Below are 115,343 nucleotides of genomic sequence, written 5' to 3'. Positions count from 1 at the left end.
TAAAATGCTTTTACATCATCAAGCGTTAATGCTTCTAAATCCGAAATATCCCCGTAATTGTAGCTTTCGTATGGGTGGCCTTTGTAAAGTGCGCTGTAAAGCACTTCTTTACCTAGCTCTTCATCATTAGAGGCTTTTAAGCCCGACTTAATACCGTCGATCATTTCTTTTTTAAGGCGCTTAAAGTCATCATCTCTAAAACCTGGGTTAAGTAATTGATCGCTTACAAGCGCATACCATGTGGCAGCGTTATCTTTATGAATACGCCCTTGGAATGACAGCATTTCTTTATCTATTTGATAACCAAAGCTGCCAGCAAGCGGATAAAGCGCTTTTTGTATGTCTTTGTAACTCGTACTTTGCGAGCCACCTTGAGCAAGCATAGCGGCTGTGAGCGCAGCAACCCCTTTTTTACCTTGCGGGTCTGCAGCAGCCCCTGTATTGAATAAAAAGTTTACATCAATCAGCGGCGAGCTATTCGTTTTATCAAGCACTTTAAATACGGGTGCCTCTGGCGCTTTATCATGCTTAGCTACTAATGCATTTAAGCTCGTTTCTTGTTCAAAGTCTGGCGCTTTATCAAGTGCCGACATAGTTACGGTAGTACGCGCGTCATCTACAAAATACTTATTAGCCACGGCTTTAATATCTTGTGCTGTGATGTTGTCGGCCGATTTATAAAGCTGGTTAATAACCTCTGGGTCGCGCTCAAAATGCATATAACTTGCAAGGGTTGATGCAATCGCTTGCGATGAGTCTAAGCCGTTAATAAAGCTGTATTTAAGGTTAGACTTTAAATCACTTAGTTTTTGCTCATCAACAAGTTCGGTACGTGCTTTTGCGTAAGTGCGGTTAATAGCATCGCGTGCTTTTGCTAAATCATCTTCGTTTTCTACTTTTACAAACACATGCAGTAAGCCAGGATCTTTTGTCTCTGGATTGTAGGTAAACATTTGACTCGCTATTTGTTTATCAACAACTAGCTCTTGGTATAAATCGGAGTTATTAGAAAAATAAAGCTGTGAGATTAAATCAAGTGCGGCTCTGTCCTTTTTAGCAGGCTCCCATGCTGCGCCTTTGTAAGATACAAGCAACCAATGACCAGGCAAACCTTCGTTTTTCTCATGTACATATTTAGGCGCTTGCTGCTTTGGCTCAGCTTTAATATCGGCAACGTAATCGCCTTTTTCCCAGCCACCCCAATGTTTTTTAACCATAGCCATGGTCTCTTTAGGGTCAACATCGCCCACAATCACTAGCGATACATATTCAGGCTTATAAAACTTATCAAAAAATTCTTTACCGTAAGCCATTTGATCTGGCATGGCTTCTATATCTTCAAAAAAGCCCATGGTGGTATGTTTATAAGTGTGCGTATCAAACGCTTCTTCGCGTACTGCGCTCAATAACTTACGAATTGGGCTGGCGTTATTTTTTAAATATTCCCCTTTAACCGTTAGCGCTTCGGTTCTAAATTGCTCTTCGGTGTAGGTTAAGTTTTGAAAAATATCGGCTTCAATTTCAAGTACTTTATCAAGGTGCTGCTTTGAAAAGTTTAAATGGTAGTTTGTGTAATCGTTGGTGGTGTAAGCACGGTTATCGACCCCTGCATTTTTAAATGTGGCAGTGTATTCGTCTTGCGGAAATTTTTTAGAGCCTTTAAACATCATGTGCTCAAAAAAGTGAGCAAAACCGGTTTTACCTGCTTTTACTTCATTACGCGAACCAACCGATACCGGAATTTGTAGCGAAACGACATCGGGGTAATCGGTTTTAACAACCATTACACGTAAGCCGTTATCAAGCTCTTCGATTAAGTACTCTTGCGAAAATACACGTTCGTCAGCTTTTGTTGTTTGCTGTTGTTGTGCCGCTTGGGTGTTTTCGCTTTGCTGTGTTGCGCAGCCTGTTAGTGCCAGCGATACCGCTAAGCTTGTTGCTAGTAATTTAAATTTCATTGTTGTCCCTTTTTAAATTGAGCAAATTTTTTATTAGGTTTAATACTAACTCGCTTAAATTATGCCCCAAAGCCACTAAATATAAGAGCCCATCGGCTATTTATAATGTAAACAACTGTGTCAATTCCCCATTTTAAAAACATTTAAGTATGAAAAAAGCTCAAGTTGATTGAAAAACTTTCACTAAATAAATCTATCTAGACGTCTAAATGGCTGCTATATTAAATTACATACATTGGACTAAGCTGGAATGAGGATTATGGCTTTATCACTACAAGAAAAAATAGAAGACACCAATCAAGGTGTTTATCTTATTGGTACTACTCCACCTAAAATTGGTACTGATAAAGCGCAACTAAAAATCATTGCAGAAAAACTACTTGCTCGCTTACACGAAATTGAATACGACGGCGTGATAATTTACGACATTCAAGATGAAAGTAGCCGTACAGATAAAGCACGCCCATTTCCGTTTAAACAAACTGTAGACCCACGTGAATACAGCCACTTACTACGTAATTTATCTGCTCCAGATGTCATTACTTACAAAAGTGTGGCACAACGTGGTGTAGAGGAGTTTAAAGGCTGGTTGGATGAAACTAAAAACGACTACGATTTAAAAAATGTCGTTTTAGTGGGTAGCCCCTCATCGGTAGGTGATATAAAACTAAGCTTGCCCGATGCCTATAAAACGCTTGCAGAGCAAAGTGATGACTTCTTTTTAGGGGGCGTTACCATTGCTGAGCGACATTCAAATAAGCGAAATGAACACGAGCGCCTTATAGAAAAAACAGCACAAGGTTGTCAGTTTTTTATATCGCAAGCGGTTTACGACGCGCAAGCAACTATAGAGCTAATAACAAGTTACGCGCGTACCTGTAAAGCACAAGGTATTACACCAAAACGGATTATTTTAACGTTTACGCCGTGCGGTGGCGATAAAACCTTAGAGTTTATGCAATGGTTGGGTATCTCAGTGCCAGAGGCCACTAAATGGCGCATGCTTGATGCAGACAATACCTTAAGTGAATCTGTACGTATTTGCCGAGAAAATCTCGACCTAATACTCAAAAGTTGTGCGCACCTAGATGTGCCACTGGGCTTAAATATTGAAAGCTTAACAAACCGTAAAGAAGAAATTGACGCATCAATAAACTTATACCGTTTATTAAAAGCCATTATGGAATTAAACCTAGCCGAAAAACAAATCGCTTAAAGCCTAATTATCCCCGTTTATAGCAAGCCTAATGGCTTGCTTTTTTGTTGCTATGTTTAAGTGTATTACTTTTATTATTATGCTTTTTAGCCAATTTGTACGCTTGTTTATTTTTATACATTTGGTGATCGGCCAAATTTAATAACGTATCAAAAGGTTGCTTTTGTTTATTAGTAAAACTTTCGCCTATGCTGAGTGTCAGCGCGCACACGTTGTTTTCTAATAGTGCGTTTTTATACTCAATTTTTATTTTATCAATAATATGGCTAAGCTTACTTCTATCACTAATTTGCATCACAGCTACAAATTCATCGCCGCCTAAACGCCCTACTATATCAGCCTCTCTTAAATGTGTTTTTAAGGTATTTGCTAAGAGGATTAACGCTTGATCGCCTATTTCATGGCCATAAGTGTCGTTTAGTTTTTTAAAGTCGTTTATATCAATAAACAAGCAACACACATCAAAACCTAAACGCAGCGCTAAATTAAGTTTGTGTTGGGCAAGTAAGCTAAGTGCACGGCGATTATAAATATTGGTAAGCGGGTCAAGCATGGCTATTTCGCGCATTTGCTCAAAGCTATAAATAAGGGCTAAATCGTCTTCAATTAAATCACGAAGCTGCTCTATTAGCTCAAAATATTCATCGGTGTAGCTGGTTTTCTTTGAATCTTTTAAACACAAGGTGCCAAATACTTCACCTTCAGGCCAGTGAATTGGCAAGCCAAGGTAGGATTCAACGCCATCTTCAATAACCTCGGGCATGGTATTCCACTGCGTATCGCTGCGGGTATCGCTAACATACAAAGTGTTGTTGTTTTCGGCTACATATTTACAAAATAAGGGAGTTTCGGGAGGGAGTATAGGGTTGGTCTCAAAGTGTGAGCCACCTTCATTAGCTCTAATAACTACACGATAACCTTTACTAGTAGCCTGAACTATATAACCAGAGGGGGCCGAAAAAAGCCCCGTAATAAGATCAATGGTTTTTTGCCATTTATGTAATGAAATTTGGCCATCGACACCAGAAAACGCCCATTGATCTGTTTCAAACATAACTATACCTCAGCTATTTAGTGGCCTTAGTATAGCCAAATAAATATGTTTAAGGCTACTTTCTGCGGCGTTTACTTGGTGCTCTTTGCCCGGTAATGCGCTTTTTATCGCGATCTTTACGCGCTTTGTTGGTGTTTTTACGGTTATCTTTAGGTGGCTTGTTTAAATCAGGCTCGTAACCTTCTAGCCATTGTGGTGCTAAGCGGGTATTCAGTAGTACTTCAATTTCTTCCAGTAACCACTGCTCGTCAATACTTACCAGCGACATGGCAAGGCCTTGCTCGCCAGCGCGCCCCGTACGGCCAATTCGGTGTACGTAATCTTCTGCTATGTAAGGTAGCTCAAAGTTTATTACATATTTAAGCGCCGGAATATCTAAACCGCGGGCAGCTACATCGGTGGCAACTAAAACCCGCGTTGTGCCTTCTTTAAAGTTTTGTAATGCACGGTCGCGCGCACCTTGTGATTTATCGCCATGGATAGACTCTGTTTTTAAGCCGTCTTTACACATTTCTTTGGCAAGTTTATCGGCCATTTGTTTTGTGCGGGTGAATATAAGCACTTGGCGCCAGTTTTTCATGCCAATCATGTGTGATACAAGCTCACGCTTTCGCTCTTCATCAACTGCGTAAATAACTTGCTCTACTTCAACCGCGGCTGAGTTACGTTTATCAACCTCAATTAGCTCAGGGTTTTTAAGTAGTTTTTTACTCAGCTCAAACACGCTGTCATCGAATGTGGCTGAGAACAATAAGGTTTGGCGATCACCCGGAATGTGGCGCAAAATACGTTTTATTTCATCAATAAAGCCCATATCCAGCATGCGGTCGGCTTCATCAAATACTAACGAATCAACACTTGAAAGCACCACACTGCCTTTAACGATATGATCAAGTAAACGCCCAGGCGTTGCGACTATCACTTGCGCCGTTTTAAGCGCTTTAATTTGCGGGCCAATACTTGCACCGCCATACGCTAAAGCGCCTTGAATATTTGTGCCTTGGGCGTATTTTTCAAAGCTTGCAAACACTTGCTGAGCAAGCTCACGCGTGGGCGTTAAAATAACCACTCGGGCTATGCCTGGCTCATCTTTTTTTGGTGTATTTAAAAGCTTATGTAGTAGTGGTAATACAAAGGCGGCTGTTTTACCTGTGCCTGTTTGCGCGCTGCCCATTACATCGCTGCCCGCTAATATGTGCGGAATAGTTTTAACCTGAATTGCGGTAGGCGTGGTGTAATTATTTTGCTCAATTGCGGTTAGTAATAACGAATCGAGTTTAAGAGATGAGAACGATGTAGCAGACATAAGCTTAGCTTTAAAGTAACAAAGAGCGCTATTGTACGCATATTACGGTACTGCGTAAATTAACCAGCTCAGAAAAGTATTGAGCTTAGTTGTATTTCCTACACCAATAAAAAAGGCGCTAAATAACAATGTATTTAGCGCCTTTTTTATACCAATCCGCTTAATTAAGTGATCTATTTTGAGGACAGATAAACGTGTTGATAGCTAGGCAAAAAATTCGCTATTTAGTTGTTCTAAATGAGAATTTTTTAACGCAGATAGCAACACTTTTAGCCCCTAAAAATGATTAAGTATTATTGCGGATTGGTATGATAATTTAATAACGTTTTAAACCGGTTTTAAGGTGGCTTTTCGCTCATTATAAAACGCGATTAAGTCATCAACCGTTGCTTGGCAGTATTCACGAATACCCGACACCACCATGTGCTTTTCACCAAAACCCACTTTTTCGCCGTTTTCTAGTAAATTAAAGCGCAAGGTAATTTTGCCGCGCTTACCCGTGTACTCAAAACTTGGCTCAGCAAACTCAAGCGTTGGTGCTTGAATATTAATGTTATCAAGGTTAATGATCATCGACTCGTAAATAACCATAGGGCGCGCTGGGTTAATCATTACATCTTGCTTACCCATTAGCGGAATAATTACGTGCGGAAATGCCGCACCAGAAAACTCAACATAATTTTTTATTAAGCTATTAGTAAGTGTTGGGCATTTGCTGGTTTTACCTTCGCGTTTTACCTTTAAAATTACTTTGTCGCCGTTGGTTACATCAAACTCATCATCCCCTTCTGGGAAATTAAGTTTGGTGTTTTCATCAACCATACCGGCAAAGGTAAATTCCATTCGCTCACTTATACCGTAGCGGTCTAACACTAAAGAAAAAAGTAAGTCTCCTGGCGCGCAAAACTTTTTGGCATCTTTGTCATGAAGTGGGTTGTAATCATCGGCAACGCACTTTGCGAAACGACACCCTTGCTCACGAGAGATAGAAACATAATCAGCATGCTGCTGAAAGTAAGGACTTAACATAGATTGTTCACTGCTTAAACTGCTTATAACCTGCCCATACTACCAGAAAAAATTTAAAGAGAGGTCGAATCACTTACAAATTCATACAATTAACTTAAGAGTAAATGTTGCACACACCTGTTTTAGTTAGTAATTTAGGTACCAAACTAAATAAGGGACTAATTATTATGTTACGTGTTTTTGCAGCAATTACCGTACTCACTACTTTAGCTGGATGTTCTAGCGTGACTTTTCATACCGATATAGATAACGATGTTTTATCTGAGGAAATTGGTACGTACGTTAAAAAACGAGATTTGCAACAGTTTTATAGCGACCAAGAAGCACATGAAAGTGGCGCCACACTTTTAGGCCGAATTGAAGGCGAAAGTTGCAATGGCGACGGTAGAGGCGACAATAATATAAGCTACAATCGCTTAAAATCAAATGCTATAGACTTACTTAAAGCAGATGCAATGCGCAGAGGCGGTAACGCCTTTACTATAAATTCTTGTAGCGAAATCTCTGTATCGTATTGTGACCTGTCTGTTTTATGCAGCGGACAGGCCTACGACTATTAATAAATTATATATTAAGCGCAAAGCTAAGTAGTACGCGCTTTCCCGACTCAATTTTAGAAACGCTATGCTCGTATTTGTCGGGTCTAAATAAGTACACGCGGTTAAACCAATTAATAATGCATTTTGAGCATTTAAAAACCCCACCAGCTTTAGGTTTTACTAGTACAAAATTAAGTTTGTAGTAGCGCCCTTGCTGTACTGGATCTATATGGTTCATCACACTGTGATGTGTAGGGTAAGTAACTAGGTTTATTGAAAAGGCATTACTGCTAAATAAAGCTTTGTTTTTTACAGGTGCAATCATACTGCCTCCTTTTAATTTACATGCAGCATTATAGCATTTGCTAAAGCGCCACGGCTTGCGCTAAACAATATCAAAACGCGATGACATATAGCCAAACAGCCTGAAACAAAAAAGCCGAGCTTAATTAATAAGCTCGGCTTTTTATAAAGTATGACTAAAGATTATGCACTTGGGTATGTGCGGTACGCACGCTCAATATTTTTAGCCTGCTTTTTAGAAATGCCTAAATGAGCAAGCGCTACACGTAAACGCGCACGTGATAAGTCTGAGCCTAAAATTTCCATTGCATCAAGTACTGACGTTGAAGACGTTTTACCCGTGATTGCTACAAATATTGGCTCTAAAAAGTCTTTAATTTTAAGCTCGTGGAATGTAGCAACTTCTTTTGCAATGGCAAAAATAGCTGGCTTATCAAAACTACGTAAACCTTCAAGCTGCCATACAAAAAACTGTAGCGCTTGGCGTATTACATTTTCGTCAGCTTTGCCCGCCGTTAACAGTGCTGGGTCGTAAGTTGGAATGCCGCCTACAAAATGCCCTGCTAAATCAACCATGTCCGAAAGCGTATTAATGCGCGTTTTAGCTTCTGGTAATACTTTAGCTAGCATTTCGCCATTAAACTTCCAATCAACAAAGCGCTGTACAAGCTCTTCGTCTGTTAGGTTTTCGCGGATCCACATGCCGTTTAACCAGCTAAGCTTATCAACATCAAATACTGGGCCACCAAGTGATACACGCTTCATGTCGAAGTGTTCAATCATCTCGTTAAGAGTGAACTTTTCACGCTCATCTGGCATTGACCAACCCATACGGCCTAAGTAGTTAAGTACGGCCTCTGGTAGGTAACCCATTTCTTTATAGTAATTAATAGAAGTTGGGTTTTTACGCTTAGAAAGCTTTGATTTATCAGGATTACGCAGTAGTGGTAAGTGGCCTAGTACTGGAGCTTCCCAACCTAAATCTTCGTAAAGTTTTAATAGTTTAGGTGCTGAGTTAATCCACTCTTCGCCACGGAAAATATGGCTTATTTGCATGTGGTGGTCATCCACTACGTTTGCTAAAAAGTACGTAGGGAATCCATCGGCTTTTAATAGCACTTGCATGTCTACGTTTTCCCACGGGATCTCAATTTCGTCGCGTAGGTAGTCGTTAAATTTAAAAGTGCCTTCGCTTGGTATTTTCATACGTATAACGTAAGGCTTGCCTGCGGCTAGGTTTGCTTTAATTTCATCTTCGGTGAGGTTTAAGCCACGGCCGTCGTATTTAGGGCGCAGACCTTCTGCCATTTGCTCTTCACGCATTTGGTCAAGCTCTTCGCTGGTTGCAAAACAGTAAAATGCTTTACCTTGCTCAACTAATTGGTGTGCGTATTTTTTGTATAAATCGCTACGCTCTGATTGACGGTAAGGGCCAAATTCGCCACCTACGTCAGGGCCATGATCCCACTCAAGACCTAACCAACGTAAGCTATCCATAATCGCTTGTTCTGACTCTGGCGTGCTACGAACTTGGTCTGTATCTTCAATACGAAGCACAAACTCGCCGCCTTGTTGTTTAGCAAAACAGTAGTTAAATAAAGCAATATAAGCGGTGCCAAGATGCGGGTCACCTGTTGGAGATGGGGCAACACGAGTACGGATTGTCATGATAATGTCTCTTTTAATAAGTGAGATAAAAATTAAGGGGGTCGTTTAAGCCGCTACTTTGTTTAAGTAAGCAATAATATCGTTAGATTCGTATAGCCACTCTACTTGGCCATTTTTTTCTATACGTAAGCATGGCACTTTAATTTTGCCGCCTTGCTCTAACAGCTCTTGACGAAATTGTTGATTATTTTTTGCATCACGCGTTTCTATTTTTAAGCCTTCGCGCTTAATTGCACGGCGTACTTTTACGCAAAACGGGCATGCTTTAAATTGATAAAGTTTAAATTGTGAGGTTTGCTGATCAAGCTGCGCTTGCACATCGCTTGCACGCTTTTTACTGCGAGGAGTAAATACAAAATTAAAGAATAAAATTATACAACCTAAAAACCAACGAACGAATTTCATGTTTTGTGCCTGCCTACAACAATTTAAGGAGCCAGATTTTAGCACAAATTTACAATCAAAAAAGCTCAATACTATTATCGGTGGTCACTTCTTCATTTACCTCAAGCTCGCTATAAGCAGTCACTTTATTACGGCCGCTATTTTTAGAATGATACAGCGCCATATCGGCTTGGTTTACGATACTAGATACAGTATCAATACTTGCCAGCTCTAAAAAGCCAATACTTATTGTAAGCTGCCCAACTTGCGGAAAAGGATACTCAGCAATATTTGAGCGTAAACGGTTAAGTGCTATATGAGCTTGTGCCTCGGTTTTGGTTTGAAATAACACCGCAAACTCTTCGCCACCATACCTAAATACGTAGTCTTCAAGCCTAAAGTTATTTTTTAACAGCCGCGCCACAAGTAAAATAACTTCATCGCCTATTACATGGCCGTAGCTGTCGTTTACGCGTTTAAAGTGATCGATATCTGCAATGGCTAAATACCATCGTCGCTTTTCGTTTGTATCATCACGAGGTAATAAAAAGCCTTTGCCTGAGACAATTTCGATCACTTTTTTATCAAAGGTTTGTCTATTTAAAAGCTCGGTTAAAGGGTCTAATCGCGATTTATGTAATAGCCCTAGCTGGTTGGCATAAATATTTAAAATATGCACGGCGAGCATTGTGGTGGTTTGCGCTAACTCTTTTGTGGTTTCTATTAGTAATATACCAATTACTTTACCAAAGTAATACACTGGCACATACGTAGTTACTACACCTAAGGCACGGCTTACTCTTATTTTGTTTTGGGTTACTTTATTAAGCAGCGCTAAGGCTTCGTTAGACTCTAATACTTCAAGGCGGGTGTGCGAGTTTATAAGCGTAGGCGGTAATTGCGCACTAAAGTGTTTATTAATATAAATAGCAAAATTTTCAACTTCGAGTAGGTCGCCAATAATCTGCACTAATGATGCATCTAAATCACTTTCTTCTTCTTGCTGAGTTAGACTGATTATCCATTCGTGCCCGCAATTGTTTGCCTTCATTAGTTTGCCTAAACTGTTTTAACTTCAATCAGTTTAGACAAAATCATCAACTTTGCTAATTAATTAACCAATACTTTTTAATTAGGTCGCATTGAGCTATGTGGATTAAAGTTTGTTTTAGCTAAGCGCTATTAAATCGTAGCGCGAGCTTAGTAACTTAGTGAGCTCAATAACTACTGCGGTATTATTTAATAACTTACATACAGCAGAGCCTAAAACAGCCTATGCTTTGCATTTATGTTTTTGTACAACCAGTTATTCTAAACACAACATAGGCCCTGCCTTGCTTAAATACCTAAATCCAGCCGCTATACTAATAACTAATACGCAACACGCGCTATTTAAAAAACTAAAGCAAAACTAAGTCGTCTCTGTGTAGCACCACAGCGCCACTATCAAAGTCGAGTAGTTCGCCTATTTGCTCTGAGTGAGCACCTTTAATTTTATTTACTTCAACTTGATTAAAACGTGTTAACCCTCGTGCAATAACTTGGTTGTTGGCGTCTATTAAATCTATTAAGTCGCCACGCTCAAAACGGCCAAACGCATTGGTTATGCCTTTTGCCAGCAGGCTTGCCCCTTTGTTTTGTAGCGCCGAAATAGCCCCTTTATCAATCATAATTTGGCCGGTACTTTTAGGCCCTGCCATTAGCCATTTTTTACGGCCATCTTTTGGCGCAGTGAGTTTTAAAAACCGCGTGCCGGGTAATTGCTCACTCATGCATTTTAAAATAACGTTGTTGCCAGCGCCTTTTGCAATAATTACCTCTACCCCTGCGCGCCTTGCTACGTCGGCGGCTTGTAGTTTTGTGGCCATACCGCCGGTACCTAAACTTGTACCGCTACCACCAGCCAGTTGGCGTAACTCATCGTTTATATGAGTGACTTCGTCAATCAGTTTTGCGTCGGTATTTGTGCGCGGATCGCTGGTAAATAAACCTTCTTGATCGGTAAGTAGTAATAGCTTGTTGGCATTAGCCAAAATAGCCACCAGCGCTGATAAATTATCGTTATCGCCTACTTTTATTTCGGCGGTTGCTACCGCGTCGTTTTCATTAATAATAGGCACCACCTCGTGGCTTAATAACGCATTTAAGGTGTCGCGCGCATTTAAATAGCGTTCGCGGTCATCTACGTCGGCACGGGTAAGCAGCATTTGCCCTACGTTTATGCCATACAAGGCAAATAAGCTTTGCCAAATATGTATAAGCTGACCTTGCCCAACGGCTGCCAACATTTGTTTATCTATTAGGCCGCGGCCACAGGGTTTAATAAGTTGTTCGCGACCCGCAGCAACCGCGCCACTTGATACTAATATAACTTGGTGGCCTTGCTTTTTAAGTTCGCTACATTGGCGAACCAGCTCAACCATATGGGCTTTATCTAACTTATCGGTGCCGCCGGTCAGTACACTTGTACCAAGCTTAACAACAATTACCTGTTCCCTACGCATTATTATTTACTATTAAAATGAAAGATAAATAAACTTATACCAGCTCGGTATTTTTGAACAAGTTAAAATTATTCATGCTAGGATCGGCGTTAATTTAATTTGATAAAATTTCATTTATGCCAGCCAGTTTATGCCTAATTATTGCCACCTTTTTATGGGGTAGCTCCTTTATTGCACTTAAGTATGCTATTGCCGTTTACGACCCAGCACTAGTTATATTTTTACGCATGCTAACCACCTTAGTTTTATCGCTGTGTTTATGGCGTTACGTAATTAGGTTTGAGTATTTAAAAGGCGATTGGAAGTACTTATTAGGTATGTCGCTCGCAGAGCCATGCTTGTACTTTTTATTTGAAGGCCACGCAATGGAATACACCTCGGCCTCTCAGGCGGGAGTTATTGTTTCGTGTTTGCCTATTATTGTGGCGTTGATGGCGTTTTTTATGCTTAAAGAGTATATAAGTAAAGCCATTGTGATTGGGTTTACCCTGTGTATTGGCGGCAGTATTTTACTTACTTTGCTTTCACCAAATACCGATCAGGCCCCTAATCCATTATTGGGTAACTTTTTAGAGCTTATGGCCATGGTATGCGCGGCGTTTTACACCATTAGCATTAAGCACTTGGCCAATCGCTACTCGCCGTTAACGCTAATTGCTTTACAAGGCATAAGCGGCAGTGTGTTTTTTGCACCGTTTTTATTTTTTATCGACTTACCAAGCGAAAACCAGCATGACCTAACCGCCCTTATGAGCATTTTGTATTTAGGCTCGTTTGTCACCTTAGGTGGCTATGGTATGTATAACTATGCAATTGGCAAAGTGTCGGTATTAACGGCTGCGGCTTATTCAAATTTAATTCCTATTTTTACGCTTATTTTATCGGCCATTATTTTGGGTGAAGTACTCGATTTTTGGCAATGGGTGAGTATATTTGTTGTTTTTGCAGGGGTGATGATAAGCCAACGACATCAAGAGCTGGTGGTAGATATACCGCTTAATGACGCTGGCGATGACCCTATCAACTCAGCCGATACAAGCCATCTTAAATCAGTACCTGATGCCAGCGAGTCAAAAGGGTAACAGGTTAATAAATAAAGCCCTGGGGTTTGTAAAAACGCCTGCTGGGATTGATGAATAACCTCAATCCCCTTCACTTTATAATGCTGTATTACGCCACTTTGCAGCTGCAGCGTAAACGTTTCACCCACTTTAGTATGTTTTAAAAATGCAAAGTGGGTATCGTTGTGACCCGCTATTAACGCACCGCCATGTTTATCTCCAAGCTTTGCCCCTGGTAAAAAGTGGCTTGGTGCAAATGCTAAATTACGACCACTTGCCCCAGCTAAAACGCTAAGCACTTTATTATGCTCGGGCCAGTTAAGCTGCGCGGTTACAAAGCTGTCGGCGTAAAACCACGGTTTAACGCGAGCGTGTGGCGTAATAAGTGCCTCTTGCCAGGCCTGCTCTATTAATACTTGGGCAAGCCATGCCTTAGCTTGCATATAAGCACCATGAGAAAACAGCCCCAGCCCAGCGATTAATAAGCCCGCACTTAGCCACTTTTTCATTTAAGCCCTCGGTTTATTTTAAACGCGCCATAGCCAAGTAATAAAATGCAGCCCAGCAATATGTACAGTCGGCTTTGCCCATCGGTTTGTGGTAAACGCATAGCCAGTCCTTGTGGCGCTGCGTTCTTAGCCAGTGCCGTTTGCTTTGCAGGCTCGTTAATTTGAGTGTGTTCAATAGCTATAAAAGCAGTAAACGGGCTCAGTAGTTGATGTGTGAGCGCAAGCCCCTGCACCTCATTTTTAACTGACTGACGGTCATTATACAAAAGCAACGATTTAATTTTTTGGCGCGCCCACAGCTTATCAATCCCTTTTGCGTTGGCGCTATTTTGTGCGCTTAGCTTTATATTTAAAGGGCCTTGAGCGGTTTGCCCACTAAGCGTAATTTGATTTGTATCATTTAGTTTTATAGCCACCATTATTGGCTCGCCAAAATATAAATCAGGCAAAGGTGATGGCCAAAAATCTAAACTGTGAGTGCTTTCATCGCGCAGTGCTAAATTAGTGATAGCGGGATGAGCAAGCTTATCAAATAACTGCTTCATTTTAGGCTGCACCTCATTTGTGCTGCCAATAAACGTAAATGACCCTTTACCTATATCAGCTGCGCGGCGCATAAAAAAGCTATTGGGTGCACTGCCAATGCCTACAGTAAATAAGCGGCTATCACCCAATTTACGCTGAATATTTTTAAATAAGGCATCTTCGTTACTTACACTGCCATCCGTTAAAAACACCACTTGGCGTACAAAGCCTTCAAAACTGCTGCCATCAAGTACCGCATCAAGCGCACCTTGTATTTCGGTACCGCCATCGGCCTCTAGGCTATAAATAAAGCGCTCAGCGCGGCGTAAGTTAAAGTCACTAGCAATAAGGGGTTTATCGCTCATGGGGGTAACCACGTTATCAAAGCCAATAATGTTAAAACTGTCGTCGCTATCAAGCAAAGACAGCGCATAAAACAGGGCCTTTTTAGCTTGCTCCATAGATTGCCCGTGCATAGAGCCAGAGGTATCTACAACAAACACCATTTCGCGAGGTAGGCGCTGCGTTTGTGTAAAGTTATCTGCTGGCGGCATTAGCATAGCAAGCCCGTACCGGTCGCCGTTTTCAAACTGCTGGGTAAAAAATGCTGCTTGTGCGCTTTCTTTTTGCAGCGGTTTAAACTCAAGTACAAAGTCGCGATTGGCACCCGTTTGCTCATTTAAAGCAACCGTATATTGCCCAAAGGCCGGGTTTTGTACTTCTACACGATGAAATTTAGACGTTATATCTACAAGCTCTAAGCCTACATCTATATTAATATTTAAACTAAATTGGCTGCTTGGCGCTTCGCTGTGCTGCGTTTTGCTATACACAGGGCTTAACCACCCCTGAGGAGCATGAGTTAGGCTAGTTTGCTCAGCTTCAATATTTGCGCTTATTGTGTGATAGCGCGGCGTAATGGTACTTGGGAAGCGAATAGCAAATGTGCCATTGCTGTAATCAATGATCTCTTGGTATTCAAGCTCTATCACAATTTGCTCGCCAGGGCCTATATTTGCCACGTTAGTAATAAACATATTAGCGCGCTGCTGGCGTACAAGTGCGGCTTGCTTGCCAGCATTTTTAGCTGCCTGATACTTTTTTTCGGCCTCTACTTTTTTATCTATTTGGCCTTTTATGACTCGCTCACCTATGTGCATCGTCATCGCATGTACGGCGCTTTCATCAGGTAACGGAAACACATAACGCGCATTTACCGCAAACGGATTTTCGTTTTGATAAGTTTGCTTAACAACCACGTGATTTATCAGCCCGGTTAGGGTCATGTTAGCATCGCTTTTTAATATAATTGCCGGCGCGACAGATGCGCCGCTGCTGTCAAAAAGTTCAAGCTTGGGCGACTGTGCACGGCTATTAAAACTAACCAGAAGCACAGCCACTAAGAAAATAAAAATGCTTACTTTAGTAAGCATTTTGGTTGGGTTACTCAACATAAAATCACTCCATCGAACGCTTAACTTTACTCAAATAAAAGTGGCTTTAGTTACTTGCCGTTTGGCCATTTACTGGGTTTATTGAGCGGGTAGTAAGTGTTACGCGTCGATCAAAAAAGTTATCTTCTACGGTATTGCTACGCGCTAATGTTTGCTGCTCGCCAAAAGCGTGCGCACTTAAACGTGTATGGCTAATACCGTGCTTTATAAGGTAACTTTGCACTGCGTTTACACGTTTTTTAGACAATAAAAGATTCGCTTGCTCATCACCGCGCTGATCGGCAAAGCCACTTAAATCTAATGCTAGTTGCGGCTGATTTTTTAACAGCACCACAAGCTGGTCTAATTGCGTAGCAAAGTGCGGGGCAATAGCACTTGAGCCTGTTTTAAATTGTACTGTCATGGCGAGTAAGTTATTTATTTGCGATTGTGTTAACTGCTCATTTTGATTAGTCAGTACATCTAACTGCTGCTCTAGCCTATTGTTTTGATTAAGTACCTGTTGGTAGTCACTGGTTTTTTGCTGCATCACTGTTATTGCTCTCTGCTGCTGGGCAATTTTGTCATCAGCTACTTTTGAATCACCAATTAAGCCCCCGGCAAATGCGCCAATAAAAGCACCAATTGGCCCACCAACGACACCACCAATAATGGCGCCAGTACCTAAGCCGATGGCGGTTTCTTTATGTGCTTCTTTAGAAGGGGTGTTAGCGGCTGCTGCAAATGCAGGTGTACACACTGAGGCTACTAGCGTTAATGCGATTAATGTCTTCTTCATAATGTAATCCTTAAACTTGTTTTAATTTGTGATGTTTTGTTTTGATGGTTGTATTAAAACAGCTGCAAGTGGCAACAAAGGGGAGCAAAAATGGCAAACCGCTGAGCAATTGTGGCAAAAAAATGGCAATTGCCTTTTTAAGCGTACATAACTGAAAAACTTCGATATAGTGCGTTTTAAAATAAATAAGGGTGAGTAGAATGAAAAAAATAGCCATCATTGAAGATGAAACCGCCATCCGCGAAAACTATATTGAAATGCTTAGCGCCCAAGGTTACCAGGTAAGTGGTTTTGCTGATCGCGTCAGCGCAGAGATTGCATTTAAAGACGCCCTACCCGATTTAGCCATTGTTGATATTGGTTTAGGCCACGAAATAGACGGCGGTTTTTTACTTTGCCAAACCTTGCGTACGCTTTCTAAAACACTGCCTATTATTTTTTTAACCGCCCGCGATAGCGAAATAGATACCGTGTGTGGCCTGCGTATGGGCGCCGATGACTACCTAACAAAAGATATTAGCTTAGCCCACTTGGCTGCCAGAATAGGCGCGCTATTTAGACGCATGGAAGCGCTTGAGCAACCCGCCGATGCCAATGCATTAATTACACGCGGCCAGTTAACGCTCGACACCCAGCGCATGCAAGTATTTTGGCAGCAGCAATTGGTTGATTTAACCGTGACCGAATTTTGGATGTTGCACTCACTTGCGCAGCGCCCAGGCCATGTAAAAAGCCGTAACGATTTAATGAGCGATGCAAAAATTTACGTAGACGACAGCACTATCACTTCGCATGTAAAACGCATTCGTAAAAAGTTTATCACCCTTGATAACAACTTTGACTGCATAGATACGGTGTACGGCATGGGCTACAGGTGGGAACAACGCTAATGTTACGATTTGGCCTGCGCAGTAAATTTATATTACTGTCGTGTTTTTTGTTTTTACTGCCTTGGCTAGGCTACGAGTACGTGTGGGAAATGGAAAAGTTTTTACGCCAAGGCCAAGAAAAAACCCTCGTAGGCACCACACGGGCGCTCGCCACCGCCCTGCATGAACGCCCAGCCCTTTTTGATGAGCAAACCAACTTTTTAGATCAGGTAGTAAAAGGGCGCGACTTATATGCGTACAATCTTAAAAATGCCATTCAACTCGATGGCAAACTGAGCGACTGGCAAAGCTATCAACCACTCTTTTGGCATTACGATAAACGCTATTTACAAAAAGCAGACAAGGAGCATAAAGCTGAGGATTTATCGTTTGATCATATGGTTGGAAAATTTGATAACTACTTATATGCCGTGTTTAAAGTAACTGACGATCACCTTGTATATCGTGCTAAAAATAGTTTAAGCATTACTAATAACGACCATTTAATAATTGGCCTAAAAAGCCCAGCCGGAGATTTTAATACGTACATTATTGCCCCACGCCAAGATGGCTGGGTAAATGCGTTTGATGCTAATACCAAAACACCGTTTACAAAAATTCAGGGCTATTTTATACGCACTGAATCGGGATATAACGTAGAGCTGCGCTTTCCTATAAATATGCTTGGTAACAAGCTAGGCTTTGCCGTGGTCGATATTGACACAAAAAAAGCGCCGCTCGATTTTAAAACAATGTCGACCTCTAATTTAAATAACCCAAGCGATTTAGGCTCGGTATTGGTGCCCTCACCAGAAATTAACCGAATTTTAAAAGGTATGGGTCACAGTGGTAGCCGTATTTGGGTGGTTGATAATCATCATCGTGTATTAGCGCAGTCGGGCACAATTCAAAATGCCGATGGCGTATGGGCCGACGGCCTTAAAAACCAGCCGCCTAAAAATGCCTGGCAACGCTTTGAGCAAACGTATTTGCACCCGCTTTATTATAAAATTTTAACTCGCCCAGAAAACGAATTTTTAGATACCCTGCACGATGTTGCCTCAATGCAGGGCACACATTTAGCTAAGGCACTGAAGGGGCAACCAGCGTCGTCTTGGCGATTAACGCCCGACAGTAAAGCCGTTATTTTATCGGCGGCTTACCCTATTTGGATAGAAGATAAAGTGATTGGCGCAGTAATCGCCGAGGAAACCACTAACGGTGTACGCACCCTGCGTAATAAATCGCTGGAAAAGCTTTTTAACGTTATTTTAGCGGTGATGCTAATTGGTACCGTTACGTTGTTCTTTTTTGCCTCGCGTATTTCGAGCCGTATTAGACGACTGCGCGACACCGCAGAGCAAGCTATTGATGCCCAGGGGCGCATTACCGGCAGTATTAATTACAGCGACTCAAACGATGAAATAGGCGACCTTTCACGAAGTTTTGCCAATATAGTTGGCCGCTTAGGCGGGTACACGAATTATTTAGAAAATATGTCATCGCGGTTATCTCATGAACTACGTACACCGGTGGCTGTGGTTCGCTCTTCTTTAGAAAACCTACAAAGCTTGGAGCAAAATGAGCTTAGCCAAAAATACCTAGAGCGAGCGAGTGAAGGGGTTGAGCGCTTAGGTAAAATAATAACCACCATGAGCGAAGCCACGCGCCTTGAACAAAGCATTCAAAGCAACGAGAGCGAGCCGTTTGATTTACAAAAAGTAATTAATGGCTGTATGCAAGGCTACCAGCTTACTTACCCAGAGCAGTTATTTGAGCTTGATGTATGCCTAAGCCCTTTACCTATGCAAGGTGCTCCCGAATTTATAGCTCAGCTACTTGATAAGCTTATTAATAATGCGCTGGAATTTAGTGAAGCAAATACAGCTATTAATGTAGGTCTTAAGCAAAGCGAAAATAAAGCAATATTAACAGTGAGTAATACAGGCCCCGCCCTGCCTGAAGGGCTAACTGAGCATATTTTTGATTCTATGGTGTCGGTGCGTAGCCAGCAGATGCAGCAGCAACCGCACTTAGGTTTAGGGCTTTATATTGTAAGGCTGGTGTGTGATTACCACAAAGGCAGTGTCACTGCGCAAAACAACGAGCGCGGTAATGGCGTGGTGTTTAAAGTAACCCTGCCTTTACAAAGCTAAGCTGTGCATAAAGTGGCGCCCTACTGAGTCGCCCTTATTTTTTGCACATCGATTACAATTTACTACAACTTAAAATGTAACTATTCACTTTTAATTCAGTCAAACGGCCATACCCTGAACGCTAATTAAGGAGAATAGATCATGAACAACCCACTTGAGCGTGAAGAGATCGAATTTATTTTTGATCTATACAGGCCCCAAGAGCAAGCACCTAGCTTGCCTTCAGAGCCTGCCACCTCTACATATAAAAACTTACGACAGCCAGAACAAGTTAAAAACGAAGGCGTGTCTGAATACCTCAGCTAGGGTATTGCCTATTGCGTTGCTTGCTCGTTTTGTAAAAATGCTTTGATGCAGTTTATTTCTGCCACTTTTACCTCTTCGCCTATTTCTGGGCCTTTTTTGCCATTTTTAAGTGCAGTTTGCACCACCTGTTTTTTATCCATTTTTTGTAATTCATTAAAAATTGCACGCAGCTTAGCCCCTTGCGGATAGGGCTTATTTACAAGTGTTTCTCCGCGCCCTTGCGCATCACATTGGCATGCTTGGGTAAACGCAATAAATCGCTCTGGGTGCACTAAAGCATTTAAATTAGTGACAATTAATTTATGAATCGTTTGTGGTCTTAATTGCTCCAGCGTATGACATAAGGTGTGATTATCACTGGTGAGTACGCCAATATCGCGAAAACGATTAGGCACTTTTAAACGCTCACAAAACTTTTCTACTACGGCTACCCCTTCGCGTTCATGGCCGCGTAAATTACCGCGTTTTTTAAAGCTCAGGGCCTTACCAAAATCATGAGTGAGTGCCGCAAACCGTGTTTCTAAATTAAAGTTTAAATCGGCAGCGCGCCTAAGTACCAACATAGTATGAACAAACACATCGCCTTCAGGGTGGTGGTTTGCAGGTTGCGGCACCCCTTGCATACTCTCTATTTCTGGGAAAATACCTAAGCCATGTAATGCTTGAAAATACAGTTCAGGGTGTTTTTCACCCAGCGCTTTTTCGGTTTCAAGCCATACGCGCTCGGGCACTAAATGATTAAGCTCACCTTTGTTTTTAAGCTCGCGCATTAATGCATAAGTACTTGGGTGGATACGCCATTCACTTCCGTATCGTGCTAAAAAACGGGCTATGCGTAATACCCTTACCGGGTCTTCTACAAAGGCTTCTGTGGTGTGGCGCAGTATTTTATTGTGTAAATCGCTTTGGCCATTAAAAGGGTCAATAACGGTGCCGTTTTCATCAAGTGCCATTGAGTTTATGGTTAAATCGCGCCGTGCTAAATCTTCTTCAAGGGTGACATTAGGGCTAGCATCTACCACAAAGCCGGTATAGCCTTTACCGCTTTTTCGCTCGGTGCGACCCAAGGCGTATTCTTCTTTTGTTTTTGGGTGTAAATAAACCGGAAAATCACTTCCTATAGGCACAAAACCAAGCGACTCCATAGTTTGGGGTGTTTCGCCTATAACAACATAGTCGTTATCTTTTGATGCTATATTAAGTAGCTGGTCGCGTACCGCGCCACCAACAAGGTAAACTTGCTTAAGGTTGTGTTTCACTGTTTATCCTAATCACACTGGGTGGTTATTTGATGTCGATCATACCATTAAAATAGCCATAGTTTGCCAAGCTTAAATAAGCTCATTACAATAGCGCTTTATTTTAAGCCATAGCCTTACATTCAATGAAAAATCATTCATCAAAAAAAGAACTTATGCTACTGCCTATATTACTTGTGGTTATTGTAATGTGTGTGGCGGGTCACTTTTTACTACAGGCTAACTTTCAAGATAGCAACATGGTTGAATACATGTTGGCAGCGCTGCCCTTTGCGATGTTTGGCCTAGTTATTGTGGCATTTAAAATGGCAGCTAAAAGCGAAGCCAATGAGCAAAGCGAGCAAGACTCTTAATTTTACTGTTAAAGAATATAATACCCAAACCAATCTGGTTTTATTGGTTGAGCATGCCCACTTGGCGTAAGCTTAATATTTAATTGGCTGTCGAGCAGGTCTATAGCAAAGCAGTCATCTACATCATGTAAATCATCTTTATGAATATGGCTAAGGCCTGCAAGCAAATCGCTTTTAGCGCGCTCCTTGGCCTCTGCAGCACTACTGGCAACATACAATGCAAAGTCGTGTTGCTCTGCCATAGAGTCGCTTCTGTAAGCGCCTAAATTAACAAAATACAGCTGCTTATTTTGCTCAACGTAGGTATCAACAACTTCTACTTTATAACCGTCGATATGGTTAATTGCCATGTAGCTGTCCATATGCACATTGTTTTTATCGCCCACCCATTGGCTTTTTAGCTTTGAATAAGTTTGCTCAATGCTTTGCCCTACGACAAAGCGAATATCGTGCATTTCTATGTGGCAGCCTTGAATTCGCCCGCCTAGATACACCATAAATAACTGCATTTAATAACCTTACTCTTAAATTACACTAAATTATCGACATCAATATTGTGTTTTTTTATTAACTTATAAAAATCCGAACGATTACGTTTGGCAAGCTTTGCGCCTTCGGCTACGTTACCGCCGGCCATTTTTAGGGTGTTTATTACATAATCGCGCTCAAACTCCTTTTTGGCATCATTTAGAGAAAGCGGCTCTGCACTGGCTTGGTTTGAGTTAAGTGCGTTTAACACTAAGTGTGCAGAAATTACCTCGCTGGCGCTCAATGCGACCACTTGCTCTACAACGTTTTGTAACTGGCGTATATTCCCAGGCCAGTCGTAACGTACTAGTGCATGCATGGCATCGTTTGCAAAGCGCTTTTCTTTTTGGTTCATACGTTTAGCAATACTTGCGCTAAAGTGCTGAGCGAGCAGGCTTATGTCTTCTCGGCGCTCACACAGCGGCGGTAATTTTAAATTAACAACATTTAGGCGGTAGTATAAATCTTCCCTAAATTGTTGATTGCTAATCGCATCGGGTAAATTTTTGTGAGTGGCCGATACAATGCGCACATCAATAGGAATCTCTTCTTGAAAGCCCACCGGGCGTATGGTTTTTTCTTGTAGTACACGCAGTAACTTAACTTGTAAATTAAGCGGCATATCGCCAATTTCATCTAAAAATAAGGTGCCGCCTTGAGCTTGCTGAAACAAACCTTGGTGATCTTTCACCGCCCCTGTAAATGCGCCTTTTTTATGGCCAAATAACTCTGACTCTAAAAGCTCCCCAGGCACTGCGCCACAGTTAATGGCCACAAAAGGTCCTTCGCTTACATGGCTGTGTTGATGAATCGCCTGAGCCAGCAGCTCCTTACCTGTGCCGCTGGCGCCTGAAATAAGTACATTTACTTGGGTTGGCCCCAGTAACTTTACTTGCTCAAGGAGGTGCAACATAGCGCCACTGCGCGTTACTATATTGCTTTTTTGGGGCGATTCTTCTGCGTTTACGCCATGTATTTCAATGGCTTTGGCTAGGCTGTCAAACAGCTCGTCTTTATCTACCGGTTTTGTAATAAACGCAAAAATACCTTGTTTTGTCGCCTCAACGGCATCGGGTATAGAGCCATGCGCTGTCATCATTATAACCGGCAGCGCTGGGTAGCGGCTTTGTAATTGGCGATGTAAGGCCATGCCGTCCATTTCGTCCATACGCAGATCTGTTATAACTGCATCAAACACTTGGTTTTTAAGAATTTGTAATGCAAGTATGCCGCTTTCGCAGGTTGTTACTTCATACCCTTTAGACTCGATTCTTAGCGCGAGTAATTTAAGTAAACTTGCATCGTCATCAACGAGTAATACTTTTGCACCTTGTGGTGTGTGTGTTGCCATAATTACTGCTCCTTAGTGTCTTCGCGTAGTAACAGCTGCTGCTCTATGGTGGCTAAAGACGATAACGTTTGCTGCATTTTGTCATTTAACGCCTGCTGCTCTTTTAGGGCATTTATTTGCCGAGTAACATGCTGCTTTTGAAGCCATAAATATTGTTTTATTGGCTCAGGCCAAAAGTAGGCTAAATCGAGTTTTTGTAATCGTGTCATTACCTCCTCTGGTGCACTTGAGGTGTTGACACACATGAATTTAAAAAAACGTTTTAGCTCTTTTTCACCTAAATAAGTATGTAGGCTTGGCTTTACTTTAAAACCGCCACATTGATTAGCATGCCATGCAACAACACGTTCTGCACTGGGGTAAACGGGGTCACTTTTAGGGCGCTTTTTAGGATTTGGCACCGTATTTTTTGCAGGCTCAACCTCCTGCGACACTGCTGCTGTTTGTGTGTTATTTGTTTCACACCCAGCTAAAACAACCGTACTACTGAGCACACATAAAATAGCTATTAAACGCGTACGCATGCTATAAAACTCCTTGATTAGTTAAAGGTATTTTTATTGTAAATAAGCAGCCTTGGGGCTGGTTATGCTCAACACTAAGCTGGCCTTGTAACTGCTCAACCGACTCTTTTACTATGGTTAAACCTAAGCCACTGCCTTGCAGCGTAACATCTTTATTATGCTTGCCTTGGTAAAATGCGCTGAATATCTGAGTTTTTTCTTGCTCTTTAATACCACAGCCTTCGTCGCGCACTTGCATTATTAATAGCTTTTGCTCAAGCGCTAAGGTTACATCAACACTTTGCCCTGTATTTGAAAATTTTAACGCATTAGAAATAAGCTGAATAAGGGTCATTTCTATCAGCTCTGCGGGTAATGCAAGTAGCTGTTTTGTTATGCTGTTGTGCCAATTTAAGCGTTGCTGCTTAGCCGTTAAGCGGTGCTCAAAATGGCTGTTTATTTTATTTATTAAATTGCCAAATTCGACTTCGCTAACGCTGTCTTTACTGGTTCTGATAGCGTTATAACTAAGTAGGCTGTCAATCATAGTACGCAGACGCACCATAGATTGGCTAATAAGCTCAAGTACGGCTTGCTGCTCTTTTGTAATGGGGCCGACTATTTCATCGCTCAGTAAATCGGTGCCCTCGACCATTGAAGCCAACGGCGTTTTAAGCTCGTGGGTTACATGGCGTAAAAAGGTATCTTTTTGTTGCTCAAGCATATGTAGCTGCTCTTGCACCCATTGTAGTTTTTCGCCTAATTCCACTAACTCACTTGAGCCTTGCACTGCAATTTTTTGCTGCCAGTGGCCTTGTCCTAGTTTATCTATTACCGACGTAAGCCCTTTTAAACGTTTACTTATGCGCCATAAAAAGCCCCCGCCAACTAGTAAAGTAAGCGGAATAAGCGCCACTAACCAGTTAATAAACGAGCTTTGTAAAGTACTTAATTCACTTTGATTGTTTTGAATTTGTGCTGCATTCGTATCGCGCAACCACACAGTAAGCTCAGCCACTAAATCGCTAATAGGCACAAACAATGCAGCATCTTGTTGGTTATTTTCAATTAAAGCTTGATGAGTGCTACGCAATGTTGTTGCTAAGCGACGCCACTGCATAGTGTATTGCTGTGTGGCACTGGCTTGGCTGAGCGTGTCGATTGTTTGTAAGGAGGATTGCCATTTTTCGTTTATTAACGTGTCGAGCGACTCGCTTTTTAACACCCAGTTTTGTCGCGTTGCCCGCTCTAGGCTATTAAGCTCTTGCTTTAAAAAATTAAACGGCTTAGTAACTTGGTAATTATTACTGACAATAAGCTGAGTAACTGCGAGCTGTTTGTTTAACGCATTTAAAAAAACAATAACCACCAAACTAAGCGGCAGTAACGACAGCAGCATACTAATTATAAACTGACCTATTAAGTTAGGCCGCCAATTAAGCATTGCACGATACTTTTTAGCCAACGTTACAGGCATTATCATTTCCTTTTATTATTTTAAGCGCCCTATTTTAGTTACTTACCTTATACTCTCGCTGAATCAACTTCTATATTTAACCCAATATATGCACTTGTTGCTATTTAGCAACACACTAAGCTATTGATAACTCTGTTAACTACTAATAGTACGTACCGCCTGTTGCAAAAATAACACACATTTAAGTAAAAAATTCCGACCAGCGCCCCATAAGCAATTTAACTCATTGATTTTAAACACCTATTTAAATTGGCACTATTTTTGTAATAGTGAGAGCAACTTTAATCAATAAGGAAATTAAATGAACAACCGCTTTTTAGTAATTTTACCCATGCTGGCTTTTGGGTTTATGGGCACAGATGCAATAGCTATGGACGTTCAAGCTACATTTAATGAGCTAGATAAAGACAGTAACGGCACACTTAGCGAATCAGAAGCGGGGGAAGATGCCGTACTACACGAAAACTTTTCACAAATAGACACTAACCAAGATGGCCAGTTGTCGCTAAGTGAATTCAAAAAGTTTATTCAGTAAATTCATTTAATTAGGGAACATGATTATGAAACAACTTATCGCAGCATTTGCATTAATGTTTTTAGCCATTAGCGCCACGGCTTTAGCCTCTTCTGTCAACATTCGCTTTGCTCATTTAGACAAAGATATGGATGGAGCGGTATCGCTTGCAGAAGCCAAACAAGATAAAGAAGTAATGAGGCAATTTGCCGATTTAGACGAAAACCAAGACAAAAAAATTTCTAAAGAAGAGTTTCAAAATTTTAAACCTTAATTGTGATTAAGCGCTTTAATAACAAACTCAATAGTAACGATGTTTAAATCTTTTTCTCTGGCTAGAAATTTTAAGCAGTTAGCGCTAAACGGGCTGCTTAAAATAGATTTATTATCCACAGCTGAAGTTAATTAAGTTTTACTTAAGCTTTTACCTAGTAAGGTAGGTTTCAAAAGCATTTGCCATAATCCCTGAGGGAATGTGTAAACGGATTTAATGTTGGGAAGTTAAATTATGGCAAGTGCTTTTTTTATTAATCTACAAACACTGTATGTTGGAAGGAAAACCATGAAGTGTGTTTTTTTTAGTGTTATCGCTATTACTATGATCAGCTTTAATGCTGTTGCGTTAGATGTTAAACAACGTTTTGATCACCTTGATGCCAATAAAAGCGGCTTCTTAACAGAAGACGAATTAGAGCCACAGCCTCAGCTACTCAGCACCTTTACTCGCTGGGATAAAAACCAAGACAAACAAATCTCGCTTCTTGAGTTTAAAGACTATTTAACCAATAACCTTTACTGAGTATAAGTATGAAGACTGTAAGCTATTTAGCGCTTGTTGCGCTGGGCCTTTTTAGCGATGTAAGCCTTGGCCAAAGTACAGAAGTTGCCGATAAATTTGAAAAGTTTGACCGTAATCACGATGGCTTTTTAACCCGTTCAGAAACCGCCATTGACCCCGCCCTTTGGTCGCGTTTTTCAAGTTATGATAAAGATAAAGACGGCAGACTTACCCTTTCGGAATATGGCATATACGCCAGTAAGTAACTTTTTTTTATAAGCGTAAGCGCTAAATTTTTAACAGCCCTTACGCTTTTAAGCTATCTACCTCAACATATTGGTATTCTAAAAGTGAGTTTGCTAGTGTTATTTTACTAACAATAAAAAATAACCAACTTATGCAACTCAAAAAACTATTTAACCCACTACTGCTTGCCGGCTTATTTGTAAGCAGCACTGCGATTGCGCAAACGCAGGTCATTTACAACGCTAATGGTTACACTCCCTTATACCAAGGTGGTATTCAAACGTTTTCTACTTTAGTGATTAAAAACGGTAAAGTTGTTAAAACTGGAGATGATACGCTTAAAAACACTTTTCCTGATGCCACACTTATTGATGCCAAAGGTAATACGTTACTGCCAGGGTTGATTGACGCTCACGGGCATGTAATTGGCCTTGGCGATAACTTATCGCAACTTGATGTCCGCGGCGCTAAATCGGTCGATGAAATAACCACAAAGTTAGAGCAATTTGCAAAAAATAAACAAGGCTGGATATTAGGGCGAGGCTGGAACCAAGAGCTGTGGAGCGACACGCGCTTTCCTACCGCCAAAGACTTAGACAAAGTAGTCAATGACCGTCCAGTGGTACTTTCGCGCGTTGACAGCCATGCAATTTGGGTTAACAGCAAAGCCTTAGAGCTGGCCGGTATTACCGCAGCAACTCAAGCCCCTGACGGCGGCGAAATTATTAAAGATGAATTTGGGAATCCAACTGGTATTTTTGTTGATAAGGCCGAGTCGTTAATTACCCAGCATATGAGCGCCCCTTCAAAACAAGCTATAAGCGACTCGTTAGATGCCGCAGGCGCGCACTTATTAAGCTTAGGCATTACCTCTACTCACGATGCCGGTATCGATAAAACCACCTGGGAAGTTTACAAAGAGCGCAGCGAGCAAGGTAATTTGCCACTAAGAATTGTCGCTATGCTAAGTGCTGCTAGCCCAGATTTAAAGCACATGCTTAAGGCAGGGCGCTATCAAGATGCAGCATCGTTTATGTCTATCCGCAGTGTAAAAGTATATGCCGATGGTGCATTAGGCTCGCGCGGGGCTGCGCTAATTGATGACTACGCAGATAGAAAAAACCACCACGGTCTGATGCTAGAAACCCAAGCCAAGCTTGAAGAATTATTTACTTTAAGCTTCAAAAATGGCTTTAGCGCCAACACTCATGCAATTGGTGATAAGGCAAATAAAGTGGTACTTGATGCGTATCAAAACGTGTTTAAGCAAACGGGCGGTATGTTACTGCGTAACCGCATTGAACACGCGCAAATAGTCACCCCTGATGACATTCCACGCTTTAAAGCTCTTAAAATCATTCCATCTATGCAGCCTGTGCATGTCACCTCAGATATGCATATGGCTCAGCAGCGCTTAACCGATAACCAATTACAAGGTGCATATGCATGGCAAACATTTTTAAAGCAAGGCTCTGTAATTGCAGCAGGCTCTGACTACCCAGTAGAGCTGGCAAACCCTTTTGATGGCTTGTATTCAGCCATTACCCGTATGGATCATAATATGCTGCCTGAGAACGGCTGGCGCGCAAGCGAAGTGCTAAGCCGCGAACAAGCCCTAAGAGCGTTTACCCTCAGCGGCGCGTATGCAGCTCACCAAGAGTTTAAAATAGGCAGCTTAGAAAACGGAAAATGGGCAGACTTTATCTTAATAGACAAAGACTACTTTAAAGCCCCTGTCGATGAGATTTATAAAACACAGGTTTTACAGACTTGGGTAGCTGGAGAATTACGCTTTAAAAAAGAATAGCTTATAAAGCATACAAACTTAAAAATAAACAAAGTAATTATGGATATTTACTAAAGTAATTAAAAAGTGTGTCGATAAGTGAGGGAATTTAAAAAATCTCTTATGTTTCAGGAAGAAAACATGTTTTCAAAAAAACTATCGCTTACTTTATCGGCTCTTTTTACTTTATCACTTAGTGCATGCTCTACTCACCCAGTTTATAACGGCCACGCTTCGCATAATAATATTGGCCATCACAATAGCCATAATCGTTACACAAACGTTCATCAGCCACGCGTAAATAACTGGCAGTTCCCAGAAAATAACTACCGCCCTATTAACAGCAGTAAATTATTAAGTAACTATACAGAACAATTAGCAATGAAGCTGATTGAAAATATGAACTACATCAACAGTGGAACGCCTGTTGCAATTACTTCGTTTGTGAACTTAGATGACAATTTACAAACCACAAATATATTTGGTAATCACTTGGCTGAAAGCTTTATTACTGAAATGCAGGAGTTTGGCTTATCGGTAGTTGATTACAAACACACAGGCGCTGTGCATGTAACCCCGTTAGGTGATTTCTCTTTTAGTCGTAATGGTAAAGAAATTAAAGGTTACCCACATATTGAATACACTTTATCAGGCACTCTAACTTACACGAATCGTGGTGTAATAGTTAACGCTCGTATTATTGGGGCAAAGTCTAAAGTAGTGGTCTCATCGGCTAAAGGATTTATCCCAAGCTTTGTTGTTGAGTCACTTTATCCAACTCGTAGAACTGATGGCATTGTTTTAGACGCGGTGCTTTAAAACAAAAAAGGGTTAACTTAAATGTTAACCCTTTTTTTGAATTTTTAGCTTCACGCTTCTTTGACTTTAGGCTGTCGGTAGAGCTTTATAATATGATACATATTTACCAGCGCTAATAAGCCATTAGTAAACGCAACAGGCACTGCACCAATAGCCACACCGTAAATAGTAAATACAATACAACCAAACATATTATACCAACGCAGTTTTACTACATCGGTCATTGTTAACGATGCAACCAAGAAAGCTGATGCAATATAACCTAAATATTCCCAACTCAATTGTTCTCTCCTACCCTTTAGGTTAGCATTACGCTAATGCTAACGTGTGGCACTTGTCAGTGTTACAACGTTTAATACCAATGCGCAATAATACTCAATCATTTTATGGGGCTAAACGTGTCGCTACCTGCGTTAAAAAATGCTCATTTACGACTGCATGGATGCAGAAGGTAGAGCAATGCAGAAGCAATTGCCGAGAACGACTAAATAGCGATTTTTTGCCTAGCTATCAACACGTTTTCCTAGCCTTAAAATTGATCACTTAATTAGGCTGTTTGGTATAAAATAAAAAACTAACTTGCTTAAAAAACCTTAAAAAGTATATTGGTTGTAGCCAATAGCTTCCTAAATCATTACACGGGAAATGAAGGTATTACGTACTTAGCAAGGCTAAATACACTAGCAAGTTAGCGTAAATTCTTAGAGCCTTAATAATATCGTCATTAAGGTGTAATAAATAGGACAATTGTCCGAAGAGCATATTGATGTTTCAATACCATTTTTCTAGTTACCTTGTTGAACAATTACTCACTTTTGCAGGGAGTAGCTATCAACAATCAAAAAAAGAAGTGCTGATCCACCAAGATCAACCACTTAGTAAACTTGTGCTGGTGCGCAGCGGTACTATTTCATTTAGTTATGACGTAGGTAACGGACGCCGCCTATTATTAGGCCAATTAGATTGCAACAACACCCTAATTGGTGAAATAGAAGCACTAAACAATAACCCATGTATTTATACGGTCACCTGTTTTAGCGATGTAACCTATAATTTAATAGAGCTTCGCCACTGGCGAGCATTACTACTCGAAAAGCCAGAGCTGAGCTTATATACCGCGCAAACCATTGCGGCTAAGTTTCAAGAAAACCAAAAAATTAATTTAGATAAGTTACTGCTGCCTTTAAGCTACAACATAGCTAAAGACTGCTTACTACGCGCCGAGAACAATAACCCAACGCTACTGCGCGCATACCCAACCGTTAATGCCGAAGCAGAGCGCTTTGCAACCACTGAGCGAGCTTATCGCCGCGTAGTAACCGAGCTTGTTGAAAAAGGCTTAGTGCAGCGCAGCTCCCATGGGCTAAAAGCGGTCGATACACAAAGTTTAAGTGATTACGTAGACAGTTTTGCGCAGCTGTAAAAATTCATAGACACAAAAAAAGGCCGTAATGGCCTTTTTTAGTTTTTATGGTATTTATTAGGACTGCGCTATAGCAGCAATTTATTTAAAACGAGTACACAAACATGCCCCCGCGCAAATAAACTCCTACTTAACGCTTAGGCAATTACTTATCTAATAAAATATCTTGGATATTTACTAAATCAGATTTACCTTCAATTATTTCATCTGGCGTTAAACCCGATAACTCATGCGGGAACACTAACCACTCTTCTGACTCATGAATAAAGTAATCTGGCACCATCTCTACTTTTGAGTTTTTAGGCTTATAGTACGGACATGCCACACGAATATCGCGTGGTAAGTTTAAGCGCATAAGCTCAGAAAGCTTTTCTTTTAGTGCAAATATACTGCGGCCAGAATCAAACACATCATCAACAATAAGCAGTGAGTCACCAGCATTAGCGTTTTCTACAATGTAGTGTAGGCCGTGTACTTTTATTTCTTTAGATTGCTTGCCAATACCGTAATAAGACGACGTACGCACCGCAATGTGATCAGTCTCAATGCCTTTGTAATCGTAGTATTCTTGCACAGCAATACCAATAGGTGCACCACCTCGCCAAATACCAATTATAAAGTCTGGACGAAAGCCATCTTTATAAACTTGTGCCGCTACGCGGAATGAATCTTCAAGTAGCTGTTGAGCTGTGATGTAGCACTTATCTGACATAGTTTAGAACCCCAGTGGTGAGTATAACATTTGAGTGTAGGCACTTTAGCCAATAATTAAACACCCAAACAGGTATTGGCGAAGGATTTTACCGTAAATAAAAATAAATTGCTTGCCTGCAAATAGCAAAATAGGCACCAATTGGTGCCTATTTTATGTATTAAACGCCTAGTTACGTACTATTAAGCTTTTTCTAACAATGTACGTGCCACTGTGCGCATACCTTGCGTAGTTGCACCTGCAGCCCATTGGCTAGTGCTACCCATATTAAATGCTGCAGCTAAATCAATGTGTACCCAACCTTTACCATCGTTTGGTACAAAGCGAGATAAAAAGCCTGCTGCATTTGATGCGCCGCCGTAACCGCCACCTTTTTGAGCGCGGCTATTTGCCGTATCAGCATATGGAGATGGGCAGTTTTGCTGGTGCCATTTTTCAAGCGGAAGAGGCCATGCAGCTTCCATTTCTTGCGATGCAAAGTCTTCTACTTCGCGTACCAGCTCTTTATCCAGGGCAAATAATGCGTTGTACTCTTGACCTACAGCAACGAGTGCAGCACCGGTTAGTGTTGCCGCATCTATAATTAGCTCTGCGCCAGTTTCGCCTGCAGCCATTAGACCATCAGCAAGCACTAAACGCCCTTCAGCATCGGTGTTTACAATTTCAACGGTTGTGCCATTTTTGTAGGTTAAAATATCACCTAGTTTGTAAGCGTGGCCCGAAATTAAGTTCTCTGCACAGCATAAAAACAGCTTAATGCGTTTTTCTATACCGCGGTTAATAGCCAGTGCTAAACCCGCTGTTACCGTTGCCGCGCCACCCATGTCGCACTTCATTCCTAGCATACCTTCGCTAGATTTAATTGAGTAACCACCAGAGTCAAACGTAATACCTTTACCTACAAGCGCAGCGCTTACCGGTGCGTTTTCATCGCCTGTTGGGTTGTAATCAAGCTCAAGTAAAACAGGTGGACGCTCAGAGCCTCGGCCCACAGCATGAATACCAATCCACTGTTGCTCTAATAACGCATCGCCTTTAATAATTTGATAGCTTACGTGTTCAGGCGCTAACGATTGAATAAATTCGGCGGCTTTTTCAGCAAGGCTTTCAGGGTAAATGTCATCGGCTGTACCGTTTACCATTTCTCGTGCCCACGTAGCTGAGGCTTTTAAATGCGCAAGCTCGTTTAGATCTGATTGTGCGTTATCAACAAATTCAACACCATGTAATGATTTAGGTGTTACAAACCCTTGGTAAAAAGCCCATTGGCTTTCTGTGCACCAAGTATCGCCCGCAAGCTCAACCTGTTTAACACCTTGGCTTGCAATTGTTCGCGCCGCTTTTTGAACATTTTTTAATGTTTCTTGCTCAGATAAATGAACCGTTGCGCCTTGCTCGTTAAAAGACAACGCCGCGTTTTCGCCCCAATGGCTTGGTGCTGCTTGCTCGCTTAGTTGAACAACAAATTTTTCACTCATGTTAGAATACCCTTACACTTAAATGTGCCACCGAGTTTACTATAGTGAGTACAAGTTCCCAACAGCTTGAGATAAATAACATAAACCAACGCATCTGCAGCGTTTAGCATTGGAATTTAAATGAAATACACCCCAGCTTTACAGCCCGCCACGTTATTAAAACGCTATAAACGCTTTTTAGCCGACCTCCAACTTAACGATGGAACTGAATTTACCGCCCACTGCGCCAACACCGGTAAAATGACAGGTTGCGCAGAGCCTGGCTTTAGCGCTTATTATTCAACCAGCGATAACAGTAAACGAAAATACCCTCAGTCGTTAGAGCTCACTCAAAACACCCTCTCGCAGCTAATATGTGTTAATACCGCCGTGGCAAATAAAGTGGTCGAAGAGGCTATCAACAACCAGGTTATTACAGAGCTTAACGGCTATGAGCAGCTTCAAAGTGAAGTAAAATACGGCAGCGAAAACAGCCGTATCGACTTTTTACTCACCGGCGACAATAAACCCGCTTGCTATGTAGAGGTAAAGTCAGTCACTTTGTTAAGTGAAAGCGCGCCACAAAGTGGGCAAGGCTACTTTCCGGATGCGCAAACCGTGCGTGGGCAAAAACACATTCGCGAATTAATAGAAATGATCGAACAAGGCCACCGCGCAGTATTACTGTTCGCTGTTTTGCACCAAGGTATTAATACGGTGAGTGCAGCAAGCCACATAGATAAAAAATACAGCGACTTATTAAACCACGCGATTAAAAAAGGTGTGGAGGTATACGCTTATAAGGCATCTATTTCGCCAAGTGAAGTAACGCTTAGTGAGAAAGTGGCCTTTAAATAAAAAATTTAACTTGCTTTTAAACTTTATGCCCATATAACTAGGCAAGTTTAAATACCGAAATAACGATTAATAAAGCATCAAAATTAAAATATGAGCCTTTTTAGTCAACACACTGGTTAAAGCTAATTCGATTAATTAAAAAATAAATTTGCCTAGGGTATAAGATTCTGCTATTTATACCGCCGGCTAATGCTGAGGCATTAAATTAAGGATTTAGGAGAGAGTTATGCCAGACCAACAAAGACATGGTTTATTGGCTCAAGCCGGTTTAGAACCATACCAAGAAAAGCCGGGCGAAGAGTATATGAATGAAGCACAACGTGCTCATTTTAAAGCGATTTTAGAAGCGTGGCGTAACGACTTACGTAATGAAGTTGACCGCACGAAATCGCATATGCAAGACGAAGCTGCCAACTTTCCTGATCCAGTTGACCGCGCTGCGCAAGAAGAAGAGTTCTCTTTAGAACTTCGTACTCGCGACCGCGAACGTAAACTGATCAAAAAAATTGAAAAAACAATTATCTTAATTAAAGAAGATGATTTTGGCTTTTGTGAGTCATGCGGAATCGAAATTGGTATTCGTCGTTTAGAGGCGCGTCCAACTGCAGATTTATGCGTAGACTGTAAAACCCTTGCAGAAATTAAAGAAAAACAAGCTGGGCGCGGTTAATTAAAATTAGTTAACTATGTCTCCTACAGCCGTTACCACGCCAAAGCGTGACTATCGCGGTCGATTTGCACCGTCTCCTTCTGGGCCACTTCATTTTGGCTCACTTGTGGCGGCTGTGGGCAGCTACCTTGATGCTAAAGTAAATCAGGGTAAATGGTTAGTGCGCATTGAAGATATAGACACCACCCGCGTGGTTAAAAATGCCGACACCCATATTCTAAATACCTTACAAGCCTACGGCCTTTACTGGGACGAATCCGTTGTTTATCAAACTCAGCGCCTACCTCTTTATCAAGAGGTAACAAATAAGCTGATCCACCAACAATGTGTATATGGTTGTCGCTGTTCTCGCAAACAAATAAAAGCCATGGGTGGCATTTACCAAGGTCACTGCAAAACGCTTAACTTATCAACAGAGCAAGTCGCACTTCGTCTTAGCCAGCAGCACCCAACATGCCATTTTAACGATTTGATTCAAGGCGATATTACTGTAAATAGTGCATTAGCCCATGAAGATTACATAATAAAGCGCAGCGACGGATTATTTGCCTACCAGCTAGTGGTGGTTATTGATGACATTGAGCAAGGTATTAATCGTGTGGTACGTGGCGCCGATTTAATCGAGCCTACAGCAAGGCAAATCAGTTTATTTAAACAGCTTAATGCGCCCATCCCCCAATACGCACATTTACCCCTTGTGGTGGCCGAGCCTGGTTTTAAACTCTCTAAACAAAATTATGCGCCCGCTATTAGCACAGACAACCCAAAGCCCGCGCTTATTGATGCGTTTGAATTTTTAAACTTACCTGTACATAGCCAATTGAATGATTTGTCTGTAGAGCAATTAATGGCGTGGGCTATTAACGAATTTAGCTTAACAGCGGTGCCAAACATACCCGAAATTCAAATTTCGCAAGGTCAGCATCCAAACAGCACTAAATTTACGCATTTAAGCAAATAAAAAACTTAAAAACGGCTTAATTTCAGTCCATCAACTTAATTTTTATACCGCGCTGGTATATGATAGCCGCCTAAATAGAGGCTATTTACAATAAATATAAAGCACCGCACTATAATACCTAATTTATGTGCTTTTGATTGCGATGACCAGCCAATCATCATTTCTGTAGGAGACAGATTATTATTTCCAAGCTTTTTCAATTTTGCAGGCAAATAATCGGCCCAAATGCCGATGTGCAAAGCACTCAAACAAGTGATGAACCGGTTGTTGTAACACGCGGCGAACATGGTATTTCACGTAAACAATTTAGCCCAAATGCAATCAAAGTACTTTACCGTTTAAAAGACGGTGGTTACGACGCTTACCTTGTAGGTGGTTGTATTCGCGATATATTGTTAGGTCAACAACCAAAAGACTTTGACGTTGTTACCAATGCCACCCCAGAGCAAGTAAAAAAACTATTTAGAAATTGCCGCCTAATTGGCCGTCGTTTTCGCTTAGCACATATTGTTTTTGGTCGCGAAATTATAGAAGTAGCCACCATGCGCGGGCACCACGAAGCGCAAGAAGATAAAAACCAAATTAGCCAATCAAGCGAGCACGGGCAGTTACTGCGCGATAACGTGTTTGGTAGCATTGAAGAAGACGCCGAGCGCCGTGATTTTTCTATCAACGCGCTGTATTACTCTATTAACGATTTTTGTATATACGATTACGCCAATGGCTTAGCGGCCATACAAGCAAAACAAATTGAGTTAATTGGCGACCCAGAAACACGCTACCGCGAAGACCCTGTACGTATGCTACGTGCGGTACGCTTTGCAACCAAGCTTGATATGAGCATAGCGCCAAAAAGCGAAAAGCCAATTACTGCGCTTGCCAGCCTACTTGATAACATACCGCCAGCGCGTTTATTTGAAGAAGTTCTAAAGCTGTTTTTAAACGGTAAAGCCGAAGCTAACTATTTAATGCTACGCCAATACGGCTTATTTAAGTCGTTATTTCCGGTGCTTGATAAAATTTTAGATAAAAACCCTGACGGCTTAGAAGCGGCGTTTATTCAGCAAATGTTTCAAAACACCGATAAACGCATTAATGCAGATAAAAAAGTAACGCCTGCGTTTATATTTGCTGCTTTAATGTGGTTTCCGCTGCTTGAGCGCACAACTAAAATTAAACAACAAGAACAGCTGTCTTACTTTGATGCCTTTGCTCAAGCCATGAATAAAGTACTGAGCGAAAATGCCCAGCATATAGCAGTACCTAAACGCTTTACCTTAGGCGCACGCGACATTTGGCATATACAGCAACGCTTAGATAAACGTGCCGGCCAACGCGCTTACAGACTTACCCAGCAGCCACGATTTAAAGCCGCTTATGACTTTTTATTATTACGAGTGGATGCCGGTGAGCACCAACATAGTGAGCTTGCCCAGTGGTGGACACAATACTTGAGCCTAGATATTAATGGCCAAAAAGAAATGGTAAAAAACCTAGGCCACCAAGGTGGACCAAAACCACGTAAACGTCCGCGCCGCCGCACCACTAAAAAGCCAGCCGAGTAATTGCATGCAGTGTGTATATTTGGGTTTAGGTGCCAACCTAAACTCACCCAAAGAGCAGCTTGATAACGCCGTTTGTGCGCTTAAAAAGCTGCCTCATTGTGAATTTATAAGTGTATCGCATTACTATGCAAGCAAACCAATGGGCCCACAAGATCAACCCGACTATGTAAATGCCGTAGCGTGTATTAAAACCGCGCTTGAACCTGAGCAATTACTTGATTTAACTCAAGCCATAGAGCTTGAACATGGGCGGGTAAGAAAAGCCGAACGTTGGGGGCCGCGTACGCTCGATATAGACACCTTACTGTTTGGTCAGCAAGTGATTAATACTCAGCGCTTAACTGTGCCACATTATGGCCTGTGCGAACGTGAGTTTGTAGTTTACCCTTTACTTGAGCTTGCCCCAGAACTGATTTTACCAAGCGGCATTGCATTAAAAACCATTGCGCAAGACTTACCGCTCAACGACTTACAACAATTACCTCTGTAATTAACCAAGGCTTATGCCTGCGAGGATATTATGTCTAAAATAACCGTTTCTACTTTAAATAAAATGAAAGCAGAAAATAACAAAATCACCGCATTAACCGCTTACGATGCCAGTTTTGCTAAGTTATTTCATGATAACGGTGTGGACGTTATTTTAGTTGGCGACTCTTTGGGCATGGTGCTGCAAGGTGGCGACGATACCCTAGGCGTAACCAATCAAGATATAGCCTATCATACCCGCTGTGTACGCGGCGGCAGCCGTGAGCTTTTTGTAATAGCCGATATGCCCTTTATGAGCTATTCAAACGTTAGCGACACCTGTAAAAATGCAGCAGAGTTAATGCGTGCAGGCGCTAATATGGTAAAACTTGAAGGCGGTGAATGGCTTTACGACAGCATTAAAAGTTTAACGCAGCAAGGGATTCCTGTTTGTGGCCATTTAGGATTAACGCCGCAATCAGTACACGTATTTGGTGGCTTTAAAATTCAAGGCCGCGAAGACGACAAAGCGCAAAAAATGATTGATGATGCAAAAGCCCTAGAAGCCGCAGGTGCTCAATTATTAGTGCTTGAGTGTATCCCAAGTGTTCTCGCTAAACGCATTACCGATGCCGTCACCATTCCTACCATAGGTATTGGCGCAGGTAATGTAACGGATGGCCAAATACTGGTAATGCACGACTTAGTCGGTATTTCGGCAGGATACATTCCTAAATTTTCTAAAAACTTTTTACTGGAAACTGGCAACATGCCAGATGCAGTTAAAAAATATTGTTCAGACGTTAAAAGTGGTGCATTTCCAAGCGCCGAACATGAGTTTAAATAATGCAGTCAATTACTGAAATTAAATCATTACGTAGTCAAATTAAAGCTTGGCGCCAAGCAGGTTTAAGCGTGGCTTTAGTGCCAACCATGGGCAACTTGCACCGCGGCCACTTTTCACTAGTTGAAAAGGCAAAAACAATGGCCGATAAGGTGGTTGTGAGTATTTTTGTCAACCCAATGCAGTTTGGTGCCAACGAAGATTTAGATAGCTACCCACGTACATTAAACGAAGACAAACAAGGCTTAGCCGACTTAAATACCGATATTGTGTTTACCCCAAGCGTAGACACCATTTACCCAAATGGGCTTGGTGAGCAAAGCTTTGTAGATGTACCAGGCGTATCTATGGGGTATTGTGGCGGCACGCGCCCAGGACACTTTAGAGGCGTAGCCACGGTAGTGACTAAGTTATTTAATTTAGTACAACCAGATTATGCATGCTTTGGCGAAAAAGATTTTCAGCAGCTGCAAGTGATTAAAACCATGGTACGCGATTTATCAATTCCGGTTGAAATTGTTGGTGTACCGACCATGCGTGAAGTTTCAGGCCTAGCTATGAGCTCGCGAAATGGCTATTTATCTGCAGAGCAAAAAGCCACGGCTACCGCATTATTTAAAACACTAAACAGCTGCGCTGAGCAGCTCAAAGCAGGTAATACCGATTACAAAGCACTTGAGCAAAGCGCACAGCTTAGTTTAGAGCAAGCCGGCTTAAAGCCAGATTATTTTGAGATAGCTCAACGAGATACATTAAAAGCTGCTACACTTGATGATACACAACTTGTTATTTTAGCTGCCGCCTTTTTAGGCAATGTTAGATTAATCGACAACTTACAAGTTGAGATTTAACAAAAGCGCAGTTCAACGTTAAGGATAAGCATGCAAACATTTATTAAAACGAGTGCCCTCGCCCTTTCATTTTCATTGTTAGCAGCTTGCCAAAATCAAGTGAAAAACCCTGAGTTAAACCAATGCGCACAACAAAACTATCAGTGCGAAAATAGTTGCGATCAGCAATCGATTGACAAAGGGTTAAAACAGCAAGTGTGCTCTGCCAAGTGTGTAGAGAGCTATAATCAATGTAAAGCACAAGCGCAAAAGCTGACTGATCTGTAATCGCTTTTTAGTAAGTTAATCTGTTTTACGCTTTAAAATTTTACACACAAAAAAACCGCTCATTGAGCGGTTTTTTTATTGGTTGGGTTTAAATTATAAACCTAACTTTTTAAGCTCTGCTTCTACTAACTTAGCAGATAGTGGTACGTAACCATCTTTTTCAACGATTTTTTGACCGTCTTTAGAAAGTACCATTTTTAAGAACTCAGCTTCAATTGGTGAAAGCGGCTTATTAGGGTGCTTGTTCACGTAAACGTATAAGAAACGAGAAAGTGGGTATTTACCTTTAGCAACATTATCAAGCGTTGCATCTACGTAGTTAGTGCCTTTTTTAGATAAAGGAACCGTACGTACACCCGACGTTTTGTAACCAATGCCTGAGTAACCAATCGCGTTTAATGAAGATGAGATTGACTGTACAACAGAGGCTGAACCTGGTTGCTCATTTACGTTGTTACGAAAGTCACCTTTACACAGTGCTTTCTTTTTAAAGTAACCGTAAGTACCTGATACAGAGTTACGTCCGTATAATTGAATGTCTTTTGCAGCCCAGTCGCCTGTTAGGCCAACATCGCTCCAGCGGTTTACTTGCTCAGACGCACCACATTTACGAGTAGATGAAAAAATAGCATCTACTTGGTCAATACGTAAGCCTTCAATTGGGTTATCTTTGTGTACAAATACCGCTAATGCATCAATCGCTACACGCACTTCTGTAGGCTTGTAACCGTAGCGTTTTTCGAACGCTTCGATTTCTTTTGATTTCATTTTACGGCTCATAGGACCCATGTTAGAGGTGCCTTCGGTAAGCGCTGGTGGAGCAGTAGACGAACCTGCCGCTTGAATTTGAATATTTACATTTGGGTAAATACGTTTGTACTCTTCAGCCCAAAAAGTCATCATGTTAGCTAAAGTATCAGAGCCTACAGATGAAAAGTTACCTGAAACGCCGTTAATTTTTTGATATTCAGGAATTGCGTCGTCAAGAGCAACAGCCTGTGCAGATACTAATGTTGTAACAGCCACACCCATTGCGGCAACTAAGTTTTTAAATTTCATGCGGGGTTCTCCGATTTGTTCGTCCCATTTCCTAACTGTCGTCTACTGTAAAGTGAGTAGATGACAGTTACATTACTCTTAAATGACACTTTTATGACTTTGTTTTTTATTGCCTTTAACTTGCTAAGTTAACAAGCTTATCCTTTGAAAAGTCGAAAGAAAAACACGAGCCTTTACCAAGCTCACTGCTTATATTTAATTTACTATCGTGGCGTGTAAGCACATGTTTAGTAATTGCTAAGCCTAAACCTGAGCCACCGGTTGTGCGACTCCTTGCTTTATCTACGCGGTAAAAGCGCTCAGTTAAACGATTTATATGCTCTGGTGCAATACCATCGCCATTATCATTTACGCTAAAGTGCGCAAGCCCCTCTTTACGCTGCCAGGTAACAACAATTTTTCCGCCCGCTTTAGTGTAATGTATAGCGTTAAACACTAAATTAGAAAATGCACTGCGTAGCTCATCTTCAGAGCCTTTAATATCAAGCTCATTATCTATATCAAAAATAAGCTCATGGCCTTTATCTTGGTTTATAGACTGCGCTTCGGTTTTAATGTAGTTGAGCATTTGCGGCACATTTATGGCTTTGTCGTTGTCTTGCCTGCGCGCCCCTTCAATACGCGAAAGAGATAAAAGCTGATTAACTAAGCTGTCCATACGCTTACATTGCTCAAGCATGGTATTTTGCGCTTTATTCCACATTGCAGGCGGTGGCATCATATCGCCATCCATCATCTCAAGGTAGCCAGTAACAACCGTAAGCGGCGTACGCAGCTCATGCGATACATTGGCAACAAAGTCTTTGCGCATTTGCTCTAGTTGCTTTAGGCGTGTTACATCACGTACTACCACCATAAGCTGCGTGTTGGCATACGGCATTACCCTAAATTCAAGCACTTGGTCAACAATATGCCCGTTATCAAGCTCTAATGGCTCATCAAATTCACCCCGCAGCATGTACTTGGCAAATTTAGGTTCGCGTATTAGGTTATCTAGGCGCTGGCCATGATCGGTCGGCCATTGTAGCCCCAATACTTTAAGTGCAAGTTGGTTACACCAAACAATGCTTAAATCACTTTGCAACACCACTACGGCATCGGGTACGGCTTCAGCTCCATCGCGAAAGCGACGAATTAAATCGGCCAGTTCATTGCGTTTTTTACGATTACGGTGCTGTAAATGATAAATGCCTTCAAATACTTGTTCCCACGCACCCTCGCCCTCTGGTGGGTTAAAGCTACGTTGATTTAAAAGCCAATCGCTTAAGCGATAAAGTTGATGATAATGCCAGACTAAAAGAGAAGAAGTGCCTAAAAATAAAAGCAAAAAAGGTGCACCAATAAGCACACCAACTAATAACAGGGGTAAAAAATAGATAAACAGACGTTTTACTAACGCCTGTTTATTAATAACTCGATACATACACTCACTTTACCTTTGAGTAGTAATTTATGCGTACTCACACCCTAGCTGCGGTACCTTATAATTTACTAGAAAAACGATAACCTGCACCACGTACTGTTTGTACTAAGCGATCATGCCCCAGTGGTGCAATCGCTTTGCGTAAACGACGTATGTGCACATCAACTGTACGGTCTTCTACGTACACATTAGTTCCCCAAACATGGTCAAGCAGTTGCTCACGGCTATAAACACGCTCTGGGTGAGTCATAAAAAAATGTAATAATCTAAATTCGGTTGGGCCCATATCAAGCTCGCTTCCCTCAGAGGTAACGCGGTGCGATATTGGGTCTAAACGCAAGCCATGTACTTCTATGGCTTCTTCTAATGAGGTAGGCGATACACGGCGAATAACCGCTTTAATACGAGCCATTAACTCTTTAGGAGAAAAAGGTTTAGTGACGTAGTCATCTGCCCCTACTTCTAGGCCGCGTACTTTGTCTTCTTCTTCGCCGCGGGCTGTAAGCATAATGATTGGAATTTGGCGTGTGTATTCACTTTGCTTAAATTGCTTAGCAATTTGAATACCGCTACCGCCTGGTAACATCCAATCGAGTAAAACCATATCTGGGTATGGTTCAACCATAGCTGCAATTGCAGAATCGTAATCTTCTGCTTCAATTGCTTGAAATCCATTTTGCTCTAAAACAAAAACTAACATCTCTCTGATAGGAGCTTCATCATCTACGACTAGTACTTTACGTGACATTCCAAATTATCTCTTACGCTATCGAATTAGTTTTCATTATTATGACTAAGTATGACATTTTTATGAAAGTGTAACGTGTAAATTAAAATCCTGGTAAAAAAACACAAAATAGTGACAAAAAACCTCATTAACGTCATATTTTTAAAACTATTTTGCAAATTACGGTTAATCAAAACATATTTACAAAAAGATGACAGTTTTATTTCTAAGTAGATACTCATGGCGGGATCATTACTTTACTAACACAGTATAAAAACCAGATACGAAACTGAGTTTGCACTGGAAGATGTGATTACGTGGTTAAAAATAGATCTGTTTTTTACTAAGCAGCCTATAAAAAGATCAGATTTTTACTAAGCCGATCGGATTTGGGATCACGGTTATACTTAGTCAAACAACTAAGCACCTGATCTATTGTACAAATAAAAAACAACCTGATTGATTGAGCACCTAACGTCGCGTAAATTTATGCGCTAGTTGGTAAATAAATGATCCAAATGCGGGGCGGTTAGTAAATCAGTGATCCCATTTTATTAAGTTGGTACAACAGTGATCCCAGTGCCTTGCGGTATAAAAAAACCAGCTGGGTTACGCCAGCTGGTTTTTATAACGCTATTTATTAATCAAAGATCATTATTTAATTTGTGGGTCTAACTCACCACTTAAATATTTAAGGTGCATGTCATCAAGTGAAATTGGCTTAATTTTACCTGCTTGACCAGCTGTACCAAACGCGTTGTAACGCGCAACACAAATCTCTGTCATTGCTTTAGTTGCTTCTGCTAGGTATTTACGCGGATCGAAGTTAGAGGGGTTAAGCGCCATATGACGGCGAATAGCACCGGTAGAAGCCAGGCGTAAATCGGTATCAATATTTACTTTACGTACACCGTATTTGATCCCTTCTACAATTTGCTCAACAGGTACGCCATACGTTTCAGGAATTTCGCCACCGTATTGATTTATGATCTCTAACCACTCTTGTGGTACAGACGACGATCCGTGCATTACTAAGTGCGTGTTCGGGATACGTGCGTGAATTTCTTTAATACGATCAATTGCTAAAATGTCATCTGTGGGTGGGCGCGTAAATTTGTACGCACCGTGCGATGTTCCACAAGCAATTGCCAAGGCATCAACATGGGTTTTATTTACAAAATCAGCGGCTTCTTCTGGGTCGGTAAGCATTTGATCGGTAGTTAGTTTACCTTCTGCGCCTACACCATCTTCTTCGCCCGCTTCACCGGTTTCAAGTGAGCCAAGTACACCTAGCTCGCCCTCTACCGATACACCACATGCATGTGCCATAGCCACGGTTTCGCGTGTTACTTCTACATTATATTCGTAGCTTGATGGGGTTTTTCCGTCAGTCATTAATGAGCCATCCATCATAACTGATGAAAAACCAAGTTGAATTGAGCGTTGGCAAACACCGGGTGAGGTACCGTGATCTTGATGCATTACTACTGGAATGTGCGGCCATTCTTCAACGGCTGCTAAAATCATGTGGCGGATAAATGGAGCACCAGCATAAGCACGTGCGCCTGCTGATCCTTGAACAATTACTGGGCTGTTTGTTTTATCAGCCGCTTCCATTATTGCGCGCATTTGCTCTTGGTTATTCACGTTAAAGGCAGGAACGCCGTAACCGTGTTCAGCTGCATGATCTAAAAGTTGTCGCATACTGATTAAAGCCATTGGGTATTCTCCAATTTATCGACAGCAGTCTCCTGCCATCTAGTTTGAACGGATATGTTAGTTTGACGCAATCACTGCGCCACAAAATAAAGCAATTTACACTGCTTAGTTTTGTCTTAATTAACTATTAAATAAGGGTGAGAGGTATTTAATAATTAATCGTTGGTGAGGGTTTCCCCTCACCTAATGCGGCTAAAAATTTATTATTTAGCGCGCGACTCTAGCATTTCTACTGCTGGAAGTTTTTTGCCTTCTAAAAACTCTAAGAACGCACCACCACCGGTAGAAATGTAAGATACTTTATCGGCAATGCCGTATTTATCAATTGCCGCTAAAGTGTCACCACCGCCTGCAATCGAAAACGCATTAGAATTAGCAATTGCCTGGGCAATAGCACGTGTACCATTACCAAACTGATCAAACTCAAATACGCCAACTGGGCCATTCCATACAACAGTACCGGCGTTTGCAATAATTTTTGCAAGCTGGCTGGCTGTATCAGGGCCAATATCAAAAATCATGTCATCGCTTGTTACTTCGCTTACATCTTTAAGCGTAGCGACTGCAGAGTCTGAAAATTCATTACCTACTACAACATCAGTCGGTACCGGAATTTCACCATCGTTTGCTTTAGCTGCTGCACATAAACGATTTGCTTCATCCATTAAATCTGCTTCATAAAGTGATTTACCAACCGGATGACCCGCAGCAGCAATAAAGGTATTAGCAATACCGCCACCTGTTACAAGCTGATCTACAATCGTTGAAAGCGAGTCTAAAACAGTTAATTTAGTTGAGACTTTAGAACCACCTACAATGGCCACTAATGGGCGTGCTGGGTTATCTAGTGCTTTACCTAGTGCTTCAAGTTCTGCTGATAATAACGGGCCAGCACAGGCAACACCTGCAAATAAGCCAACGCCATGAGTAGACGCTTGTGCGCGGTGAGCGGTGCCAAATGCATCCATTACATACACATCACACAGTGCAGCAAGTTGTTTTGATAAGGCTTCGTCGTTTTTCTTCTCGCCTTTATTAAATCGTACGTTTTCAAATACAACTACTTCGTTATCGGCAACTTCAACGCCGTTTAAGTAGTCTTTTTCAAGGCGTACATTTTGCTCAAGTGCATCGTTTAGGTAATCGGCTACAGGGGCAAGTGAAAATTCGTCATCGTACTTGCCTTCCGTAGGGCGGCCAAGGTGCGACATAACCATTACTTTAGCGCCTTTTTCAAGAGCTAGCTTAATAGTAGGCAGTGCAGCACGAATACGTGCATCTGAGGTCACTTTACCTGCTTTAACTGGTACATTTAAATCTTCACGAATTAATACGCGCTTGCCGTTTAAATCTAAATCTGCCATTTTTATGACCGACATAACATCTCCTTAGTTAACGATACTTGAACCTGAAAAATAAATTTTAAAATTATTATAAAATGCTTACTTAGCCATCATCGCACGTGCTGTATCTAGCATGCGATTGGCAAAACCCCATTCGTTATCACACCAAACAAGTAACTTTATCAGGCGTTTGTGACTAACACGTGTCTGCGTGCCATCAATAATACAAGAATGTGGGTCGTGATTAAAATCAACCGATACCAATGGCTCTTCGGTGTAACTTAAAATACCTTCTAAGCGGTCTTTTGCTTGGGCTTTAAGTGCCGTATTTACCGCCTTTAAATCTACATCGGCATTTACTGTAACACTTAAGTCCATTGCCGTTACGTTAATTGTCGGCACGCGAACCGCAATGGCTTCAAAGCGCCCTTCAAATTTGGGTAAAATGCGGTCTATTCCTCGTGCTAATTTTGTATCAACCGGAATAATAGACTGACTCGCAGCGCGGGTACGACGTAAATCATGATGGTACGCATCAATCACTTGTTGATCGTTCATCGACGCGTGAATAGTGGTAATAGCACCCGATTCAATGCCAAACGCATCATCTAGCACTTTAATAACAGGCACCACACAGTTTGTAGTACACGAGCCGTTAGATACAATAGTGTGCTCGTGTTTGAGCTCATCATCGTTAATGCCATACACAATGGTGGCATCTACATCGTTATCAGCTGGGTGCGAAAACAACACCTTTTTAGCACCCGCGGTAATGTGTAATTGTGCATGCTCGCGCGAGTGATAAACACCGGTACATTCAAGTACTACATCTACATCAAGGGTTTGCCAAGGCAATTCTACTGGGTTTTCTTCACAAAATAGTGCAATGGTATCGCCTGCAACGCTAATGGTGTCTTCACCAAGTTTTACAGGAAAAGAAAAACGACCGTGGGACGTGTCGTATTTTAATAAATGAGCAATAGCTTCAGGGTCAGCAAGTTCGTTAATCGCAACAATTTTTATCTCGTCGCTCAAACCTGACTCGTACAACGCGCGGACAATATTTCGACCAATACGACCAAAACCATTAATTGCAAGTTTGATTGCCATGAAATATAAAATCCACTCTCTTTACGTGCAGACAAAGGCATCGATGCCTTTTAGATGGCTGTATTGTAATCGACCTTGAACATTATTATAAGAGGGAGCGATTAGAAACTTTAAATTAACCCAAAAGTAGCTAATTTACTTGGCTACTTTTAGGCATAAAGCGAGCTTGCTTGAGTGCTTACTGTAGTGCTTTTAAAGCATTAATTATATCTTGTGGCTCTGAGCGGGTGCGGTAATCAACATCAACATAGCGCCACGTCACTTTACCTTCGCTATCTAAAACAAACGTGGCAGGGATAGGTAAAATACTGCCGTTGCCGTTATTAAGCGACTCTAAATCAAGGCCGCGGTCTTCGCGCATATGATCTAATAAAAATGCAGGTACTTGCCACGCTACGCCATAGCTTGCTGCTACATCTGCATTTTGGTCACTCAGCACGACAAAATCCATATTACGTATGTCGTTTTCGCTCATTGAGCCATCGGGCGCTTGTGGGCTAATAGCCACCAGCTGTGCGCCTAATGCGTGAATTTCAGCTAGGCGTGACTGCAATGCTTTTAGCTGTAAATTACAATAAGGGCACCAACTACCACGATAAAAAGTTATAACCACAGGCCCTTTTGCAAGTAGCTCATCTAATAAAACTTGCTCACCGTGCTGGTTCGGCAGTTCAAAGCGTGGGGCATTTTGATCTAAATTAAGTGCATTTGCCCCTTCTTGAAACGCTTTTGCCTGAGCAATGGTTTCATCAACGCCTTTCATAAAATCAGGGTTACCTTTTCGCCCTGCTGCTACTTTTGCCTCGGTTTGTGCTTTTAACGTGTTGCTTTCATCGCTCATAATACTGCTACCTTCAAATTAATCAAAAACATAAAACTAGCTTACAGTACGAACATGTATTTGAAATGAAATTATTAATTTAATCAGTTATCTCTAAATCAAACACCACGTTTATGGATGATTTAAAGCTTATTGTTGCCTGTAAATCGTTACTACGTATTTGAGGAAAAGAATTATTATCATGCTGCGCCCTGTGCATCTTGGTTATGGCTGTACTAAAACCACTGTCATAGTTGTTTTTAGTTGAGCGAATAGTGCGTACTTCACCTACTTTTGCATTGAATGAATCAGCAAGTAAATCCGCTTTTATTTTTGCATCTTCAATTGCTAACTGTGTGGCTTGCGCTTGTAATTGCTCAAATTTTGAAGATAAAAACGCAATATTTTGAATGGCATTTACTTCTTGGTTCAATAAAAAATCGGTTAAATCGCTCACACGCTCAATACTGTTTAGCGTTACTTCAAACGTTCTTATCGCTGCGTATTCGCTAAGGGCCTGATGCCCTGTTTCAATATAGTCCATTCCTGTTTTTTCAATTTTAACGTTTGAGGCAACTACGTCATCGGCGCTTATTTCAAATTGATTGAGCCCATCGATTAATAACTTCACTTTATTCTCAAGCGCGTTATTGGCGGCTTTTGGCTCATTTTTAACACTATTCACCTTAAATAGTATTTTAGCCATGTCAGGCTCAACTAATACCTCAGCAGTGCCTTGCACTGAGATATGACGATTGGCAGGTAAGCTCGAATTAGCAAAAGCGATCACAGGGAATAAGGTTAGAAGAATAGTGGTAATGAGTCTCATAATTTGTCCTGAATAAGTGCCATGCTTGGTTATGCGTCCATACTAATAAATAGCAGCCAATCGTGTTTCAGCGAATGTTTAATTACTGTGTGCTTGATGCAGCTTTTGACTTTGGCTTAATCGTTTTTTCTTTGTGTAGGTTAGGTATTAATGCTGAAATATTTTCTTGTGAAATAATAAGTAACTTATCTTGTTTATTATCATAAACAAATAAATTCCGCATTGTTGAGGCTACTATTTGAACATTTTGAAGTTGAGTTACTTTACTCTTAGCAATTGGATAATTTAATGACAAGTGATAATTCATTGTTCTTTCATTTATTATATCTTTACTGTGTGAATGCGCCAACATAGTAGGGTATGTAGATATTATAAGTGCTAAAAATAACATTAATGAGTAACTAGGTTTTAATAAATAGAACGGGTAACCAAAGCCATAATAAAGTTTTTTTAACACGGTTGTTTTACTGGGATCTGGCATGTGTCCTGAGCGCCAATTGAAATAAATAGCAGTTATAACGATGAGCGTAGTATAAAGAGTAATAAGTAAAGGATTTGAAATCAGTGCCAGTAAAAAGTCACTTATTTCAATAAAGTTGAATACATCAATCGAGAAGTTATTAAGTAAAACGTAAAGATACACGACACCTGACAAACTACCCAGTAAGTAAAGAATAGTAAGAAACACACCAAAATTATTGTGAATGTACTTTTTAACTGCTTTAAGGTCATTGTTTAACTGGTTGTAATACTTACTGGCGGCTTCAATTACCATAATAAATCCTTTTAAAATTCTTATCTTAACAAAATAATTAGTAAATGCTGTAGCTTTGTTAAATTATTGACCTCAACTGCAACTCCTTCCCACGGTTTATTTGGTAGCACTGGGCTAGTAATAATTCGGCGGTGGCCTGTGCGTCTGTAAGTGCGTTATGGCAATGATAGCTTGGTAACTCATAACGTTTGCGACACGCACTTAAGGTTAAATCATCTTGTTTTATTTCTGCGCCTTGGCAAATAAGGCGCTTTTTTTCTATGTGGAGGGTGTCGAGTATCAACTTAGGTTGTGCGTTTATATTGGAACCTTTAAGGGCTGCTTTTAAAAACCCCCAATCCAGTATGGCGTTATGAAAAACCAAAATATGGTCACTAAAATCACGGCTTAGCTGCGTTAATATAGTGTGCAGGCTTTGTCCTTTAGCAACGGTGTCGTCAATAATGCCGTGAAAAACTGGGCTTTGGTCTAAGCGTTTAACGTTTTTATTAATTAAATGCTGAGACTCACTCATTTTTATACATTGGTTATCTATTTTTACCCAGGCTACTGAGACAATTTCATGCTGGTTTACATCAAGCCCAGTAAGCTCTAAATCAATCACTAAATAGCGTTGCGTTAACGCATTTTTGCTTAATAAATTACGCCTTTTTATATACTTACTGAGCCATTTTTTTACCACAGCGCTTACCTCTTATTACAAACTGCCACGGGCAAATTTAAATGCGGCGGCTTGCTGGGCTTGTTTTACTAAGTAAAAGGCTTCTTTTAATTGGTGGCGTTCAAGTGAGGTAAGTTTATCAGGGTTTATGCAGTTACTTGGCAAACCTTCTTCGTTTATTTGCGTACTAAAACGTAACTGAGTTAAAAATCGCCAGCAATCTTTTAAATTATAAATATCGTCTTTATTTAGCAGTGAATGCTTAAGTAAAGCATCTAAACGCTCTTGGGTATTGGCGCGTTTTATTCCGGCTTTTAACGCATATAAACGCACTATGTCGTTAATGATCACCACACCACGTTTTTTTAAATCAATGTATTTATGATTATTATCATTTTTTTGCGTTTTAAGTTTATTAAACAAGCCAATAGGCACTGAACTGGCTCTTATGTCGGTTGCCATAGCAGCATAAAATAACTCATCGCGCGATATTCTGTTTAACTGCTCGCAAAAGCCGCTGTATAGAGCATTGGAGCCTTCTATAAAGCGCAAGTCAAAAAATATTTTGCAGTTAAGCATGGCGTTAGGCGTTGGGCTTTTTATCCATTTAAAAAAACGCTCGCACCACTGGCTTACACTCATTCTGCATTCATCGCTGCTGGCCATAATATTACCCGGGCAACGCCTAATGCCGCACTCTACTAACTGCTCACATACAAACTCCCCCATGTGTTTAAAGTAAGCTTGGTGTTGCTCGCTTAAGTCATCTGGGAGTAATAAGCCGTTGTCTTGATCTGAATGTAGGGTTTGCTCTTCGCGTGCTTGCGAGCCAAAACATATAAAGCAAAAGCTGGTGGGCGCTGCACCATTTTCTTCTTGAAATAAATGAATAAGACGCGAGGTAAGTGCATCGGTTAAGCCACTGAGTAATTTACCAATTAGCGATATGTCTTCTATGTTGTACGAAAAACTTCGCAGTAACTCAGGGATTTCTCCCGCATAACGTTTTAAATCGGCAATGCTGTGAGCTTTATAAATGCGGCCAATAAGCTGCACAGGGTCGCTTTTTTGCTGGCGCAGTAAATCAGTACTGGTAAGCATACCCAAAGGCTTGTGGTTTTCATCAAGTACAGGTAAATGATGAATATTGTATTTAAGCATTAAATGCAAAGCAGAAAACACCCGATTGTTTTCAAATATAAATTTAGGCTTTGCACTCATTATGCTGCTAACCGCATCTTGTGGATCGACTTCATCGGCCAGTACACGGTTGCGTAAATCGCGGTCGGTCACTACGCCAACTAAAATGGCGTGTTCGGTGATCATAATTGACGATACACCGTGTTTTTTCATTTTTTTAGCGGTTTGCCTAATACTGGCATCGGGGGCTAAGGTTATGGCGGTGCGGGTCATCAGCTCAGATATTCTGCGCTCAGACCAGCTATCGTTTTTACTTTTATAATGTGATGAAAGCAAACGATTGGCGTGCGCGCGTACAAAATACTGCTCAAACGGTTTGTATTGATGACGTAAAAAGTCAAAATGCGTTTGTGCAAGCATATACACTATGCCCTCTTTTTGTACTTGTAACCTATTTTGAATCGCCTCTCCTGTTAACAAAGAAGGATAGCCAAAGTAATCCCCCTGCGCTAAACGCTTCACTACATCGCCTTTTGCATCCACTAGGTCGTATAAACCAGAGCGAATTAAAAAAAGCTTTGGGGTTTGCGTTTGCAGCCACTGCGCTTGGTTTTCTCGGGTTAAATAAACACTATCAATATGGCTTACAAAATACTCACACGCACTGTCGTGTAGCATGCTAAATGGTGCCTGCATACACACAAACTGGGCAACTTCCTGCTGCTCTACACTCATTGCTGTACTCTTAAAAAGTATACACAAAACCTAATGTACTCATTATTTGAACAAATAAAAAGCCCGACTAAAGTCGGGCTTTTGGTGCTTTATTTTTAAGTAGGCTTAGCGCATTAATGTGCGTGTGCTTCACCTGACCCTTTAGGATTACGAATACCTTCCACCATTTGTTGTATTTCAAGCGGTGTCGATTTTGTTAATTTAAGTACGGTTGCAGCAACCACAAAGTTAATTATCATTCCCACTAAGCCAATTCCTTCGGGTGAAATACCTAAGAACCAATTTTCTGGGCTATTAAGCTCAGGGCTTACAAATTTAAAGAAGATAATATACGCAGCGGTAAAGCCTATACCGGTCACCATGCCAGCAATTGCGCCTTCTTTATTCATTGTTTTAGAGAATATCCCCATAATAATTGCCGGGAAGAAACTCGCCGCCGCTAAACCAAAGGCAAAGGCGACCACCGATGCAACAAATCCAGGCGGGTTAATCCCAAAGTAAGCCGATATAACAATGGCAATCATCGCGGCTAACCGAGCAGCTAGTAGCTCTTGTTTATCGCTTATGTCGGGTTTAAGGGTTCGTTTAAGTAAATCGTGCGACACTGAGGTTGAAATAACCAGCAATAACCCTGCTGTGGTTGAAAGCGCAGCAGCAATACCACCGGCCGCAACTAATGCGATTACCCATGCTGGTAAATCAGCAATTTCAGGGTTAGCCAGTACCATAATATCGCGGTCTACTTTTACTTCGTTTGCGCTTGTTGGGTCTTCTACCTTGCCAGCGGTGTAAAACATTTTGCCGTCGCCGTTTTTATCATTAAAGGTAATTAAACCCGTGCGTTCCCAGTTTTTGATCCACGCTGGTGCTTGAGCGTACTCTGTACCGCTACCATCCTTACCGTTAATGGTGTCAATCATGTTTACGCGTGCAAACGAGGCAACCGCCGGTGCAGTAGTGTAAACAATGGCAATAAATACCAGTGTCCACGCTGCTGAAATACGGGTATCTTTAACGCGAGGTACAGTGAAAAAGCGAACAATTACATGCGGTAAACCAGCAGTACCCACCATTAAAGCGCCGGTAATAGCAAATACGTCAATCATGCTTTTAGAGCCTTCGGTGTATTGTGCAAAGCCCAGCTCTGCGCTTAATCCGTCTAGCTTATCAAGTACATACATGCCTGAGCCATCACTCAATGTGGCACCAAAGCCGGTTTGCGGGAAGAAGTGGCCTGTCATCATCATTGAAATAAAGATAGCGGGCACAAGGTAGGCAAACACAAGCACACAGTACTGCGCTACTTGCGTGTAGGTAATGCCTTTCATGCCGCCAAGTACCGCATAAAAGAATACAATCACCATTCCAATGTAAACACCGGTTTCAATTTCTACTTCTAAAAAGCGCGAAAATACCACGCCTACGCCACGCATTTGTCCAGCAATGTAAGTAAAACAAATAAAGATTGCACACAAAATAGCAACAACACGTGCTGTTTGTGAGTAGTAACGGTCGCCTATAAAGTCAGGTACAGTGAATTTGCCAAATTTACGTAAGTAAGGCGCTAAACACATAGCGAGTAATACATAGCCGCCAGTCCACCCCATTAAGTAAACACCGCCATCGTAACCTGCAAACGAAATAATACCCGCCATTGAAATAAACGACGCTGCGCTCATCCAATCAGCTGCGGTTGCCATACCATTGGCAAGCGGAGGTACGCCGCCTCCTGCCACGTAAAACTCATTTGTAGAGCCTGCACGCGCCCAAATTGCAATGCCGATATAAAGCGCAAAACTTAAACCAACAATTATAAATGTGAGTGTTTGAACATCCATTACCTAGCTCCTATTCGTCTACGCCGTATTTTTTATCTAACGTGTTCATTTTGAAAACGTAAACAAAAATCAAAGCTACAAAGGTGTAAATAGCGCCCTGTTGTGAAAACCAGAAGCCAAGTTTAAACCCAAAAAAACGTACTTCATTCAGTACATCTACCAGTAATATGCCAAAGCCAAATGAGACCACAAACCACACTGCTAGTAACTTAAACAGTAGTGAAATGTTTTCTGCCCAATAAGCTTTTGCTTGTTCTTCATCTTTAAAAGCCATTTTTATTTTCCCCTTTAAGCATTGCATAATTGCAATGAGTGGTTTTTTTATAGTCGGTTATTAATTTAGCAACGCGGCGTGAAGAGTGAAGTGAGACCATAGTCGTAACAGCCTGTTAACGTTTACGTAAACTGCAAATGCAATTGTATTTAAAAACACAATTACACATAATTTTCAGTAGGTTAGCTTTTCCCTAAGTGCGTTAACGGCAAAATTTAAGTGGCTTTGTGTAAAAATGCGACATTAGTCTAATAAATCATCAACAATATAAATAATCATTTAAAATCAATACAATAAAAACAACGTTAATATTTTGCATAAAATTGTGCACGCACACTTAAAGTTATCTCTGGTATTGTGTGTGGGTATAAATAATAAGGTTTAATAACAACATGACTGCTGTACTGATTTTTGTAGCATTAGGCTATATTGGGGTGCTGTTTTGGCTCGCTAATTGGGGCGATAAAACAACATCACTTGCTAAACGGATTAGCCATCATCCTTTTGTGTATTCGTTATCGTTAGGGATTTATTGTACCTCGTGGACGTACTATGGTTCGGTTGGTACCGCCGCCACCAGTAGTTGGAGCTATTTACCCATTTTATTGGGCCCTTCATTGTTGTTCTTTTTTGGCCAAGGCTTTTTACGCAAACTGGTATTAGTAAGTAAAAAACAAAACATTACCACCATTGCCGATTTTATTTCTGCCCGCTATGGTAAACGTCAAACCAGTGCAATACTGGTCACTGTTATTGCCCTACTTGCTACCATTCCCTATATTGCGCTGCAGTTAAAAGCACTCAGTACCAGCTTTTTGCTTTTGCAAAACAGCAATCAAATATCTGGCGAAATGCTTACCCTCACCGCCACGTTAATTATGGCGCTGTTTGCAATATTTTTTGGTACCCGTAAGGTAGATGTTACCGAGTACCGCTCTGGGCTTATGCTAGCAGTCGCCTTTGAGTCTATGATAAAGCTCATTGCGCTTATTGCCGTCGCTGGCTTAGCCTTGTACACCTTATTTAATTTACCCACCCTTAGCGGCGAAAAAGTCACAGAGTCGATTTGGCAACACTGGGGCAACTTTAACTTTTTTAGTTTTAACTTTATTGGCCAGTCACTTATGGCTGCCGCGGCAATAATTTGTTTACCACGACAATTTCATGTCACCGTGGTAGATAACCAAGACAAACGCCATTTATTTACTGCTCGCTGGGCTTTTCCGCTGTATTTATTACTCACCGCCGCGATGATAATTCCTATTGCTACTGCCGCAATTCACCCAAGTATTGGTAGCAGTTTTTCACCCGACAGCTTTGTATTAGCGTTACCGCTTATTCACGACCAAGCTTTTTTAAGTACCTTTGTATTTATTGGCGGGCTTTCTGCAGCCACCGCCATGATAGTGGTGGCCACACTTACGCTTAGCACCATGATCTCTAACGATGTAGTGCTGCCGCTTCTGCTACGCCGTAAATTTAAGCGCAACTTAATTACCAGCAGTTATAAATCGCAAATTTTATTAGTCAGGCGCTTTACCATAGCCGGCATACTTATATTGGCTTATTTTTATCAGCAATGGTTTGGCCATGGTAGTGCGCTGGCTAGTATGGGGCTGGTGGCATTTTCGTTAGTAACGCAGCTGCTCCCGGCTATTGTGGGCGGACTTTACTGGCGAAAAGGCCATGCTTATGGTGTATATGCGGGGCTATTAGCGGGTTTTATTTGTTGGGTATTATTTTTAATGATGCCAATTTTAGATGCCGGCAGTGCCCTTGATAGCGAGCTTCAGCAAACCCTTATTACACGCGGCACTCTGATAGCCTTATTTGCTAACATTGGTTGTTATATTAGTTTTTCGTTAGGGGCAGAAGAGCGCTTGATAGATAAAATTCAGGCCGCTGCATTTGTTAACCCTAAAGATCAGGCTATTTTATCGCGCCGCTTAAACAAAAATGTTAAAGCCACGGTTTACGACTTTAAAATACTGCTGCAAACCTTTTTAGGTATTCAGCGCAGCCAACAAGTACTGGCGCACTTTTCACTTTCGCACCAGCTAAGTGACAATAATGCCCACCCCGAGCCCGAATTTATAGCCTACTGCGAGCGTGCGTTAACTGGGGTATTAGGGGCGTCTTCGGCGCAGGCGCTAATACGTACGGTTTCATCGGGTAAACGTATGGCCTTTGAAGAGGTGGTTAACTTTTTTGACGAAACCACACAAGCATTGCAGTTTAACCAAAACTTGCTGTATACCTCGCTCGAAAACTTAAGCCATGGTATTTCGGTGGTCGATAAAGACTTAAAACTGGTGGCATGGAATAAGCGCTACAGCCAAATGTTTGGCTACCCCGACGGCTTTTTAGAAGTGGGGCAACCCATTGAAGATATAATAAGGTACAACGCAGTACGCGGTGAATGTGGCCCAGGCGAAATAGAGCGCCAAGTAGAAAAACGCGTTCAGCATTTAAAAAATGGTAGCTCGCATCACTTTATTCGCCACCGCCGTAATGGCCAAGTGTACGAAATGATAGGTAACCCTCTGCCCGATGGCGGCTTTGTAACGAGTTTTTCAGACATTACAAACCATATAAGTACGCAAAATGCGCTTGAAGAAATTAACATGGATCTTGAAAACCGCATTGAAGCGCGAACCCAAGAAGTGCAAACCATTAATAAAGATTTACAAGCACAAATAGATAGCCGAGTAAAAACAGAGCAAGCACTTACTTTAGCCAAGCGCGAAGCAGAGCAAGCCAACGACAGTAAAACGCGATTTTTAGCACTGGCTAGCCACGATATTTTACAGCCTCTTAACGCGGCGCGTTTATACCTTGCAGCCATTGATGAAAAGCAGCTTGATACAACTAACCAAAATAGCTTTAATAAGCTTGGCCACAGTTTAGACTCAACCGTGCATTTAATGTCGGCCTTACTAGAAATTGCCAAGTTAGAGCAAGGCGCAATGACCCCAACTCCACGGCACTTTTGTATAAACGATATACTTATGCCACTGCAAAGTGAGTACGCTATTTTATCAAGCGATAAAGGCTTAAAACTAACCGTGCGTTCAAACGCACAAATTGTGCATAGCGACATTACCTACTTGCGCCGAATTATACAAAACTTGGTGTCTAATGCGGTTAAATACACCGAAACAGGGCGAGTATTAATAGCGTGCAGAAACCGTAAACACAATTTACGTATAGAAGTATGGGACACCGGCCCAGGTATTAGCCAAATAGAACAAGCTAAAATATTTAACGACTTTTACCGTATAGAAGCCGGTGATAACAAAGGCGTTGGTTTAGGGCTTGGCGTTGTAAAACGTATGGCCGATTTACTTAGCTTAGAGCTTGATGTGCACTCAGAGCCCGGTAAAGGCAGCCGCTTTAGTATTGAAGTACCCTATGGAGATGCGCAGTTTGTACAACAAAAAGCAACGGCCAGCAGCTTAGTAGAAAACCGCGCCGCGATTAACATAGTCGCGGTAGACGATGACCCCGAAAACCTAGCAGCAATGGCCAGTTTACTTAAAAAGTGGCAAGCCAATTACACCTTGTTTGACGATGTAAATAAAGTACTCGCGCACGCTAAACAGCACACAGCGCCCGATGTAATTTTAATGGATTACCAATTAGGTAATGATTGCGATGGTATTTCGCTTATAAAAACACTGCGTGATACATGGCAAAGCGAAGTGCCCGCCATACTTATAACCGCCGTACGCGACACCGAGCTTAAACAAGAAACCAAAGCGGCTAATATACATTATTTAAGTAAGCCTATTAAGCCAGGTAAGCTTAAAGCTTTACTTAATCACAGCACGTAATAGCCAATTAGCAGCAAAAAATAAGCCCAGCATTAGCTGGGCTTATTTATGTGCTTAACCAAGGCGTTGGAACCCTTAATTATTAGGCTGGTTTGGCTTGGCTTCGTAGTTTTTGAAATAACCAACTAAGCCCCACTAACGACAAGCCTAAGCCAATAAACGACAGCGCTTTTAAAAGCCCCGTTAAATTAGCCATGTCCACTAAGAATACTTTTAAAATAACGGCTGCCAATAATCCTAACCCTATTTTTTGGATTAATAGCTGATTTTTTAAATGCCCTAGCACCACAGTAATAGCCCCTAACACAAGCCAAATAACCGAGTAGCTATAAAGCTCTGCGTTGCTTGCACCTGTTGATAAGTAAATATAAGGGCCTTGCCAGTATTGGCGTATAAAGCCATTAATTGCCAACACACTCAATACACCCGCTACTGTGAGTATAAATGGCGCAGCTTTTGTATACAGCGGTTTAATTAACGTATAAAGCCAAAGCACGAGACCCGCAGGCACTAACCAAAGCAAAAATAGCCAATTAAATACAAAATATTCGCCAATATAAATAGAGCTTAAAAATGGGTTAGCGTTTAGCAAGGTGCTCAGTGCAGTAACACCCGCAGCACCTGCTAATGCCATGCCTGCCACTTGGTATAATTTAGCTAAGCTACCGGCAATACGAGCACGGTGTAAATATACACAACCCAGCGCAAGCCAATTACAGGTGAGTAAAGCTTGTTCGTAAAAGCTCAAAGAATCAAACTGCGGATAGTGCCCTACCAGTTGGTAGCTGGTTTCGGTGGTAATAAATAACGCCAAGCAATGCAGCGCTGCGCCTTCAAGCCAAACTTTTAACTGCGATGCGTTAAAGCATTTGGCTGCAGTGTAAAATAACACCACACACAAAGGATAAACTACTAAGCTCCAGTGCACACCCAATACACTAAGCGCCTCGTAACTTGGGGTCCACGGTGACAGTGTAAGGCGAAGTAGTAATGCAGCCACCAGCGCTTTAATTGGCCAATGTGGCATAGGCACCCGATAGCGGTTTATTAACACGCTAATAAGTAAAACTTGAATAGCCAGTGCAATGGTTAGCCCGCTGTCATTTAATAACATAGTGATAGCAAGCGTGATGTTGGCATTTGCCCCCACCCAATATGTAAAGCGCTGAAAAAGCGTTGCGCCACCTATTTCGCACCTAATTAAAATGGCGCTACTTGTAAGTAGTATCACTGCCCACAATGGATAGGCTGCGGCCAACGCATGGTTTGGGATTATAGCGTATAAGGTGGCAATCATTATAAATACGCTAAACGAGGCGGTAATATGAAAAGCCAATCGTTTAGGCTGCCACTTTATACCAAAATAAAGCCCATATACGCTGAGCGCTAACCCTAAAAAGATAGCGCCACCATATTGGTGCCTAAATATAAATAGCGAGTCAGAATAATCAGCATAATAAGAAGGCGTGCTTAATAGCCAGAGTACTGCTATTAACATCGCCACCCCTTGCCATAAATCCCAGCGGCTATTTTTAAGCACTAAAAACAGCAATGTTAATATGCTAAACGCATTTATTATTTGCCACTGTAAGTAGTTAGTACTATCAAAAAGCATAGCCAGTAACAAAGGGACAATACAGGCAAGCATTAAAGGGTTACTAGGGAGTGCGCTTATTAGGCGCTTTAAACTATGTGGGCGAGTTTCAACCACCGCAAGTTTTAACCCCAAGCGTGGCACGGCAATTAAACCAATAACACTTAATAGCCCATACGTGCCCATAAGCCAAATGGTGCTGCTGTTAGCTAAAGTAAAGCCAACAACATACCAGCTAAAATGCCCCGCCCAAAGTAAATACCACAGCCATGCACGCTGTACTTTATACGCGACCAGCGCAGCAGATAAGCTCACAAACCCAATGTACATATAAAGCGCAAATAAATTATTGCTGCCAGTGTTAATCAGCACGGGGACACAATAAGCACCAATAATACCTAGTACGGCTAATACTGGGCCAAGCATTATTGCCATAGCGCTCGCACTTATGGCAATAACCCCAAGGACAACAAATGCTGTTAAAGGGCTGATCATGTTATAGCTGCTATACGCTAATAAGGTCAGTGCAAAGCACGTAATAACCCCCCCACTGGCAAGCGCTGCAGGTATATAGTTATTAAACCCTTCAAATACACTATTTTTGTAATGCATATAAGCTGCGGCTGCAATTAAGCCTCCACCAAATACACCGCCTAGGGTTAATCGCATTGCAGGAGAGAGCAACCCGGCTTCTAAACTGTACTTTGCTAAAAATATACCGCCTAGCGCCAATGCGATTGCGCCTATCCAGGTCATCCAGTTTTGCTCAAAGTCGCTACGCAGTTTTTCAAAAAAAGAAGTGAAAAGTGTGGGTTTGAGATTTTTACTGCCTTGCTTATGTTTACTGGCAGAAGCATTAGCGGGAGGCTTTATTGCTGAAGCTGGCGTTTTTACCTGCCCACGAGGCTGACTTGGCTGATTGGATTGATTAGGACTAACTTGATTAAAAGTCGCCTCATTGCTATTTGTTTGAGCCGTGTATGCATGTTCAGCTGTGGAGCAATCGGTGCTTTTATCGGCGTCTTCAGCGTGGCTTTGTGCGTTGTTAGCTAATTCTAAACTAAGTACTTTTGCTTTTAATTGGGTAATTTCTTGCTTTAAATTACTAAGTTGTGCAATTGCTACAATACCGCAAATAGCACCGGCCATTATTGCAAATGCAAATAAACCCACTATTCCTAAAAACTCATCCATGGCACGCTCTTTTTATTTATTATGTTATGAGTGTACCTAAAATTATTAAAAGTTATAGCACTCTGCTTATATATGGGTTTATTTAATGTAAACAAAATCACGCTACAGCTAGGCAAAAAAAAGCCCCAAACAATAAAGCTTAGGGCTTTTACTTTCTAGAACGTGTTACATGTTACTTATTCTACGCTGTCTGTAATTGTCCGCGTTACACTCATTTTAAAGCCTGAACTGGTTGTCTCATCGTGCTCTAAAATTAAGATATAGTTACCTTCTTCGGTAAAATCTATATCGCTTTGTTGAATTAACACTATTTGTTGGCCGTTATCTTCGTATACGGCATACACGGTGTAAGCTTCATCATCTACATCAATTTCTTCTTGATCGTATCTATCTAAGCCATCAATTACATTGGTGGCGTCATCAACAGTTTCACCATTTAAGGTAAAGTACACGTCAACTTCGCTTACTGTTTGCCCTGCGTAGCTTTCAATTAGGTTAACAACCGAAATAGTATGGCTGTAGCTGCTAGGTGTTAGGTTTTCCTCAACGCTCATCATGCGTAAACCATTATCGACATCGTTGTAAAAAACGCCTACCGCACTTTGCTCGCGCTCTAGGGTCATTAAAAAGTTATCGGCAAGCTTAGTGCCCTCTTCGTCGTACATTGCAACGCTGTAACTATTTGGCGAAAGCTCAATGTAATCGGTGTAGGTATCGCTTGCTACCGTATTGGTATCGTTAACTGTGGTGCCACGGGTCGTGCTAAAGCTAACTGGCGAGTAATCGTCAACGGTATTTATAAAGCGCAATTGGCCTAACGCTGATTGGTGCTTTAGCGCTGTAACATAGTTATTGTCAGTCACAATATCGAGCGTGATACCGTTTTCTTCTGTTGCATAGCTTGGGCGGATCATGGCTACGTAGCTTTCTTCATCGTAAAAATAAACCGACTCCGACTCATACACTACATCAGTGCTACCTGCCTCAGTGATATAAATTGTGTAGTAACCCTCATCAAGGGTTTGTAAATCTAGTTCACTTAAATACTGTGTTGATGTAAATAGTTCAGCACTTTCAAATACGCCATCATCGGTTGCTAGGTAAATATCGTAGCTAGTGTCTTCACTGGTGATATTGTAAAAACCTAAGTTAAACTCATCTGTATCACTTGAAATGGGCACACTTAGCTCTGTGAACGTAGGTTCGTCAAAGTTACCGCTCATTACAATTAGTTCGGTTTTGTCACCTTTGATTGATACTTCTTGTTCGCTAATTGTAATGTAGCTGTCGTTTGCATCTAAGTATTCAAAGCTTAAATCGTAAGTGCCGGTGCTGTAATTATGACGCGTGGTTACATCAGCAAAATCAGTGCCTGAGCGCTCAGTTTCGTCTACAAATAAACGCGTATATGGGCTGTTATATGAGCCGTTATATAATTGTACGTAGCCTGTATCACTTGAGCCGTCGCTGCCGCCACAACCAACTAAAATAGACATTAAACTTAGAGGTAAAGCAGCTTTCAACAGAGAGTTGGTCATTAAAGTTTCCTTATTATTAAAATCACTATTATGACTTCTTTGCTGCATTTTAATTTCATAGTTTACAAAGTATTACCCTCGCTGACAGTTCTTTACGAAAACGTTTAAAAGTGTAATAAATGTGCAAATAAAAAGGATATTTGCGTAGAAAGCTTAAGGGGCTATTTTATATTGATCTCGGCCATTATTTTTAGCAACGTATAAAGCCATGTCTGCCCGCTTCATTACCTTGTCGAGGGGCTCGTTAGCGCTTTGCAGCGCCATACCAATACTTACGGTAAGCTGTTTGACCTGTTTAACTTTAATATTGTGTGCAATGTCTATTAGTTGCCCACAAAATTCAGCCGCTTGGCTTATATTACCGGTAGGCAAATAGCCACCAAATTCCTCACCACCGAGGCGCGCAAATTTAGCGTTATTAACAAACACACGATTATATTTAGTGGCTAGCTGCTGTAGCACTAAGTCACCTTCATCGTGTCCAAACTCATCATTAATAGCCTTAAAATGATCAATATCTATAATTAAAATAACGTAAGGCGTACTAGGGGCAGTTTTAACATGCCGATAAAAATAACGCCTATTATGTACTTGTGTTAAGTCATCAGTAATTAGTTCGCGCGCTAAACGGTTATGAATACTTTGCACAAAGCGCATGGTTTTAAATAAGCCATAGGCGGTAAAAACCATTCCCATGGTTCTGCATAAGTCTTCAAAATAAACACTCATCCAATAGGGCTGCACAACTAATTCATCTATTACATCGGCCGTTGTGCCCATACTCCATAGCAATAAACCCAATGTAGAAAAAACATACGCTTGTTTTGAAAGCTCAGAGCATTGCACTATCCAAAATAAAAATACGAGCACGATGAGATTGCAAAAGTCGGTAGTAAAACCGTACACGTTATTTTGCACATCTAAAGGGGGGAAAGTATTTAAAGCATAAAGTGAGAAAACAATAATGTAGAGCAGTAACGCTATACTTACCGCCTTATTTATCCAACTCATTTTATAAAAGTTAGACAGCCTAACGGTAAGTTTTACAGTTTCAATCATAGGGTGGCGCTTTTTAATGCGTTATTAACAAACTATAGCACACCAGAAAAAACCGCTATAAAAGGTTAACTTACCCTGTACTTGCAGGGTTATTTCACCACCTTGAATACAAAGAGTTGAGCAAAGCAGACACAAATACAATGCAAAGCTAAAAACCCACATTTGCATTAGTGTCCACACAGTTTTAGTCGCGCTGAGCAGCTTACTTATAACAACTAAGTATAAAACTATATTAAAGTGCTAAGGCCCCATAAAGCTAATATTAAAATAGTAATAGCAATCATTGCTTTAGTTTTGTGTTTACTGATTATTTGCTCGGCTTTATTACCTGCGTAATATACAACAACGGCTAAACTAAAATAGCGAATTGAACGAGCAATACCTGAGGCTAATAAAAACAAACCAATAGAGTATTTTGTAGCCCCAGCGGCAAGCATCGCAATTTGAAACGGAATGGGCACAATTCCCAGCGTCATTACAAACCAAAAACCTTGGCTTTGCATTTGCTGCTTAACATTTTCAAATTGCTCTTGGCTTGAAAACATTTCAATAACCCAGTCACCTATAGCGTCAAATAGGTAATAACCCAGCGCATAACCAAATAAAGCACCAATCACGCACCCAACTGTTGCCATAAGCGCTATTAACCAAAGCTTTTCACGACGTGCTTGCATAAGAGGCACAAGCACTGCTTCAAGCGGAATAGGGACTATCGTAGATTCTAAAAACGACGCTACGGTAATGCCTGTTAGCATATGTTTAGAATCTATAAAGTGCCGTGTTTTTTCTTTTAGTTTTTTTTGAATAGCCATGTAAATCCCTTAATAATTTGCCATTGTAAGCACAGTGTATAGTAAGAGTATTAAGGTACGCTTAAGCATAAAAAAGCCCGTTATAAAACGGGCTATTATCCATTGTTGTGCGCTATTTAAATGGTTGAGTTATATACGTCAAACTGCATTTGCATAACGCTAGACTGCTCACCTTCAACTAAAGCAATAACACGCGTTTCTCGGCCTTGTAGCTCTGTCGGAATTTTTTTAGTTTCGATAAACGTTTGTTGCGAAATTTGCTCTTCGCTCACATTAAGCGCAAGCAGTGCTGATTTAACCGTTTCAATACGTTTTAACGCTAGCTTTCGGTTGTATTCAAGTGAGCCCTTTTTACTGGTATCGCCTATTAAAATAACACTCAGTAGTGGTGAATTTTCAATAGAGCGAGCAAACTCGGCTACTTTTTGCTTTGCATCAGTAGTAAGTGCATGCTTATCAAATTCAAAGTTAATTACCACCCCACGAGTTGTGCTTATGTTTTCCTCAAGCGGGCAACCGTCGTTATCTGTTACCGCTTTAAAGGGCGTGTCTGCACATTTATCGCGCTCGTTAATAACCCCATCTTGGTCTTGATCAAGCAAATCATTAGACTGTAATTTTTGCTCGTACGGACCTGGCTCAGTAGCACAGGCTGTTAAAAGTAAAGCGGCACTTAATAAAGCTATTTTTTTCATTATTATCTATCTCCAAGCTGCCAAGCATCTGGCTTATCTACTTTTAAGGCACTTACTAAACGACCCGTTGCATTAATTAGTCTGTAGCTGGCAATACGTTGATCATACGCTGATTCAATATAGTTTCTTCTTGCTGTGAATAATTCAATTTGCGAATCAAGTACATCTAATAGTGAACGCCGCCCTAAGCCAAATTGTCTTTCGTAACCTTGTTGTGCCACTTCAGCATAACCAACGTTTTCCTGATAAAACTTCTTTTGCTCGTCTAAAAACACATAAGCATTCCACGCAAAGCTCGTTGCTTCTTTTACTTGTCTATGTGTTGAGTCTTTTACAGCTACAGCTTCTTGATAGCGCCATTTTGCGGCATCAGTATTTGCATTTGTTTTACCGCCGCTGTATAAATCGTAACTCATAGTTAGCATTATACGGCCATTGTCATCTCGCCCAGGCGATCCTGATATATCTCGGTTATCTGCAACATCAAGCTCTAAACTCACTTTAGGCCAGTAACCGCTTTTTTCACGTTGTATTTGCTTATTCGCCGCTTGAATATCGTAAATAGCGGCAGCAATCTCAGGATGTGCGCTTTTTGCAATTCTCATCGCCTCTTCTAAAGAGTCAGGTAGGTAATGTGCATCCGCTTTAGGGATAACGAGATCCTCAGGATACTTGCCTACTAAATCATAATAATTTGCTTGTATGTCTAATAAATTATTTTTAGCTGCTAGATAACCAGACTGCGATGTTGCTAAACGTGATTGCACTTGAGCTACATCGGCATCACTTGATAAACCACGTTGGTGGCGCTGCTCAATATCACTTAAAATCTTTTTATGTATTTCGATATTTTTTTCAGACAATTCAATTAATTCAATTGCTTTTAATAAATCTAAATAGACTTGAACAACTTCAAGGCTGATATTTTCTGCCTCAGAAATTAAACCAAGCTGATCGGCCCGCGCTTCATTATCTAAACGCGCTACCTCAGAAGAAGTGCTAAAACCATCAAACAGCATTTGCGTTATTTTTAAGCCCAGTTCACGGCGGTCTAGTTCTGTGTCAAATTCGCTGCCCGATTTAAAATTCACATGCTCATAGCCATAGGCCGCATATAAACGTATTTGAGGTAAGTATTCACTAAATGCACTGCGTTTATCACGATACTTAGCTTCAAAGCTCGCATACTTTTGCATTAAGCGAGGGTTTGTATTTAATGTTTCTGCTACCGACTGCTCTAATGTAAGAGCACTTGCATACCCCGGTGTTAAAGCTAAAACAGAGAGTAATCCTATAATTCGCATTTAATATTCCTATTATGGTTCACGCATGGCATTTGCCTTTGCTCTTAGCAAAGGTTTTAACCAGTAATCTAAAACAGTTTTTTTCCCAGTAATTATATCTACCTGAGTTTGCATACCCGGTATGATAGGCTGCTGAGCAATCTGACTTACGGTGGTTTTTATAAAAGCTTGGTAATAAGCGGTGCCGTCTTCTAAATATTGAGCATCGGCGCTGATATAAGTAACCTCGCCTTCCAATCCGCCATAAATCACAAAATCATATGCAGTAAATTTTACCTTTGCAGGCATACCCACTCTTATAAAGCCAATGTCCTTAGGCTGTACTTTGGTATCAATTAAGAGCTGATCATTTTGAGGGACAATCTCCATCATAACTTCACCAGGGTCGATGACACTGCCGATAGAACGCGAGACTATATTTTTAACCGTTCCTCTTACAGGCGCTCTTACCTGTGCTTTTAACAGCCTGTCCTCAAGCGCTTTACTACTTTGTGAAATTTTGGCAAGTTCATTACTCACTTCATCTAACTGATTTTGTGTATCGGCTAAATAATCAAATACAATCGCTTTGCGTTCTTCAAGTACCTGGCTTTTGGCTGCTCTAAGCTGCTGTAGCAGTGCCGTAGCTTGGTTTAGTTCACCTTTCATTGCAATTTCATCGCGTTGTAGCTTAACCAGTTCCATTTCAGCAACGGCTCCAGCATCTACTGCGCTTTGCGTTAACTCTACCTCTCTACTCGTAAGCTTTAAGCTTTGTTTTAACGCTGAAATATTAGCCAGTTGTTCATTACTTGCCTGCTCTTGTTGCAATAAGCTTTGCGTACGCTGCTGTAATTGTGACTCGAGCTGAGTTAAACGAGATGTGTAAGTGTTATAGGCTTGCCTATATACTTCTGGCGACACGCCTTTTCGTGGTATTTCTAGGCGCTGAATTGTGGCTCCAAAACTACTTTTATCATCAAGTTCAACACTTTTAAGCTCTGTTAACAGGCGGTTACGCCTAGCAAGTAAAGACTCTCGCTCTTGGCTTGATTCAGCAAATGCTGCGGCAAAGCGAGTTTCATCAATTAAAAGCAATGGGTCGCCCACTTCAACTAACTGTCCCTCATGTACAAGTACTTCTTTTAATATGCCACCGTCGAGGTTTTCTATTGTTTGTACACGCTGAACAGGAATAACAGTGCCTTGTCCAATAATTACCTCTTCTAGCTTAGCAAACTTGGCCCACAAAACGACTAAAAACAGCAAAATAAAAACAATAATAACCAACCGCTTAGCTTGCTTTGCAGCTTGCAGCTGCCCCATATATAAATCAGCCATTATTTAGACACGCTCCCACTATTGGCATTACTTACTCGCGTCACTTTTTTACTCACCAGTTTTACGCCGCCCGATACTTTTTCGCTAAATAATGATTTGGGGGTTTCTATACTTTTTAATCGGCCATGGTCTATAACAAAAATCCTGTCACATATTGAGAGCATCTCTTTGCGGTGGCTAGAAATAACCACAGTTTCTGTACGCTCTTTTAAAGTTTTAATTAATAGTTTTTCATGCCCTTCATCCATAGCTGAGGAAGGCTCATCTAATAGGAGTAATGAATTATCACTTTGTAATATTGCGCGAGCAATGCAAACAGCTTGTCGTTGTCCTCCAGATAAAAATCGGCCGAATTCGCCTACTTGCGTTTCAAGTCCCGACTCTAAGCGATCAATAAAGCGACTCACACCTGATTGCACAAGCGCTTTTGTCAGCTCCGTTGGGTTGATGTTTTGAGCGCCTAACGTGATATTCTCAAGCACAGTGCCATAAAATAGGCTTGGGCTTTGTGCTACCCAGCCGCTTTGTCTACGTAACGCACTTAAAGACCAGTGTTTTATGTCAATGTCATCTATTAGTAGTTGCCCAGACGTTGCTTTGTATTGACCTGCAATAATAGCCAGTAAGGTAGACTTACCTGACCCTGCTCGTCCATATAAGCCTATTTTTTCACCTGGCTTTATTTCAAAATTAATATTATGAATAGCTTCGAGCTCTTGCTCATGGTACTGAAAACTTAAATAACGCGCTGTAATATTGCCATTTAAAGAAGCATCAATTGTACTTTCGCCACTTTGCTGCTCTTGCTCTAATGCCATTATATTTTTAACTGACTCAATAGCTGTTTGCGTTTGTTTGTACTTTAAAACAAGCCCAGCCAACGAAGATATAGACCCCGATGCTCGACCACTTAACATAACAATAGCAATCAGTGCGCCCATACTAATGTCACCATTACTTATTAAGTAAACACCAAATACAATTAAGCCTATGCTAGTAAATTGACTTAAGCTTGCCACGGTATGTGTAAGCGTTGTAGCACTATGGCGAGACTTGTTCTGCCAATCAACCATTTGAGCGAGTGTTTGCTCAAGCTTTTGCTGCGCATTTGCCTGGCCGTTCATCTGTTTTAATTCAACAAGTTGGTTTAAGTTTTCAATTAAATACGCTTGGCGCTGAGTTGATAACTTAGAGGCTTGCTCTACGCTTTCATTTAATTTAGCTTGTAATACAATACTTGTAATAATAACAATGCTGAGCACAGCAACAGGGATGAGTACAATCAACCCCCCAAGCCAAAATATCAATGCTAAAAACAATAAGGTGAAAGGTAAATCAATAACAGAAACCAATGTGGCAGAAGTAATAAACTCCCTTACACTGTCAAAGTCTTGCACTTGTTTGGCGTAGGCACCTGCAGAGGCTGGGCGTTGCTCAAGCCTCATACCGAGTACTTTAGCGTACAACATACTGCTAATACGTAAATCTATTTGCCTGCCTGCGGCATCAGTTAAATGCCCTCTTGCTTGCTTTAACAACCAGTCAAAAATAATCGCTATTGTGGCACCCGTTGCTAATACCCATAAGGTATCTAACGCTGCATTGGGTACAACACGGTCATACACATTCATAGTAAATAGTGGCACTACTAATGCGAGTAAATTTACCGTTAGTGACGCCAATAATAATGAGTTATAAAATGGTTTTACCTGATCCCACGCAGGCCTTAGCCAACCGGGGATACGGGTATGGAGTTTTTCTGAGCGCTCATCGGTTACATCTTCGTGAGAGAGATACCAAATTAACTCTTTATCAATATCAGTTAACTGCTTTGGTTCCGCTCCATCTTGCGAGCTAAATGTACTTTGTCCCTTACTCTCAAAAAACCAAAAATAGCCATCTTTATCGAGTACCAAAGCTGGATAAGCATAATGCTTAGGCGCAGTTTGCTGCTGAGCGCTCACATTAATATTACTCAATGCTTGTTCTAAATGATGCGCCGAAAATTCATTGCTAGGCAAACCAAGTAACAAGTTATCGCTTTGATGGCGTAAATGCAGGGCATCAGCAATGTGCTTGCCCAGTGCCTGCATTTGTTCTCGTTTTAAATTTAACTTCATACGTTTTGATCGCCGTCTAGGCTTTCATTCATACTTTGAGCAAAAGCAGTGTCGCTGCCACTTGAGCCCTCACTATATGATTGAGCTTGAGCGCCGCTTGAGCTTGAAGTGTTACTTGCTGAAGCTGAAATTGTCACATCCACCTCTTCGGTGGGAGCTTGTTGAGTCTCACCGTTAAGTGTAGAAAACGCATTGAGCGTTAGCGTGAAGCTATCACCTGCATCGGCGTCAATAATTTCGAGAGCTTCAATATCAGCAATATCAACGGTCCACGTATCACCTACTTTTTCTCCAAAGTTAAAGCTGTATCCATCAGGTAAGCCGGTAATTTCAATATAGCCGGTTTCATCTGCTGCAGGGTTTTGCAAGTCTGCATCTAAGTTTAGGGCAATATTGTTGGTTGAATTACTTGTAACATCATTTGCGGCAGTCCATACAGGCGCATCAGCTTGAGGCTCTAACTCAATAATAAACTCTGATGATTGTGTATCACCCACACTTGTTACTGTTTCGCCATTAATTTCTGCGCTATCAACTGTTGCTACATCGACACTCATGTTCAATGTACCAAACGCAAGACCACCGGCATTAAAGTCAAAGTTTTCTATTGAACTGCTATCGCTTGTAATTGTTGCGCTAAAGCCGCCATTACCATCACTGGTAAAGAATACAGTTTCACTCCCAATAGTAATAAACGCTTCGCCGTCAATATACTCAAGAGCACTACTGTCCGAATCGGCTGCTATATTAACCGTTAACTGAATTGTCTCTGAGCCATCAGCCTCTTCACTAAATGCTTCAAGGTCAATAGTTATAGTGTCATCTTCTTGCCCGTCGTAGCTTTCAAACGGCTGCTTAGAAAAATCCAATGCGTCGGCTTCTGGGTTTACTACAACCATAAACGAGGCTGAGGTTTGTACAATTTCACCAGGTGATTCGTCTTGTGTTAGCGCATTTAGGGTTAATTCAAACTCACCACTAAAATCAAGCGGCGGTACAATAATTAAACCAGCTAATTGCTCTGCAGTTACGGTCCAGCTTGTGGTGTCTTCACCATTAAAGGTGCCACCGTCTTTACCGTTATTAACAAGTAAATTACCATCAGCGTCTTTTAGTACGGCATCTTTTGGTACGCCCGAAATAGTAATTGATATAGTTTCAGAGCCATCATCATCTTTTAGAAGCGCGCTTAAGCCTGCTAATGCTATATCGGCATCTTCGCTCCCTTGTGCATCTGCCACTGCTAATACGGCTTCATCGGTTACCGCCTCTACTGCAATACTAATTGTATTAGTAACTTGCGTTGTAGCTGTAGCTGTACCTGTACTTAATTGTGCGGTATCAACTATGGTTGCCGTTATTTGAATATCAATATCAGTTCCTGATTGGTCCTCAATTGGCTCAACGCCAATACCTGCAAGCGCAGCGGCAAACTCTGCTTCTGTCCCGTTATAGGTGTATGTGTTATCGCCGTTGTCGGTAAACATATTATTAGGGTCATATAGCCCCACACCGTCCGGTAAAGTAATAGTAATAGGCTGACTGAAATCAACCTCTTCAACTCCCCCATTTTGCTGAGGGTTTGAATCATCATCCACTTGGTTTAAATCGGTTAATGCTAACGTTAAGCCAAGCGCTGTAGTGCGGTTATCTTCTTTAATTTTGTTAATAGCAGCGCTAAACTCACCACCGTCGGCGACAGGGGTTACATCTATTTCTAAAGATTGAGTGTCATCAATATACTCATCACCACTATCATCATCTACTGCAATAATGGTTACCGGAATGATTAATTGCCCTGAGTAGTCATCGCCTGCACTAGTAAAGCTTAAGTTGCCAAGCGACTCTTCTGGAATAATATACTCAGCAACTTCACCGTCATCCCCAGGGATTGCGATAACACCATCACCTTCAATAATAAGACCTTCAGGTAAGCTGTCTGCACTTATATAAACAGTCACGGTGTCGTTTTCATCATCAGTCAAGCTGGTATTAATATGGCCTGTAAAATCAACAACTTCATCTTCTACAGCATCAACCACTGAAATTTGTAATTGCCCTACTTCAGAAGCTTCTGAGCTGCTCCCTTCACCTGTTACACTAAAGTTAACGGTAAAGTTGTCACTTAATAATACGGCGTGACTGCCATCGGCTACGCGCGCTTTAACAGTAACATCTATATCACCCGTAGAGTTTTGCGCTTCTAAGGTCACATCAGCAAGTAAGTCACTAATTACATCTTGTACTGTGTCACTTGTACCTGCATCAATAGGTATAATCCAACGGCCAGAGCCATCTGGGTACGCCCCATTTGGATGAAGCACCTCTATATTTACGCCATCAGGGAGTATTATTTCTATATGAGTAATAACCTCAGAGCCATCAATATCTTCTTCTGTAAAGCTAACAGCACCTGATAAGCTCATTGTTCTGCTTGAGCTCGTTATTGTTTCATCGGTTGCTTCAAGGCGGGTAACAGCACCACTATTATCGCGCTCGGCACTGCTTTGGGTATCGACTTGCCCGTTTACGGTTACTGTAACTTGACTACTAATGTCTTCACTTACACTGCCTACATCAGATGTATCGGTCACGGTATAAAGTACATCTACAGTAAGCGTGCCTGAGAAATCCTCATCAGGCAGTAAACGCACTCTATCGCTGGCTAAAACATCCTCAAGTGTTGGGTATTCGTCATTAATTAAATCAGCTAAATCATACCCGCTACCTACACTCACTTCGTTGCCATCAACATACAAGGTAGTGTTTGCTGGTATGCCTGTAATTACGGCACCTGTTATTGTTTCTGACCCGTCGCTGTCGATTAAATCGGGATTAAAGTTAAGTGCAATGCGTGTATCTTCATTACCCTCAGACGTTGTTGCTAGGCTTTGCGTATTATTGTCGATTGTTGGGTTAAAGTTTGTGGTTACAGCAATGTTGTAATCATTAGTATCACCATCAGCTTCTGTTGGAACTACTTTAATATTAAAGTTAACTTCACCACTAAAGTCATCAACAGGCGCTAAATAGTAATTCTCCATCTCTGCAGCCGTTAAGCTGTACATTGGCTTGCCGTTAGCATCAGTACCAACAATTGGTAAATCTGCTGGGTCGCCGTTTACATCAACTAGCATTACCGAGTCTGGTAAGTCAGAAATAACTAAGCTAATTGCTTCTGACTGATCCACATCAGAGGTCACAATTAAAAAGTCTAAACGTAGGTTAGTATCTTCCGTACCTTGGGTGTTTTGCAGCGTAAAGTTGTTTTCATCTACCTCTGCAAATGCCCAGTTATCATTGCTATTTTCTTCATCTAGCTCTGGCGGATCTATTTTACCTATAACAGTTAATTGTAGAGTATCTGGCTGTGTACGTGCTTCTTCACCGGTGCTGGTTTCTGTTGCTATGGCTGTAACCGTAATGTCAAATGTAGCATCGGTTGCACGACTGGCATCTTCTTTTTGTTTTAAGAATATGTTCCCTGCTTGCAGCTCTGTATCACTTACTAGCCAATTTCCATCTGTATCTTGAGTTAATACATTTCCATTTTCATCTACGAGCTCAAAACCTTCTGGTAATTCAACTTCAAAACGAAGTGTTTCTGAGCCATCTTCATCTACAAGTAAACCACTAAATAAATCGATAGCTGGGGTGAGCGTATCTTCATCTACGGTTTGGTTTCGCACAAATAAGCGAGGTTCATCAGCAACAGGGGTTATTTTAACCTCTACCTCTCGCGTGATTGATGATGCACTATCATCATTTTCAGCTTCAGTAGCAACTGCAGTAATATCAAAAGTAAACGTGCCTGCTACATGCTCTTCGCCAATTGCAGTTAAGCTTTGTGCCTCTGCTGCGGTTATTTCATCACCGTTTGATAGTTCACGGCCATCGGCACTAACAATTAAGCCCTCTTGTATATTATTAATTATATAAGTGAGTGTTTCTGAACCATCTGTATCTTGCAGTGAAGCGCCAATATTAATAGTAGCTTCGGTATCTTCTGCTGTTGTGTAACTGTAATCGTTTGTGCCATCCCAATCAGGGGTGTCGGCCACTGACTCAACGGCAATAGTATCACTAGCCGACAACTCTCTAGAGGCACTGCCGATGCCAATTGTCGCCTCTATATTTACAGTTACAGATTGGGTTTCATCTGAACTATTTTGCGCAGGTTGAAAAAATAAGTCACTTATTGTCACTGTATCATCAGCGTTAATTGTAATCGTATCGCCAGTGAATACATAGTAGCCATCAACAATCGAAACGTTAGCGTTATCCGTTGCTAAAGCGTCATTGAGGTAAAGTTCACCGCCTTGTAAAGAGGCAACTTCTATTCTAATTTCACTCACTGTTTCGTTTTGATCTATGTCTCCCCGGTCAATACTTATTGTGATTTGGCTACGCGCTGAGTTTACAATGCCATTATCATCAGTTGCATCTTCACGGATATTTTGTGCTGTTACGCTCATCGAACCTTCAGCATCACTAGTGGTCAGTTCGATAATCGAACCTGTCACTTCATCACCATCATTATCTATGACGTTGTAAGTAATTTGTTCATTAAAATCAACACTTGCTGTTTGATCAAATGCAGATGTATCAAATACCACTTTACCACTTTCGTATACTCTCAATGTACCTTGAGTATCGTTACCATTTTCATCTTGCAGAGCCACTTCTTTATAGCTACCGTTGGTATCACTGCCTGAATCAAACGCAGTATATTCAGTACCACCGTAATTAAATGAAGACAGTTTGGCACCATCAGCGCCTGGGTTATTATCATTGCCTACAAAGTCATTGCTGTTTGTGTCTAATAAATCAATAGTCGTGCTTTGCCCCTCGACTAAATTGACTTCAACAGGGTTTGCATCAATTGTTGGTGTATCATCTGTTATTGAAATAGTTACTGACGCGTTATTTGTATCGCCATCAGCATCAACAGCTGTTACATCAAAGCTAATATCCTTCGTATTGGCTCCGTTAGCATCAGGATGTTCTATTGCTGTAAATTGCTCGTAAGTGTAAGAGCCATCAGGATTAAATTTAACGCGTAAAACATCTTCGCCATTTGCTGTAGCGATATACCAGCCATCAGCGTTTTTATCGTTTAATGTAATTGCATTATTTCCATCTGCAGTAACGTAACCTTCGTTGTTAAAGGTTGTTATAAAGTCATCTACAAGCTTAATCTCAATAATCTCGTCAGAGCCTTGGGTAACACTAATTTGCCCTGTTGCCGTTATTGAGTCATTACCTCTAAGGTTAGCTTCATCAACACTTGTAGCTGAGTTAGCTATTACAGGGTCGGTACCGTCGTTTAATGTCACCGTAACATTACTTGTAACTTGTGAACCATCGGTATCTTCTGTGTACACTGGAATCACTATTTGCGGTGCATCTGTGGTATCACCTGTGTGATCTATTGCACCTGAAATTTCGAATGAAATAGCATAGGTGGCAGAGGTTTGTGCATCAACATTCACATCTGGTAAAGTGATTTTAAAGACCTCGGTTGAAGTGCCTTCTAAAATACCTTGTGCGGTACCGTCGCTATTAACTTGCCAAACAATATTTGTGGTGACAGCATTACCGTTTTCATCGAGCGTAGTTTGCGTTAGCTGATTACCATTACTATCAAGCACTGCTGCCCCATCAGTAATACTAACTTGCATGTCCACTACATCATCAAGACCTGCTGTTACTGTAAATGAGGTATCAGTATCAGTATTTGCTTGGCCATCTCCATCTTCGTTATTGTCAGCCACGCTGTTAGGTGTTTCAGAAACATTTAAAGTAATATCATTTTGAGTATGCTCTGCCCCGCCATCATTAACGGTAATGTTTAATGTGGTCGTATTACTGTCCCCATCATTATCGATCACTTCGACTTGCAATGGTACGCCGGTACCTTCTATTGTGTTGTCAAATGGACGGTAAAGCGTAAACTCGTATGTTAAGTTTTGATTACTCGTGCCATTAATGTCGGGTAACGTCGCTACAAAAATTGTTTCTGTACCTTCGCCAGTATTTGCCGTTATCGTTCTTCCATCATCACTTAAAGTGTATACGAGCGCGACACCACCGGCAGTTAAATTTGGTTGTGAATCACTAGAGAATGCTAGCGATGTAATTGTGTCACTGCCAACTGTTGTGCTCACGGTACCTTGCTGAGATACGGTGGTGTTATTAGCGGGGTCTAAACCACTTTCGTCAATGCTAATAGGTGTTTCTGAGGTATCTTCAACTTGAGGCCCACCGCCATCTTGAACGGTTATGGTTACGTTACCCGCACCGCTGATTGCTGTACCATCACTGTCCTCCCCATTAATAGAAAGCGCAAAATCAATATTCTCTCCATTAGGGTTATCAAGGGGTAAGCTTACTGTTGTTTGAACCTTAGCATCTAAATCTTTGCCATTTGCATCTTGCGTTGCACTTACGCTAAAGCGAATAACTTCGCTGCCATTAGCTGAGCCTGTAATTGTTTTTCCGTCTTCACTTAAAACAAAGGTAATAGCAGAGCCTGAACTTGTTAAGTTAAGCGAATCTAAACTTGCAATAGTGTCATCAAAGGTGATTGAATCGGCAACTAATGCATCAGAGCCTGCTACAACATCAAAGGATTTGTTATTCGTGGTAATAACGCCGTAGTCACTTTCAGTGTAGGTGGTTGCTTGGTTAGTAAAACTGCCCGCACTGCCATCTTGTACTGTAAATGTAGCTGTACTGGTAGAGCTACCTACACCGTCGCGATCTGCTATTGTGTATTCAATAGTAAACTGTGGTGAAGGGGTTGAATCACGATTATCTAGTGCGTTAAAGCTCCAAGTGCCATCACTGTTAACCGTTAACGTGCCTTCATCGGTTACTATTATTGCAGGTGTATCGGCTGTTATGTCATCATAGTCAGTGCCATTAAATGTAACGCTTGTAACGGTTGGCTCGCCCTCTACTACACTGTCGTTAATGACTAAGCTACCTGTTGATACTCTACCTGCATCAGTGTCTGCTTCGGTGACTGAAAAGCTGTCGTCACTGCTTTGTGGGGCTGAGTCGGTAATCGTAACGGATGTTGGTACAACGACAAGCTCGGTTGTGCCATCGGCATCTGTTTGCAGCGCATCGACAAAAATATCTGTTAGTAAACTTTCACTTTCATGATCAATGGGGGCATGTAACGTGGTAGTAAGCTCACCGCCAGCAAGCGCCACACTTAACACTAAGTTGCCTTGAGAGTCTTTAACTTCTAACGATAAACCATCATTTGCTAAGGTAACAGTTACAGGGTTTCCATCTACCGTTAAGCCTTCAAGGCCAGATTGATTTGTACTTAATGTAAGGTCAGCGTTATCTATTTCTATTGAACTAGTCGCTGAGCTTGTGCCACCACTTGCAGTATTACTTTCGTTTAATGTTTGGCTATCAAGCGCATCTAATGTGGGTGCGATATCTTGCGCTGTGTTTCCTGCAGAATCGGTAACGGTTGCTGTAATAGTCCACGACTGTGTATCATCAAGCTCAGATACATCTATACCGTTAACAGTCCAAGTTCCACCATTTGCTACTGCTGCAGTCACTATTTCACTAGTAGTGCCATCAAAAATCGTAAGTGTAACGATAGAACCTGGTTCAGCATCGGTTGTACCATTTAACGTGGTTACTTCACCGTCTTTAAATGATCTACTGTTAATGCCGCTTTCACCAGTATCAATATCAATATTAATGGTGGTGTCTTTAGTGAAAGTTGTTGAATTAGTCGCTAAATTGCCCTCAATATCAAGTGCGCTCACTTCTGCGGTAATCTCTCCATCAGCAAGTTCTGATATATCAGTGGCGTTGATTGACCACTCACCCGCGGCATTAATAACTACATTTTCGACTGTGACTTTGTCACCATTTACATCGGTAAAGACCACCGTGGCGGTTTGATTTTCATCAGCCTCTTCTATTACACCGCTTACTACAACATTACCCTGCTCATCAGTATTAACAACGTCATCGCCTGCTGCCATTTCAATGGTGGTTGCTGCGGTTTTATCGTGAATGGCTGTGTCTGTATCGGTTGCGGTATTGCCTGCAACATCACTTACGGTGGCTGTGGCTGTTAATGTACCGTCATCTAGCCCTGATAAATCAGCACCGATAATCGTGTAGGCATTATTAATAACCGTCGCTTCAAAGCTGCGCTCATTACCCGCTGCATCCTTTACAACCACCGTGACTGTTTGGTTATCTTCAACGCCGGTTGTAGTTCCAGTGATTTCAACATTGGTGTTTTCACCATTGCCGTTTATTACGTTGTCACTTGTATCGTTTATATCTACCGTTACGGCAACTGTGGTGTCTTTAGTAAAGCTGGTTTCGTTTGTGGCTAAATTGCCTTCAACATCTAATGCGCTAACACTTGCTGTAATTTCACCATCTGCTAGCGTTGAAATATCCGTAGCCGCTATTTGCCATTCACCATCTGCATCAATAGCTACGTTTTCAACAGTGACTTTGTCTCCGTTCACATCGGTAAAGACAACCGTGGCAGTTTGGCTTGTATCTGCTTCTTCTATTACACCGCTTACTACTACGTTTTCTTGCTCTGCGGTATTAATAAATGCATCATCGCCGGTTGCCACATCAATACTGGTCACAGCTGTTTTATCATGAGTCACTGTATCTGTATCTGTTGCGTTATTGCCTGCTATATCACTTACCGTAGCTGTAGCGCTGAGCGTACCATCATCTAGGCTACTGGCATCAATCGGATCGGTAACGTATTCGCCGTTTTGCACAAGCGCCGTGGTTTCAACTTGGTTTGTGCCATCACTGATGATCACCGTCACGGTTTGGCCATCTTCTACATCGGTTACTGTACCGCGCACGACCATGGCGGCGCTTTCGCCGTTGCCATTAATCACGCCGTCGGCGGTTTTATCAATGCTGGTTGTAATAACTGCGGTGTTATCAAGCTCGACTGCATCTTGTGCTGAAATTGGATTGCCTGCCACATCGGATACGCTGGCTGTGGCAGTGAGTGTGCCATCGTTTAGTGCGCTTGCATCAATCGGATCGGTAACGTATTCGCCGTTTTGTACAAGCGCCGTGGTTTCAACTTGGTTTGTGCCATCACTGATGATCACCGTCACGGTTTGACCGTCTTCTACATCGCTCACCGTGCCGCGCACGACCATGGCGGCGCTTTCACCGTTGCCATTAATCACGCCATCGGCGGTTTTATCAATACTAGTTGTGATCGCTGCGGTGTTATCAAGTTCGACGCTATCTTGCGCGTTTACAGGGTTACCTGCCACATCGGATACGCTGGCTGTGGCGGTGAGTGTGCCATCGTTTAGTGCGCTTGCATCAATCGGATCGGTGACGTATTCGCCGTTTTGTACAAGTGCCGTGGTTTCAACTTGGTTTGTGCCATCACTGATGATCACCGTCACGGTTTGGCCGTCTTCCACATCAGTCACAGTACCACGCACGACCATAGCGGCGCTTTCGCCGTTGCCATTAATCACGCCGTCGGCGGTTTTATCAATGCTGGTTGTGATCGCTGCGGTGTTATCAAGTTCAACTGTATCCTCAGCTGTAACAGGGTTACCTGCCACATCGGATACGCTGGCGGTAGCAGTGAGTGTGCCGTCGTTTAGTGCGCTTGCATCAATCGGATCAGTAACATACTCGCCATTTTGAACGGTTGCTTGAACTTCAATTGGCGCGTTTATACCATCGCTCAAAGTGATGGTAACAGTTTGGCCGTCTTCAACATCAGTCACTGTGCCACGTATAACCATGGCGGCGCTTTCGCCGTTGCCATTAATCACGCCGTCGGCTGTTTTATCAATGCTGGTTGTAATAACTGCTGTGTTATCAAGCTCAACTGCATCTTGTGCTGAAATTGGATTGCCAGCCACATCAGACACGCTAGCTGTGGCGGTGAGTGTCCCGTCGTTTAATGCGCTTGCATCAATCGGATCGGTAACGTATTCGCCGTTTTGCACAAGCGCTGTGGTTTCAACTTGGTTTGTGCCATCACTGATGATCACCGTCACGGTTTGACCGTCTTCTACATCGCTCACCGTGCCGCGCACGACCATAGCGGCGCTTTCGCCATTACCATTAATCACGCCGTCGGCGGTTTTATCAATACTAGTTGTGATCGCTGCGGTGTTATCAAGTTCTACGCTATCTTGCGCGTTTACAGGGTTACCTGCCACATCGGATACGCTGGCTGTGGCGGTGAGTGTGCCATCGTTTAGTGCGCTTGCATCAATCGGATCGGTGACGTATTCGCCGTTTTGTACAAGTGCCGTGGTTTCAACTTGGTTTGTGCCATCACTGATGATCACCGTCACGGTTTGGCCGTCTTCCACATCAGTCACAGTACCACGCACGACCATAGCGGCGCTTTCGCCGTTGCCATTAATCACGCCGTCGGCGGTTTTATCAATGCTGGTTGTGATCGCTGCGGTGTTATCAAGTTCAACTGTACCCTCAGCTGTAACAGGGTTACCTGCCACATCGGATACGCTGGCGGTAGCAGTGAGTGTGCCGTCGTTTAGTGCACTTGCATCAATCGGATCAGTAACATACTCGTCATTTTGAACGGTTGCTTGAACTTCAATTGGCGCGTTTATACCATCGCTCAAAGTGATGGTAACAGTTTGGCCGTCTTCAACATCAGTCACTGTGCCACGTATAACCATGGCGGCGCTTTCGCCGTTGCCATTAATCACGCCGTCGGCTGTTTTATCAATGCTGGTTGTAATAACTGCTGTGTTATCAAGCTCAACTGCATCTTGTGCTGAAATTGGATTGCCAGCCACATCAGACACGCTAGCTGTGGCGGTGAGTGTCCCGTCGTTTAATGCGCTTGCATCAATCGGATCGGTAACGTATTCGCCGTTTTGCACAAGCGCTGTGGTTTCAACTTGGTTTGTGCCATCACTGATGATCACCGTCACGGTTTGACCGTCTTCTACATCGCTCACCGTGCCGCGCACGACCATAGCGGCGCTTTCGCCATTACCATTAATCACGCCGTCGGCGGTTTTATCAATACTAGTTGTGATCGCTGCGGTGTTATCAAGTTCTACGCTATCTTGCGCGTTTACAGGGTTACCTGCCACATCGGATACGCTGGCTGTGGCGGTGAGTGTGCCATCGTTTAGTGCGCTTGCGTCAATCGGGTCGGTAACGTATTCGCCGTTTTGTACAAGTGCCGTGGTTTCAACTTGGTTTGTGCCATCACTGATGATCACCGTCACGGTTTGACCATCTTCAACATCAGTCACTGTGCCACGTATAACCATGGCGGCGCTTTCGCCGTTGCCGTTAATCACGCCGTCGGCTGTTTTATCAATACTAGTTGTGATCACTGCGGTGTTATCAAGTTCTACGCTATCTTGCGCATTTACAGGGTTACCTGCCACATCGGATACGCTGGCGGTAGCGGTGAGTGTGCCATCGTTTAATGCGCTTGCATCAATCGGATCAGTAACATACTCGCCATTTTGAACGGTTGCTTGAACTTCAATTGGCGCGTTTATACCATCGCTCAAAGTGATGGTAACAGTTTGGCCGTCTTCAACATCAGTCACTGTGCCACGTATAACCATGGCGGCGCTTTCGCCGTTGCCATTAATCACGCCGTCGGCTGTTTTATCAATGCTGGTTGTAATAACTGCTGTGTTATCAAGCTCAACTGCATCTTGTGCTGAAATTGGATTGCCAGCCACATCTGACACGCTAGCTGTGGCGGTGAGTGTCCCGTCGTTTAATGCGCTTGCATCAATCGGATCGGTAACGTATTCGCCGTTTTGCACAAGCGCTGTGGTTTCAACTTGGTTTGTGCCATCACCGATGATCACCGTCACGGTTTGACCGTCTTCTACATCGCTCACCGTGCCGCGCACGACCATAGCGGCGCTTTCGCCATTACCATTAATCACGCCGTCGGCGGTTTTATCAATACTAGTTGTGATCGCTGCGGTGTTATCAAGTTCTACGCTATCTTGCGCGTTTACAGGGTTACCTGCCACATCGGATACGCTGGCTGTGGCGGTGAGTGTGCCATCGTTTAGTGCGCTTGCATCAATCGGATCGGTGACGTATTCGCCGTTTTGTACAAGTGCCGTGGTTTCAACTTGGTTTGTGCCATCACTGATGATCACCGTCACGGTTTGGCCGTCTTCCACATCAGTCACAGTACCACGCACGACCATAGCGGCGCTTTCGCCGTTGCCATTAATCACGCCGTCGGCGGTTTTATCAATGCTGGTTGTGATCGCTGCGGTGTTATCAAGTTCAACTGTACCCTCAGCTGTAACAGGGTTACCTGCCACATCGGATACGCTGGCGGTAGCAGTGAGTGTGCCGTCGTTTAGTGCACTTGCATCAATCGGATCAGTAACATACTCGCCATTTTGAACGGTTGCTTGAACTTCAATTGGCGCGTTTATACCATCGCTCAAAGTGATGGTAACAGTTTGGCCGTCTTCAACATCAGTCACTGTGCCACGTATAACCATGGCGGCGCTTTCGCCGTTGCCATTAATCACGCCGTCGGCTGTTTTATCAATGCTGGTTGTAATAACTGCTGTGTTATCAAGCTCAACTGCATCTTGTGCTGAAATTGGATTGCCAGCCACATCAGACACGCTAGCTGTGGCGGTGAGTGTCCCGTCGTTTAATGCGCTTGCATCAATCGGATCGGTAACGTATTCGCCGTTTTGCACAAGCGCTGTGGTTTCAACTTGGTTTGTGCCATCACTGATGATCACCGTCACGGTTTGACCGTCTTCTACATCGCTCACCGTGCCGCGCACGACCATAGCGGCGCTTTCGCCATTACCATTAATCACGCCGTCGGCGGTTTTATCAATACTAGTTGTGATCGCTGCGGTGTTATCAAGTTCTACGCTATCTTGCGCGTTTACAGGGTTACCTGCCACATCGGATACGCTGGCTGTGGCGGTGAGTGTGCCATCGTTTAGTGCGCTTGCGTCAATCGGGTCGGTAACGTATTCGCCGTTTTGTACAAGTGCCGTGGTTTCAACTTGGTTTGTGCCATCACTGATGATCACCGTCACGGTTTGACCATCTTCAACATCAGTCACTGTGCCACGTATAACCATGGCGGCGCTTTCGCCGTTGCCGTTAATCACGCCGTCGGCTGTTTTATCAATACTAGTTGTGATCACTGCGGTGTTATCAAGTTCTACGCTATCTTGCGCATTTACAGGGTTACCTGCCACATCGGATACGCTGGCGGTAGCGGTGAGTGTGCCATCGTTTAATGCGCTTGCATCAATCGGATCAGTAACATACTCGCCATTTTGAACGGTTGCTTGAACTTCAATTGGCGCGTTTATACCATCGCTCAAAGTGATGGTAACAGTTTGGCCGTCTTCAACATCAGTCACTGTGCCACGTATAACCATGGCGGCGCTTTCGCCGTTGCCATTAATCACGCCGTCGGCTGTTTTATCAATGCTGGTTGTAATAACTGCTGTGTTATCAAGCTCAACTGCATCTTGTGCTGAAATTGGATTGCCAGCCACATCTGACACGCTAGCTGTGGCGGTGAGTGTCCCGTCGTTTAATGCGCTTGCATCAATCGGATCGGTAACGTATTCGCCGTTTTGCACAAGCGCTGTGGTTTCAACTTGGTTTGTGCCATCACCGATGATCACCGTCACGGTTTGACCGTCTTCTACATCGCTCACCGTCCCACGCACGACCATGGCGGCGCTTTCGCCATTACCATTAATCACGCCATCGGCGGTTTTATCAATACTAGTTGTGATCGCTGCGGTGTTATCAAGTTCGACGCTATCTTGCGCGTTTACAGGGTTACCTGCCACATCGGATACGCTGGCTGTGGCGGTGAGTGTGCCATCGTTTAGTGCGCTTGCATCAATCGGATCGGTGACGTATTCGCCGTTTTGTACAAGCGCCGTGGTTTCAACTTGGTTTGTGCCATCACTGATGATCACCGTCACAGTTTGGCCGTCTTCCACATCAGTCACAGTACCACGCACGACCATGGCGGCGCTTTCGCCGTTGCCATTAATCACGCCGTCGGCGGTTTTATCAATGCTGGTTGTGATCGCTGCGGTGTTGTCAAGTTCAACTGTATCCTCAGCTGTAACAGGGTTACCTGCCACATCGGATACGCTGGCGGTAGCAGTGAGTGTGCCGTCGTTTAGTGCGCTTGCATCAATCGGATCAGTAACATACTCGCCATTTTGAACGGTTGCTTGAACTTCAATTGGCGCGTTTATACCATCGCTCAAAGTGATGGTAACAGTTTGGCCGTCTTCAACATCAGTCACTGTGCCACGTATAACCATGGCGGCGCTTTCGCCGTTGCCATTAATCACGCCGTCGGCTGTTTTATCAATGCTGGTTGTAATAACTGCTGTGTTATCAAGCTCAACTGCATCTTGTGCTGAAATTGGATTGCCAGCCACATCAGACACGCTAGCTGTGGCGGTGAGTGTCCCGTCGTTTAATGCGCTTGCATCAATCGGATCGGTAACGTATTCGCCGTTTTGCACAAGCGCTGTGGTTTCAACTTGGTTTGTGCCATCACCGATGATCACCGTCACGGTTTGACCGTCTTCTACATCGCTCACCGTGCCGCGCACGACCATAGCGGCGCTTTCGCCATTACCATTAATCACGCCGTCGGCGGTTTTATCAATGCTGGTTGTGAGCGCTGCGGTGTTATCAAGTTCTACGCTATCTTGCGCGTTTACAGGGTTACCCGCTAAATCTGACACGCTTGCTGTAGCGGTGAGCGTGCCGTCATTTAATGCGCTTGCGTCAATCGGGTCGGTAACGTATTCGCCGTTTTGTACAAGTGCCGTGGTTTCAACTTGGTTTGTGCCATCACTGATGATCACCGTCACGGTTTGACCATCTTCAACATCAGTCACTGTGCCACGTATAACCATGGCGGCGCTTTCGCCGTTGCCGTTAATCACGCCGTCGGCTGTTTTATCAATACTAGTTGTGATCACTGCGGTGTTATCAAGTTCTACGCTATCTTGCGCATTTACAGGGTTACCTGCCACATCGGATACGCTGGCGGTAGCGGTGAGTGTGCCATCGTTTAATGCGCTTGCATCAATCGGATCAGTAACATACTCGCCATTTTGAACGGTTGCTTGAACTTCAATTGGCGCGTTTATACCATCGCTCAAAGTGATGGTAACAGTTTGGCCGTCTTCAACATCAGTCACTGTGCCACGTATAACCATGGCGGCGCTTTCGCCGTTGCCATTAATCACGCCGTCGGCTGTTTTATCAATGCTGGTTGTAATAACTGCTGTGTTATCAAGCTCAACTGCATCTTGTGCTGAAATTGGATTGCCAGCCACATCAGACACGCTAGCTGTGGCGGTGAGTGTCCCGTCATTTAGTGCGCTTGCATCAATCGGATCGGTAACGTATTCGCCGATTTGCACAAGCGCCGTGGTTTCAACTTGGTTTGTACCATCGCTGATAATAACAGTAACAGTTTGGCCATCTTCAACATCGCTAACTGTTCCGCGCACAACAATGGCTGCACTTTCGCCGTTATCGTTAATAACGCCATCGGCTGTTTTATCAATGCTTGTGATAATGGCGGCAGTGTTATCGAGCTCAACGCTATCTTGCGCACTTACAGGGTTACCAGCTAAATCAGACGCTGTAGCAGTGGCCGTTAATGTGCCGTCGTTTAAGCTGCTTGCATCAATAGGAGTTGTTACATATTCGCCATTTTCTACAATGGCTTGCACTTCAACCGGTGGGTTAACACCATCGCTAATAGTAACCGTAACTGTTTGACCATCTTCAACATCGCTAACTGTTCCACGCACAACAATGGCTGCACTTTCGCCGTTACCGTTAATAACGCCATCGGCTGTTTTATCAATGCTTGTGGTAATGGCGGCAGTGTTATCGAGCTCAACGCTATCTTGTGCGCTTACAGGGTTGCCCGCGATATCAGATACACTTGCAGTAGCGGTTAATGTGCCGTCGTTTAAGCTACTTGCATCAATAGGAGTTGTTACATATTCACCATTGATCACGGTTGCAGTTGTAGTCACCGCAGGGTTAACGCCATCGCTTATTGTTACAGTAACTATTTGGCCATCTTCTACATCTTCTACAGTACCGCGTACAACAATGGCTGCACTTTCGCCGCTGCCGTTAATAACACCGTCGGCTGTTTTATCAATGTTGGTTGTAATGTCTGCTAATTTGTCTATTTCAACGGTGTCTCTTGCTGTGGCTTCATTGCCAGCTAAATCAGAGACGTCGGCTCTTGCCACAATATCGCCATCGTTTAAAGAGCTTGCATCTATAGGAGCTGTGACATATTCACCATTTTGTACAATTGCTTGCACAGCTATATCTGGGTTTACACCATCCCTTAGGGTGATAGTTACAACTTGGCCATCTTCAATGCCACTCACGGTGCCACGCACAACAATTTCTTGATTTTCGTTACTGCCATTAATAACCGAATCAGCTGTTTTATCAATGCTAGTTGTGATTGCTGCAGTTGTGTCTATTTCAACATTATCTTGGGCACTAATAGGGTTACCGGCTGCATCTGCAACCTCTGCTGTGGCGATCATAGTGCCATCATTTAAGCCTGTTGCGTCCATTGGCTCTGTAACATATTGACCATTTTGAACTACAGCCTGAGTAATTACCGGAGGGTTAATACCGTCGCTCAACGTTACAGTAACTATTTGGCCATCTTCAACATCTTCTACAGTACCGCGTACAACCACACCTGCATTTTCTGCTGTATTAACATTATCGCGAAGATCGTCGTCTTGCCCGTTAATCACTCCATCATCTGTTTTATCTATTGATGCAGTTATTAATGCGCTGTTATCTATTTCAAAAGAATCTTCTGCAACTGCGGTATTTCCAGCTGTATCAAGCACACTTGCTGATACCGAAATATCGCCATCATTAAGTGCAGAAATATCCACACCTGAAAGCGCGTAATTACCATTTTCAACAATTGCGGTAACAACCACTTCATTGCCTACAGAGTCTGTAAATATAATGGTAACTTCTTGGCCATCTTCAACACCATTTACTATGCCGCTAAGCGAAATATCGGTGTTTTCAGCGCTGCCATTTATAACGCCATCTTCAGTTTTATCAATATTAAGTGTTAGCGTGCTTTGAGTGTCTTTTGCAAAAGTAACCTCTTGAGTGGCCTCATTTCCAGCTGCATCAAAAATACTTATTTGCGCTGAGATTTCGCCATCAGCTAAAGATTCAATATCACCGCTAATTTGCCAATTCCCATCAGCATCAACTTCAGCTGTTACTACTACTTGCTGATTATTACTATCCGTAAAAGTAACGGTAACTAATTGGCCTGGCTCAATATCTGTAACCGAGCCACTAAGTTGTACATTATTTTGCTCGGCGCTATTAATAACCCCATCAATATCTTGTGCTACTATGCTTGTTGCAACAGAGCTGTCATATTGCGCTTCATCGCTCGCGCTTGCTGGGTTTCCTGAAATATCTTGAGCAGTTGCATTTGCACTAATAGTGCCATCATTTAACGATGAAATATCAACACCGGCTATTTCATAACTGCCATTAACTACGATTGCCGTTAATGTAATTGGAGGGTTAACACCGTCACTCAATACAACAGTCACTGTTTGGCCGTCTTCAATACCAGTTACTACCCCTCGTACAGTTACGTTACTCTCTTCTTCGCTATTGATAACGCCATCTTGTGTTGAGTCTATTTCGACGGTGAGCTGTGCTGTTTTATCATGTGAAATAACCTGAGACGCGGTGCTTTCGTTACCTAATAAATCTTGTGCTTGTGCGGTTGCTGTGATCTCTCCATCACTTAACGAAGAAATATCGACTTCTAATTGGTACTGGCCATTTTCAACAACAGCCTCAACACTCACTTCATTGCCATCTATGTCTGTTAAGGTTACTAAGACTGTTTGACCATCTTCAATACCTTCAACTGTTCCGCTTACTTGTACTACGTTTTCTGAGTTATTTATTACGCCATCTTCGGTTTCATTAACGTCTATTGTTATAATGGCCGTAGTATCTTTTGAAAATGATTTTTGAGTTTGCGTGTCATTACCCGCTTCATCAATGGTACTAACTTGTATGGTGTAATTTCCATCCGGTAAATCGGCAAAAGGCTCAGGGCCAACACTCCATTGACCATTAGTGACTGTTGCCTCATACGTTGTTATAGGGTTACCTTGCGCATCAAAAATGGTCACTGTTACCAGCTGTCCATCTTGCACATCTTGCACTTCACCTTCAAAATCAATTGGTTGATTAGTGTTTAAGCCATCCTCAAAATCAATAAAAATATCTGCTTGAGTATCTTTTACTTTAGTTTCACTGGCTGCATCATCTTCGTTGCCCCCTACAAGAGAAACCGTTGCAGTCACTTCACCATCATTTAGAGCAGTAATATCAATATTTGTTACAGACCAAACACCATCTTGCACTTCGGTTGTAACAATTATTTCGTTGCCGTCGCTATCACTTAAAACTATTTGTACTAACGAGCCATCGGGTACATTTTCAACAGTACCGGAAAATTCCAAAGCCACAGCATCGTATTTATTAATAAACACACCATCGCCACCGAGCTGACCTACAGTAAAAATAGGGTCGGGTCTAAACTCAATAAAATTAGGATCTTCTTCTTCTGTTGTTTCGGTAGGTGTTGTTTCATAGCCTGATTCAGGAACAAGTTCCTGCCCTTGGCGAGCAATAAGTTGATAGGCCACTTGAGCTTCATTAGCATCACTTGAAGATAAAGATGTAACGCTACTGGTATTGCTGCGGGCGTCAAAGGTACTATTTTGGCTTAAATCCGATACAAGCTGTGAAATAATATCTTGAGGTACAACAAGCTGTTCACTGGCTTCAGAAAAAACCAGCTCGTTCCCCTCTAGCGCAATGTCGCTGCTATTTAACACAGGCAGATCGGCAAATTGCTCTGGTATAGAGTCTACCTTGACCCAATCTCCATTATCCATAACAACCCAGACATCACTTAGTAGTTCGACAATAACAACAGCTTTACTTATATTTTCCAAAGTGAATTTCCTAAATAGTTAATGAGAGTAAATAGCGGCTTAGCCAAAAGGTAGCTCTAATCGTTACAAAATCCAGTCAATGATACAAAAAAAATAACATCTTACAGTACCTTTTTACTGGATTTTATAGTGGTTAAGTTTGAAATATAGTTATTATTTATAAGATAATATCAAAATTGCAATACAAAACAATTAGAAAAATGTAACTGCTATATGTATACAACGTATGAAGGGGTGATTTGGATTCAATAAACTTAGTTATTTGTAAATTTATATGTTAGCAATTTTATTGGGAATAAATTAACATCCCTAAAGGTAGTTTCATTTCCAAATTAGTCAAGCAAATGCAAAGTGCACGTTTTATTCCCTTTAGAAAACAAGATATTGTTGATATGTGCAGCGCTGAGCTCACAAACAACTCAGAGCAAACATCGTTTAAACAATTTTGCGATTTATTAGCAAGCCTTATCCATTACGATTACCATTCAACACTTGAGTCGCTTAAAAATAACTACGCGCCCTTTGATCCTAATAGCGATACGCGATCTTTAGCGCCAGTATCAGCTGATCAAAAAGCGCAGTGCCAACGCGAATTTGCTAAAGATTTTGCTAAGGTACTTAATGCAGCTAACTTTGAAGTGATCACCCATCAAGACCTACAAGATGCACTCAACGAAGAGTCACTATTTAAAGTACGCCTTGAGGTAGAGTTTGACGACTTTGAAGAAGTGGTTTTTTATCGTCGTGGCGAATCACAACTCACTGAAACCATAACCAGCTTTTGGGGCTTGCGTAAAAAGCCCCTGCACTTTACCAATTACGACCGCGTTGCGGTGTTTATTCGCTTTAAAGATAAAGCCTACTTTGAGGCTAAAAATAAAACGCCTTTAGGGTTTGAGCCAAGCTCGACCATAGTTAAGCTGTTTCAAAATGTCCCAAAAGCCGACCTTGAAATGCTATTTCCGAATAGCGAAGTACGTATGCGCCCTATTGATAAAGTGATTATTGGCTCATCGGCTTTAGTAGGCGGTGCTGTGGTATTAATTACTAAGCTTGGCGCATCTATTTTATTGTTATTTGCTTTATTTGCTTTTTGGGGTGGCTTTAGAAGTGAAGCCGTAGAAATGACCCAACAACACTTTATTACCTTTGCTATTGGAATGGGGGTTTTTGGCAGCTTTATTTTTAAAGAGTGGAGTAAATTTAAAAACCGTAAAATTAAATTTATGAAAGCGCTAAGCGATAACCTCTACTTTAAAAATCTAGATAACAATGCCGGTGTTTTTCATACCCTTATAGACGCCGCCGAAGAAGAAGACATAAAAGAAGCCCTGCTTGCCTATACATTTTTACTAAAATCAGAAAGTGGCCTAAGCGCACAAATGCTTGATGAGCAAATAGAGGCGTGGTTTAAAACAAAGTATAAGTGCGAACTCGACTTTGAAATTAGCGATGCGCTTGAAAAGCTCACTCGGATGCGTTTAGTAACCTGCACTAACGATGTGTATAGCGCAATAAATTTAGATCATGCAAAAACTATTTTAGATGAGCGCTGGGATAACCTGTTTCAATATAATTAATGTTCAAAGTTTACTTAACAACAAAAAAGCAGCTGAAACTTCAGCTGCTTTTTTGTTGTATTTTGAGCTGCAACTAACTAAGTTGCTTGTTAAATTTTGCATGCACTAATTTATAAAGCGCAGGCAATATTAATAGCGTCAGTAAAGTTGATGAAATAATTCCACCAACCACAACCGTTGCCAGCGGGCTTTGTAGCTCAGCGCCGGTGCCTGTATTTAGCGCCATAGGAATAAACCCTAAACTCGCCACTAAAGCCGTCATAAGTACTGGTCGCAGGCGCGAGAGCGCACCGGTTTGTATTGCATCTATCAAACTAAGCCCATCAGCTCTTAACTGTTTAATAAACGACAGCATAACCACACCATTTAATACCGCTACACCACTTAGCGCGATAAACCCCACACCTGCCGATATTGATAACGGCATATCACGTAAAAGCAACGCAAGCACGCCCCCACTAAGTGCAAGTGGTACGCCACTAAATATAATTAACGAATCACGCAGTGAATTAAACGCGCTATAAAGCAGGCCAAATATAAGTAATAAAGTAACCGGTACCACCAGCGATAGCCGCTTACTTGCCGATTCTAGTTGTTCAAACGTGCCGCCGTATTCAATCCAATAACCACTAGGTAAATTAAGCTGCGAATTTAAAGCGGCTTGCGCGTCGCTTACAAAGCTTGCTAAATCGCGCCCTTCTACATTTGCAGTTACGACAACATTACGCTTACCGCTTTCACGGTTTATTTGATTAGGCCCTTTATCAATACTAATATTTGCAACTTCGCCAAGCGGTACAAATGCAAGGTCGGGATTAGCACTTTTTGGTACAGCAACAGGTAAACGTGCAAGCTGTGTTATATCACTAGACCAACGCTCATCTAAACGCACTAATAACGAAAAGCGTTTATCGCCTTCATAAATAAGCCCAGTTTGCACACCACCTATAGCAGCACTTACACTTTGCTGTATATCAGTTACGGTTAAACCTAACAGCGCCATGTGGTCGCGAAGCGGCGTTAGCGAAAGCGTTGGCAGGCCTTCCATTTGCTCAAGGCGTACATCGGTTGCACCAGTAATATTTTGTACCAAGGCTGTGGCTTTTTCACCGAACTGTTTTAATGTTGATAAATCATCGCCATAAATACGCACAGCCACATCGGCGCGCACGCCAGCAATTAGCTCGTTAAAGCGCATTTCTATTGGTTGGGTAAACTCATAGTTATTACCGGGTACTTCATTAACTAAATGACGAATTTGCTTAACCAGTTCTTCTTTAGGTAAAGCAGGATTTGGCCATTGATCGCGAGGTTTTAACATTAAAAAGGTGTCGGCAACGTTAGGCGGCATAGGATCGTTTGCTACATCGGGCGTACCAATTTTTGAAAATACTTTTGCCACCTCCGGCTTAGCTAAAATGGCTTGCTCTAGCTCTTTTTGCATTTTTACCGATTGCTCAATACCGGTGCCGGTAATGCGCAGCGCATGCATAGCGATATCGCCCTCATCAAGCTGCGGTAAAAATTCAGCCCCCATTTTTTTAACTTTAAAGCCTAGCGCAATTACAAGTACAGCCGCAATACTAACCATAACCCACGGTAGTTTTAGCGATAAACCAAGTAGCGGTTTATAACCTTTTTTAATACCGCGCATCACGGCATTTTCGCTCTCGCTTACTTTTCCTCGCACACATACTGCAATAGCAGCAGGTACAAAAGTTACTGCAAAAATAAGTGCGCCAACTAATGCAGCAACCACTGTAAACGCCATTGGCTGAAACATTTTGCCCTCAACACTACTTAATGCAAACAGCGGTAAATACACCAGCATAATAATTAAAATACCAAATACTGCTGGGCTGAACACTTCTTTAGTGGCGGCGGTTACCACATTTAAACGCTCGTTTAGTGTAAGTAGCCTGCCATGCTTATGTTGCGCAAGGCCAAGTTGCCTTAAACAGTTTTCAACCACAATTACTGCGCCATCAACAATTAAACCAAAATCGATTGCGCCTAAGCTCATTAAGTTACCCGACACCCTATTACCTACCATACCGGTAATGGCAAATAACATACTAAGCGGAATAACCATGGCCGTAATAAGCGCACCGGTTACATTACCTAATAACAGCAGTAAAATAACAATAACTAGCACAGCTCCTTCGAACAGGTTCGTTTTTACAGTGTCTATGGTTTTATCAACAAGGGTTGTACGGTCATAAACAGCCTCAACCACAACACCTGCTGGTAGGCTAAGTTGTACATCTTTAAGTTTTTCAGCCATGGCTTTTGCCACTACGCGGCTGTTCTCACCAATGAGCATCATGGCGGTGCCAAGCACGGTTTCTTTACCGTTATAAGTAGCAGCGCCGGTTCTGAGCTCTTTACCTAGGCGCACATTTGCTACATCTTTAATGCGTACTGGTGCATCATCGCGCTTAGCAACCACGGTATTGGCTATATCATCAATGGTTTTTAATTGCCCTGGTGAGCGCACTAAATATTGCCCATCAAAACGCTCTATAAATCCTGCGCCTTGGTTACTGTTATTTAATTTAAGTGCCGTAATAACATCACTAAGCGTAAGCTTATAAGCGAGTAGCTTTTCTGGCATGGGCGCTACTTGGTACTGGCGCTCAAAACCCCCTTGGCTGTTTATTTCGGTAACGCCTTTTACTTTTAATAGCTGCGGGCGAATAACCCAATCTTGCAGGGTACGTAAATCTTCTGCATTAAATGGCGTACCATCATCTTTTAATGCACCGTTATTTGCATGCACAGAATAAGTAAAAATCTCCCCTAACCCACTAGCAATTGGCCCTAAGTTTGGTTCAATATTGGCTGGTAGGTCTGAACGAATACTTTGAATACGCTCACTAATTTGCTGGCGCGCCCAATAAATATCGGTCCCTTCATTAAAAATAACGGTTACTTGCGAGAGCCCATAACGCGAAATTGAGCGGGTGTAATCAAGCTTAGGAATACCCGCCATTGCAGTTTCAATCAAATATGTAATGCGCTGCTCGGCTTCAAGCGGAGTAAAGCCCGGCGCTTTGGTATTTATTTGCACTTGTACATTAGTTATATCGGGTACCGCATCAACGGCTAAATTTTGTGTGTTGTATACGCCAAACCCAGCAAATAAAAGTGTGAGTGCAAGCACCATCATGCGGCGCTTAACCGCAAACGAAACTATCCAGTTAATCATGCTACCTCCTAGTGAGAGTGACTTGCGCCGCTTTTTAAAATATCGGCTTTAATTACATAACTATTCTCAGTTACGTACTCACTGTTTGGCGAAAGTCCTTCAAGCACTTCTACCCATTCGCTGTTTTTAGCACCGAGTTTTACTGGGCGTACTTCAAACACATTGCCACTTTTTATAAACACGCTAGGTTTGCCGTTAAATTCCTGAATAGCAATCGCTTTAACGCGTACAGCCGTATCTACTTTTGCAGTACTAATGTCGCTATTAACATGCATACCAGGTCGCCAATGGCCATCAGGGTTTTTAAGCTCGATTCGCGCACGCGCAATATGCCCGCCACTCATCATTGGGGCTATGTAAAACACCTCACCTTGGGCATTTAAATGATGATGTAAGTCATACACTGTAGCGCTTTGCCCTATGGCGAGCTTTTCAATGTTATCGGGAAAGGCCGACAGCTCCACCCATACGGTTTCAAGGTTTACTATTTGCATTAAAGCGCTACTGGCAAGCTCGCCGCGCTTTAAATATTGCTCAGTAATAACGCCTGTAATTGGGCTTTTTATGGTGTAATTTTGTAGGGTTTCGCGGTTGGTTATGCTGGCAAGCTTATCGCCTTTTTTAACGTTTTGACCAATGCTTACAAAAATATCGTTAACTAACCCGGTATAAGGCGCCATTACTTCAACAGTGCTCTGCGCAGTGGGCGCTATAACACCAAATAGAGTATCGGTTAGCTCAACGCTACCTGCTTTTGCAATGTCAGTTTTAATACCAGCGCGTTCAATTGCTTTCTCGCTTAGCGTTGTGCGCCCTTCTCCTTGCTCATAATGATAATTTATTTCAGCGCCTTTATAGCGAGCCATTACATCAAGCTTAAAAGAATGCGGCTCGTTTACGCTCACGGTACTTACTAAATAGTCACCTTCAGCTTTAAAGCGAATAAGCTTTGGCGCTTCACTTAAACGCTGCACGTTTATGGTTACCTCTAACTGGTTTATATCAACGGCTTTACCGTTCTTAAACCCATATATTCGCAGCTCAGTATTACCGGCAAACTGGGTTAATTTAAGCTCTAAATTAAGTGTGTTATTGGTTAGTAAAAAGCCGCCGTGTGGGCCTTTTTGTGTGTGTTCGTCTTCATGGCCTTGTTCGTGACCTTCTGCGTGATGATTAGCCGACGCCATAGCCGTGCTACTTAAAAATGGGAGTGTAAATAATTGCGTAATTAATAATGCGATAAGAGTTTTATTCATGATTGATGAGTCTCAATTAAAGGTTGGCCAGTTAAACGCTCAAGGGTAAGGAGCGCTTGATATAGCTCGCTATGCGTTATGATAAGTGCACGTTTAGAATCAAATAAAGCTTGCTGTGCATCGAGTAATTGCAATACCGATATTCGCCCTTGTTGATAGCTTTTTAAACTTTGTTTTATAAGCGTTTGCGCTTGTGGAATAACCTGCTGTGTTAAAAGCTGTGCTTGCGCCGCTTTACCTTGGTAATACGCATAGAGCGTGCGTATTTGCTTACGTAACTGTAAGCGTAATTGCCCTTGTTGCTCATTAAGTAGCGTAAGTTGATGCTGCGCAGCCTCAATATTACCGCCATTAGCATTACTTAATTGCAGCGGCATTGAAAACGAAAACACTAACGAGCTGGCATCAGTTTGCTGGTTGTAACGCACACCACCACCAAGGGTTAAATCACTTTGACCCGTTGATTTTTGCAGTGCTAAATTAGCCGTTTGTTGCATGTATTTCTGCTGTAGCAGTGCAAATTCTGGTGCTGTATTTACCATATCAAGTAACGCTGCTTCACTTTTAATAGCAGCTATTTGTGATAAATCGCCCGCATAGTAATCACTCACTTGCTCCTCTTGCCAAAGCTCATTGAGTGCTAAGCGAGAGCGCTCAAATTCACTTTGTAGCATGGCCGTGTTTAAATCTACTTGGCTTAATGCATAACGCATGCGGGTTACATCAGCACTTGAGACCGCACCGGCTTTAGCGCGTTTTTCAATTGCGTTGAGAGCCTGCTTAACAGTGTTTTTACGCTCACTGTTTAGTGCAATTAACGCCTGAAATTTTAGCACTTGGTAATAACGCTCAGCGGTGGTTGCTAAAAGTGCTAACCGAGTATTTTTATACTCAATTGTTTGCGCTTTTATATTTGCAGTAGCGTAATTAATACGATTTTGGCGTTTATCGCCAAGCTCAATTAACTGGCTCAAAGCCAGGGTGTACTGCGCCCCCGAAAACGCATGAGAGCCATGAGTTCCTAAAAAGTTTTCAGCTTCAAAGCTCAGCTCAGGGTTAGGTGAAAGCGCGGCTTGGCTTTTAAGCGCGGTTAATATTTTTTGATGGTACGGGTAGCGTTTAAGCTGTAAGTTTTGCTGCTCAGTATTTTTAAGCGCTTGCTTTAGCGTTAATACGTTTTGAGGCTCGCTTTTTGCCAAAGCGCTCAGTGTTGGTAGTGCACACAGTAGCGCCACCAGCATAAGTAGTTTTTTGTTCATATAGCATATCCGTTTTAACAAACAGAGTTGGCTTAATCACTATGCCTATTTTAAAAACAAGCGCGATTAAGCAACCTAAATATGTACATAACTAGCCTTGTAGCGCACAGGCGCAGGCAGTTATATACAAAGTGTTTAAAATTAAAAACTAGCTATAAAAATTGGGTGGCGGAACATCTGGTGGGTAATTTAAACCATTGTAGCAAGCAGGCTGAGCTGCTTGGCTTTTTTCAGGGTTTATAGATTGATTTAGTGTACTGTAGTAACCACAGTGGCAATGTTGATGGGCATGAATTTCGGTAGGTGGTTGCGCGTCTTCATCGTCTGTATCGGCCACAGACTGAACGTGCGAAGCATGATCGACTTCTTCTTGTAAATGATACGCGGCAGCATCACAGCTAATAAAGCTGTGTACAAGCACAAGAAGTATCACGACTAAAAAGTAGTTTGAGCGCATCCATTACCTAATTAAATTTAAAGTAGGTTCCTATTTTACAAACTAGGAACAGCGGAATATTAAACCCGCACGCGTCTTGAGGTCAATAAACAACGCGCAAAACCGTTGATAAAAGTTTACTGCCCTTCGTCTACACAACATTCGTTTTGTAAAAAACCAATTACATCGTCTAAGCGCTGGTACATAGCCACGCAATAAAGCGTGCGCCCTTCGCGCCTTTGGCTAATTAGCCCAGCGTTAACTAAGCCCGATATATGGTGCGAAAGTGTAGAGCCCGCCATGCTTAGCTCTTCTTGTATATTGCCAACACTAATTCCAGTGTGCCCTGCTTTAACTACACGCTTATATATAGTTAAACGCGTAGGATGGCCTAATTCTTTTAATGCTTTTGCAACGTCGATAATTTCCATTACAACCTCGTAATTTCTAAATTATTAGAAATAATAACAATTTGAATCTTTAAATACAGCTTTATTAGCAAGTTACCTTAAAAGTTAAAAATAAAACATTTAAAAACAAGGGTATAAAAACCATTTCTATATATCTAGAAATAAAGTATTGACGATGCTATTGCTCATCAATATACTTCTATAAAATTCGAAATATAACTTACTTAACGTAAGTTATACCTTGTGTACTTTGGAGTGCGTTATGAGTAATGAAATGCTAGCAATGGCAAAAGAGGCGTTAGGCATGTTTGCCTTTTTAGCCACAGAGTTAACTATTTTATTTATTGTTATTAGTTATTTAGTAGGTGTTTTACAGCTATTTATAACACCCGAAAAAATTCAATCCATTTTAAGTTCAAAAAACGGTAAGGGTTACGTTGTTGCTGCTTTATTGGGGGCTATTACACCATTTTGTTCGTGCTCAACCATTCCGTTTTTAAAAGGATTATTAAGAGCGAGAGCGGGCTTTGGCCCTATGATGGTATTTTTATTTGGCAGCCCGCTACTTAACCCGGTGATCATTGGGTTATTTGTAATTACCTTTGGCTGGCAGGTCGCTTTATTTTACTTTTTAGTGGCTATGGTGGTGTCGGTTGTAGCAGGCTATACCCTTGAAAAGCTAGGCTTTGAAAGGTATGTAAAACCAGAAGCTTACAGCACAGAATCTACTAGTAGCTGCGCAAAACCAAGCTGTAGTGAGCCTAAAGAAGTTGAGCCAAGCTGTGCAACCACAAGCTGCGGCGAACCTAAAGCAATAGAGCCTACTAAAAAAGCGCAGCCTAATCGCTGGGTAAAAGTGTGGCATGCAACCTTTAAAGACTTTAAACAGGTGTTTCCGTACTTAATGCTAGGGGTAGCAATAGGCTCGTTTATTTATGGCTTTATTCCTACCGAGCTAATTGCTAAATATGCGGGCGATGGTATGTGGTATGCCATTCCTATTGCAGCCATTATTGGTATTCCACTTTATATTAGAGCCGAAGCCGTTATTCCGCTAAGTGCCGCATTGGTCAAAAAAGGCATGGCGCTTGGCTCGGTAATGGCATTAATAATTGGCAGCGCGGGCGCAAGCTTAACAGAAGTTATTTTGCTTAAATCAATTTTTAAAAACCAAATGATAGCCGCCTTTTTGTTTGTCATTATTACTATGGCTATTGGTGCAGGCTTTTTATACCAAGCTATTTTTTAAATGCTCATTTTTCTAAACTCAGTGGGTGACACGCCCACTGATTTTTTAAACCGTTTTGAAAAATTAAATATATTAGGGTACCCCACATAAGCGGCAATATGGGCAACCGGCCAGCGGGTATTTAGTAGCAAGTTTTTAGCCCGTTTAATACGTAAGTAAATAAGCTGCTGCATTGGGCTTTTACCAAATTGTGCCTGGCATAACCTGTGTAAATGCGGTGCTGAGTAATGTACTTGTTCGCACATAGCCTCTATTGTCCAATCAAATTGCAGGCGCTCTTCTACTTCTAAAAACAAGCTGGTTAATCTATTTTGCCCGCCTATTTGCGGCTCGCTTTGAAGCGTAGTATTTAAGTAGTGGCTTAAAATAGGCATTACGCTTTCGCGCAAAGTAGCGTTTGTCTCGCTGTATAAAAGCTCCATAGCTAAATGTAATGGCGCTAACTGCTGATTAGTTAATACTTTAGCCTGCGCTAAATTTAAATGTTGCCAACGCTTGGTGTTTGCAAGGTTTAGCCAAATCACATCCCATTTTTCGCTCGCTATTTCTACCTCAAAACTTTGCCTTGCAGGCAGTATAGCTAAGCTATTTTCGGCAAGTGCATATTGGTTATTAATGGTTTTTAGCGAGCCCTGGCCAGCCAAAGTATAAAAAAGAGTGTGTTCAAGCGGGTTAGTACGTGCAACACAATAGTCACCCAATAAATTTGAGCAACCTGCCAGCTCTATTTCAAGGCTTGGCATTTGCGAAAGCGTGTTTAAATCAATAAACCGCTCTGTACACTCTGGGCCAATATCGAGTACATCTACAATGGTGTTGCGCATAATTTAAAATGATAGTTTTGGATAAATAAAAGAGAGCTTTAAGCATAACCGCAACGCGCTATTTTAGCTATATTTAAGCCACTATAATTGCCACACATGCAATAGGACACGAATGAACTCACTACAGCACATAATTAACCGCCGCGATTGGGAAAACCCAATTTCGGTGCAAGTTAATCAAATAAAAGCGCACAGCCCACTTAATGGTTTTAAAAGCGTTGACCATGCCCGTACAAACACACAATCACAAAAACAAAGTTTAAACGGCCAGTGGGATTTTAAATTATTTGATAAACCCGAAGCGGTTGATGAGTCATTACTAAGTGAGGCACTCGCCAGCGACTGGCAAAGTATTCCAGTGCCTTCTAACTGGCAATTACACGGCTTTGATAAACCTATTTACTGTAACGTTAAATACCCCTTTGCAGTAAACCCGCCATTTGTACCAAGCGATAACCCAACAGGTTGCTATCGTACTGAGTTTACTGTTACGGCAGATCAATTAGCGCAGCGTAACCATATTATTTTTGAAGGCGTAAACTCGGCGTTTCATCTTTGGTGTAACGGGCAATGGGTGGGCTACTCGCAAGATAGCCGCTTACCCAGCGAATTTGATTTAAGCGAGCTGTTAATTGCAGGTACTAATCGCATTGCGGTTATGGTTATTCGCTGGAGCGATGGCAGTTACCTAGAAGATCAAGACATGTGGTGGCTAAGCGGTATATTCCGCGATGTTAATTTACTTACTAAACCGCAACACCAAATACGTGATGTATTTATAACCCCAGATTTAGACGCCTGCTACCGCGATGCAGCGCTACATATAAAAACCGCAATAGATGCGCCAAATAACTACCAAGTAGCCGTGCAAGTTTTTGATAGGGAACAGGCGCTATGTGAGCCACACATACAAAGCACTAACAATAAACGTGTTGATGAAAAAGGCGGCTGGTGCGATGTCGTATTTCAAACAATTGATATACAAAGCCCTAAAAAATGGACCGCCGAAACGCCAACCTTATACCGCTGCGTTGTAAGCTTACTAGATGAGCAAGGCAATACAGTAGACGTAGAAGCCTATAACATTGGCTTTAGAAAAGTAGAAATGCTCAACGGGCAGCTTTGCTTAAACGGCAAACCGCTGCTTATTCGCGGTGTTAATCGCCACGAGCATCACCCAGAAAACGGCCACACGGTGAGTACCACCGACATGATTGAAGATATTAAGCTGATGAAGCAAAATAACTTTAATGCTGTACGTACCGCTCACTACCCTAACCACCCTCGTTTTTACGAGCTGTGTGACGAGCTAGGTTTATACGTAGTAGACGAAGCCAATATAGAAACTCACGGTATGTTTCCTATGGGAAGGCTTGCAAGCGATCCGCAGTGGGCTGGCGCATTTATGTCGCGCTATACGCAAATGGTTGAGCGCGATAAAAACCACGCCTCTATTATTATTTGGTCATTGGGTAATGAGTGCGGGCACGGTGCCAACCACGATTCGATGTACGGCTGGTCTAAAAGCTTTGACCCATCGCGCCCAGTGCAATACGAAGGTGGCGGCGCAAATACCACAGCAACCGATATTATTTGCCCTATGTATGCCCGTGTAGATACCCATATTGCCGACGACGCCGTACCTAAATACTCTATTAAAAAGTGGTTAAGCCTACCGGGTGAAACGCGCCCACTTATTTTATGTGAATACGCCCATGCAATGGGTAACAGCCTAGGTAGCTTTGATGATTACTGGCAAGCATTTAGAGAATACCCGCGTTTGCAAGGTGGCTTTATTTGGGATTGGGTAGACCAAGGTTTATCTAAAACTGATGAAAACGGTAAGCATTATTGGGCTTACGGTGGCGATTTTGGTGATGAACTAAATGACCGCCAATTTTGTATAAACGGCTTATTATTCCCAGACCGTACACCGCACCCAAGCCTGTTTGAAGCTAAATACAGCCAGCAACATTTACAATTTACGCTGCGAGAGCAAACTCAAAACCAATACACCGTTGATGTATTTAGCGATTATGTATTTAGAGCAACCGATAACGAAAAGCTTATTTGGCAGTTAATAGAAAATGGCCAATGTGTAGAGCAAGGCGAGCAAATTATTAATATTGCTCCACAAAGCACGCAAACGCTAACGATTAATACAAAAACGGTGTTTAAAGCAGGTGCGCAATATCACCTTAATTTAGATGTTGCGCTGATTAACGACTCAAGCTTTGCAAATGCCGAGCATGTATTAAACACCGAGCAATTTAAGCTTATAAATAGCCAAAGTTTAAGCGCTAATGCATTTTCGCCTGCTATAGCAAACGCCTCAACGCACGGCGCACTAAATATTAGCGAAACCAACACACAGCTAAATATTGAAGGCGATACCTTTAAACTTGTGTTTAATAGCCAATCAGGCCTTATTGAGCAATGGTTACACAATCAAACCCAAGTTATTTATAGCCCATTGGTTGATAATTTTTACCGTGCCCCGCTTGATAACGATATAGGCGTAAGCGAAGTAGACAACCTAGACCCTAACGCATGGGAAGCACGCTGGTTAAGAGCGGGTATTGGGCAGTGGCAGCGTACATGTCGCTCGTTTGAAGTAGTGCAATCAACCGTAGATATACGTATTACCTGTGTATTTAGTTATGAATTTAATGGCGCAGTACAAGCAAAAACAACTTGGCTTTATACACTTTATAATACCGGTGAAATTAGCTTAAAAGTTGATGTACAACTAAACGATACTCTCCCGCCCATGCCACGCATAGGGTTAAGCACAACGCTTAATAAACCAAGCGATACACAAGTAAATTGGCTTGGTTTAGGCCCATTTGAAAACTATCCAGATCGTAAAGCGGCTGCGCGCTTAGGGTTTTACAGCGCACAATATAATGAGCTACATACACCGTATATATTCCCAACCGATAATGGCGTACGTAGTGATTGCCAATTACTTAGCATTAATAATTTAACCGTAACTGGTGCGTTTTTATTTGCCGCCAGCGAGTACTCACAAAGCATGTTAACGCAAGCAAAGCACACCAATGAGCTAGTAGCTGATGATTGCTTACATGTGCATATTGACCATCAACATATGGGGGTTGGCGGCGATGACTCGTGGAGCCCAAGTACCCATAAAGAGTATTTACTAGAGCAAAAGCAATACAACTACTCTTTAAAATTTAGTGCTAAATAAAACAGCGCTTAATCCATACAAAAATAGCGGCTAATTTAGCCGCTATTTTTTAATACTGAATTGTTATTTATTACTACTGAGGCAGCGATTTGTTCGCTAACTTTTTAGCAATTACGTTATCAAACGATAAGCTACCTGCCCCTTGTATAGCCAGTGCAGCCGTTGCAACTAACAAAGTAAGTGCGAACTCATAGCCGTTGTTTGCTACAAATAAACCATGACTAATGTGCACGCTAAATATCGCAATCAGCATAGTAAACGCCGTAACTACAGCTGCTGGGCGCGTTAATAAACCAATGGCTAAGGCAATACCGCCAAAAAATTCAGCGCTGCCTGCCATCATTGCAAGCCAATAGCCAGGCTCAAGGCCAATGCTTGCCATCCACTGCCCTGTGCCTTCAAGGCCGTAGCCGCCAAACCAAGCAAATAATTTTTGTGCACCGTGCGCTGATAAAATTAAACCAACGGGTACACGTAAAATAAGTGCTGCTATGCCTGCGTTAGAGCTTAATAATGAGTGTAAGTATTTCATAGTGTGATCCTGTTTTATTGTTAATAGGGCTAGTAACCAATGAGTACAGTTTACTATCATCATTTAAAACAATTAATACGAATATTATTGCCAAATTATCAACATGGTGTTTTTAATTGCTTAACTAAGTTGCGGCTATTTTGTACTTAGCGGGCATAAACACCTCAGGAGCTAGTTTAATGGCGCACTTTTAAGCGTTATTAAACAGTAAACTAATAGCTAAATAGTCCGGTTCTGCTAGTATAAAAAAAGTAGTAAAAATTGGATCCGCTTATGAGCTATAAAGGTAATAGATTGACGTTTTTCCCACCTAAAAATAAGGGGGCGCTCTTTTTTGTTTTTATTACTTTGCTCACGTTATTTATTACTTTTGATTCTCATGCTGCCGATACATGTAAAATAAAGCACTTAAACTCACCCACGCCTGTCTCTGTGCTAAAGGTAAATACTCCTTCTGAACTCACTGCTCAACGCGGTGTTAATCAATATCAAATAAGTTGCTCTGTTAAAAATGGTGGCGTACTAAGCTTTTTACGCCCGGGGCTAGATAGCTTTACTTGGCAGCAAAACAACACTGTAAAAGCGCCCTTAAAAGCAGGGCAAGTAGCCTACTTAATGGACTCGGGGGCTTTTACAGCCACAATAACATTAGAATCAAAGCTTAATTACACACCGCGGTTTAAATGGCAGCCAACTCATATTTATTTTAAAAAAGCACAGCAACATTCGCTGATTATGGGCTCATTTTATGGCTTGTGCATTACACTTATTTTTTATGTATTAATAATGGGACATAGACTTAACGAAAGTGTATTTAAGCTCTACAGCATTTACATTTTTTGTATTGGCAGCTTTATTTTACTCCAAGAAGGGCAACTGTATTTATTTGTAACGCAGCATGTATCTGGCGTTATTTTTAACTTATACCTACTTAGCATTGGCTTAACCGTACTAAGTGCCACGTGGTTTATGCTTGCGTTACTCGAGACTAATAAACGCTGGCCTAAATTAACTAAGCTGCTCAAAACATTGGCCTGTACTGTAATGCTATGCGCGGTACTTAAAATGCTCGTTACCGACCTGTTATTTTGGACAATAGCAGGGCATATAATGGCTTATTCTTCGCTGTTTATTGTGGCTGTTATTTTTACTTTAGCAGCAATGCAAGCCCTCAAAGGTGTACGCGAGGCAACACTCGTATTTGTAGCGCTTAGCTTTGTATTAGTAAGTATGATTTTTAGGGTGCTGCTTATTAACCAAAGCCCGTTTATGCAGCGTTATGGGTTTGTGTTAGCGTTTGCGGTTGAATCATTTTTATTAGCTGTTGCGGTTTCAAGGCGCATAAGCCGAATGCGAATTGCACAAAAGCGTGCCGAAACCGAAGCAGACTACGACCCCCTTTGTGGTATTTTAAACCGCAGGGGCTGGGCTAAAAAATCAACCGCGCTTATCAATATGCACGCCAAAAAAGGCGGCGTATTATGCTTGATGTATATAGATTTAGACGACTTTAAACAAATAAACGACAGCTACGGCCATGCTGTAGGCGATGACGTTTTATGCAACGTTGCCAGTTGCTTAAAAAGCAGTGTTCGCAGCAGCGATGCTGTAGGGCGCTTAGGCGGTGATGAATTTGTCGTACTTGCACATTTTTATACTAATGCGCAGGTAAATCCTAAAACTCATCATTTAAAAACCGCCTTAAATAGGCTCACAATAAATCACAACAACGACCCTATAGCCATTAAAGCGAGTATGGGTACTACCGTATTTAGTGAACCGCCCCACTCTATTGATGAAATTTTAAAAGCGGGCGACACCGCCATGTACCACGAAAAAATACAACGAAAGGTTAAACCGCTCACGTTAGTAGATGGCTAAATTTAAGTAATACTGCTTATTGCTATTAAACCGTAGCCGGCTTGGCAAATTGTTTACGGTTTACATAGTGGCTCATAATAATGGTAAATAAAGTTGAGCACACTGCAGCCGCTGCATACACCTGCCAAATCACAAATTCAAACTTAAGCGCGAGTGCAATCACAGCAAAAAACACACAGCCCCCTAACGAGCCAATAATGCCGCCGTTAAGCACCTTATACGCCGAGTATTTTTTATCACTTGCATGCGCAATACTGCCCATAACCGCCAAAATTACCGGAAAAGTAGAAAGTAACCCGCTCCACATTGCCCCTATTTTTGCCGATATAAACGTAACTAACATAATAAAGCAGCTGACCAGTAACATTTTTAGCGGCAGCTCCCACGCAGCGGTAAAAGGTTTGGCATCGGGCGCAAATTTTAACTTACTCGATGCCAGCGCAAGCACCAATAAAGTACTGAGCGAAAGCACCGATGCAAAGGCAATATTCACCGGCAATAACAAGGTAAATGCACTAAAAGCGCACCATAGTGTTAATGCAGCAAACAGCGCTTTAACTACCCCGTATTTTGCAAGCATGGCAGCATAACAAAAACAAAATAAGCCTATACCGCTCATGCCATACAGCGACGCCACAGCCGAGTTACTCGCAAATAACTTACCTTGCTCAAGCGCAATAAAATACGAAATAGGGCCCGATGTAATAGGCAAGCCCGGAATAATACCGCTCACAAAACTGCCAAAGCGTTTTTGAGCAAAGTGAATAAATAATAAAAGTAATGGCGCAATGGTGAGTTTTAACAGCAACATAAATAACTATAAAGTATGAGAGTTGCGCGTTAGTCTACGTTTAAAATTCCGTACTGTAGAGTGAATAAATATCACTCATACGGTGTAATTATTTTCATCTATAGGTACAAAAAAGGCCACTACAAAAGTGGCCTATTCTTTAATAAATATTGCTTACGCTTTTTTAAATAAAACCTCAGGGTTTACCATGGTTTTCATTTCAAGCACGTTGCCGTTTGGATCTTCAATAAAAAAGGTTTCTTGTTCAAACTCATCACCAACAAAACGGCGATACGGTTTATCTAGGTATTCAAGCCCCGCATCTTCTATACGTTTTTTTAAACCCTTAAATTCATCTTCTGATAAATGAATACCAAAATGCGGTACCGCCACTGCGCCCATATCTACATCGTGGCGAACAGTGGGTAAGCGCTCTTCGCTTTGGTGTAAGGTGAGCTCATTACCCCAAAAGTCTATGTCTACCCAGCGCCCTTCTTCGCTGTTCCCTGTTTTACAGCCAAGCACATCACAGTAAAACGTTTTCGCTACTTTTAAATCGCCAGCGGGTATAGCCAAGTGCAAACAGTTAGACATAAATTACCTTTAATCTTTTAAATTTGTATATTAATAACCTCTATTATACATAAAATATAATTTATGAAACATTAACAGCCACAAATAAGCATAGTTAATACCAACCCAGCTTAAAAAGTAGCCTTAATAACATTTAACGCTAACACCCACATTTTATTTATTAGAGATAGTTAGAAAGCGTAAAAGGATTAGTTTAAAATGCGCTGCTATGATTAAATTCTTATTTTTAAAGTTTATAACCTTCTTTTTAGGCTTTGTAGCCTGCTTTGCCATGCACACAACTTTTGCATTGCCTTTAGTTATTTCGGCGGCGCTTACAGGGCTAATTGGCTCGTTTATTCCTTTTCCTGCTCGGTTTAAAAACCATCCCTATGCGGCTATTTACGCAGGTAGTTTTGCCGGCATGTGCTCTACACACTTAATTACAAGTTATTGGGAAATAGCCATAATTTCTGTTATTGGCGCCAGTCTATATGTGCTTACCATAAATATGTTTACCGGATTTGGCGGTAAGCTTGGCAGTGTTGCCTTTGCAAGCGTGGCTTTATTTATGTTGGCCAAAGGAATGGTTTTATGAATTTAGAATACCCGTTTATAGCCTTATTAGGTGCGTTTTTAACGTTTTACTTAGCCAAACATAATCGTTTTGACGGCATACGTGCATCGGCCTCGCTTTCTATTATTGCTTATTTACTATTAAGTGCTTTAAACCTAAACCCCGACTTATACTCAGTCGTGTTTTTTGGCGGCACATTTATAGGCATGAGCGCCCCACACCGATTTGGTATTTATACCGTTGCCAGCTCATCTATTTTATTTTCGTTTTTATTTGAATACCTAGTACCAAAGCTTGATGGTTATGGCGGTGCCTTAGGTGTGAGTGCGTTTTTATCTATTTGTATTTGCCATATGTTTATTTTACTCGGAGCGCCAAGAAGTAAAAAGCCACTTGGCTAAATCACTCGTTTTTAACTTTAACACTACTGGTTGGGTAGCCAAATAGTACTTTGCATTTAGCTTTTAACCCTTTCGCCGTATAGGTACTTTTTAATAAATGAGCCCACTGATGAAACGTTATTATTAGTGGGTTATTGCTATTTAGCTGCCCTACTATGCCGTATTTACAGGGCTGATTTTTGTCTTCTTCTACAAAGGTGCCAAACAACTTATCCCAAATAATAAGTACACCGGCAAAGTTTTTATCAAGATAGCGTTTATTAATTGCATGATGAACCCTGTGGTGCGATGGCGTATTAAATACGCTTTCAAACCAGCCTAACTTAGCCACTATTTGCGTGTGCACAAAAAATTGATACGCCAAATTAAGTGCCACTACGCTAAATACGGTTAAAGGGTCAAACCCTAGCAGTATCATAGGCAGCCAAAATACCCACATGCCGGCTACTGGGTACATTATGCTTTGCCTAAACGCAGTGGTAAAATTCATTTTAGTGGAGCTGTGGTGCACCACATGCGCAGCCCACAACCAATGAATATGATGCGACGCACGATGAAACCAATAGTACAAAAAATCTTGCAGTAAAAATGCAAAAGCAACGCTTAATACACTTAGCTTTATATCAAATAAACGGTACTCGTAAAGCATGTAAAAAAATGGCATAAGTAGCAGCAGTGCCATTGCATCTGCGCCTTGGTGCAACAAGGCTAAAACGGTGTTTGCTAGGCTGTCTTTTATATTGTAATAGCGCTTAAATTTTACAAATTCAAAGCATACAAACACTAAAAAAACAGGGCTTAGGGCAAGTAAAATAATTTCTGAGCTCATACTTTGCCCGCCATAAAGTAATGCTGCAGTTTATTTAATGCCTGGGTTATATCTTTACTAATTAGGTGTTTTAGCAAAGCATTTGGCAGCCACCACGGCGCTTTGCAGCGTATACAATAATTAAGCTCAGTAGTGATACTTTTAGCGCCTTTATTAGCAACTAAATAAATATCACCTTGATGGTGCGCCACAGGCTTATTACCTTCTATTCGATAGCAAATGTGGCTGGGGTTAGCCATTATTATACGCTCATTAAACGTGGCATTTGCCATTTTCACTTGCCTAATAGCGCCTTTACCGCCTTTTAGCTCACCGCTATTTGCTGTTTTTATTAGCTCAAACTTGGCATTAAAAAAGCGATCTAACTGCTGATGATCCAACAAGGTGGTTATAATTTGCAAAGGATCTGCATTAAGCGTTTGTTTTATTGATATAAAGATCATTGTTTACAGCGAAGATAATTTCTCATGTAACTAGCATATAAAAATTGAACATGGCAAGCTTGCTCATACACGACCATTTTTTAGCTTTAGACGACAAATGCATACACTGGCTGATCATTACTTTTCGAGCATTTTAGATTACTTGCAAACCCAAGGGATTGATTCTAATACGGCTCTTAAGGCAATCGGGTTTACTGAATTTAGTCGCCAGCATAGTCAGCAATTAGCACCCCGTATTAGTTTACAAAGTTACAATGCGCTGCTTGTGTATGGTCAAAAAGCGCTAAACGATGCGCTGTTTGGTTTTACTTTAGGTATGCACATTCGCCCCGCAGATTACGGTATATTGGGCTATTTAATAGAATCGAGCGATACCCTAAGTAGCGCTATAAAGGCACTGTTAAATTACGACAGCTTAGTGGCAGATATTGGTAAAGCGCAGTTTTTGCAAGTTGCAGACACCGCTACGGTGCGCTGGCATGCTCATCCTCATTGTAATGAACAAGTAGTATTACGAAACATGACTGCGTGGGTAAGCGTTATTCGCCAATTGATAAACGCATCACTTTGCCCAAGCAGTATCAGCTTTATACATAATTGGCCTAAAAGGCACACACAACAGTTAGAAGCGTGGTTTAAATGCCCCGTTATAAGCGGCGCAGCGCATAACCAAATAAACTTTCCGAGCAGTTATTTAAACCTTGCCTTTAAAACCGACAACGCCATTGTAAATGCTACATTTAAGCAGCTTTCACAACAGCAGCTATCGCGTTTTAAAAGTCAGCAGTGCTTAACAGAAAAAGTTAAACAGCTACTTATTGCAAAAACAACATTACAAAATTGCCAGCTTATTGCAGTTGCAAGCGCACTAAACGTAACACCGCGCACGCTACAGCGACATTTAAAAAAACAACATGTAACCTTTGCGCAATTGCTCGAACAAGAAAGAAAAAACCGCTCCCACACGTTAATTGGCACGCTCCCACTTAGCGAACTAGCTAACCTGTTAGGCTTTAAAGATCAGAGCTCGTTTAATCGTGCTTTTTTACGATGGCACCATTGCACACCCACACAATTTTTAAAACGTAAATGAACCGCAGTGTTATTCACATTAAATAAACATTTATGGTATACCTTTTAATCAACACTCTTTAAACTAGAGCGCATAATAATTAAAAATGTGGGTTATATTTGTGCGTGTAGTATTAAGTATTTGTGTGTTTATGCTTTATAGCGCCATGTGCAACGCACAAACCATTACCTTTGTAGCAGAAGATCTCCCGCCTTATCATTTTATAAATGAAAATAACGAACCCGACGGCGCATTAGTCGATTTAGCCAAAGCCACCATTAAACACACAAAGCTATCCGCCAAGTTTGAAATAATTCCTATGGCGCGTATTTTTACAATGCTTGAAAACAACCCAAATGCAATTGCGTTGTCTCTTTTAAAAACCCCCATTAGAGCAAGGCAATACACCTGGCTAGGTGAGTCATACTTTGCCGATGCTTATTTAGTTAGCTTAAAAAACCGTACTGATGAAGTTACCCACCTTAATCACGCAAAATTTTACCAAGTGGCCACAATACGTGGCTATTCAAGTGCCACCTATTTGAAAAACGCCGGTTTTACTGAAGACAAAAACCTAGTTCTTGTAAGCTACTATCAGCAACTGTGGCAAATGCTTTATAAAAAACGCATCGACTTTGTACTAACCAATACACTTACATTAAATAACGAGCTAAAGCACTCAGGCCTAAATCCCAATTTAATAACTAAGCGAATTCATTTAACCGACTACCCTTCAAAATTATATTTTAGTGCCAACAAAACCCTAGATAAACACACCGCAAGCGCTATTAGCCATGCACTTAACACGCTAAAAGAAAACGGCGAATATCAGGCTATTTTAACCAAGTGGCAGCTACCGCTTCCGGCTACTGCCAACAAGTTGTAATAAACAGGGTCTATAATTTTAGCAACGCAAACACTGCTAGTTGGCTATGCGAACAATTAAAACACCTCAGGGTATAAAACTCAGTTACCAAGACGAAGGCGATAAAAAAGCCCCCGCAATCATACTTATTATGGGTTTAGGCGCACAAATGACCGTGTGGCCGGACTCGCTTTACTACACCTTAGTAAAAAAAGGGTTTAGGGTTATACGCTTTGATAACCGCGACACTGGCCTTTCTACTCATTTAGAGCACCACCCTAGCCCGAGTTTATTTAAATCGTGGTTAAGTAAACGCCTGCCCATACGCACGCAAACGCCCTATTTACTTGATGATATGGCAAACGATGTATTGGCGCTTATGGCGGCGCTTAAAATAAAAAAAGCGCATTTTGTAGGTGCTTCTATGGGCGGTATGATTGCTCAGCTAATTGCAGCTCAACATAAAAAAAAGGTGCTAAGTTTAACCACTATTATGTCAAGCTCTAGCCTGCCAAGGCTGAGTGCCAAAAGCATTGGCGTATTTATAAAGCTTGCCAAATTAAAGCCCAAAACATCCAGCCGTGATGAGGCAATAAACTACAACATTAAACTTAACCAACTTATTGGCAGTCCCGCTTACCCTCAATCAGAAGACGCACTTCGCCATCATGCAACGCAAATTGTAGAGCGCTCGCATAATCCAAGTGGCTACAAACGCCACCTTATTGCTATGGCCGCGAGTAAAGACAGGCAGCATTTAATTCGTAAAATTAAAACGCCTACTTTAGTAATTCATGGTAGCGACGATGTGGTAATACCCGTAAGTGCAGCAAAAAAAACGGCAAGCCTTATAAAAAAAGCCAAACTAAGAGTAGTCCCTGGGATGGGCCATAACTTTGCGCCAGAACTTATGCCTCTTATGACAAAGTGGATAGTTAAGCATGTAAAAAAAGCACAGCGCAAACACCTAAATAAAAAACGCAAAAAACAACAGCAACAAAAAACCACTTTGGTATAACCAAAAAGGCACTATAAAAACTACGAAAACAAAAAATTGGTAATATTGATATTTTAAATTGGTATGTTAGATTAAAGTTAAGCGAAGTTAATATCGCTCATTTTTAATATCATCACACAGAGACAACAATGAAAAATCTAACATCTACCTTTAAACTCACAGCACTGGCTGCTGTTACCCCTTTGCTATTTATGGGCTGTGCCAGCACTAGTACACCTGTTGATAGTAATGTCGCAGTACCTGCGTCAAAATTTGATTTATCGCAATGGAAAATAAACGTACCTGTAGATCTCAATAACGATGGAAAAATAGATACCGTAGACGTAGAAGAGATCCAAACCTATGCGCACCCTGATTTTTTCTACCTTGATGATCAAGGTTATATGGTATTTACCTCGCCAAATAAAGCGCTTACCAGTGCAAATTCAACCAATACCCGCAGTGAACTAAGACAAATGATCCGCGGCACCAATACCAAAATAAAAACTAAAAATTCAAAGAATAACTTTGCCCTAGCTGTACACCCGCTATCGGAGCGTTTTGGCTCGGTAGGCGGAAAAATGGAAGCCACCCTAAAGGTGGATCATGTTGCACTACGCGCTAACGACCCTAATAAAAAAGCCGCTTATTCTGTGGTGGTAGGGCAAATTCACGCAGGTAAAGATCAAGCCCTAATAGATACAAAACTGGGTTTTGGCTGGGGTAACGAACCACTTAAAATTTATTATAAAAAATGGCCTGGCCATAAAACCGGATCTGTTTTTTGGAACTACGAACGTAACTTACCAAAAAAAGATCCTAACCGTACCGACATTACATACCCTGTGTGGGGGAATACCTGGGAAAACTCAGACGATCCCGGTGTGGCGGGCATAGCGCTTGGCGAAGACTTTAGTTACACAGTAAACGTGCATAAAAACATGATGTACTTAACCTTTAGCGCCCAAGGCAAAAAAGACGTTAATTACGCAATTAACTTAGGCAATAACGTAGATGCCTATGGCAAGGTAGATGATAAAGATCACCCTAATGGCTATGCTGCCGATTGGCATTACTTTAAAGCGGGTGCATATAACCAATGTAGCACCAAAAGCGCTAAAGGCATTTGGTACCCAGGTTGTTTAGGCACGGGCGATTGGGCCACCGACAAACAAAATGGTGATTACGCCCAAGTGAGCTTTAAAAAATTAGTATTAAGCCCATCAACTAAGCCGTAAGCGTTGTTGTAGTTAAGTAGTTTTTAAGTGATGTAAACAGTGGCGATGGTAAATTATTAATGTCGCACCAGCGCCACTGCATACATTTATTTGGCTCGTTTAGCACAGGCTCGCCGCTCTCGTAATCGGCTTTTACATATAAAGTAATGTAGTGTTTATTGTCAGCACTAAAAATATCGTTAGTAAAATCAAGCTTAGTAATTTTACTCACATTTAGCCCTGTTTCCTCAAATACCTCGCGTATTGCGCACTGCTCAACACTTTCACCAAATTCTAAATGCCCACCAGGCGTTGCCCATGTATTTGCACCATGCACCCCTATTCGCTCACCTAATAAAATAGTGTTTTGGCGCATTATAATAACCGCAACCCCTACTCTTACTACGTTACTCATATTGTGTTTTCTCTTATTTTAATTGCGCGCCATGCTGAGCCACACGCTTTGTATTGTCAATTTTGTATTTTAAAACCCAAAGTGTTGTTTAACTTTTAGCCGACCATAGTCGAATACCTATCGGTTAAAAAAAAGCCTACCTTTTGTAAGGTCTCTCACACACATTTAGTATTAGGAGCCCACTATGTTAGGCCCATATAAACAACAATACGAAAGCTTTAAACAAAACCCAGCACAATTTTGGCTTGAACAAGCAAAGCGCCTACCTTGGTATAAAAAGCCCGAAAACGCCTACACACAAGACACTGACGGCCTTTACCATTGGTTTGATGATGGCCAACTAAACACCAGTTTTTTAGCGCTCGACCAACACGTTATTGCCGGTTTTGGCGAGCAAACCGCGCTTATTTACGACTCCCCCGTAACCAATACGCAGCAGAAGTATAGCTACTACCAGCTACAGCAAGAGGTAGCTAAATTTGCCGGTGTAATGCAATCGTTAGGCGTTAGTAAAGGCGACCGCGTTGTTATTTATATGCCCATGATCCCCCAAGCTGTAATAGGCATGCTGGCCTGCGCCCGATTAGGCGCTATACACTCTGTGGTATTTGGTGGTTTTGCAGCGCATGAACTTGCCGTACGTATAGACGATGCTAAACCTAAACTCATACTGAGCGCTTCGTGCGGTGTAGAGGTAGATAGCGTAATAGAATATAAGCCGCTGATTGATCACGCCATAGATCTTGCCAATCATAAAATAGATCACTGCGTTATTTACCAGCGCGAACAAGTAGCTGCCACGCTTATCCCCACAAGAGATATTAACTGGGATGAGGCAATGCAAACAGCCACTGCAGTAGAGCCAGTACCTGTAAGTGGGCGTGATCCTCTTTATATTTTATATACCTCAGGCACCACAGGTACGCCTAAAGGCGTAGTGCGTGAAAACGGCGGCCATGGTGTTGCTATGCACTACAGCATGGAAACCGTTTACGGCATGCAGCCCGGCGAGGTGTTTTGGGCTGCCTCAGATATAGGCTGGGTCGTTGGGCACTCCTACATAGTGTATGCCCCGCTAATTTATCGCTGCACAACAGTATTGTTTGAAGGCAAACCAGTTCGCACACCTGATGCCAGTACATTTTGGCGAGTAGTAGAGCAATACCAAGTAACTGCATTATTTACAGCGCCCACTGCGTTTAGAGCCATCAAAAAAGAAGACCCTAACGCAGAGGGCTTTAAGCAATACAACACCAGTAGTTTAAAACGCTTATTTTTAGCGGGAGAGCGGCTCGACCCGCCAACGTATAACTGGCTAAAAGAAAAAACCAACCTGCCAATACTCGATCACTGGTGGCAAACAGAAACCGGCTGGGCTATTGCCTGTAATCCTGTAGGCATAGAAGAATTAGTAACAAAACCAGGTAGCTCTACCGTGCCAACTCCTGGGTTTGATGTGCAAATATTAAATATGCAAGGCGAGCAATGCGCACCAAACGAGCAAGGCGTGGTGGCTATAAAATTGCCGCTGCCGCCAGGTTGCTTACCCACCATTTGGCAAAACACAGCGCGCTTTAAAACCGGTTATTTAACTCAGTACCCGGGGTATTATCTTTCCGGCGATGGTGGTTACATAGATGACGATGGTTACCTATTTATAATGGGCCGCACCGACGATGTTATAAACGTAGCAGGCCATAGGCTTTCAACCGGCGAAATGGAAGAAATAGTCGCATCCCACCCAGCCGTTGCAGAGTGCGCGGTGTTTGGGGTTACCGATACACTAAAAGGCCAATTACCGATGGCCATGATCGTACTTAAAAACGACTTTACCGGCTCCCCTACCGATGTAGAGCAAGAGCTTGTGCAAACAGTACGCAACCAAATAGGCGCTATAGCGTGCCTTAAAACGATAGTAAGCGTAGAGCGATTACCAAAAACTCGTTCAGGTAAAATACTACGCAAAAATTTACGTCAACTGGTCGATGGCGACGAACTACAAATTCCTTCAACCATAGACGATGCCGGTATTTTTGAAGAAATAAACCAGCAGCTCACCCTGCGTTAAATCCAACCTAACAAAGCCATTTTATATTTAAAATAAAATGGCTTTTACTTTGACTGAAATTTTATACTCATTAGCACTTTCTTACTTAATGCTAGGGTCTGTTGATCTTTTAAGGTTAAATTTGCAGCTGTCTGTTTGGTATTTAGGCAAGGCAGAGCCTATATAGTGTGGTTGTTCCCCACAAATAGGCGATAACGTAGCATTAATGCCAAACAGGCGCTGCCCAAAGGGTTCTTCCTAGGGGCTATTTACTCTTTGTTGCCTACATGGATGTAGGTAAAGGGCGTGAGCAGGACGCGGAAGCTTTGCTCGGCTTTTACTTAGCCCACTAGGTTACAAACCTCGCGCCGCGATTAAATAGCCCCTAATTTGAACAAATTTTAATCCGCAAAGGTCAACAGACCCTTAGAACATTAAACAGGATTGTGCATGCTTCGCTTAATACAAACACTACTTACCACCAGCCTACTATTTACAGGTTTTATGGCGCAAAGTTACGAAATTGAAGATTTAGGCGATGGCCTCCACCGCTTTATTGACGACAGACACCGCTCGGTATTTTTAATCACCCCACAAGGTGCAATAGTTACCGACCCACTTAATAAAAAAGCCGCCACTTGGTTAAAGGAGCAAATTAAAACCCGCTATAACGTACCCGTTAAATACGTTGTATACAGCCATAATCACAGCGACCATATTTACGGCGCAGAGGTATTTAAAAGCCCGCACACAACCTTTGTAGCGCACAAACTTACCGCGCAAGATATTAAAAACACGAAAATAAAAACGGTTATGCCTAACCTTACTTTTGATGATGAACTAATACTTAGCCTTGGCGGCTCAACCTTAAAACTTAACTACCACGGCCCTAACGATGGCCGAGGCTCGGTAAGTA

At 41.9% G+C, this 115,343-nt stretch carries 89 protein-coding genes (2 of these 89 cut by a window edge); 35 read left to right on the top strand and 54 right to left on the bottom strand.

The genetic code is table 11. The annotated features are described in order from the left end of the window. A protein-coding gene (locus SJY38_RS02330) for a M16 family metallopeptidase (protein WP_377109244.1) crosses the window boundary here: on the bottom strand, positions 1 to 1,958 show its 5' portion. 922 nt of this gene lie to the left of the window's left edge; the window shows 1,958 of its 2,880 coding nt (coding positions 1–1,958); its start codon is at positions 1,956 to 1,958; the stop codon falls past the left edge of the window. Positions 1,959 to 2,217: 259 nt separating this feature from the next. Between SJY38_RS02330 and SJY38_RS02325 the strand changes: the two genes are divergently transcribed. Beyond that, positions 2,218 to 3,174, top strand: coding sequence for a methylenetetrahydrofolate reductase (locus SJY38_RS02325; RefSeq protein ID WP_055252816.1), 957 nt, complete (start codon positions 2,218 to 2,220; stop codon positions 3,172 to 3,174). Between the two features lie 28 nt (positions 3,175 to 3,202). Here SJY38_RS02325 and SJY38_RS02320 read toward each other — a convergent pair whose 3' ends face one another. The 3 genes from SJY38_RS02320 to SJY38_RS02310 all read right to left on the bottom strand — a co-directional run bounded on the left by SJY38_RS02320 (position 3,203) and on the right by SJY38_RS02310 (position 6,563). Then, positions 3,203 to 4,228 carry a sensor domain-containing diguanylate cyclase gene (locus SJY38_RS02320; protein ID WP_096041243.1) on the bottom strand — a complete coding sequence of 342 codons (1,026 nt, stop codon included), beginning with the start codon at positions 4,226 to 4,228 and terminating at the stop codon, positions 3,203 to 3,205. Between the two features lie 55 nt (positions 4,229 to 4,283). After that, positions 4,284 to 5,534, bottom strand: coding sequence for a DEAD/DEAH box helicase (locus SJY38_RS02315; RefSeq protein ID WP_377109243.1), 1,251 nt, complete (start codon positions 5,532 to 5,534; stop codon positions 4,284 to 4,286). Positions 5,535 to 5,861: 327 nt separating this feature from the next. Then, entirely contained in the window at positions 5,862 to 6,563 is a 702-nt protein-coding gene (locus tag SJY38_RS02310) for a DUF3581 domain-containing protein (protein ID WP_055252813.1), read from the bottom strand. 167 nt (positions 6,564 to 6,730) lie between these two features. Here SJY38_RS02310 and SJY38_RS02305 point away from each other — a divergent pair, with 167 nt between their 5' ends. Then, on the top strand, positions 6,731 to 7,123 hold the full coding sequence (locus SJY38_RS02305) for a hypothetical protein (RefSeq protein ID WP_096041242.1): 393 nt from the start codon (positions 6,731 to 6,733) through the stop codon (positions 7,121 to 7,123). Positions 7,124 to 7,127: 4 nt separating this feature from the next. Here the strand turns inward: SJY38_RS02305 and SJY38_RS02300 are convergent, their stop codons facing one another. From SJY38_RS02300 to proB, 5 genes are all read right to left on the bottom strand, one after another. Further along, positions 7,128 to 7,427 (bottom strand): hypothetical protein, encoded by a 300-nt coding sequence (locus tag SJY38_RS02300; protein WP_024033163.1) that lies wholly within the window; start codon positions 7,425 to 7,427, stop codon positions 7,128 to 7,130. A gap of 161 nt (positions 7,428 to 7,588) precedes the next feature. Then, on the bottom strand, positions 7,589 to 9,073 hold the full coding sequence (gene gltX, locus SJY38_RS02295; RefSeq protein WP_024033164.1) for a glutamate--tRNA ligase: 1,485 nt from the start codon (positions 9,071 to 9,073) through the stop codon (positions 7,589 to 7,591). Between the two features lie 45 nt (positions 9,074 to 9,118). Beyond that, a complete protein-coding gene (locus tag SJY38_RS02290) occupies positions 9,119 to 9,478 on the bottom strand; it encodes a glutaredoxin domain-containing protein (protein WP_004586118.1) in 360 nt (119 codons plus the stop codon). Positions 9,479 to 9,533: 55 nt separating this feature from the next. Continuing rightward, complete coding sequence (locus tag SJY38_RS02285) at positions 9,534 to 10,508, bottom strand: GGDEF domain-containing protein (protein WP_248530597.1); 975 nt, start codon at positions 10,506 to 10,508, stop codon at positions 9,534 to 9,536. Positions 10,509 to 10,857: 349 nt separating this feature from the next. Further along, positions 10,858 to 11,961 (bottom strand): glutamate 5-kinase, encoded by a 1,104-nt coding sequence (gene proB / locus SJY38_RS02280; RefSeq protein ID WP_054982756.1) that lies wholly within the window; start codon positions 11,959 to 11,961, stop codon positions 10,858 to 10,860. 116 nt (positions 11,962 to 12,077) lie between these two features. Here proB and SJY38_RS02275 point away from each other — a divergent pair, with 116 nt between their 5' ends. Continuing rightward, complete coding sequence (locus tag SJY38_RS02275) at positions 12,078 to 13,043, top strand: DMT family transporter (protein ID WP_004586115.1); 966 nt, start codon at positions 12,078 to 12,080, stop codon at positions 13,041 to 13,043. On the opposite strand, the gene SJY38_RS02270 is transcribed toward SJY38_RS02275, so the two are convergent. The 3 genes from SJY38_RS02270 to pdsO are packed head-to-tail and all read right to left on the bottom strand — an operon-like array spanning position 12,932 to position 16,288. After that, positions 12,932 to 13,531, bottom strand: coding sequence for a class GN sortase (locus tag SJY38_RS02270; protein ID WP_377109242.1), 600 nt, complete (start codon positions 13,529 to 13,531; stop codon positions 12,932 to 12,934). The genes SJY38_RS02275 and SJY38_RS02270 overlap by 112 nt on opposite strands. Then, positions 13,528 to 15,510, bottom strand: a complete 1,983-nt coding sequence (locus SJY38_RS02265) for a marine proteobacterial sortase target protein (protein ID WP_377109241.1) — start codon at positions 15,508 to 15,510, stop codon at positions 13,528 to 13,530. Before SJY38_RS02265 ends, SJY38_RS02270 begins: the two co-directional genes overlap by 4 nt. A gap of 46 nt (positions 15,511 to 15,556) precedes the next feature. Next, positions 15,557 to 16,288: a sortase-associated OmpA-like protein PdsO gene (gene pdsO, locus SJY38_RS02260; protein WP_289106366.1), complete on the bottom strand. Its 732-nt coding sequence runs from the start codon at positions 16,286 to 16,288 to the stop codon at positions 15,557 to 15,559. 200 nt (positions 16,289 to 16,488) lie between these two features. Here pdsO and pdsR point away from each other — a divergent pair, with 200 nt between their 5' ends. The 3 genes from pdsR to SJY38_RS02245 all read left to right on the top strand — a co-directional run bounded on the left by pdsR (position 16,489) and on the right by SJY38_RS02245 (position 19,619). Beyond that, positions 16,489 to 17,178, top strand: a complete 690-nt coding sequence (gene pdsR / locus SJY38_RS02255) for a proteobacterial dedicated sortase system response regulator (RefSeq protein WP_377109240.1) — start codon at positions 16,489 to 16,491, stop codon at positions 17,176 to 17,178. Then, entirely contained in the window at positions 17,178 to 19,313 is a 2,136-nt protein-coding gene (pdsS, locus tag SJY38_RS02250) for a proteobacterial dedicated sortase system histidine kinase (RefSeq protein ID WP_377109239.1), read from the top strand. Before pdsR ends, pdsS begins: the two co-directional genes overlap by 1 nt. A gap of 141 nt (positions 19,314 to 19,454) precedes the next feature. Beyond that, a complete protein-coding gene (locus SJY38_RS02245) occupies positions 19,455 to 19,619 on the top strand; it encodes a hypothetical protein (protein WP_024033174.1) in 165 nt (54 codons plus the stop codon). 8 nt (positions 19,620 to 19,627) lie between these two features. On the opposite strand, the gene SJY38_RS02240 is transcribed toward SJY38_RS02245, so the two are convergent. Continuing rightward, positions 19,628 to 20,878 (bottom strand): multifunctional CCA addition/repair protein, encoded by a 1,251-nt coding sequence (locus tag SJY38_RS02240; RefSeq protein WP_377109238.1) that lies wholly within the window; start codon positions 20,876 to 20,878, stop codon positions 19,628 to 19,630. Positions 20,879 to 21,003: 125 nt separating this feature from the next. Between SJY38_RS02240 and SJY38_RS02235 the strand changes: the two genes are divergently transcribed. Continuing rightward, positions 21,004 to 21,231: a hypothetical protein gene (locus tag SJY38_RS02235; RefSeq protein WP_004586108.1), complete on the top strand. Its 228-nt coding sequence runs from the start codon at positions 21,004 to 21,006 to the stop codon at positions 21,229 to 21,231. Positions 21,232 to 21,239: 8 nt separating this feature from the next. Here SJY38_RS02235 and SJY38_RS02230 read toward each other — a convergent pair whose 3' ends face one another. The 4 genes from SJY38_RS02230 to SJY38_RS02215 are packed head-to-tail and all read right to left on the bottom strand — an operon-like array spanning position 21,240 to position 25,090. Next, positions 21,240 to 21,740, bottom strand: a complete 501-nt coding sequence (locus SJY38_RS02230; RefSeq protein WP_064385316.1) for a DUF1543 domain-containing protein — start codon at positions 21,738 to 21,740, stop codon at positions 21,240 to 21,242. A 20-nt stretch (positions 21,741 to 21,760) separates the two neighbouring features. After that, complete coding sequence (locus tag SJY38_RS02225; RefSeq protein ID WP_004586106.1) at positions 21,761 to 23,110, bottom strand: sigma 54-interacting transcriptional regulator; 1,350 nt, start codon at positions 23,108 to 23,110, stop codon at positions 21,761 to 21,763. A 2-nt stretch (positions 23,111 to 23,112) separates the two neighbouring features. Then, positions 23,113 to 23,634 (bottom strand): hypothetical protein, encoded by a 522-nt coding sequence (locus tag SJY38_RS02220; RefSeq protein WP_024033179.1) that lies wholly within the window; start codon positions 23,632 to 23,634, stop codon positions 23,113 to 23,115. Position 23,635: 1 nt separating this feature from the next. Then, positions 23,636 to 25,090 (bottom strand): ATP-binding protein, encoded by a 1,455-nt coding sequence (locus tag SJY38_RS02215; RefSeq protein WP_377109237.1) that lies wholly within the window; start codon positions 25,088 to 25,090, stop codon positions 23,636 to 23,638. Between the two features lie 301 nt (positions 25,091 to 25,391). Between SJY38_RS02215 and SJY38_RS02210 the strand changes: the two genes are divergently transcribed. The 6 genes from SJY38_RS02210 to SJY38_RS02185 all read left to right on the top strand — a co-directional run bounded on the left by SJY38_RS02210 (position 25,392) and on the right by SJY38_RS02185 (position 29,233). Further along, positions 25,392 to 25,625: a calcium dependent protein gene (locus tag SJY38_RS02210; protein ID WP_004586103.1), complete on the top strand. Its 234-nt coding sequence runs from the start codon at positions 25,392 to 25,394 to the stop codon at positions 25,623 to 25,625. Between the two features lie 25 nt (positions 25,626 to 25,650). Next, a complete protein-coding gene (locus SJY38_RS02205; protein WP_004586102.1) occupies positions 25,651 to 25,878 on the top strand; it encodes a hypothetical protein in 228 nt (75 codons plus the stop codon). Between the two features lie 288 nt (positions 25,879 to 26,166). Continuing rightward, positions 26,167 to 26,403, top strand: coding sequence for a calcium dependent protein (locus SJY38_RS02200; RefSeq protein WP_024033183.1), 237 nt, complete (start codon positions 26,167 to 26,169; stop codon positions 26,401 to 26,403). Positions 26,404 to 26,411: 8 nt separating this feature from the next. Then, the gene (locus SJY38_RS02195) at positions 26,412 to 26,648 is read left to right on the top strand and encodes a calcium-binding protein (RefSeq protein ID WP_004586100.1); all 237 of its coding nucleotides are present in this window, start codon (positions 26,412 to 26,414) and stop codon (positions 26,646 to 26,648) included. Positions 26,649 to 26,779: 131 nt separating this feature from the next. After that, positions 26,780 to 28,435, top strand: coding sequence for an amidohydrolase (locus SJY38_RS02190; protein WP_377109236.1), 1,656 nt, complete (start codon positions 26,780 to 26,782; stop codon positions 28,433 to 28,435). A gap of 120 nt (positions 28,436 to 28,555) precedes the next feature. Further along, positions 28,556 to 29,233: a FlgO family outer membrane protein gene (locus SJY38_RS02185; protein WP_377109235.1), complete on the top strand. Its 678-nt coding sequence runs from the start codon at positions 28,556 to 28,558 to the stop codon at positions 29,231 to 29,233. A 50-nt stretch (positions 29,234 to 29,283) separates the two neighbouring features. Here SJY38_RS02185 and SJY38_RS02180 read toward each other — a convergent pair whose 3' ends face one another. Next, positions 29,284 to 29,514 (bottom strand): YgjV family protein, encoded by a 231-nt coding sequence (locus SJY38_RS02180; protein ID WP_004586097.1) that lies wholly within the window; start codon positions 29,512 to 29,514, stop codon positions 29,284 to 29,286. 485 nt (positions 29,515 to 29,999) lie between these two features. Between SJY38_RS02180 and SJY38_RS02175 the strand changes: the two genes are divergently transcribed. Then, complete coding sequence (locus tag SJY38_RS02175) at positions 30,000 to 30,656, top strand: Crp/Fnr family transcriptional regulator (RefSeq protein ID WP_004586096.1); 657 nt, start codon at positions 30,000 to 30,002, stop codon at positions 30,654 to 30,656. Between the two features lie 145 nt (positions 30,657 to 30,801). Here SJY38_RS02175 and SJY38_RS02170 read toward each other — a convergent pair whose 3' ends face one another. Both SJY38_RS02170 and pepB read right to left on the bottom strand, forming a co-directional pair. Beyond that, positions 30,802 to 31,368 carry a phosphoribosyltransferase gene (locus tag SJY38_RS02170; RefSeq protein WP_004586095.1) on the bottom strand — a complete coding sequence of 189 codons (567 nt, stop codon included), beginning with the start codon at positions 31,366 to 31,368 and terminating at the stop codon, positions 30,802 to 30,804. Positions 31,369 to 31,550: 182 nt separating this feature from the next. Then, positions 31,551 to 32,846, bottom strand: coding sequence for an aminopeptidase PepB (gene pepB / locus SJY38_RS02165; RefSeq protein ID WP_054982768.1), 1,296 nt, complete (start codon positions 32,844 to 32,846; stop codon positions 31,551 to 31,553). Positions 32,847 to 32,966: 120 nt separating this feature from the next. Between pepB and sfsA the strand changes: the two genes are divergently transcribed. From sfsA to SJY38_RS02125, 8 genes are all read left to right on the top strand, one after another. Then, a complete protein-coding gene (sfsA, locus tag SJY38_RS02160; RefSeq protein WP_377109234.1) occupies positions 32,967 to 33,683 on the top strand; it encodes a DNA/RNA nuclease SfsA in 717 nt (238 codons plus the stop codon). Positions 33,684 to 33,909: 226 nt separating this feature from the next. Continuing rightward, positions 33,910 to 34,353 carry an RNA polymerase-binding protein DksA gene (dksA, locus tag SJY38_RS02155; RefSeq protein ID WP_004586092.1) on the top strand — a complete coding sequence of 148 codons (444 nt, stop codon included), beginning with the start codon at positions 33,910 to 33,912 and terminating at the stop codon, positions 34,351 to 34,353. A gap of 16 nt (positions 34,354 to 34,369) precedes the next feature. Continuing rightward, positions 34,370 to 35,314, top strand: a complete 945-nt coding sequence (gene gluQRS, locus SJY38_RS02150; RefSeq protein ID WP_377109233.1) for a tRNA glutamyl-Q(34) synthetase GluQRS — start codon at positions 34,370 to 34,372, stop codon at positions 35,312 to 35,314. A 233-nt stretch (positions 35,315 to 35,547) separates the two neighbouring features. Then, positions 35,548 to 36,879 (top strand): polynucleotide adenylyltransferase PcnB, encoded by a 1,332-nt coding sequence (gene pcnB, locus SJY38_RS02145; RefSeq protein ID WP_004586090.1) that lies wholly within the window; start codon positions 35,548 to 35,550, stop codon positions 36,877 to 36,879. Between the two features lie 4 nt (positions 36,880 to 36,883). After that, positions 36,884 to 37,369 (top strand): 2-amino-4-hydroxy-6-hydroxymethyldihydropteridine diphosphokinase, encoded by a 486-nt coding sequence (gene folK, locus SJY38_RS02140; RefSeq protein ID WP_029773910.1) that lies wholly within the window; start codon positions 36,884 to 36,886, stop codon positions 37,367 to 37,369. A 30-nt stretch (positions 37,370 to 37,399) separates the two neighbouring features. Then, positions 37,400 to 38,194, top strand: coding sequence for a 3-methyl-2-oxobutanoate hydroxymethyltransferase (panB, locus tag SJY38_RS02135; RefSeq protein WP_024033191.1), 795 nt, complete (start codon positions 37,400 to 37,402; stop codon positions 38,192 to 38,194). Further along, complete coding sequence (panC, locus tag SJY38_RS02130) at positions 38,194 to 39,042, top strand: pantoate--beta-alanine ligase (protein ID WP_004586087.1); 849 nt, start codon at positions 38,194 to 38,196, stop codon at positions 39,040 to 39,042. The genes panB and panC overlap by 1 nt, the downstream gene beginning before the upstream one ends. 30 nt (positions 39,043 to 39,072) lie before the next feature. Next, positions 39,073 to 39,309: a hypothetical protein gene (locus SJY38_RS02125; RefSeq protein WP_024033192.1), complete on the top strand. Its 237-nt coding sequence runs from the start codon at positions 39,073 to 39,075 to the stop codon at positions 39,307 to 39,309. A 93-nt stretch (positions 39,310 to 39,402) separates the two neighbouring features. Here the strand turns inward: SJY38_RS02125 and SJY38_RS02120 are convergent, their stop codons facing one another. The 13 genes from SJY38_RS02120 to SJY38_RS02060 all read right to left on the bottom strand — a co-directional run bounded on the left by SJY38_RS02120 (position 39,403) and on the right by SJY38_RS02060 (position 53,762). Then, the gene (locus tag SJY38_RS02120; protein WP_004586085.1) at positions 39,403 to 40,368 is read right to left on the bottom strand and encodes a PstS family phosphate ABC transporter substrate-binding protein; all 966 of its coding nucleotides are present in this window, start codon (positions 40,366 to 40,368) and stop codon (positions 39,403 to 39,405) included. 115 nt (positions 40,369 to 40,483) lie between these two features. Further along, the gene (gene phoR, locus SJY38_RS02115) at positions 40,484 to 41,791 is read right to left on the bottom strand and encodes a phosphate regulon sensor histidine kinase PhoR (protein ID WP_377109232.1); all 1,308 of its coding nucleotides are present in this window, start codon (positions 41,789 to 41,791) and stop codon (positions 40,484 to 40,486) included. Between the two features lie 58 nt (positions 41,792 to 41,849). Then, a complete protein-coding gene (gene phoB, locus SJY38_RS02110; RefSeq protein WP_004586083.1) occupies positions 41,850 to 42,539 on the bottom strand; it encodes a phosphate regulon transcriptional regulator PhoB in 690 nt (229 codons plus the stop codon). 633 nt (positions 42,540 to 43,172) lie between these two features. Then, positions 43,173 to 44,237 carry a class II fructose-bisphosphate aldolase gene (fba, locus tag SJY38_RS02105; protein ID WP_004586082.1) on the bottom strand — a complete coding sequence of 355 codons (1,065 nt, stop codon included), beginning with the start codon at positions 44,235 to 44,237 and terminating at the stop codon, positions 43,173 to 43,175. A gap of 203 nt (positions 44,238 to 44,440) precedes the next feature. Then, positions 44,441 to 45,616, bottom strand: a complete 1,176-nt coding sequence (locus SJY38_RS02100) for a phosphoglycerate kinase (RefSeq protein WP_377109231.1) — start codon at positions 45,614 to 45,616, stop codon at positions 44,441 to 44,443. A 63-nt stretch (positions 45,617 to 45,679) separates the two neighbouring features. Next, positions 45,680 to 46,690, bottom strand: a complete 1,011-nt coding sequence (gene epd, locus SJY38_RS02095; RefSeq protein WP_029773914.1) for an erythrose-4-phosphate dehydrogenase — start codon at positions 46,688 to 46,690, stop codon at positions 45,680 to 45,682. Positions 46,691 to 46,868: 178 nt separating this feature from the next. After that, positions 46,869 to 47,531: a peroxiredoxin-like family protein gene (locus SJY38_RS02090; RefSeq protein WP_264390037.1), complete on the bottom strand. Its 663-nt coding sequence runs from the start codon at positions 47,529 to 47,531 to the stop codon at positions 46,869 to 46,871. A gap of 79 nt (positions 47,532 to 47,610) precedes the next feature. Next, entirely contained in the window at positions 47,611 to 48,339 is a 729-nt protein-coding gene (locus SJY38_RS02085; RefSeq protein WP_377109230.1) for an SIMPL domain-containing protein, read from the bottom strand. A gap of 82 nt (positions 48,340 to 48,421) precedes the next feature. Beyond that, positions 48,422 to 49,114 carry a hypothetical protein gene (locus tag SJY38_RS02080; RefSeq protein ID WP_377109229.1) on the bottom strand — a complete coding sequence of 231 codons (693 nt, stop codon included), beginning with the start codon at positions 49,112 to 49,114 and terminating at the stop codon, positions 48,422 to 48,424. A 58-nt stretch (positions 49,115 to 49,172) separates the two neighbouring features. Continuing rightward, positions 49,173 to 49,796 (bottom strand): 3'-5' exonuclease, encoded by a 624-nt coding sequence (locus SJY38_RS02075; RefSeq protein ID WP_377109228.1) that lies wholly within the window; start codon positions 49,794 to 49,796, stop codon positions 49,173 to 49,175. Positions 49,797 to 49,811: 15 nt separating this feature from the next. After that, the gene (locus SJY38_RS02070) at positions 49,812 to 51,650 is read right to left on the bottom strand and encodes a DUF294 nucleotidyltransferase-like domain-containing protein (protein ID WP_377109227.1); all 1,839 of its coding nucleotides are present in this window, start codon (positions 51,648 to 51,650) and stop codon (positions 49,812 to 49,814) included. Between the two features lie 113 nt (positions 51,651 to 51,763). After that, entirely contained in the window at positions 51,764 to 53,488 is a 1,725-nt protein-coding gene (locus SJY38_RS02065; RefSeq protein ID WP_004586075.1) for a sodium:solute symporter family protein, read from the bottom strand. Between the two features lie 10 nt (positions 53,489 to 53,498). After that, positions 53,499 to 53,762: a DUF4212 domain-containing protein gene (locus SJY38_RS02060; RefSeq protein WP_004586074.1), complete on the bottom strand. Its 264-nt coding sequence runs from the start codon at positions 53,760 to 53,762 to the stop codon at positions 53,499 to 53,501. A gap of 392 nt (positions 53,763 to 54,154) precedes the next feature. On the opposite strand from SJY38_RS02060, the gene SJY38_RS02055 reads away from it, so the two are divergent. Beyond that, positions 54,155 to 57,595: a PAS-domain containing protein gene (locus SJY38_RS02055; protein ID WP_377109226.1), complete on the top strand. Its 3,441-nt coding sequence runs from the start codon at positions 54,155 to 54,157 to the stop codon at positions 57,593 to 57,595. 82 nt (positions 57,596 to 57,677) lie between these two features. Here the strand turns inward: SJY38_RS02055 and SJY38_RS02050 are convergent, their stop codons facing one another. From SJY38_RS02050 to SJY38_RS02010, 9 genes are all read right to left on the bottom strand, one after another. Next, positions 57,678 to 60,383, bottom strand: coding sequence for a DUF2339 domain-containing protein (locus SJY38_RS02050; protein WP_377109225.1), 2,706 nt, complete (start codon positions 60,381 to 60,383; stop codon positions 57,678 to 57,680). 176 nt (positions 60,384 to 60,559) lie between these two features. Further along, the gene (locus tag SJY38_RS02045) at positions 60,560 to 61,921 is read right to left on the bottom strand and encodes a DUF4397 domain-containing protein (protein ID WP_121637898.1); all 1,362 of its coding nucleotides are present in this window, start codon (positions 61,919 to 61,921) and stop codon (positions 60,560 to 60,562) included. Positions 61,922 to 62,074: 153 nt separating this feature from the next. Beyond that, the gene (locus tag SJY38_RS02040; protein WP_377109224.1) at positions 62,075 to 62,980 is read right to left on the bottom strand and encodes a GGDEF domain-containing protein; all 906 of its coding nucleotides are present in this window, start codon (positions 62,978 to 62,980) and stop codon (positions 62,075 to 62,077) included. A gap of 227 nt (positions 62,981 to 63,207) precedes the next feature. Beyond that, positions 63,208 to 63,792 carry a YqaA family protein gene (locus SJY38_RS02035; protein WP_029772950.1) on the bottom strand — a complete coding sequence of 195 codons (585 nt, stop codon included), beginning with the start codon at positions 63,790 to 63,792 and terminating at the stop codon, positions 63,208 to 63,210. A gap of 116 nt (positions 63,793 to 63,908) precedes the next feature. Then, positions 63,909 to 64,487, bottom strand: coding sequence for an OmpA family protein (locus SJY38_RS02030; protein WP_138684499.1), 579 nt, complete (start codon positions 64,485 to 64,487; stop codon positions 63,909 to 63,911). Between the two features lie 2 nt (positions 64,488 to 64,489). Beyond that, positions 64,490 to 65,791 carry a TolC family outer membrane protein gene (locus SJY38_RS02025; RefSeq protein ID WP_377109223.1) on the bottom strand — a complete coding sequence of 434 codons (1,302 nt, stop codon included), beginning with the start codon at positions 65,789 to 65,791 and terminating at the stop codon, positions 64,490 to 64,492. 12 nt (positions 65,792 to 65,803) lie between these two features. Further along, positions 65,804 to 67,111 (bottom strand): HlyD family type I secretion periplasmic adaptor subunit, encoded by a 1,308-nt coding sequence (locus SJY38_RS02020; RefSeq protein WP_377109222.1) that lies wholly within the window; start codon positions 67,109 to 67,111, stop codon positions 65,804 to 65,806. Then, entirely contained in the window at positions 67,111 to 69,231 is a 2,121-nt protein-coding gene (locus SJY38_RS02015; RefSeq protein WP_377109221.1) for an ATP-binding cassette domain-containing protein, read from the bottom strand. The genes SJY38_RS02020 and SJY38_RS02015 overlap by 1 nt, the downstream gene beginning before the upstream one ends. Further along, positions 69,228 to 88,355 (bottom strand): Ig-like domain-containing protein, encoded by a 19,128-nt coding sequence (locus SJY38_RS02010; protein WP_377109220.1) that lies wholly within the window; start codon positions 88,353 to 88,355, stop codon positions 69,228 to 69,230. The genes SJY38_RS02015 and SJY38_RS02010 overlap by 4 nt, the downstream gene beginning before the upstream one ends. Before the next feature lie 344 nt (positions 88,356 to 88,699). Between SJY38_RS02010 and SJY38_RS02005 the strand changes: the two genes are divergently transcribed. Further along, positions 88,700 to 89,935 (top strand): TMEM143 family protein, encoded by a 1,236-nt coding sequence (locus SJY38_RS02005; protein WP_029772949.1) that lies wholly within the window; start codon positions 88,700 to 88,702, stop codon positions 89,933 to 89,935. A 73-nt stretch (positions 89,936 to 90,008) separates the two neighbouring features. Here SJY38_RS02005 and SJY38_RS02000 read toward each other — a convergent pair whose 3' ends face one another. From SJY38_RS02000 to SJY38_RS01980, 5 genes are all read right to left on the bottom strand, one after another. After that, positions 90,009 to 93,143, bottom strand: coding sequence for an efflux RND transporter permease subunit (locus SJY38_RS02000; RefSeq protein ID WP_377109219.1), 3,135 nt, complete (start codon positions 93,141 to 93,143; stop codon positions 90,009 to 90,011). A gap of 8 nt (positions 93,144 to 93,151) precedes the next feature. After that, positions 93,152 to 94,399 carry an efflux RND transporter periplasmic adaptor subunit gene (locus SJY38_RS01995; RefSeq protein WP_377109218.1) on the bottom strand — a complete coding sequence of 416 codons (1,248 nt, stop codon included), beginning with the start codon at positions 94,397 to 94,399 and terminating at the stop codon, positions 93,152 to 93,154. Next, positions 94,396 to 95,658 (bottom strand): TolC family protein, encoded by a 1,263-nt coding sequence (locus tag SJY38_RS01990; protein ID WP_377109217.1) that lies wholly within the window; start codon positions 95,656 to 95,658, stop codon positions 94,396 to 94,398. Before SJY38_RS01990 ends, SJY38_RS01995 begins: the two co-directional genes overlap by 4 nt. 148 nt (positions 95,659 to 95,806) lie before the next feature. Further along, a complete protein-coding gene (locus SJY38_RS01985; protein WP_377109216.1) occupies positions 95,807 to 96,115 on the bottom strand; it encodes a hypothetical protein in 309 nt (102 codons plus the stop codon). A 116-nt stretch (positions 96,116 to 96,231) separates the two neighbouring features. Continuing rightward, a complete protein-coding gene (locus SJY38_RS01980) occupies positions 96,232 to 96,525 on the bottom strand; it encodes a helix-turn-helix transcriptional regulator (RefSeq protein ID WP_024033207.1) in 294 nt (97 codons plus the stop codon). Positions 96,526 to 96,766: 241 nt separating this feature from the next. Here SJY38_RS01980 and SJY38_RS01975 point away from each other — a divergent pair, with 241 nt between their 5' ends. Beyond that, entirely contained in the window at positions 96,767 to 97,753 is a 987-nt protein-coding gene (locus tag SJY38_RS01975) for a permease (RefSeq protein ID WP_054982782.1), read from the top strand. On the opposite strand, the gene SJY38_RS01970 is transcribed toward SJY38_RS01975, so the two are convergent. After that, a complete protein-coding gene (locus tag SJY38_RS01970; RefSeq protein ID WP_377109215.1) occupies positions 97,750 to 98,577 on the bottom strand; it encodes a helix-turn-helix transcriptional regulator in 828 nt (275 codons plus the stop codon). The genes SJY38_RS01975 and SJY38_RS01970 overlap by 4 nt on opposite strands. 112 nt (positions 98,578 to 98,689) lie before the next feature. On the opposite strand from SJY38_RS01970, the gene SJY38_RS01965 reads away from it, so the two are divergent. After that, entirely contained in the window at positions 98,690 to 101,788 is a 3,099-nt protein-coding gene (locus SJY38_RS01965) for a beta-galactosidase (protein ID WP_377109214.1), read from the top strand. A gap of 73 nt (positions 101,789 to 101,861) precedes the next feature. On the opposite strand, the gene SJY38_RS01960 is transcribed toward SJY38_RS01965, so the two are convergent. Continuing rightward, positions 101,862 to 102,320: a DoxX family protein gene (locus SJY38_RS01960; protein WP_377109213.1), complete on the bottom strand. Its 459-nt coding sequence runs from the start codon at positions 102,318 to 102,320 to the stop codon at positions 101,862 to 101,864. Between the two features lie 294 nt (positions 102,321 to 102,614). Between SJY38_RS01960 and SJY38_RS01955 the strand changes: the two genes are divergently transcribed. Then, a complete protein-coding gene (locus SJY38_RS01955; protein ID WP_377109212.1) occupies positions 102,615 to 104,201 on the top strand; it encodes a diguanylate cyclase in 1,587 nt (528 codons plus the stop codon). Positions 104,202 to 104,226: 25 nt separating this feature from the next. Here SJY38_RS01955 and SJY38_RS01950 read toward each other — a convergent pair whose 3' ends face one another. Together SJY38_RS01950 and SJY38_RS01945 are read right to left on the bottom strand one after the other, a co-directional pair. Continuing rightward, entirely contained in the window at positions 104,227 to 105,012 is a 786-nt protein-coding gene (locus tag SJY38_RS01950) for a hypothetical protein (RefSeq protein ID WP_232423966.1), read from the bottom strand. 153 nt (positions 105,013 to 105,165) lie between these two features. Then, positions 105,166 to 105,585, bottom strand: coding sequence for a VOC family protein (locus tag SJY38_RS01945; RefSeq protein WP_377109211.1), 420 nt, complete (start codon positions 105,583 to 105,585; stop codon positions 105,166 to 105,168). A gap of 271 nt (positions 105,586 to 105,856) precedes the next feature. Here SJY38_RS01945 and SJY38_RS01940 point away from each other — a divergent pair, with 271 nt between their 5' ends. Then, positions 105,857 to 106,162: a hypothetical protein gene (locus SJY38_RS01940; protein ID WP_036963831.1), complete on the top strand. Its 306-nt coding sequence runs from the start codon at positions 105,857 to 105,859 to the stop codon at positions 106,160 to 106,162. Next, positions 106,159 to 106,542 (top strand): hypothetical protein, encoded by a 384-nt coding sequence (locus tag SJY38_RS01935; RefSeq protein ID WP_004586056.1) that lies wholly within the window; start codon positions 106,159 to 106,161, stop codon positions 106,540 to 106,542. Before SJY38_RS01940 ends, SJY38_RS01935 begins: the two co-directional genes overlap by 4 nt. 1 nt (position 106,543) lies before the next feature. On the opposite strand, the gene SJY38_RS01930 is transcribed toward SJY38_RS01935, so the two are convergent. Together SJY38_RS01930 and SJY38_RS01925 are read right to left on the bottom strand one after the other, a co-directional pair. Next, a complete protein-coding gene (locus SJY38_RS01930) occupies positions 106,544 to 107,371 on the bottom strand; it encodes a sterol desaturase family protein (protein WP_377109210.1) in 828 nt (275 codons plus the stop codon). Then, positions 107,368 to 107,814 carry an SRPBCC family protein gene (locus SJY38_RS01925; RefSeq protein WP_377109209.1) on the bottom strand — a complete coding sequence of 149 codons (447 nt, stop codon included), beginning with the start codon at positions 107,812 to 107,814 and terminating at the stop codon, positions 107,368 to 107,370. Before SJY38_RS01925 ends, SJY38_RS01930 begins: the two co-directional genes overlap by 4 nt. Positions 107,815 to 107,911: 97 nt before the next feature. On the opposite strand from SJY38_RS01925, the gene SJY38_RS01920 reads away from it, so the two are divergent. The 4 genes from SJY38_RS01920 (at position 107,912) to SJY38_RS01905 (ending at position 111,986) form a co-directional block, all read left to right on the top strand. Then, a complete protein-coding gene (locus SJY38_RS01920; protein ID WP_377109208.1) occupies positions 107,912 to 108,907 on the top strand; it encodes an AraC family transcriptional regulator ligand-binding domain-containing protein in 996 nt (331 codons plus the stop codon). A gap of 94 nt (positions 108,908 to 109,001) precedes the next feature. Further along, complete coding sequence (locus SJY38_RS01915) at positions 109,002 to 109,772, top strand: ABC transporter substrate-binding protein (protein ID WP_126008777.1); 771 nt, start codon at positions 109,002 to 109,004, stop codon at positions 109,770 to 109,772. A 46-nt stretch (positions 109,773 to 109,818) separates the two neighbouring features. Continuing rightward, positions 109,819 to 110,769, top strand: coding sequence for an alpha/beta fold hydrolase (locus SJY38_RS01910; RefSeq protein WP_377109207.1), 951 nt, complete (start codon positions 109,819 to 109,821; stop codon positions 110,767 to 110,769). Positions 110,770 to 110,897: 128 nt separating this feature from the next. Next, complete coding sequence (locus tag SJY38_RS01905; RefSeq protein WP_377109206.1) at positions 110,898 to 111,986, top strand: polysaccharide lyase family 7 protein; 1,089 nt, start codon at positions 110,898 to 110,900, stop codon at positions 111,984 to 111,986. On the opposite strand, the gene SJY38_RS01900 is transcribed toward SJY38_RS01905, so the two are convergent. Then, entirely contained in the window at positions 111,976 to 112,380 is a 405-nt protein-coding gene (locus tag SJY38_RS01900; protein ID WP_377109205.1) for an NUDIX hydrolase, read from the bottom strand. The genes SJY38_RS01905 and SJY38_RS01900 overlap by 11 nt on opposite strands. A gap of 184 nt (positions 112,381 to 112,564) precedes the next feature. Here SJY38_RS01900 and SJY38_RS01895 point away from each other — a divergent pair, with 184 nt between their 5' ends. Together SJY38_RS01895 and SJY38_RS01890 are read left to right on the top strand one after the other, a co-directional pair. After that, positions 112,565 to 114,448 carry an AMP-binding protein gene (locus tag SJY38_RS01895; RefSeq protein WP_377109204.1) on the top strand — a complete coding sequence of 628 codons (1,884 nt, stop codon included), beginning with the start codon at positions 112,565 to 112,567 and terminating at the stop codon, positions 114,446 to 114,448. Between the two features lie 429 nt (positions 114,449 to 114,877). Then, positions 114,878 to 115,343, top strand: partial view of an MBL fold metallo-hydrolase gene (locus SJY38_RS01890; protein WP_377109203.1) — the 5' portion only. The gene runs 392 nt beyond the window's last position; only the first 466 of its 858 coding nucleotides appear in the window; the start codon lies at positions 114,878 to 114,880; its stop codon lies off the right edge, out of view.

It is taken from the genome of Pseudoalteromonas sp. R86517 (genome assembly GCF_042466295.1).
GTDB lineage: Bacteria > Pseudomonadota > Gammaproteobacteria > Enterobacterales > Alteromonadaceae > Pseudoalteromonas > Pseudoalteromonas atlantica.
The sequence above is the reverse complement of the archived record's forward strand: the minus strand, read 5'-3'. Positions and strand labels throughout refer to the sequence as shown.

Excerpts from the sequence above, each read along its gene's own strand:
- SJY38_RS02040 (WP_377109224.1), bottom strand. The coding sequence starts at position 62,980 with ATGATTGAAACTGTAAAACTTACCGTTAGGCTGTCTAACTTTTATAAA.
- SJY38_RS02015 (WP_377109221.1), bottom strand. The coding sequence starts at position 69,231 with ATGAAGTTAAATTTAAAACGAGAACAAATGCAGGCACTGGGCAAGCAC.
- SJY38_RS01920 (WP_377109208.1), top strand. The coding sequence starts at position 107,912 with ATGCATACACTGGCTGATCATTACTTTTCGAGCATTTTAGATTACTTG.
- pepB (WP_054982768.1), bottom strand. The coding sequence starts at position 32,846 with ATGAGTGAAAAATTTGTTGTTCAACTAAGCGAGCAAGCAGCACCAAGC.
- SJY38_RS02325 (WP_055252816.1), top strand. The coding sequence starts at position 2,218 with ATGGCTTTATCACTACAAGAAAAAATAGAAGACACCAATCAAGGTGTT.
- SJY38_RS01945 (WP_377109211.1), bottom strand. The coding sequence starts at position 105,585 with ATGTCTAACTGTTTGCACTTGGCTATACCCGCTGGCGATTTAAAAGTA.
- SJY38_RS02120 (WP_004586085.1), bottom strand. The coding sequence starts at position 40,368 with ATGAAATTTAAAAACTTAGTTGCCGCAATGGGTGTGGCTGTTACAACA.
- pdsO (WP_289106366.1), bottom strand. The coding sequence starts at position 16,288 with ATGAAGAAGACATTAATCGCATTAACGCTAGTAGCCTCAGTGTGTACA.
- SJY38_RS01950 (WP_232423966.1), bottom strand. The coding sequence starts at position 105,012 with ATGTTGCTGTTAAAACTCACCATTGCGCCATTACTTTTATTATTTATT.
- SJY38_RS01910 (WP_377109207.1), top strand. The coding sequence starts at position 109,819 with ATGCGAACAATTAAAACACCTCAGGGTATAAAACTCAGTTACCAAGAC.
- SJY38_RS02235 (WP_004586108.1), top strand. The coding sequence starts at position 21,004 with ATGAAAAATCATTCATCAAAAAAAGAACTTATGCTACTGCCTATATTA.
- dksA (WP_004586092.1), top strand. The coding sequence starts at position 33,910 with ATGCCAGACCAACAAAGACATGGTTTATTGGCTCAAGCCGGTTTAGAA.
- SJY38_RS02005 (WP_029772949.1), top strand. The coding sequence starts at position 88,700 with ATGCAAAGTGCACGTTTTATTCCCTTTAGAAAACAAGATATTGTTGAT.
- SJY38_RS01895 (WP_377109204.1), top strand. The coding sequence starts at position 112,565 with ATGTTAGGCCCATATAAACAACAATACGAAAGCTTTAAACAAAACCCA.
- SJY38_RS02000 (WP_377109219.1), bottom strand. The coding sequence starts at position 93,143 with ATGATTAACTGGATAGTTTCGTTTGCGGTTAAGCGCCGCATGATGGTG.
- SJY38_RS02190 (WP_377109236.1), top strand. The coding sequence starts at position 26,780 with ATGCAACTCAAAAAACTATTTAACCCACTACTGCTTGCCGGCTTATTT.
- folK (WP_029773910.1), top strand. The coding sequence starts at position 36,884 with ATGCAGTGTGTATATTTGGGTTTAGGTGCCAACCTAAACTCACCCAAA.
- sfsA (WP_377109234.1), top strand. The coding sequence starts at position 32,967 with ATGAAATACACCCCAGCTTTACAGCCCGCCACGTTATTAAAACGCTAT.
- SJY38_RS01900 (WP_377109205.1), bottom strand. The coding sequence starts at position 112,380 with ATGAGTAACGTAGTAAGAGTAGGGGTTGCGGTTATTATAATGCGCCAA.
- SJY38_RS02305 (WP_096041242.1), top strand. The coding sequence starts at position 6,731 with ATGTTACGTGTTTTTGCAGCAATTACCGTACTCACTACTTTAGCTGGA.
- SJY38_RS02090 (WP_264390037.1), bottom strand. The coding sequence starts at position 47,531 with ATGAGCGATGAAAGCAACACGTTAAAAGCACAAACCGAGGCAAAAGTA.
- SJY38_RS02045 (WP_121637898.1), bottom strand. The coding sequence starts at position 61,921 with ATGACCAACTCTCTGTTGAAAGCTGCTTTACCTCTAAGTTTAATGTCT.
- gluQRS (WP_377109233.1), top strand. The coding sequence starts at position 34,370 with ATGTCTCCTACAGCCGTTACCACGCCAAAGCGTGACTATCGCGGTCGA.
- SJY38_RS01975 (WP_054982782.1), top strand. The coding sequence starts at position 96,767 with ATGAGTAATGAAATGCTAGCAATGGCAAAAGAGGCGTTAGGCATGTTT.
- SJY38_RS01995 (WP_377109218.1), bottom strand. The coding sequence starts at position 94,399 with ATGAATAAAACTCTTATCGCATTATTAATTACGCAATTATTTACACTC.
- SJY38_RS02210 (WP_004586103.1), top strand. The coding sequence starts at position 25,392 with ATGAACAACCGCTTTTTAGTAATTTTACCCATGCTGGCTTTTGGGTTT.
- SJY38_RS02030 (WP_138684499.1), bottom strand. The coding sequence starts at position 64,487 with ATGAAAAAAATAGCTTTATTAAGTGCCGCTTTACTTTTAACAGCCTGT.
- SJY38_RS02275 (WP_004586115.1), top strand. The coding sequence starts at position 12,078 with ATGCCAGCCAGTTTATGCCTAATTATTGCCACCTTTTTATGGGGTAGC.
- SJY38_RS02065 (WP_004586075.1), bottom strand. The coding sequence starts at position 53,488 with ATGGATGTTCAAACACTCACATTTATAATTGTTGGTTTAAGTTTTGCG.
- SJY38_RS02320 (WP_096041243.1), bottom strand. The coding sequence starts at position 4,228 with ATGTTTGAAACAGATCAATGGGCGTTTTCTGGTGTCGATGGCCAAATT.
- SJY38_RS02055 (WP_377109226.1), top strand. The coding sequence starts at position 54,155 with ATGACTGCTGTACTGATTTTTGTAGCATTAGGCTATATTGGGGTGCTG.
- SJY38_RS02175 (WP_004586096.1), top strand. The coding sequence starts at position 30,000 with ATGTTTCAATACCATTTTTCTAGTTACCTTGTTGAACAATTACTCACT.
- SJY38_RS01925 (WP_377109209.1), bottom strand. The coding sequence starts at position 107,814 with ATGATCTTTATATCAATAAAACAAACGCTTAATGCAGATCCTTTGCAA.
- SJY38_RS02220 (WP_024033179.1), bottom strand. The coding sequence starts at position 23,634 with ATGCGTACGCGTTTAATAGCTATTTTATGTGTGCTCAGTAGTACGGTT.
- SJY38_RS02195 (WP_004586100.1), top strand. The coding sequence starts at position 26,412 with ATGAAGACTGTAAGCTATTTAGCGCTTGTTGCGCTGGGCCTTTTTAGC.
- SJY38_RS02070 (WP_377109227.1), bottom strand. The coding sequence starts at position 51,650 with ATGAGTGTAGAGCAGCAGGAAGTTGCCCAGTTTGTGTGTATGCAGGCA.
- phoB (WP_004586083.1), bottom strand. The coding sequence starts at position 42,539 with ATGTCACGTAAAGTACTAGTCGTAGATGATGAAGCTCCTATCAGAGAG.
- panB (WP_024033191.1), top strand. The coding sequence starts at position 37,400 with ATGTCTAAAATAACCGTTTCTACTTTAAATAAAATGAAAGCAGAAAAT.
- SJY38_RS01960 (WP_377109213.1), bottom strand. The coding sequence starts at position 102,320 with ATGAAATACTTACACTCATTATTAAGCTCTAACGCAGGCATAGCAGCA.
- epd (WP_029773914.1), bottom strand. The coding sequence starts at position 46,690 with ATGGCAATCAAACTTGCAATTAATGGTTTTGGTCGTATTGGTCGAAAT.
- SJY38_RS01980 (WP_024033207.1), bottom strand. The coding sequence starts at position 96,525 with ATGGAAATTATCGACGTTGCAAAAGCATTAAAAGAATTAGGCCATCCT.
- SJY38_RS02170 (WP_004586095.1), bottom strand. The coding sequence starts at position 31,368 with ATGTCAGATAAGTGCTACATCACAGCTCAACAGCTACTTGAAGATTCA.
- SJY38_RS02100 (WP_377109231.1), bottom strand. The coding sequence starts at position 45,616 with ATGTCGGTCATAAAAATGGCAGATTTAGATTTAAACGGCAAGCGCGTA.
- SJY38_RS02020 (WP_377109222.1), bottom strand. The coding sequence starts at position 67,111 with ATGGCTGATTTATATATGGGGCAGCTGCAAGCTGCAAAGCAAGCTAAG.
- SJY38_RS01965 (WP_377109214.1), top strand. The coding sequence starts at position 98,690 with ATGAACTCACTACAGCACATAATTAACCGCCGCGATTGGGAAAACCCA.
- SJY38_RS01970 (WP_377109215.1), bottom strand. The coding sequence starts at position 98,577 with ATGCGCAACACCATTGTAGATGTACTCGATATTGGCCCAGAGTGTACA.
- SJY38_RS02310 (WP_055252813.1), bottom strand. The coding sequence starts at position 6,563 with ATGTTAAGTCCTTACTTTCAGCAGCATGCTGATTATGTTTCTATCTCT.
- fba (WP_004586082.1), bottom strand. The coding sequence starts at position 44,237 with ATGGCTTTAATCAGTATGCGACAACTTTTAGATCATGCAGCTGAACAC.
- SJY38_RS02125 (WP_024033192.1), top strand. The coding sequence starts at position 39,073 with ATGCAAACATTTATTAAAACGAGTGCCCTCGCCCTTTCATTTTCATTG.
- SJY38_RS02050 (WP_377109225.1), bottom strand. The coding sequence starts at position 60,383 with ATGGATGAGTTTTTAGGAATAGTGGGTTTATTTGCATTTGCAATAATG.
- SJY38_RS02315 (WP_377109243.1), bottom strand. The coding sequence starts at position 5,534 with ATGTCTGCTACATCGTTCTCATCTCTTAAACTCGATTCGTTATTACTA.
- pdsS (WP_377109239.1), top strand. The coding sequence starts at position 17,178 with ATGTTACGATTTGGCCTGCGCAGTAAATTTATATTACTGTCGTGTTTT.
- SJY38_RS02185 (WP_377109235.1), top strand. The coding sequence starts at position 28,556 with ATGTTTTCAAAAAAACTATCGCTTACTTTATCGGCTCTTTTTACTTTA.
- SJY38_RS02290 (WP_004586118.1), bottom strand. The coding sequence starts at position 9,478 with ATGAAATTCGTTCGTTGGTTTTTAGGTTGTATAATTTTATTCTTTAAT.
- SJY38_RS01935 (WP_004586056.1), top strand. The coding sequence starts at position 106,159 with ATGAATTTAGAATACCCGTTTATAGCCTTATTAGGTGCGTTTTTAACG.
- phoR (WP_377109232.1), bottom strand. The coding sequence starts at position 41,791 with ATGTATCGAGTTATTAATAAACAGGCGTTAGTAAAACGTCTGTTTATC.
- SJY38_RS02230 (WP_064385316.1), bottom strand. The coding sequence starts at position 21,740 with ATGCAGTTATTTATGGTGTATCTAGGCGGGCGAATTCAAGGCTGCCAC.
- SJY38_RS02285 (WP_248530597.1), bottom strand. The coding sequence starts at position 10,508 with ATGAAGGCAAACAATTGCGGGCACGAATGGATAATCAGTCTAACTCAG.
- SJY38_RS02270 (WP_377109242.1), bottom strand. The coding sequence starts at position 13,531 with ATGAAAAAGTGGCTAAGTGCGGGCTTATTAATCGCTGGGCTGGGGCTG.
- SJY38_RS02300 (WP_024033163.1), bottom strand. The coding sequence starts at position 7,427 with ATGATTGCACCTGTAAAAAACAAAGCTTTATTTAGCAGTAATGCCTTT.
- SJY38_RS01985 (WP_377109216.1), bottom strand. The coding sequence starts at position 96,115 with ATGCGCTCAAACTACTTTTTAGTCGTGATACTTCTTGTGCTTGTACAC.
- SJY38_RS02245 (WP_024033174.1), top strand. The coding sequence starts at position 19,455 with ATGAACAACCCACTTGAGCGTGAAGAGATCGAATTTATTTTTGATCTA.
- panC (WP_004586087.1), top strand. The coding sequence starts at position 38,194 with ATGCAGTCAATTACTGAAATTAAATCATTACGTAGTCAAATTAAAGCT.
- SJY38_RS01940 (WP_036963831.1), top strand. The coding sequence starts at position 105,857 with ATGCACACAACTTTTGCATTGCCTTTAGTTATTTCGGCGGCGCTTACA.
- SJY38_RS01905 (WP_377109206.1), top strand. The coding sequence starts at position 110,898 with ATGAAAAATCTAACATCTACCTTTAAACTCACAGCACTGGCTGCTGTT.
- SJY38_RS02215 (WP_377109237.1), bottom strand. The coding sequence starts at position 25,090 with ATGCCTGTAACGTTGGCTAAAAAGTATCGTGCAATGCTTAATTGGCGG.
- SJY38_RS02025 (WP_377109223.1), bottom strand. The coding sequence starts at position 65,791 with ATGCGAATTATAGGATTACTCTCTGTTTTAGCTTTAACACCGGGGTAT.
- SJY38_RS02200 (WP_024033183.1), top strand. The coding sequence starts at position 26,167 with ATGAAGTGTGTTTTTTTTAGTGTTATCGCTATTACTATGATCAGCTTT.
- SJY38_RS02035 (WP_029772950.1), bottom strand. The coding sequence starts at position 63,792 with ATGGCTATTCAAAAAAAACTAAAAGAAAAAACACGGCACTTTATAGAT.
- gltX (WP_024033164.1), bottom strand. The coding sequence starts at position 9,073 with ATGACAATCCGTACTCGTGTTGCCCCATCTCCAACAGGTGACCCGCAT.
- SJY38_RS01930 (WP_377109210.1), bottom strand. The coding sequence starts at position 107,371 with ATGAGCTCAGAAATTATTTTACTTGCCCTAAGCCCTGTTTTTTTAGTG.
- pdsR (WP_377109240.1), top strand. The coding sequence starts at position 16,489 with ATGAAAAAAATAGCCATCATTGAAGATGAAACCGCCATCCGCGAAAAC.
- SJY38_RS02060 (WP_004586074.1), bottom strand. The coding sequence starts at position 53,762 with ATGGCTTTTAAAGATGAAGAACAAGCAAAAGCTTATTGGGCAGAAAAC.
- SJY38_RS02265 (WP_377109241.1), bottom strand. The coding sequence starts at position 15,510 with ATGTTGAGTAACCCAACCAAAATGCTTACTAAAGTAAGCATTTTTATT.
- SJY38_RS02225 (WP_004586106.1), bottom strand. The coding sequence starts at position 23,110 with ATGGCAACACACACACCACAAGGTGCAAAAGTATTACTCGTTGATGAC.
- SJY38_RS02085 (WP_377109230.1), bottom strand. The coding sequence starts at position 48,339 with ATGAGACTCATTACCACTATTCTTCTAACCTTATTCCCTGTGATCGCT.
- SJY38_RS01990 (WP_377109217.1), bottom strand. The coding sequence starts at position 95,658 with ATGAACAAAAAACTACTTATGCTGGTGGCGCTACTGTGTGCACTACCA.
- proB (WP_054982756.1), bottom strand. The coding sequence starts at position 11,961 with ATGCGTAGGGAACAGGTAATTGTTGTTAAGCTTGGTACAAGTGTACTG.
- SJY38_RS02080 (WP_377109229.1), bottom strand. The coding sequence starts at position 49,114 with ATGGTAATTGAAGCCGCCAGTAAGTATTACAACCAGTTAAACAATGAC.
- SJY38_RS02205 (WP_004586102.1), top strand. The coding sequence starts at position 25,651 with ATGAAACAACTTATCGCAGCATTTGCATTAATGTTTTTAGCCATTAGC.